Source organism: Enterobacter cloacae complex sp. 2021EL-01169 (assembly GCF_020733125.1).
GTDB lineage: Bacteria > Pseudomonadota > Gammaproteobacteria > Enterobacterales > Enterobacteriaceae > Enterobacter > Enterobacter roggenkampii.
Window position 1 is genome coordinate 684,096 of the sequence record NZ_JAJFTC010000002.1, and the last position, 113,354, is coordinate 797,449.

At 56.8% G+C, this 113,354-nt stretch carries 107 protein-coding genes, 1 other RNA gene, 1 pseudogene and 1 other annotated feature (2 of these 110 cut by a window edge); of the genes and pseudogenes, 53 read left to right on the forward strand and 56 right to left on the reverse strand.

Annotated elements, in window-relative coordinates; all coding sequences use genetic code 11:
• The 5 genes from fimH to fimA all read right to left on the reverse strand — a co-directional run.
• A protein-coding gene (fimH, locus tag LLF79_RS09660; protein ID WP_111986589.1) for a type 1 fimbria D-mannose specific adhesin FimH crosses the window boundary here: on the reverse strand, positions 1-153 show its beginning. The gene continues 852 nt to the left of window position 1, outside the view; 153 of the gene's 1,005 nt are visible here — the first part of the coding sequence; its start codon is at positions 151-153; its stop codon lies off the left edge, out of view.
• A 13-nt stretch (positions 154-166) separates the two neighbouring features.
• Positions 167-2,731, reverse strand: a complete 2,565-nt coding sequence (locus LLF79_RS09665) for a fimbrial biogenesis usher protein (protein WP_227879442.1) — start codon at positions 2,729-2,731, stop codon at positions 167-169.
• 14 nt (positions 2,732-2,745) lie between these two features.
• A complete protein-coding gene (fimC, locus tag LLF79_RS09670; RefSeq protein WP_023326827.1) occupies positions 2,746-3,438 on the reverse strand; it encodes a type 1 fimbria chaperone FimC in 693 nt (230 codons plus the stop codon).
• A 34-nt stretch (positions 3,439-3,472) separates the two neighbouring features.
• On the reverse strand, positions 3,473-4,018 hold the full coding sequence (gene fimI / locus LLF79_RS09675; RefSeq protein WP_008499334.1) for a type 1 fimbrial protein subunit FimI: 546 nt from the start codon (positions 4,016-4,018) through the stop codon (positions 3,473-3,475).
• Between the two features lie 68 nt (positions 4,019-4,086).
• Entirely contained in the window at positions 4,087-4,650 is a 564-nt protein-coding gene (fimA, locus tag LLF79_RS09680; protein WP_008499333.1) for a type 1 fimbrial major subunit FimA, read from the reverse strand.
• 309 nt (positions 4,651-4,959) lie between these two features.
• Between fimA and folD the strand changes: the two genes are divergently transcribed.
• From folD to LLF79_RS09705, 5 genes are all read left to right on the forward strand, one after another.
• Positions 4,960-5,826, forward strand: a complete 867-nt coding sequence (folD, locus tag LLF79_RS09685) for a bifunctional methylenetetrahydrofolate dehydrogenase/methenyltetrahydrofolate cyclohydrolase FolD (protein ID WP_006809817.1) — start codon at positions 4,960-4,962, stop codon at positions 5,824-5,826.
• A 1-nt stretch (position 5,827) separates the two neighbouring features.
• Positions 5,828-6,040 carry a ribosome-associated protein YbcJ gene (gene ybcJ, locus LLF79_RS09690; protein WP_004143016.1) on the forward strand — a complete coding sequence of 71 codons (213 nt, stop codon included), beginning with the start codon at positions 5,828-5,830 and terminating at the stop codon, positions 6,038-6,040.
• Between the two features lie 283 nt (positions 6,041-6,323).
• A complete protein-coding gene (locus LLF79_RS09695) occupies positions 6,324-7,823 on the forward strand; it encodes a PTS transporter subunit EIIC (RefSeq protein ID WP_049120963.1) in 1,500 nt (499 codons plus the stop codon).
• An 83-nt stretch (positions 7,824-7,906) separates the two neighbouring features.
• Complete coding sequence (gene malI / locus LLF79_RS09700) at positions 7,907-8,923, forward strand: Mal regulon transcriptional regulator MalI (RefSeq protein ID WP_008499330.1); 1,017 nt, start codon at positions 7,907-7,909, stop codon at positions 8,921-8,923.
• Positions 8,924-8,995: 72 nt separating this feature from the next.
• Positions 8,996-9,517: a metal-dependent hydrolase gene (locus LLF79_RS09705; protein WP_008499329.1), complete on the forward strand. Its 522-nt coding sequence runs from the start codon at positions 8,996-8,998 to the stop codon at positions 9,515-9,517.
• Positions 9,518-9,603: 86 nt separating this feature from the next.
• Here the strand turns inward: LLF79_RS09705 and cysS are convergent, their stop codons facing one another.
• The gene (gene cysS, locus LLF79_RS09710; RefSeq protein ID WP_227879443.1) at positions 9,604-10,989 is read right to left on the reverse strand and encodes a cysteine--tRNA ligase; all 1,386 of its coding nucleotides are present in this window, start codon (positions 10,987-10,989) and stop codon (positions 9,604-9,606) included.
• A 174-nt stretch (positions 10,990-11,163) separates the two neighbouring features.
• Between cysS and ppiB the strand changes: the two genes are divergently transcribed.
• The 6 genes from ppiB to mnmH all read left to right on the forward strand — a co-directional run bounded on the left by ppiB (position 11,164) and on the right by mnmH (position 15,630).
• Positions 11,164-11,658, forward strand: coding sequence for a peptidylprolyl isomerase B (gene ppiB / locus LLF79_RS09715; RefSeq protein ID WP_008499327.1), 495 nt, complete (start codon positions 11,164-11,166; stop codon positions 11,656-11,658).
• Between the two features lie 3 nt (positions 11,659-11,661).
• Entirely contained in the window at positions 11,662-12,384 is a 723-nt protein-coding gene (lpxH, locus tag LLF79_RS09720) for a UDP-2,3-diacylglucosamine diphosphatase (protein WP_023326824.1), read from the forward strand.
• A gap of 135 nt (positions 12,385-12,519) precedes the next feature.
• Positions 12,520-12,729 (forward strand): YdgH/BhsA/McbA-like domain containing protein, encoded by a 210-nt coding sequence (locus LLF79_RS09725; RefSeq protein ID WP_008499325.1) that lies wholly within the window; start codon positions 12,520-12,522, stop codon positions 12,727-12,729.
• Between the two features lie 171 nt (positions 12,730-12,900).
• The gene (gene purE / locus LLF79_RS09730; protein WP_021241611.1) at positions 12,901-13,410 is read left to right on the forward strand and encodes a 5-(carboxyamino)imidazole ribonucleotide mutase; all 510 of its coding nucleotides are present in this window, start codon (positions 12,901-12,903) and stop codon (positions 13,408-13,410) included.
• A complete protein-coding gene (gene purK, locus LLF79_RS09735) occupies positions 13,407-14,474 on the forward strand; it encodes a 5-(carboxyamino)imidazole ribonucleotide synthase (protein ID WP_032656600.1) in 1,068 nt (355 codons plus the stop codon). The genes purE and purK overlap by 4 nt, the downstream gene beginning before the upstream one ends.
• An 85-nt stretch (positions 14,475-14,559) precedes the next feature.
• Positions 14,560-15,630, forward strand: coding sequence for a tRNA 2-selenouridine(34) synthase MnmH (gene mnmH / locus LLF79_RS09740; protein ID WP_227879444.1), 1,071 nt, complete (start codon positions 14,560-14,562; stop codon positions 15,628-15,630).
• A gap of 87 nt (positions 15,631-15,717) precedes the next feature.
• Here mnmH and LLF79_RS09745 read toward each other — a convergent pair whose 3' ends face one another.
• The 3 genes from LLF79_RS09745 to ybbA form a co-directional block, all read right to left on the reverse strand.
• Positions 15,718-16,863 carry a porin gene (locus tag LLF79_RS09745; RefSeq protein WP_023617276.1) on the reverse strand — a complete coding sequence of 382 codons (1,146 nt, stop codon included), beginning with the start codon at positions 16,861-16,863 and terminating at the stop codon, positions 15,718-15,720.
• Positions 16,864-17,046: 183 nt separating this feature from the next.
• Entirely contained in the window at positions 17,047-19,461 is a 2,415-nt protein-coding gene (gene ybbP / locus LLF79_RS09750; RefSeq protein WP_227879445.1) for a putative ABC transporter permease subunit YbbP, read from the reverse strand.
• Complete coding sequence (gene ybbA / locus LLF79_RS09755) at positions 19,458-20,144, reverse strand: putative ABC transporter ATP-binding protein YbbA (protein ID WP_008499319.1); 687 nt, start codon at positions 20,142-20,144, stop codon at positions 19,458-19,460. The genes ybbP and ybbA overlap by 4 nt, the downstream gene beginning before the upstream one ends.
• On the opposite strand from ybbA, the gene tesA reads away from it, so the two are divergent.
• From tesA to LLF79_RS09770, 3 genes are read left to right on the forward strand one after another with little or no spacing between them, the layout of a single operon-like run.
• Complete coding sequence (gene tesA / locus LLF79_RS09760; protein WP_122008371.1) at positions 20,112-20,738, forward strand: multifunctional acyl-CoA thioesterase I/protease I/lysophospholipase L1; 627 nt, start codon at positions 20,112-20,114, stop codon at positions 20,736-20,738. The genes ybbA and tesA overlap by 33 nt on opposite strands.
• Positions 20,739-20,766: 28 nt before the next feature.
• Complete coding sequence (locus LLF79_RS09765; RefSeq protein ID WP_008499317.1) at positions 20,767-21,537, forward strand: SDR family oxidoreductase; 771 nt, start codon at positions 20,767-20,769, stop codon at positions 21,535-21,537.
• A gap of 58 nt (positions 21,538-21,595) precedes the next feature.
• Positions 21,596-22,450 (forward strand): co-chaperone YbbN, encoded by an 855-nt coding sequence (locus tag LLF79_RS09770; RefSeq protein WP_023293125.1) that lies wholly within the window; start codon positions 21,596-21,598, stop codon positions 22,448-22,450.
• Positions 22,451-22,499: 49 nt separating this feature from the next.
• Here LLF79_RS09770 and fetB read toward each other — a convergent pair whose 3' ends face one another.
• Complete coding sequence (gene fetB, locus LLF79_RS09775; protein ID WP_023293126.1) at positions 22,500-23,282, reverse strand: iron efflux ABC transporter permease subunit FetB; 783 nt, start codon at positions 23,280-23,282, stop codon at positions 22,500-22,502.
• On the reverse strand, positions 23,275-23,946 hold the full coding sequence (gene fetA, locus LLF79_RS09780; RefSeq protein WP_227879446.1) for an iron efflux ABC transporter ATP-binding subunit FetA: 672 nt from the start codon (positions 23,944-23,946) through the stop codon (positions 23,275-23,277). Before fetA ends, fetB begins: the two co-directional genes overlap by 8 nt.
• 143 nt (positions 23,947-24,089) lie before the next feature.
• Between fetA and LLF79_RS09785 the strand changes: the two genes are divergently transcribed.
• The 3 genes from LLF79_RS09785 to LLF79_RS09795 are packed head-to-tail and all read left to right on the forward strand — an operon-like array spanning position 24,090 to position 26,349.
• Complete coding sequence (locus tag LLF79_RS09785) at positions 24,090-24,941, forward strand: hypothetical protein (RefSeq protein ID WP_227879447.1); 852 nt, start codon at positions 24,090-24,092, stop codon at positions 24,939-24,941.
• A gap of 44 nt (positions 24,942-24,985) precedes the next feature.
• Positions 24,986-25,900: an SPFH domain-containing protein gene (locus tag LLF79_RS09790; protein ID WP_008499312.1), complete on the forward strand. Its 915-nt coding sequence runs from the start codon at positions 24,986-24,988 to the stop codon at positions 25,898-25,900.
• A complete protein-coding gene (locus tag LLF79_RS09795; protein WP_008499311.1) occupies positions 25,897-26,349 on the forward strand; it encodes an NfeD family protein in 453 nt (150 codons plus the stop codon). The genes LLF79_RS09790 and LLF79_RS09795 overlap by 4 nt, the downstream gene beginning before the upstream one ends.
• On the opposite strand, the gene cueR is transcribed toward LLF79_RS09795, so the two are convergent.
• Entirely contained in the window at positions 26,346-26,756 is a 411-nt protein-coding gene (cueR, locus tag LLF79_RS09800) for a Cu(I)-responsive transcriptional regulator (RefSeq protein ID WP_021241620.1), read from the reverse strand. The genes LLF79_RS09795 and cueR overlap by 4 nt on opposite strands.
• Before the next feature lie 108 nt (positions 26,757-26,864).
• Between cueR and copA the strand changes: the two genes are divergently transcribed.
• The 3 genes from copA (at position 26,865) to ybaK (ending at position 30,886) form a co-directional block, all read left to right on the forward strand.
• Positions 26,865-29,363, forward strand: a complete 2,499-nt coding sequence (gene copA / locus LLF79_RS09805) for a copper-exporting P-type ATPase CopA (protein ID WP_100122742.1) — start codon at positions 26,865-26,867, stop codon at positions 29,361-29,363.
• A 50-nt stretch (positions 29,364-29,413) separates the two neighbouring features.
• Positions 29,414-30,208 (forward strand): TraB/GumN family protein, encoded by a 795-nt coding sequence (locus tag LLF79_RS09810; RefSeq protein ID WP_023293131.1) that lies wholly within the window; start codon positions 29,414-29,416, stop codon positions 30,206-30,208.
• Positions 30,209-30,406: 198 nt separating this feature from the next.
• Positions 30,407-30,886 (forward strand): Cys-tRNA(Pro)/Cys-tRNA(Cys) deacylase YbaK, encoded by a 480-nt coding sequence (gene ybaK / locus LLF79_RS09815; protein ID WP_021241623.1) that lies wholly within the window; start codon positions 30,407-30,409, stop codon positions 30,884-30,886.
• 90 nt (positions 30,887-30,976) lie between these two features.
• Here ybaK and ushA read toward each other — a convergent pair whose 3' ends face one another.
• Positions 30,977-32,629: a bifunctional UDP-sugar hydrolase/5'-nucleotidase UshA gene (gene ushA / locus LLF79_RS09820; RefSeq protein WP_023326816.1), complete on the reverse strand. Its 1,653-nt coding sequence runs from the start codon at positions 32,627-32,629 to the stop codon at positions 30,977-30,979.
• A gap of 169 nt (positions 32,630-32,798) precedes the next feature.
• Between ushA and LLF79_RS09825 the strand changes: the two genes are divergently transcribed.
• Both LLF79_RS09825 and ybaL read left to right on the forward strand, forming a co-directional pair.
• On the forward strand, positions 32,799-34,007 hold the full coding sequence (locus LLF79_RS09825; protein WP_227879448.1) for an MFS transporter: 1,209 nt from the start codon (positions 32,799-32,801) through the stop codon (positions 34,005-34,007).
• Between the two features lie 232 nt (positions 34,008-34,239).
• Positions 34,240-35,916, forward strand: coding sequence for a YbaL family putative K(+) efflux transporter (gene ybaL / locus LLF79_RS09830; RefSeq protein WP_059359541.1), 1,677 nt, complete (start codon positions 34,240-34,242; stop codon positions 35,914-35,916).
• Between the two features lie 93 nt (positions 35,917-36,009).
• On the opposite strand, the gene LLF79_RS09835 is transcribed toward ybaL, so the two are convergent.
• The 9 genes from LLF79_RS09835 to LLF79_RS09875 all read right to left on the reverse strand — a co-directional run bounded on the left by LLF79_RS09835 (position 36,010) and on the right by LLF79_RS09875 (position 45,378).
• The gene (locus LLF79_RS09835) at positions 36,010-37,314 is read right to left on the reverse strand and encodes an inosine/guanosine kinase (RefSeq protein ID WP_021241626.1); all 1,305 of its coding nucleotides are present in this window, start codon (positions 37,312-37,314) and stop codon (positions 36,010-36,012) included.
• 62 nt (positions 37,315-37,376) lie between these two features.
• Entirely contained in the window at positions 37,377-38,339 is a 963-nt protein-coding gene (gene hemH, locus LLF79_RS09840) for a ferrochelatase (protein WP_023343508.1), read from the reverse strand.
• Between the two features lie 124 nt (positions 38,340-38,463).
• On the reverse strand, positions 38,464-39,108 hold the full coding sequence (adk, locus tag LLF79_RS09845) for an adenylate kinase (RefSeq protein ID WP_006809841.1): 645 nt from the start codon (positions 39,106-39,108) through the stop codon (positions 38,464-38,466).
• Positions 39,109-39,303: 195 nt separating this feature from the next.
• Positions 39,304-41,178: a molecular chaperone HtpG gene (gene htpG / locus LLF79_RS09850; protein ID WP_021241627.1), complete on the reverse strand. Its 1,875-nt coding sequence runs from the start codon at positions 41,176-41,178 to the stop codon at positions 39,304-39,306.
• 110 nt (positions 41,179-41,288) lie between these two features.
• Positions 41,289-41,894 carry a recombination mediator RecR gene (recR, locus tag LLF79_RS09855; RefSeq protein WP_008499298.1) on the reverse strand — a complete coding sequence of 202 codons (606 nt, stop codon included), beginning with the start codon at positions 41,892-41,894 and terminating at the stop codon, positions 41,289-41,291.
• Positions 41,894-42,226: a YbaB/EbfC family nucleoid-associated protein gene (locus LLF79_RS09860; RefSeq protein WP_003858972.1), complete on the reverse strand. Its 333-nt coding sequence runs from the start codon at positions 42,224-42,226 to the stop codon at positions 41,894-41,896. The genes recR and LLF79_RS09860 overlap by 1 nt, the downstream gene beginning before the upstream one ends.
• Before the next feature lie 54 nt (positions 42,227-42,280).
• Positions 42,281-44,209 (reverse strand): DNA polymerase III subunit gamma/tau, encoded by a 1,929-nt coding sequence (dnaX, locus tag LLF79_RS09865; RefSeq protein ID WP_206805589.1) that lies wholly within the window; start codon positions 44,207-44,209, stop codon positions 42,281-42,283.
• Positions 42,887-42,951, reverse strand: a sequence feature (DnaX frameshifting element). Its footprint overlaps the gene before it by 65 nt.
• 88 nt (positions 44,210-44,297) lie before the next feature.
• Positions 44,298-44,849, reverse strand: a complete 552-nt coding sequence (apt, locus tag LLF79_RS09870) for an adenine phosphoribosyltransferase (RefSeq protein ID WP_000127359.1) — start codon at positions 44,847-44,849, stop codon at positions 44,298-44,300.
• A gap of 151 nt (positions 44,850-45,000) precedes the next feature.
• The gene (locus LLF79_RS09875) at positions 45,001-45,378 is read right to left on the reverse strand and encodes a DUF454 family protein (protein ID WP_059362733.1); all 378 of its coding nucleotides are present in this window, start codon (positions 45,376-45,378) and stop codon (positions 45,001-45,003) included.
• A 50-nt stretch (positions 45,379-45,428) separates the two neighbouring features.
• Between LLF79_RS09875 and priC the strand changes: the two genes are divergently transcribed.
• Both priC and rsmS read left to right on the forward strand, forming a co-directional pair.
• Complete coding sequence (gene priC, locus LLF79_RS09880) at positions 45,429-45,956, forward strand: primosomal replication protein N'' (RefSeq protein WP_023293139.1); 528 nt, start codon at positions 45,429-45,431, stop codon at positions 45,954-45,956.
• A 14-nt stretch (positions 45,957-45,970) separates the two neighbouring features.
• Positions 45,971-46,147: a pleiotropic regulatory protein RsmS gene (rsmS, locus tag LLF79_RS09885; RefSeq protein WP_063615618.1), complete on the forward strand. Its 177-nt coding sequence runs from the start codon at positions 45,971-45,973 to the stop codon at positions 46,145-46,147.
• Between the two features lies 1 nt (position 46,148).
• On the opposite strand, the gene mscK is transcribed toward rsmS, so the two are convergent.
• Together mscK and acrR are read right to left on the reverse strand one after the other, a co-directional pair.
• Positions 46,149-49,496, reverse strand: coding sequence for a mechanosensitive channel MscK (gene mscK / locus LLF79_RS09890; protein ID WP_023293140.1), 3,348 nt, complete (start codon positions 49,494-49,496; stop codon positions 46,149-46,151).
• Positions 49,497-49,609: 113 nt separating this feature from the next.
• Complete coding sequence (gene acrR / locus LLF79_RS09895) at positions 49,610-50,263, reverse strand: multidrug efflux transporter transcriptional repressor AcrR (RefSeq protein ID WP_227879449.1); 654 nt, start codon at positions 50,261-50,263, stop codon at positions 49,610-49,612.
• Between the two features lie 140 nt (positions 50,264-50,403).
• Here acrR and acrA point away from each other — a divergent pair, with 140 nt between their 5' ends.
• The 6 genes from acrA to LLF79_RS09925 all read left to right on the forward strand — a co-directional run bounded on the left by acrA (position 50,404) and on the right by LLF79_RS09925 (position 57,239).
• Complete coding sequence (gene acrA, locus LLF79_RS09900; protein ID WP_021241633.1) at positions 50,404-51,597, forward strand: multidrug efflux RND transporter periplasmic adaptor subunit AcrA; 1,194 nt, start codon at positions 50,404-50,406, stop codon at positions 51,595-51,597.
• A 22-nt stretch (positions 51,598-51,619) separates the two neighbouring features.
• On the forward strand, positions 51,620-54,766 hold the full coding sequence (acrB, locus tag LLF79_RS09905) for a multidrug efflux RND transporter permease subunit AcrB (RefSeq protein ID WP_045352698.1): 3,147 nt from the start codon (positions 51,620-51,622) through the stop codon (positions 54,764-54,766).
• A 509-nt stretch (positions 54,767-55,275) separates the two neighbouring features.
• The gene (gene tomB / locus LLF79_RS09910) at positions 55,276-55,650 is read left to right on the forward strand and encodes an Hha toxicity modulator TomB (protein ID WP_008499288.1); all 375 of its coding nucleotides are present in this window, start codon (positions 55,276-55,278) and stop codon (positions 55,648-55,650) included.
• Positions 55,651-55,677: 27 nt separating this feature from the next.
• On the forward strand, positions 55,678-55,896 hold the full coding sequence (locus LLF79_RS09915; protein ID WP_008499287.1) for an HHA domain-containing protein: 219 nt from the start codon (positions 55,678-55,680) through the stop codon (positions 55,894-55,896).
• Between the two features lie 206 nt (positions 55,897-56,102).
• Positions 56,103-56,654 carry a maltose O-acetyltransferase gene (gene maa / locus LLF79_RS09920; RefSeq protein WP_206805139.1) on the forward strand — a complete coding sequence of 184 codons (552 nt, stop codon included), beginning with the start codon at positions 56,103-56,105 and terminating at the stop codon, positions 56,652-56,654.
• 117 nt (positions 56,655-56,771) lie between these two features.
• A complete protein-coding gene (locus tag LLF79_RS09925) occupies positions 56,772-57,239 on the forward strand; it encodes a YlaC family protein (RefSeq protein ID WP_008499285.1) in 468 nt (155 codons plus the stop codon).
• On the opposite strand, the gene LLF79_RS09930 is transcribed toward LLF79_RS09925, so the two are convergent.
• Positions 57,211-58,671 (reverse strand): PLP-dependent aminotransferase family protein, encoded by a 1,461-nt coding sequence (locus tag LLF79_RS09930; protein ID WP_032674274.1) that lies wholly within the window; start codon positions 58,669-58,671, stop codon positions 57,211-57,213. The two genes, LLF79_RS09925 and LLF79_RS09930, sit on opposite strands and share 29 nt — an antisense overlap.
• A 101-nt stretch (positions 58,672-58,772) precedes the next feature.
• On the opposite strand from LLF79_RS09930, the gene LLF79_RS09935 reads away from it, so the two are divergent.
• Positions 58,773-59,483 carry a GNAT family N-acetyltransferase gene (locus tag LLF79_RS09935; protein ID WP_032674273.1) on the forward strand — a complete coding sequence of 237 codons (711 nt, stop codon included), beginning with the start codon at positions 58,773-58,775 and terminating at the stop codon, positions 59,481-59,483.
• Here the strand turns inward: LLF79_RS09935 and ykgO are convergent.
• Both ykgO and LLF79_RS09945 read right to left on the reverse strand, forming a co-directional pair.
• Positions 59,480-59,620, reverse strand: coding sequence for a type B 50S ribosomal protein L36 (gene ykgO, locus LLF79_RS09940; protein ID WP_003859006.1), 141 nt, complete (start codon positions 59,618-59,620; stop codon positions 59,480-59,482). The two genes, LLF79_RS09935 and ykgO, sit on opposite strands and share 4 nt — an antisense overlap.
• 2 nt (positions 59,621-59,622) lie before the next feature.
• Positions 59,623-59,883 (reverse strand): type B 50S ribosomal protein L31, encoded by a 261-nt coding sequence (locus tag LLF79_RS09945; RefSeq protein ID WP_006176933.1) that lies wholly within the window; start codon positions 59,881-59,883, stop codon positions 59,623-59,625.
• A gap of 219 nt (positions 59,884-60,102) precedes the next feature.
• Between LLF79_RS09945 and LLF79_RS09950 the strand changes: the two genes are divergently transcribed.
• Positions 60,103-61,668 (forward strand): EAL domain-containing protein, encoded by a 1,566-nt coding sequence (locus LLF79_RS09950; RefSeq protein ID WP_032674272.1) that lies wholly within the window; start codon positions 60,103-60,105, stop codon positions 61,666-61,668.
• On the opposite strand, the gene LLF79_RS09955 is transcribed toward LLF79_RS09950, so the two are convergent.
• The gene (locus LLF79_RS09955) at positions 61,661-61,933 is read right to left on the reverse strand and encodes a metal-sensing transcriptional repressor (protein WP_008499280.1); all 273 of its coding nucleotides are present in this window, start codon (positions 61,931-61,933) and stop codon (positions 61,661-61,663) included. The two genes, LLF79_RS09950 and LLF79_RS09955, sit on opposite strands and share 8 nt — an antisense overlap.
• A 132-nt stretch (positions 61,934-62,065) precedes the next feature.
• Here LLF79_RS09955 and LLF79_RS09960 point away from each other — a divergent pair, with 132 nt between their 5' ends.
• On the forward strand, positions 62,066-62,899 hold the full coding sequence (locus LLF79_RS09960; RefSeq protein ID WP_045407962.1) for a nickel/cobalt efflux protein RcnA: 834 nt from the start codon (positions 62,066-62,068) through the stop codon (positions 62,897-62,899).
• Between the two features lie 39 nt (positions 62,900-62,938).
• Here LLF79_RS09960 and LLF79_RS09965 read toward each other — a convergent pair whose 3' ends face one another.
• From LLF79_RS09965 to LLF79_RS09975, 3 genes are all read right to left on the reverse strand, one after another.
• Positions 62,939-66,028, reverse strand: coding sequence for a beta-galactosidase (locus LLF79_RS09965; protein WP_227879450.1), 3,090 nt, complete (start codon positions 66,026-66,028; stop codon positions 62,939-62,941).
• Between the two features lie 103 nt (positions 66,029-66,131).
• Positions 66,132-67,202 (reverse strand): LacI family DNA-binding transcriptional regulator, encoded by a 1,071-nt coding sequence (locus LLF79_RS09970; protein ID WP_227879451.1) that lies wholly within the window; start codon positions 67,200-67,202, stop codon positions 66,132-66,134.
• 78 nt (positions 67,203-67,280) lie between these two features.
• The gene (locus tag LLF79_RS09975; protein WP_021241642.1) at positions 67,281-67,892 is read right to left on the reverse strand and encodes a YitT family protein; all 612 of its coding nucleotides are present in this window, start codon (positions 67,890-67,892) and stop codon (positions 67,281-67,283) included.
• Between the two features lie 86 nt (positions 67,893-67,978).
• Here LLF79_RS09975 and LLF79_RS09980 point away from each other — a divergent pair, with 86 nt between their 5' ends.
• On the forward strand, positions 67,979-69,400 hold the full coding sequence (locus LLF79_RS09980) for a PLP-dependent aminotransferase family protein (RefSeq protein ID WP_063615622.1): 1,422 nt from the start codon (positions 67,979-67,981) through the stop codon (positions 69,398-69,400).
• An 83-nt stretch (positions 69,401-69,483) separates the two neighbouring features.
• Here LLF79_RS09980 and LLF79_RS09985 read toward each other — a convergent pair whose 3' ends face one another.
• The 3 genes from LLF79_RS09985 to ffs all read right to left on the reverse strand — a co-directional run bounded on the left by LLF79_RS09985 (position 69,484) and on the right by ffs (position 70,306).
• A complete protein-coding gene (locus LLF79_RS09985) occupies positions 69,484-69,699 on the reverse strand; it encodes a hypothetical protein (protein ID WP_008503298.1) in 216 nt (71 codons plus the stop codon).
• A complete protein-coding gene (locus LLF79_RS09990) occupies positions 69,696-69,947 on the reverse strand; it encodes a hypothetical protein (RefSeq protein WP_021241644.1) in 252 nt (83 codons plus the stop codon). The genes LLF79_RS09985 and LLF79_RS09990 overlap by 4 nt, the downstream gene beginning before the upstream one ends.
• Positions 69,948-70,209: 262 nt before the next feature.
• Positions 70,210-70,306: signal recognition particle sRNA small type (gene ffs / locus LLF79_RS09995), an RNA gene on the reverse strand.
• Between the two features lie 84 nt (positions 70,307-70,390).
• Here ffs and LLF79_RS10000 point away from each other — a divergent pair.
• Positions 70,391-70,788, forward strand: a pseudogene (locus tag LLF79_RS10000) (MGMT family protein).
• Between the two features lie 32 nt (positions 70,789-70,820).
• On the opposite strand, the gene LLF79_RS10005 reads toward LLF79_RS10000, so the two are convergent.
• Positions 70,821-71,348: a YbaY family lipoprotein gene (locus LLF79_RS10005; protein ID WP_227879452.1), complete on the reverse strand. Its 528-nt coding sequence runs from the start codon at positions 71,346-71,348 to the stop codon at positions 70,821-70,823.
• A 203-nt stretch (positions 71,349-71,551) separates the two neighbouring features.
• Between LLF79_RS10005 and tesB the strand changes: the two genes are divergently transcribed.
• Positions 71,552-72,412, forward strand: coding sequence for an acyl-CoA thioesterase II (tesB, locus tag LLF79_RS10010; protein ID WP_023293157.1), 861 nt, complete (start codon positions 71,552-71,554; stop codon positions 72,410-72,412).
• A 95-nt stretch (positions 72,413-72,507) separates the two neighbouring features.
• Here the strand turns inward: tesB and amtB are convergent, their stop codons facing one another.
• The 5 genes from amtB to LLF79_RS10035 form a co-directional block, all read right to left on the reverse strand.
• Positions 72,508-73,797: an ammonium transporter AmtB gene (amtB, locus tag LLF79_RS10015; RefSeq protein ID WP_008503303.1), complete on the reverse strand. Its 1,290-nt coding sequence runs from the start codon at positions 73,795-73,797 to the stop codon at positions 72,508-72,510.
• A gap of 35 nt (positions 73,798-73,832) precedes the next feature.
• Positions 73,833-74,171 (reverse strand): P-II family nitrogen regulator, encoded by a 339-nt coding sequence (gene glnK / locus LLF79_RS10020; protein WP_008503304.1) that lies wholly within the window; start codon positions 74,169-74,171, stop codon positions 73,833-73,835.
• Positions 74,172-74,391: 220 nt separating this feature from the next.
• Positions 74,392-76,173: a SmdB family multidrug efflux ABC transporter permease/ATP-binding protein gene (locus tag LLF79_RS10025; protein WP_227879453.1), complete on the reverse strand. Its 1,782-nt coding sequence runs from the start codon at positions 76,171-76,173 to the stop codon at positions 74,392-74,394.
• Positions 76,166-77,938 (reverse strand): SmdA family multidrug ABC transporter permease/ATP-binding protein, encoded by a 1,773-nt coding sequence (locus LLF79_RS10030; protein WP_025912630.1) that lies wholly within the window; start codon positions 77,936-77,938, stop codon positions 76,166-76,168. The genes LLF79_RS10025 and LLF79_RS10030 overlap by 8 nt, the downstream gene beginning before the upstream one ends.
• Positions 77,939-77,968: 30 nt before the next feature.
• The gene (locus LLF79_RS10035; RefSeq protein ID WP_008503307.1) at positions 77,969-78,427 is read right to left on the reverse strand and encodes an Lrp/AsnC family transcriptional regulator; all 459 of its coding nucleotides are present in this window, start codon (positions 78,425-78,427) and stop codon (positions 77,969-77,971) included.
• Positions 78,428-78,542: 115 nt separating this feature from the next.
• Between LLF79_RS10035 and LLF79_RS10040 the strand changes: the two genes are divergently transcribed.
• Entirely contained in the window at positions 78,543-79,589 is a 1,047-nt protein-coding gene (locus tag LLF79_RS10040; RefSeq protein WP_008503308.1) for a PLP-dependent cysteine synthase family protein, read from the forward strand.
• Positions 79,590-79,629: 40 nt separating this feature from the next.
• On the opposite strand, the gene cof is transcribed toward LLF79_RS10040, so the two are convergent.
• On the reverse strand, positions 79,630-80,448 hold the full coding sequence (cof, locus tag LLF79_RS10045; RefSeq protein WP_025912629.1) for an HMP-PP phosphatase: 819 nt from the start codon (positions 80,446-80,448) through the stop codon (positions 79,630-79,632).
• A 101-nt stretch (positions 80,449-80,549) separates the two neighbouring features.
• On the opposite strand from cof, the gene LLF79_RS10050 reads away from it, so the two are divergent.
• Together LLF79_RS10050 and queC are read left to right on the forward strand one after the other, a co-directional pair.
• Entirely contained in the window at positions 80,550-82,250 is a 1,701-nt protein-coding gene (locus LLF79_RS10050) for an SgrR family transcriptional regulator (protein ID WP_023326794.1), read from the forward strand.
• A gap of 66 nt (positions 82,251-82,316) precedes the next feature.
• On the forward strand, positions 82,317-83,012 hold the full coding sequence (queC, locus tag LLF79_RS10055; RefSeq protein ID WP_008503311.1) for a 7-cyano-7-deazaguanine synthase QueC: 696 nt from the start codon (positions 82,317-82,319) through the stop codon (positions 83,010-83,012).
• Positions 83,013-83,073: 61 nt separating this feature from the next.
• On the opposite strand, the gene LLF79_RS10060 is transcribed toward queC, so the two are convergent.
• The 9 genes from LLF79_RS10060 to bolA all read right to left on the reverse strand — a co-directional run bounded on the left by LLF79_RS10060 (position 83,074) and on the right by bolA (position 93,437).
• Positions 83,074-83,472, reverse strand: coding sequence for a YbgC/FadM family acyl-CoA thioesterase (locus LLF79_RS10060; protein WP_021241651.1), 399 nt, complete (start codon positions 83,470-83,472; stop codon positions 83,074-83,076).
• Positions 83,473-83,571: 99 nt separating this feature from the next.
• Positions 83,572-83,952, reverse strand: coding sequence for a helix-hairpin-helix domain-containing protein (locus LLF79_RS10065; RefSeq protein WP_206805143.1), 381 nt, complete (start codon positions 83,950-83,952; stop codon positions 83,572-83,574).
• Between the two features lie 148 nt (positions 83,953-84,100).
• Positions 84,101-85,972 (reverse strand): peptidylprolyl isomerase, encoded by a 1,872-nt coding sequence (gene ppiD / locus LLF79_RS10070; protein WP_032674258.1) that lies wholly within the window; start codon positions 85,970-85,972, stop codon positions 84,101-84,103.
• Between the two features lie 212 nt (positions 85,973-86,184).
• The gene (gene hupB / locus LLF79_RS10075) at positions 86,185-86,457 is read right to left on the reverse strand and encodes a nucleoid-associated protein HU-beta (RefSeq protein WP_002444653.1); all 273 of its coding nucleotides are present in this window, start codon (positions 86,455-86,457) and stop codon (positions 86,185-86,187) included.
• A gap of 210 nt (positions 86,458-86,667) precedes the next feature.
• Positions 86,668-89,022 (reverse strand): endopeptidase La, encoded by a 2,355-nt coding sequence (gene lon, locus LLF79_RS10080; RefSeq protein WP_008503315.1) that lies wholly within the window; start codon positions 89,020-89,022, stop codon positions 86,668-86,670.
• A 182-nt stretch (positions 89,023-89,204) separates the two neighbouring features.
• A complete protein-coding gene (gene clpX / locus LLF79_RS10085; protein ID WP_008503316.1) occupies positions 89,205-90,479 on the reverse strand; it encodes an ATP-dependent protease ATP-binding subunit ClpX in 1,275 nt (424 codons plus the stop codon).
• A gap of 126 nt (positions 90,480-90,605) precedes the next feature.
• A complete protein-coding gene (gene clpP / locus LLF79_RS10090; RefSeq protein ID WP_008503317.1) occupies positions 90,606-91,229 on the reverse strand; it encodes an ATP-dependent Clp endopeptidase proteolytic subunit ClpP in 624 nt (207 codons plus the stop codon).
• 260 nt (positions 91,230-91,489) lie between these two features.
• Complete coding sequence (tig, locus tag LLF79_RS10095) at positions 91,490-92,788, reverse strand: trigger factor (RefSeq protein ID WP_008503318.1); 1,299 nt, start codon at positions 92,786-92,788, stop codon at positions 91,490-91,492.
• A 331-nt stretch (positions 92,789-93,119) separates the two neighbouring features.
• A complete protein-coding gene (bolA, locus tag LLF79_RS10100; protein ID WP_021241655.1) occupies positions 93,120-93,437 on the reverse strand; it encodes a transcriptional regulator BolA in 318 nt (105 codons plus the stop codon).
• A 305-nt stretch (positions 93,438-93,742) separates the two neighbouring features.
• Here bolA and LLF79_RS10105 point away from each other — a divergent pair, with 305 nt between their 5' ends.
• The 8 genes from LLF79_RS10105 to LLF79_RS10140 all read left to right on the forward strand — a co-directional run bounded on the left by LLF79_RS10105 (position 93,743) and on the right by LLF79_RS10140 (position 102,618).
• Entirely contained in the window at positions 93,743-94,321 is a 579-nt protein-coding gene (locus LLF79_RS10105) for a lipoprotein (RefSeq protein WP_023310568.1), read from the forward strand.
• 46 nt (positions 94,322-94,367) lie between these two features.
• Positions 94,368-95,843, forward strand: a complete 1,476-nt coding sequence (gene ampG / locus LLF79_RS10110; RefSeq protein ID WP_065101739.1) for a muropeptide MFS transporter AmpG — start codon at positions 94,368-94,370, stop codon at positions 95,841-95,843.
• A gap of 479 nt (positions 95,844-96,322) precedes the next feature.
• Positions 96,323-97,270, forward strand: coding sequence for a cytochrome o ubiquinol oxidase subunit II (gene cyoA / locus LLF79_RS10115; RefSeq protein ID WP_227879454.1), 948 nt, complete (start codon positions 96,323-96,325; stop codon positions 97,268-97,270).
• A 16-nt stretch (positions 97,271-97,286) separates the two neighbouring features.
• Positions 97,287-99,278, forward strand: a complete 1,992-nt coding sequence (cyoB, locus tag LLF79_RS10120; protein ID WP_008503323.1) for a cytochrome o ubiquinol oxidase subunit I — start codon at positions 97,287-97,289, stop codon at positions 99,276-99,278.
• A complete protein-coding gene (locus LLF79_RS10125) occupies positions 99,268-99,882 on the forward strand; it encodes a cytochrome o ubiquinol oxidase subunit III (RefSeq protein ID WP_008503324.1) in 615 nt (204 codons plus the stop codon). Before cyoB ends, LLF79_RS10125 begins: the two co-directional genes overlap by 11 nt.
• Positions 99,882-100,208 (forward strand): cytochrome o ubiquinol oxidase subunit IV, encoded by a 327-nt coding sequence (locus tag LLF79_RS10130; protein WP_006176899.1) that lies wholly within the window; start codon positions 99,882-99,884, stop codon positions 100,206-100,208. The genes LLF79_RS10125 and LLF79_RS10130 overlap by 1 nt, the downstream gene beginning before the upstream one ends.
• A gap of 11 nt (positions 100,209-100,219) precedes the next feature.
• Complete coding sequence (gene cyoE / locus LLF79_RS10135) at positions 100,220-101,107, forward strand: heme o synthase (protein ID WP_008503325.1); 888 nt, start codon at positions 100,220-100,222, stop codon at positions 101,105-101,107.
• A 149-nt stretch (positions 101,108-101,256) separates the two neighbouring features.
• A complete protein-coding gene (locus tag LLF79_RS10140; protein ID WP_008503326.1) occupies positions 101,257-102,618 on the forward strand; it encodes an MFS transporter in 1,362 nt (453 codons plus the stop codon).
• Positions 102,619-102,648: 30 nt separating this feature from the next.
• On the opposite strand, the gene LLF79_RS10145 is transcribed toward LLF79_RS10140, so the two are convergent.
• A complete protein-coding gene (locus tag LLF79_RS10145; protein WP_008503327.1) occupies positions 102,649-103,140 on the reverse strand; it encodes a YajQ family cyclic di-GMP-binding protein in 492 nt (163 codons plus the stop codon).
• 121 nt (positions 103,141-103,261) lie between these two features.
• Between LLF79_RS10145 and panE the strand changes: the two genes are divergently transcribed.
• Together panE and yajL are read left to right on the forward strand one after the other, a co-directional pair.
• Positions 103,262-104,173, forward strand: a complete 912-nt coding sequence (panE, locus tag LLF79_RS10150; RefSeq protein ID WP_049121546.1) for a 2-dehydropantoate 2-reductase — start codon at positions 103,262-103,264, stop codon at positions 104,171-104,173.
• Complete coding sequence (yajL, locus tag LLF79_RS10155; protein WP_227879455.1) at positions 104,136-104,729, forward strand: protein deglycase YajL; 594 nt, start codon at positions 104,136-104,138, stop codon at positions 104,727-104,729. Before panE ends, yajL begins: the two co-directional genes overlap by 38 nt.
• A gap of 94 nt (positions 104,730-104,823) precedes the next feature.
• Here the strand turns inward: yajL and thiI are convergent, their stop codons facing one another.
• Positions 104,824-106,272, reverse strand: a complete 1,449-nt coding sequence (gene thiI / locus LLF79_RS10160; protein WP_021241661.1) for a tRNA uracil 4-sulfurtransferase ThiI — start codon at positions 106,270-106,272, stop codon at positions 104,824-104,826.
• 191 nt (positions 106,273-106,463) lie between these two features.
• On the opposite strand from thiI, the gene xseB reads away from it, so the two are divergent.
• The 4 genes from xseB to LLF79_RS10180 all read left to right on the forward strand — a co-directional run bounded on the left by xseB (position 106,464) and on the right by LLF79_RS10180 (position 110,532).
• On the forward strand, positions 106,464-106,706 hold the full coding sequence (gene xseB / locus LLF79_RS10165; RefSeq protein WP_008503331.1) for an exodeoxyribonuclease VII small subunit: 243 nt from the start codon (positions 106,464-106,466) through the stop codon (positions 106,704-106,706).
• Positions 106,707-107,606: a (2E,6E)-farnesyl diphosphate synthase gene (gene ispA / locus LLF79_RS10170; protein ID WP_008503332.1), complete on the forward strand. Its 900-nt coding sequence runs from the start codon at positions 106,707-106,709 to the stop codon at positions 107,604-107,606.
• Positions 107,607-107,630: 24 nt separating this feature from the next.
• Positions 107,631-109,493, forward strand: coding sequence for a 1-deoxy-D-xylulose-5-phosphate synthase (gene dxs / locus LLF79_RS10175; RefSeq protein ID WP_227879456.1), 1,863 nt, complete (start codon positions 107,631-107,633; stop codon positions 109,491-109,493).
• Between the two features lie 64 nt (positions 109,494-109,557).
• Positions 109,558-110,532 carry an aldo/keto reductase gene (locus LLF79_RS10180; RefSeq protein WP_023343484.1) on the forward strand — a complete coding sequence of 325 codons (975 nt, stop codon included), beginning with the start codon at positions 109,558-109,560 and terminating at the stop codon, positions 110,530-110,532.
• A gap of 61 nt (positions 110,533-110,593) precedes the next feature.
• On the opposite strand, the gene thiL is transcribed toward LLF79_RS10180, so the two are convergent.
• The 4 genes from thiL to ribD all read right to left on the reverse strand — a co-directional run.
• Entirely contained in the window at positions 110,594-111,565 is a 972-nt protein-coding gene (thiL, locus tag LLF79_RS10185) for a thiamine-phosphate kinase (RefSeq protein ID WP_021241664.1), read from the reverse strand.
• Positions 111,566-111,642: 77 nt separating this feature from the next.
• The gene (gene nusB / locus LLF79_RS10190; RefSeq protein ID WP_006809908.1) at positions 111,643-112,062 is read right to left on the reverse strand and encodes a transcription antitermination factor NusB; all 420 of its coding nucleotides are present in this window, start codon (positions 112,060-112,062) and stop codon (positions 111,643-111,645) included.
• Positions 112,063-112,083: 21 nt separating this feature from the next.
• Positions 112,084-112,554: a 6,7-dimethyl-8-ribityllumazine synthase gene (ribE, locus tag LLF79_RS10195; protein WP_003859098.1), complete on the reverse strand. Its 471-nt coding sequence runs from the start codon at positions 112,552-112,554 to the stop codon at positions 112,084-112,086.
• 87 nt (positions 112,555-112,641) lie between these two features.
• Positions 112,642-113,354, reverse strand: partial view of a bifunctional diaminohydroxyphosphoribosylaminopyrimidine deaminase/5-amino-6-(5-phosphoribosylamino)uracil reductase RibD gene (gene ribD, locus LLF79_RS10200; protein ID WP_227879457.1) — the 3' portion only. It continues 391 nt past the right edge of the window; 713 of the gene's 1,104 nt are visible here — the last part of the coding sequence; the start codon falls outside the window, past its right edge; the stop codon is at positions 112,642-112,644.

Genomic DNA, 113,354 nt, shown 5'->3' on the forward strand with positions numbered 1-113,354 from the left:
CTGCCCAGGTTTGTTATTGGAGCTGTTAAAAACGTTTGAGAGATCGTAGGAGATATCCTTCGCCACCCCATTGGCGTTCTGACAAATCGTTGCCCAAGCGGGCATCGCGCTGCACAGCAGCGCAAAGCTCATTACGTTGCGTAAAATGCGCATCTTTGGATCCCCGTTAACGATCACAGCTGGCCCCCGCCATGGTAATGGCCTGGTTCTGACTTTCAGGCGATAAGCGATAGTGAGCGCGACATTGAGACTGCGCCCCTTCGCCCCACTGGATCAGCAGCTCGCCTTCCAGCGGCAGCCCGCTCAGGTAAATTTGCCCGTCGTCCCCCACCATGCTGGTGACACCGCTCCGGGTCTCACGGACCACCGCGCCGAACGGCACGGGCTGGTTGCCGCGCGTTACCGTCAGCAGGGCGCGCACGCCAATGCGGGTATCAAAGCTGGCGCGCACCAGCGCGCCTTTGGTCGGCACCACGCTGCTGACGTTGTTTTCGATGTCGGTGTTGTTGCTCATGGTGTTGGTATCCAGCGCCACGCGGTTGTAGCGGTAGACGGTGGCATACGGCATCACCGCATAGCCTCGCCAGTCGGTTCTCACGCCGGTCTGGTTTTCCACGCTGACGCCGGATGCCCCCGGCGCTTTGATCAGCACGTTGGTGTCGCCCAGCGGCTGGCTGAAGGTCACGCCGTCGGCATGACCGACGACCCCGCCGGAGAGCTGCCAGTTGAGATCGTGCTGATCGTCGCTGTAGTTGTAGCCCACGCCCAATGTGCCGTAGGTCGCCTGCCAGTTGGCGCTGGCGCTTCCGCTTGACCCGTTGGTGCTGGTGTGTCCCTGCGTCACGCTGTAGTTCAGGTTGCGGTCTTCCAACAGCGTGCCGCTGACGCCGGTTTGCCAGCTCGTGTCGCCATCGCTGTTCCGACTGGCGGATGCCGTGGCGTAGGCCCTGTCGATGGCGCTGTCCCGGCGATAGCCCTGACGGGTAAAGATACTGAACGGCACGGAGACGTTAAACGACGCGATCCGGTCGGTGCCGTCGATCCCGACGGATTTGTTCCACGACCACGAAACGGAGTAGTTGATCCCCTTCATGCCCCCCGCATACCCCAGCTGGTACCAGAGGTTCGACTCGTCGGTACCCCAGTAGGTCTGCTCGCTGCCGGAGATATAGACCGAGCCGTAATCCCCCAGCGACTGAGAAACGTTAAGCTGGAAGCGGCCTTTTTTATTCCACGTCAGGTTGTGATAGCTCTGCACGTCCGGCACATCGTTATCGTCCTGGCTGTCGGCATACTGATAGCCTTCCATTGAGCGCCATGCCACATCGTCCAGGGTGTAAAACCCTTTTGTGGAGTAGCGGTAGCCCAGCAGCTGGAAGTTGGTGCCGAAACCGTTAAGGGATTTCGCATAGAGGAAGCGCAGGGACTGTCCTTCATGCTTGCTGTCGTCCGCGAGCTGGCTGCGGGCGTGGGTGATATCGAGCGAAACCGCGCCCCAGTCGCCCAGGTTTTTTCCGGCCCCGACGGCGACCGCGGTATAGCGTGACGCCAGCTGCGTTCCGCCGTAGAGCGTAAAGCCGTTGGCAAGCCCGGTAATCAGGGTGCCCTGGGTGAAGAACGGCGTATCCTGATCGCTGTTACCGCTGCGGTAATCCCCCGCGACGAGGTCATACTTCCAGCGCCCTTCACGCTGCAGAAGCGGCACGGTGGAGTACGGCACGGTATAGCGCTGCTGGGTACCGTCTTTCTCTTCTACCGTCACTTCCAGGTCACCGCTTGAGGAGGTGGGGTTGAGATCGGTAATCGCAAATGCGCCCGGCTGCACATAGCTTTGATAGATCACGTAGCCATTCTGACGCACCACCACTTTGGCGGGCGTCCGGGCGATCCCGCGTACGGTGGGCGCGTAGCCCTGCAGGCTGTCCGGATACATGCTGTCAGACGAGAAGAGCCGTCCGCCGCGGAACCCCATGCTGTCGAAGACGTCATTACCGGTATTGCTGTCGCCCAGGACCAGTTCGCTTTTCAGCGGGATCACGGTGCGCTGCGCCCAGGTGCCAATATTCTGCCACTCGCTGTGCCGCTGCCCGTTGGTCTGCGTGTATCGCCATGCGCCGTTGTTGCGCAGGCGCCAGGCGCCGTAGTTCAGCCCGCTCTGCAGGTTGAGGTAATAGCTGTCGTCTTCGCTGCCCCGGTTGCCCGTAAAGCTGTAGTTCAGCAGCGCGGCGGGGATGCCTTCATCCCACTGTTCCGGCGGAATGTAGCCCCGGGCGCTGTTCTGCAATGCCACCTGCGGCAGGCTGACGTTCAGGCGCTGTGAGGCAAAGTTGAATACCGTTTCGCTGCCGGGAATGGCCGTGGTCAACGGGACGCAGGCCTCACCCTGAACCTTAGCCAGCTCGGGAAACGCCGCAACGTTGACGCCAAAGCGGTCCAGCATCGCGCGCGTAATACACGGCGATAGCCCGCCCGCCACCGGCGGCGTGTTCTCTGCCTGCTCAAAACGCACGTCCTGAGTCCCGATAAATTCATCGTTACGCCAGATATCCACGCGATAAACGCCGGGTGCCTGCTGGTGTCCTTGTTCAAAACGCGACAAATCCGCCACGCTGGCGGTGTCGTCGGACAGGAAGGCCGGGTTGAAATAGCTTTCGCTCCAGCCAGCCTGCGGCCAGAGCGCAGCCATCAGCGCCAGCGCAACCGGGCAGTAACGTCCCTGATGGTTTTTCATCGCCCTGACTCTGCTCACAGGTTGACGCTACGCGCCGGCGTGATGGCACCGTAGTCATTCACGCTCTGCCAGGAGAGCGTGCCGCCGGCACCGGCTGGCAGCACCTGCTGTGCCGCGCTTTTCGGCGCCACCATCAGGTTATCCAGCGTCTTCCCGCCCAGCTTCAGATTGACGAGGGTGATGTAATACGGAGACGCGTTGCTGACTTTGAGATGGTTACCCGCGCGCTCAAACCGCAGCTGGGAAAGCGCCTCTTCCGGCTGCATCGCCAGGTTGTTCGGGCGCACAAACAGCTTGATGCGCGAGAGGATAGCCAGCTGCAGCACGTTATTGTTTTCCGTTTTGGCTTTGTTCACTGACGGGATCGCTTTCACGTTCATATAAAACAGCGATTCACGGTCGGCAGGCAGCGCAGGCCCGGCGTAAATAATGCGCAGCGTGTTTTCACTGTCCGGCTCGCTAACAAACAGGGGCGGCGTGACGGCAAACGTTTTTTCTTTTTGCCCGTTCGCATTTTCGATCCACGCGTTAATTAAATAGCGTTCCTGTTTATTGCTGTTGGTGATCGCCAGCGACGTTTGCTTCGCGTCCGCCGGGTAAATAACGCGGGTGGCTCCCAGCGCAATACCGCCGGATGCATTCGCGCAGGCAGAAACCATCATTAAAATAAACGATAAAAAAAGTCCTGGTTTAATTAGGGTATTCATCACAACCGTACCTTTAATAATGTGTTCGCAGGTGTTATGGATAAATCAACGTAAACCAGACATCCGACTGAATTTTGCCTGGCTCGAGGTGTTCGGAAATAGCCCGATAGCGGGCGCTAAAATGGAACGCCAGCTCGCGGGTATCGATCGGCAGCCAGCTGACGGCCGTGGCGTTTGGGATAATCTGACGCTGCTGCTCGTCAAAGAGCGCCAGCCCAACGCCGCTGCTGACAGGCGTTTCACCTGGTCGCGATGTCGCCAGAAAGACCTGAGGATCTTCTGCGGGTGTGGCCCCCTGAAACTGGATCCCCACGGTGCGCGAAACATCAACGCTGCAGTCCAGCAGCCGTACGGTGAAAGGCACATTCACCGTGGAAAAACTGCCCACGCCGGAAAATGAATTGGTTCGGTACTGCCCCATATCGATGCGCATATTCTGGCTGTCGGGCGCCACGGCGCAGCCGCCGTTCACCAGTTCACCTCTGAGATGAACCTTGCCGCCTTCGATCACCACGGTATGCGCCGATGCCGGGCAAGCCATCGCAAGGGTTAACAGCAGTAGTGTTCCTGTCCTTGTCATCCTTTGTTCCTGGCAATAGCGTATGACGGGCCTCGTCCCTGAGGCCTGAACATCCCTGTGCGGAGGAATTATTCGTATTTCATTACGAAGGTGGCGTCAGCGTTCGCCTGGCCTGGCTCGGTAGTCGCAGCCGTGGATTTATAACGCGCGGTGAACTTCAGGGTGTTGGTCCCTTCGATCAGCGTCTGCGCAGCAGAGAAGGTCGCACCGTCTGGGGTCAGAACGCTGGATTTGCTGTCGAGGATCTCGATACCCACGCCTTTCGCGGTGTTGTCGTTGCTGCCGGAGGTGACGGCCAGCAGGGTTTTGTCGGTTGGGTCGATCTGACCGGTGAACGCAACGGCTGCGGTTTTGGCCACCAGCGGATCGCAATCGTTCAGTTCAATGTTGAACGGAATATTAGAGGTGGTGTCGCCCACTTTGGTGAATTTCGCGGTACGATACTGACCCAGATTAACGGTCTGCTCGGAAGAATCAGTATTTACTGAACAAGCCGCATTAACCAGCTCACCTTTAAAATGTACGGTACCGCCATTTACGGAAACCGGCGCAGCAGGATCCGCTGCATTTGCGGCACCCGCAACCAGGGCCAAAGTTGCAATAACAGTAGAAGCAATGTTGCTGAGTTTCATGTCTATTCCTTTAAAATGTAAATAACCCTTCCCGCGAAAAATCGGGAATAAGAAATACGTTCAATTGAGTAATTGAAAGCTTATTTCGGAGGAGACAAAGTAGCTCAGGAGGTGATTTTTAAATATGTCAAAACGCTGCCATTTTACCAGGTCACATCCTAATCCCGCCTAAGAAATTGACCATCCCTTAAGAAGGGTTTTTGCGTCTTGCGGATAAAAACGCGCAAAGGGTGACTGACAGCGGGGCTCGCTTCTGACAAAATACACGCATCCCCCCTTTCGAACGTTACAGACGGAATCTTCTCTCTGATGGCAGCAAAGATTATTGACGGTAAAACGATTGCGCAGCAGGTGCGCTCTGAGGTCGCGGAAAAAGTGAAGGCGCGTAAAGCGGCAGGATTTCGCGCCCCCGGGCTGGCCGTTGTGCTGGTTGGCAGTAACCCGGCATCGCAGATTTATGTCGGCAGCAAGCGCAAAGCGTGTGAAGAGGTGGGGTTCGTCTCCCGCTCTTACGATTTGCCGGAAACCACCAGCGAAGCAGAACTGCTGGAACTTATTGACACTCTGAACGCCGATAAAGAGATCGACGGTATTCTGGTTCAGCTGCCGCTGCCCGCCGGTATCGACAACGTGAAGGTGCTGGAGCGTATCGCACCGGATAAAGACGTGGATGGCTTCCATCCTTACAACGTTGGCCGCCTGTGCCAGCGCGCGCCGCGCCTGCGTCCGTGCACGCCGCGCGGTATCGTGACGCTGCTGGAGCGTTATAACATCGATACTTACGGCCTGAACGCCGTGGTCATCGGCGCGTCCAACATCGTGGGCCGCCCAATGAGCATGGAGCTGCTGCTGGCCGGCTGCACCACTACCGTTACCCACCGCTTCACCAAAAACCTGCGTCACCACGTTGAGAACGCCGATCTGCTGATCGTCGCGGTCGGTAAGCCGGGCTTTATTCCAGGCGAGTGGATTAAAGAGGGCGCAATTGTCGTGGACGTCGGGATTAACCGTCTGGAAAACGGCAAAGTGGTCGGCGACGTGGTGTATGAAGATGCCGCCGCGCGCGCCTCTTACATTACCCCCGTACCGGGCGGCGTAGGCCCGATGACCGTCGCAACGCTGATTCAGAATACCCTGCAGGCATGCGAAGAATATCACGACGTAGAGGACGCGTAAGATGGCCACATTTTCATTAGGCAAACACCCGCACGTTGAGCTGTGCGATCTGCTCAAGCTGGAAGGCTGGAGCGAAAGCGGCGCGCAGGCGAAAATTGCCATTGCCGACGGGCTTGTCAAAGTGGACGGTGCGGTGGAAACCCGCAAGCGCTGCAAGATTGTCGCGGGCCAGACCGTGAGCTTTGAAGGCCAGAGCGTGACCGTGACGGCGTAAGCCGTTTGATGCCCGGTGGCGCTGCGCTTACCGGGCCTACGTACTGTCTCCGTTTGTAGGCCGGGTAAGGCGAAGCCGCCACCCGGCAATTTCTTTCTCTATCCCCTCATACCCATCACGGTTATTTATCGATCCACTTCAAATAATCAGTATTTCGTCTGTTGAAAAGTGAAAATTCAGTTGCGCGTTTTTCACGCTTTGCCCACGATAAGTAGAACGTTCTACTAAAACGTTCTACTTACAATAACAGCGCCAAAAAAAGCGCTACTCGGGGGAAATCAGCATGAGTCTGATATCAGGGTTTGTTAAATCGCTGTCTAAGTTATCGATGATTGGTCGCGCCTTAATGCTGCCAATTTCACTGCTTCCCGCTGCGGGCCTGCTGCTGGCCTTCGGCGATAAGTTCCATCTGCCGCTGATGATGAACGCGGGCGGGGTTATCTTTGATAACCTGCCGATGCTGTTTGCCATTGGCTCTGCCGTGGGCCTGGCGTCAGAATCCGGCATTGCGGCGCTGTCTGCGGCGGTGTCGGTGTTTGTCACCAATATCACCATCAGCACCGTGCTGAGCATCACGCCGGAAATGGCCTCTCAGGGCGGGAAATACGCCATGGTGGTGGGCATTCCGACGCTGCAGATGGGCGTCTTCGGCGGCCTGATCTGCGGTATTCTCGCGGCCTGGTGCTATAACCGCTTCCACACCATGCAGCTTCCGGAATTCCTTGGCTTCTTCTCCGGCAAGCGCTTCGTGGCGATTGCAACGGCGTTCCTCTCGTTCCTGATGGGGCTGCTGCTGCCGTACGTGTGGCAGCATATCCAGGCCGGTATCGACGCCCTCTCCGTGGTCGTTAACGGCGACAACCAGGCGGCCTCGACCTTTATCTTCGGTCTGGTGGAGCGCGCGCTGATCCCGCTCGGTCTGCACCATATCTGGTATCCGTCGTTCTGGTATTCGTTTGGGGATTACACCACCCAGGCAGGCCAGGTGATCCACGGCGACCAGACCATCTGGTTCAAGATGCTGGAAGAAGGCGTGAAATCCTTCAGCAGCGATACCTATCAGAACGCCGGTAAGTTCATGCAGGGTGAATTCCCGCTGATGCTGTTCGCGCTGCCTGCGGCGTGCCTGGCGATGTATCACGAAGCCCATACGAAGAATAAGAAAATCGCGGCCGGTATTCTGTTCTCCGCGGCGCTGACCTGCTTCCTGACGGGGATCACCGAACCGGTCGAATTTACCTTTATCTTCGTGGCGCCGATTCTGTACGTCTTTAACGCCATCATGGCGGGTCTGGCCTACATGACCATGTACCTGCTGCATGCGCATATCGCCAAGTCGTTCTCTGCGGGCTTTATCGACTATCTGTCATTCGGGATCCTGCCGTCGTTTAACGGCTACCAGACCCACTTCCTGAGCGCCATTATCATCGGCATTCCAATGGGCCTGATCTATTACTTCACGTTCCGCTTTGTGATCCGTCGTTTCGACGTGAAAACGCCGGGCCGCACCGAAGTAACCGCCAATGCGGATGAAAAATCGGATTCTGAACTCGCGACCGAGATCATTACCCTGCTGGGCGGCGCGCATAACATCGACTCCGTCGGCGCCTGTATCACCCGCCTGCGTCTGGAAGTGGCAAAAAGCGAGGCGGTGGATAAAGACGGTCTTAACGGACTCGGCGCGCGCGGCGTGGTGTTTGTCGGCGACAACGGCATTCAGGTGATTTTCGGTGCCAGAGCACAGTTTATCGCCCAGACCATGTCCACCATGATCGGCAAATAATAAGATGCCTGAACGACACGTCTCCTGTACGCTGGGAGGCGTGTTTTATCTGGCTGATAATCGGTAAATTTCAGGGAGCGGTTTTGAAGAAAGTCAGCATTATTGATGTTGCAAAGCACGCGGGCGTGTCGGTTTCCACCGTCTCGCTGGTGCTGCGCCAGAAAGGGAAAATCTCAGAGGCAACGATCGAGAAGGTCAACGCTGCCATCAATACCCTGGGCTATGTTCATAACGTTGCCGCTGCCAACCTCCGCGCCAATACCTCTAATCTGATTGGCCTGATCCTTCGCGACTTTAGCGACAGCTTCTCCATCAAGGTGATGGCGAGCATTGTTCAGGATCTTGAAAAACAGGGGTATATGGTTTTTCTCGGTCAGCCCCAGAACGACCATGACCAGCTTGAGCGCTGCCTGCTGTCGTTTAAGCAGCAGGGCGTCGCCGGGGTGATCTATCTGGCCTCGGATACCCGCACCTCTACCCTGCCGGAAAAGATTCGCCACTGCCCGCTGCCGCTGGTGGTGGTTTCTCAGTCGCTGCTTGATGAAAAATGCAATCTGGTGATGCGCGATAACCGACAGGCGGCCAGTCTGGCGGTGCGTTATCTTATCGAGCGCGGTCATCGTAATATCGCCTACATTGGCGGACGCGAAGGCTGCCTTATCCGCGAGCAGCGCCTGCTCGGCTTTCGCAGCGCGATGGCGCAAAACGGGCTGGTCTGGCGCGATGAATACTCGCCGGCCTGCAGCGATGACACGCTGGCAGCGGGTTTTGCCACCCGCCAGCTGCTGGAAAAAAACAATACCATCACCGCCCTGCTCTGCCACTCGCCGGATGCCATGATCGGCTCCATCTCCGGTATTCATCAGGTTGGGCGTACGGTGGGTAAAGATGTCTTTCTGACTCAGCAGGTCGCCCTGGTCGGTTTCGAAGATATGCTCCACGTGAACCTCACCTCGCCCTCGTTTACCTACGTCTCGTCCGCCAGCGAAGAGACAGGGCGTCAGGCGGCCGGGCTGATTATTCGCACGCTGAAGGAGCCGACGCTGCAAACCCAGCGTATTACGCTCTCCGGGCAGCTTATCGCACGCGAGTCGGCGTAAAATCAGAATTTCGCACAGGTTTTTAGCGCGGAATGACTGCTATATTTCCATGATTTGCCATGGATAATCACAATGCCTACCGTCATTACACACGCTGCTGTTCCGCTTTGCCTGGGCTTAGGCCTGGGGACAAAAGTTATCCCACCCCGCCTGCTGTTTGCCGGCATTGTTCTCGCCATGCTGCCGGACGCCGACGTGCTGGCGTTCAAGTTCGGCGTCGCGTACGGCAACGTTTTCGGCCATCGCGGCTTTACCCACTCCCTGCTTTTTGCCTTCGTGGTGCCGATACTTTGCGTACTAACTGGACGACGATGGTTCCGGGCCAGCCTGACGCGGTGCTGGCTGTTTTTAACCGTGTCACTGCTGTCGCACAGCCTGCTGGATTCGATTACCACAGGCGGGAAAGGCGTCGGCTGGCTGTGGCCGTGGTCTGATGAACGCTTCTTTGCGCCGTGGCAGGTGATCAAGGTCGCGCCGTTTGCGCTCTCACGCTATACCACGCCGTACGGGCATCAGGTGATTATTTCAGAACTGCTGTGGGTGTGGCTGCCGGGTGTGGTGCTGATGGGGTTGCTGTGGTGGAAAAGAAGGTAAAAAAAAGCCGGGTGGCGGCTGCGCCTTACCCGGCCTACTTTTGCCCGTTGGCCCGGTAAGCGTAAGCGTCACCGGGCGTTACAGACTTACTTACGGCGCCAGGTCGTTCCCTGCGGGCCGTCTTCCAGAATGATGCCCATCTCGGTCAGACGGTTACGCGCCGCATCGGCCGCCGCCCAGTCCTTCGCCTGACGCGCTTCCAGACGCGCTTTGATCAACGCTTCAATTTCCGCCACTTCACCGTCGTCCGCCTGCGCACCGCTCTGCAGGAACGCGTCCGGCTCCTGCTCCAGCAGGCCGAGCACGGCAGAGAGCTTACGCAGATGTGACGCCAGCGCATTCGCGGCCGCCATATCCTCGGACTTCAGGCGGTTCACTTCGCGCGCCATGTCGAACAGCACGGAGTAGGCTTCCGGGGTATTGAAGTCGTCGTTCATCACCTCAACGAAGCGCGCTTCGAAGGCTTCGCCGCCTGCCGCCGGAACAGACTTGTCGGTTCCGCGCAGCGCGGTGTACAGACGCTCCAGCGCCGAACGCGCCTGCTTCAGGTTCTCTTCGCTGTAGTTCAGCTGGCTGCGATAGTGGCCAGACATCAGGAAGTAGCGCACGGTTTCCGCGTCGTAATACTTCAGCACGTCGCGCACGGTAAAGAAGTTACCCAGCGATTTCGACATCTTCTCGCGGTCAACCATTACCATCCCGGAGTGCATCCAGTAGTTCACGTACTCGCCGCCGTGGGCGCAGGTGGACTGCGCGATTTCGTTTTCGTGGTGCGGGAACATCAGGTCTGAACCGCCGCCGTGAATGTCGAAGTGCTTGCCCAGCTGCTTGCAGTTCATCGCGGAACATTCAATGTGCCAGCCCGGACGGCCGTCGCCCCACGGGGATGGCCAGCTTGGTTCACCCTCTTTGGACATCTTCCACAGCACGAAGTCCATCGGGTTACGCTTCACGTCAACCACGTCAACGCGGGCACCGGCCTGGAGCTGGTCCAGATCCTGACGGGAAAGCGCACCGTAGGTTGGGTCCGTCGGCACGGAGAACATCACGTCGCCGTTGTCGGCAACATACGCATGACCGCGGGCGATCAGCTTCTCTGTGATCTCGATGATTTCGTGAATGTGGTGGGTCGCGCGCGGCTCGCTGTCCGGACGCAGAATATTCAGGGCGTCGAAGTCTTTGTGCATCTCAGCGATCATGCGATCCACCAGCGCGACAAAGCTTTCGCCGTTTTCATTGGCGCGCTTGATGATCTTATCGTCGATGTCGGTGATGTTGCGCACATATTTCAGCTTGTACCCCAGAAAACGCAGGTAGCGTGACACCACGTCGAAGGCGACAAAGGTACGGCCATGGCCAATGTGACAGAGATCGTAAACCGTAATACCACACACGTACATGCCGACTTCCCCGGCATGGATAGGTTTAAATTCCTCTTTTTGGCGCGTTATTGTATTAAAGATTTTTAACATCGAAGATTCCATGTAAACACGTGTGTGGTTGAAAACCGGCTATTCTACCCGTAATTCAAACCCGAAGCAGCACACAATGCAAGGTGATCGCATCCTGTGGTTATGCTATAACAAGCCCCTATAGATGACCCGAAGGCGGGTCGACGTACCACAATAACGGAACAGGATGCAAAAATGGTTACTTTCCACACTAATCATGGCGATATCGTAATCAAAACCTTTGATGACAAAGCGCCTGAAACAGTTAAAAACTTCCTGGACTACTGCCGCGAAGGTTTCTACAACAACACCATTTTCCACCGCGTGATCAACGGTTTCATGATCCAGGGCGGCGGTTTCGAGCCTGGCATGAACCAGAAAGCCACTAAAGAGCCGATCAAGAACGAAGCGAACAACGGCCTGAAAAACACCCGCGGCACGCTGGCGATGGCACGTACTCAGGCGCCTCACTCTGCTACTGCACAGTTCTTCATTAACGTGGCGGACAACGACTTCCTGAACTTCTCCGGCGAAAGCCTGCAGGGTTGGGGCTACTGCGTATTCGCAGAAGTGGTTGAAGGTATGGACGTGGTTGACAAGATCAAAGCCGTCTCTACTGGCCGCAGCGGTATGCACCAGGACGTTCCAAAAGAAGACGTTGTGATTACCAGCGTGACCGTCAGCGAGTAATTGGTGGCGACACTCTTTATTGCGGATCTTCATCTGCAAACAGAAGAACCGGCGATAACCGCCGGTTTTCTGCGTTTTTTACGCGGTGAAGCGAAAAGCGCTGATGCGCTGTACATCCTGGGCGACCTCTTTGAAGCCTGGATTGGCGACGACGATCCTAACCCGCTGCACCGTGAAATGGCCGCCGCCATTCACGCGCTGGTCGATTCCGGCGTCCCCTGCTACTTCATTCACGGCAACCGTGATTTCCTGATCGGCAAGCGCTACGCCCGTGAAAGCGGCATGACGCTGCTGCCGGAAGAACAGGTGCTCGATCTCTACGGCCGCAAGGTGCTGATCATGCACGGCGACACGCTCTGCACCGACGATACCGGCTACCTGGCGTTTCGCGCCAAAGTCCACACCCCGTGGATCCAGAAGGTGTTCCTTGCCCTGCCGCTGTTTATCCGCAACCGCATCGCCGCCAGAATGCGCGCAGGCAGTAAAGCCGCCAACAGCAGCAAATCCATGACCATCATGGACGTCAATCCGCAGGCGGTCGTGAGGGTAATGGAAAAGCATGAGGTTCAGTGGCTGATCCACGGTCATACCCATCGTCCTGACGTGCATTCCCTCATCGCCAACGGCCAGCCCGCACACCGCGTGGTATTGGGTGCCTGGCACACCGAAGGTTCCATGGTCAAAGTCTCGCCTGAGGGCGTGGAGCTGATCGCGTTTCCGTTTTAACCCCTCCACATCATTCTATTTTTTTGAACAATATCGGCAAATTGTTTCGATTTCAATCCGCCCGTGGTCGGCCTATTATTTATCACATCAGGGCAACACGCCCTATCCCAGACAAAACACTTAAGGATTACGACCATGAAATCCATCAAAACTTTCGTTGCAGTTGCGGCTCTCTCCCTGGTTTCTTTCGGTTCTTTCGCGCAGAGCGTGAGCGCAACCGCCTCTACCCTTGACCGCGCAGAAGCGAAAATCGCTGCACAGGCTGCTGAACAGGGCGCGTCTTATAAAATCACCAGCGCGAAGGTCGACAATCGCGTGTATATGACCGCTGAACTGACGAAATAATGATTGCCCCTCGACGAAAACAGACCGCCAGAATGCGGTCTGTTTTGTTATGAATTGATGGCAACAACGGCTCAAGATTTAACCGCGCAACCGTTTTCCTTGCCCGTATAACATGCTATTCTCTGTGCCCTCGAAAGCAGTGTGTTTCGCACCACAGGAGTTTTAAGACGCATGTCTTCCCGCAATAATCCGGCGCGTGTCGCCATCGTGATGGGGTCCAAAAGCGACTGGGCTACCATGCAGTTCGCCGCCGAAATCTTTGACATCCTGAATGTTCCGCACCACGTTGAAGTGGTCTCTGCACACCGTACGCCGGACAAACTGTTCAGCTTCGCCGAAAGCGCCGAAGAGAACGGTTATGAGGTGATCATTGCCGGTGCGGGCGGCGCAGCACATCTGCCGGGCATGATTGCCGCCAAAACCCTGGTGCCGGTTCTGGGCGTTCCGGTACAGAGCGCCGCGTTAAGCGGTGTGGATAGCCTCTACTCCATCGTTCAGATGCCGCGCGGTATTCCTGTCGGCACGCTGGCGATTGGCAAAGCGGGTGCCGCAAACGCCGCCCTGCTGGCCGCGCAGATCCTGGCGACGCACGATAAAGACTTACATGAGCGTCTGGCGGCGTGGCGTAAAGCCCAGACCGACGAAGTGCTGGACAACCCGGACCCGCGGGGTGCGGCATGAAGCAGGTTTGCGTCCTTGGTAACGGCCAGTTAGGCCGCATGCTGCGTCAGGCCGGTGAGCCGCTGGGTATTGCCGTCTGGCCCGTCGGGTTGGACGCCGAGCCAGAAGCCGTCCCATTCCACCAGAGCGTGATCACCGCCGAGATTGAACGCTGGCCGGAGACCGCTCTGACCCGCGAGCTGGCGCGTCATAACGCCTTCGTTAACCGCGACGTGTTCCCGATCGTTGCCGACCGCCTGACGCAAAAGCAGCTGTTCGACAAGCTCGGCCTCGCGACCGCGCCGTGGCAGCTCCTGTCCGATAAAAGCGAGTGGAACGACGTCTTCGCCATGCTGGGCGAGCTGGCGATCGTGAAGCGCCGCGTGGGTGGCTACGACGGCCGCGGCCAGTGGCGCCTGCGCGCAGGCGACACCGCCGAGCTGCCGGATGACTGCTACGGCGAGTGCATCGTTGAGCAGGGCATTAACTTCAGCGGTGAAGTCTCGCTGGTTGGCGCGCGCGGGCATGACGGCCGCACGGTGTTTTATCCGCTGACGCATAACCTGCATCAGGACGGCATTCTGCGCACCAGCGTCGCCTTCCCGCACGCCAATGCCGATCAGCAGGCGCAGGCGGAAGAGATGCTCTCTGCCATCATGCACGAACTCGGTTATGTCGGCGTCATGGCGATGGAGTGCTTTATCACCCCGTCCGGTCTGCTGATCAATGAACTTGCGCCGCGCGTGCACAACAGCGGCCACTGGACGCAAAACGGCGCCTCCATCAGCCAGTTCGAGCTGCACCTGCGCGCCATTACCGACCTGCCGCTGCCGCAGCCGGTGGTGAACAGCCCGTCGGTGATGATCAACCTGATCGGGACCGATCTGAACTACGACTGGCTGAAGCTGCCGCTGGTGCATCTGCACTGGTATGACAAAGAGGTCCGCGAGGGTCGTAAAGTCGGCCACCTGAACCTGAACGACAGCGACACGGGCCGTCTGAGCGCCACGCTGGAAGCCATGATCCCGCTCCTGCCGCCGGAATACGCGAGCGGTATTGTCTGGGCACAATCTAAGCTTAAATAGTTCTCCCTCCGCCGGGGAGTTGACCTCCTCTTTCCCCGGCGTACAATTCCCGCCCATTGCTGCTTAGCTTTCTTCTGGAATAACCATGAACGATGGAACGGACTATCGCGCGATCCTCGCGTCCGATACCCCTTTAATCGACGTTCGCGCGCCGATCGAATTTGCCCAGGGCGCGATGCCAGCGGCAGTCAACCTGCCTTTAATGAACGATGACGAGCGCGCCGCCGTCGGCACCTGTTATAAACGTCAGGGACCGGACGCCGCGCTGGCGCTCGGCCATCGCCTGGTAAGCGGCGACACGCGTGACGCCCGCATCAACGCCTGGCGCGAAGCCAGCCTTGCCCATCCTGAGGGCTTTCTCTGCTGCGCGCGCGGCGGCCAGCGCTCGCATATCTCGCAGGCCTGGCTGAAAGAGGCGGGTGTCGACTACCCGCTGATCCGCGGCGGCTATAAGGCCCTGCGCCAGACGGCGATTCAGGTGACCATTGAGCAGTCACAAAAGCCGATGGTGCTTATCGGCGGCTGTACCGGGAACGGTAAAACCCTGCTGGTGAAGCAGCACGCGCAGGGTATCGATCTGGAAGGGCTGGCGCACCATCGCGGCTCGTCATTTGGCCGCACGCTCACGCCGCAGCTTTCTCAGGCCAGCTTTGAAAATCACCTTGCGGTTGAGCTATTGAAAAAAGACGCCGCGCGCTGGGTACTGGAAGATGAAGGCCGGATGATTGGCTCCAACCACCTGCCGGCCTGCCTGCGCGACCGCATGGTTGAAGCCCCTATCGTGGTGGTCGAGGATCCGTTTGACATTCGTCTTGAGCGCCTGCGCGAAGAGTATTTCGACCATATGTGGACGGATTTTTCTGCCGCCTACGGCGAGGAAGCGGGCTGGAAAGAATACAGCGAGTACCTGCATCACGGCCTGTTCGCCATACGCCGCCGTCTTGGGCTGCAGCGCTTTGCGGAATTTACCGCGCTGTTAGACTCCGCGCTGCTGGAACAGCAACGCTCTGGCCGCACTGACGCGCACTTCAGCTGGCTTGTACCGCTCCTGAACGACTATTACGACCCGATGTACGGCTATCAGCTGGAGAAAAAGGCGGAAAAGATTGTGTATCGCGGGACGTACGAAGAAATTGCTGAGTGGCTTGATCGCTGAAAAAAGCCGGGTGGCGGCTACGCCTTACCCGGCCTACGCGTACTGTTGTAGCCCCGGTAAGCACAGCGCCACCGGGGAACAGACGGCTTAGAAGTCGTAACGCAGACGCACCAGGTTCATGTCGCCCAGGTTGTCGGTGCTGGAGGTGAACACGTGTTCGTAATCCACGCGGAAACCGTAATCCAGCTGGAAGCTGATCCCCACGCCGTTGTCGATGCGCTGGTAGTTACGGCCGTTCACGTACTCAATGCGATCACCCATGAAGTAAGGCTGGATGGATTTCACCGCGTACTGACCGACTGGGAACTTGTACCCTGCGAAGTATTCAATACCCCACGCGTCGCCCGCAAAGTAGTCGTTAACAGACACTTTTTTGGTGGTCAGGAAGTTCTGGTACCAGCCGCCGCCTGCGGAGAAGGTCCAGTTGTCCGGGGTCCAGCTCAGCGCGGTACCGAGGATGTTCTGGTCGTAGGTTTTGCTGTCGCCGTTGTCCGGGTTACGCATGTCGGCGCGGGTGTAGTTCCACGCTGCGCCCCAGGTCAGGTCGGTAGTCAGGTGGTAATCCAGACCCAGCGAGCCGCCGCCTTTGCGCTTGTAGCGCAGGCCGTTGCCCGGCAGGAATTCGCTGTCTTCAAACAGGTAGGATGCATAAATGTCCGCATCGCCCACGGTTTTCTTATATTTCAGCATCTGGCGTGAACGGTAAGAGCCGTCGTAATCGCCGTTGATCCCGTTACCCGGTGCCTGACCGATCATGTCGTAGTCCCAGATATCGGTTTTCGCGCCAACCACATCATAGTAAACGCTGTTCTGTTGACCGAAGGTCAGCGTACCCCAGGTGTCGCTCTTCAGACCGGTATAGAGCATACGACGCGTGGTGTCGTGTGCGCCTTCGGCGTAGTGGTGATCCCAGTTAAACTGCGCAGGAATATTCACACCCAGCTCGTAGTAGCTGATCCAGCTGATGTCATCAAACAGGTAGTAATCTGCTGCGAAACGGAAGCGGGTGCCGCCGTCAAAGCCGTTACGCTTGTAGCTGTTTTTCCCGTCGTCGCCGGTCATGTTCTGGAACTGAGGACGAATACTGCCGCCAACGGTGAAGTTCAGGCGGCTCAGCGGGTTACCCGCCTGAGGATCCTGCTTAAGAACGGTGATTTCCGCCTGAGAAGCGAAGGTCGTTAATGCCACTGCCGCGCCAATCGTTGCCGCCAGCGCTGATTTTTTTATAGTCATTATTTTTCCTTAATAGACACGCTGCTAAATATTTAGCGGGTGAATATTAACTGGAAATAATCGGGCTGTGTGGACGGGTTTTTAATGTTTTGTGCTACTAAATGAGTGGGCATTATCACTTTGTGCTATTTAAACACTACGCACCGGCATAAAAATCCGGTGCGTAATTATCACTATACTAAATCAACTCGCAAACTGACGGAACAGGGCTTTGCCCTTTAGCAGCCGCGTGCCGAGCCAGCCTCCGCAGAGAGAAAGCAGCCCCGCGCCGCACAGAGGCAGAGTCAACCAAAGACGCCAGTCAGGCTCCCACGGGAAGTCGAAGACCTTTGTCTGCAGCACCGCCAGTGCCGTCTCTGCGCCAATGGCGGCCACCAGACCGGCCACCAGCCCCAGCAGCGCAAACTCGCTCCAGAGCGTCATTCGCAGCAGCCGCTTACCGGCCCCCAGCGTGCGGTAAACCACCAGCTCCTGATGGCGCTGGCGCATGCCCACCTGCACCTGGGCCAGCAGCAACAGCACGCCGCAGATCGTTACTAGCACTACCATGACCTCCAGCGCGCGGCTCACCTGCTCCAGCACCTGCCCGACCTGCTTCAGAATCGCCCCAATATCCAGCAGGCTGACCGTCGGAAACTCCCGGTTAAGCTGGGTCAGCATGCCGTTGCCGTTCTGCCAGCGGAAGCTGGTCAGCCAGCTCTGGGGCTGCCCGTCCAGCGCCCCCGGCGGGAATATAAAGAAGAAGTTGGGCCGCAGGCTCTCCCAGTCCACCTTACGCAGGCTGGTGACTTTCGCGGTGAAGTCCTGGGTATCGCCTGTGAAGGTTACGCTGTCCCCCAGCTTCACGTTCAGCCGCGTCGCCAGCCCCTCCTCCATCGACACTTCCCCCGCTTTCGGCGGCCAGGTGCCGGCGGTTATCGGGTTGTGATCAGGGCGTTTATCCTGCCATGTCAGATTCAGCTCGCGGTTAAGCGACTCGTCCTTATTCCCCTCCGTTGGCTGGCCGTTGATCTGCGTCAGACGCGCGCGAACGATGGGATAGAACGATTCGGGGATGATGTGATGCTCCGCCAGGAAGCCCTTCAGCGGCGTAACCTGCTCAGGCGCGATATTGATCAGGAAATAGTTCGGGCTTTCCGGTGGAAGCTGCTGCTGCCAGCGGTCGAGCAGATCGCCGCGCAGCACCAGCAGCAGCGCCAGCAGCATAAACGACAGCGAGAACGCCGACAGCTGGCTGAGCGTAGACCAGGGCTGGTGCAGCAGACGGTTGACCGCCAGGCGCACGGGCAGGGATTTTACCGTCACCCTTTTCAGGAGGTTGAGCAGTATCCAGCCCAGCACGCCGCACAGCAGCGCCAGCACAACCGCCCCGGCCAGCACCGCCCACAGCAGCGTGCTGCCGCCCATCAGCCACGCCAGCAGCCCCACCGCCACCGCAATAATCACCGGAAGGTAGAACTTCAGCGGCCAGACGTTCGCCACCACATCGTTGCGAAGCACGCGCAGCGGCTGCGTGGCGAGGAGCAGGCGGTAGGGCCGGAGCCCCACCAGCACCGAGATCACCGTCATCGCGCCCATCGCCCACAGCCACGGCCAGAGGCTGGCCGGCGGCAAGGCGGCCGGGAGCACCGGTTTCAGCATCACCATCAGCAGTTTTTCAAACAGCAGCCCCATTATTCCGCCGGTCAGCGCCGACAGGACCAGCAGCATCAGCCACTGGCCGACAATGAGCTTGCGCAGCTGCGCCCGGCCCGCCCCCAGGGTTTTGAGGATCGCTACCAGGTCGTAGCGGCTGCGGCAGTAGTGCCCCATCGCCACGGCCACCGCCGCCACCGCCAGCAGCAGGGTCAACAGGGCCGACAGCAGCAGGAACTGCTGAGAGCGCTCCAGAGATTTACCGAGCGCCCCCTCGTCCTGCTCCAGCCCGTACCAGCGGTGTTCCGGTTTGAGCTGCGGCAGAAGCCATTTTTCATACGCGGCAAGCTGGGCGGGCGTGCCGCCAAACTTATAGCGCCAGGTAACGCGGCTGCCCGGCTGTACCGCATGGGTGGCCGCGACATCCGCGGTGTTCATCAGCAGACGCGGCGCAAGCTGGAACGGATTAAATCCGCCGTCGGGCTCCTGCACCACTTCCCCGGCAATCCTGAGGGTAGCGTCACCGACGTCGATACTGTCGCCGGGTTTCAGGTTCAGCAGCGCCATCAGACGCGATGCCAGCAGCACCGTACCGGGCGTCGGCTTTAACCCCGGCGGACTGGTCTGTAAGTCACCGTACATCGGGTAGATATCATCGACGGCCTTGACGCTCGCCAACTGCGGCATGTCGCCCGCGAAGGTCATGGTCTGGAAGGTGAGCTGCTCTCCCACCTTCAGCCCTTCTTTGCGCGCTGCTTCAATCCAGCCCGGCGGCACGGGGCGGGAGCTTTCCAGCGCCCTGTCCCCCGCCATAAACTCCCGGCTCTGCTGGCTAAGCCCTTTTTCCATGCGGTCGCTGACGCTGCCGAGCGCCAGCACGCAGGCCACCGCCAGGCTGAGCGCCAGCCAGACAATCAGCAGCGAGGGCGACCGCCACTCGCGCCAGAACCAGCGGGTAATCATGCTTCCTCCTGCAGAACACCGTTCACCAGCCGCAGGCGACGGTCGCAGCGCGCCGCGAGCTGCGGATCGTGGGTGACGAGGATCAACGTGGTGCCGTGCTCGCGGTTGAGCGAAAACAGCAGGTCGGCAATCCTGTCGCCGGTTTTACGGTCAAGGTTGCCGGTAGGCTCATCGGCAAACAGCACCTCAGGGCGGCCGTTAAACGCGCGGGCCAGCGCCACGCGCTGCTGCTCACCGCCGGAAAGCTGGGCGGGAAGATGGTCGAGACGTTTCCCCAGACCGAGCTGTTCCAGCAGCGCCTTCGCATGAGCGCGGCTTTCACGGCTGTTTTCACCGCGCAACAGCGCCGGAAGCTCGACGTTTTCCAGGGCGTTCAGGGTTGGGATCAGCATAAAGGACTGAAAGACAAAACCAACGTGACGCGCGCGCAGCGCGGCCCGCGCCTCTTCATCAAGCTGATGCAGCGGCTGCCCGACAAGGTGGACCTCGCCGCTGCTGCCGTCGTCCAGACCGGCTAAAATCGCCAGCAGCGTGGACTTACCGGAACCGGATTCGCCAATCAGCGCGATGGTTTCAGCGCGTTTGACAACGAGTTCAACTCCAGTAAGGATGGAAAGCTCGTGTTCCCCCTGACCGACGGACTTCTTAAGATGATGAACTTCAACACTGTTTTCCGCTGGCATTTGCCCTTCCTGTTTTTGATTCTGATGACCTTCCGCGCGGCGGCAGCGGACACGTTACTGGTTCTCGGCGACAGCCTGAGCGCAGGCTATCGCATGGCGGCTGGCGCGGCCTGGCCCGCTCTGCTCAATGACAAATGGCAGAGCAAAACGCCTGTAATCAACGCCAGCATCAGCGGCGATACCTCACAGCAAGGTTTATCGCGCCTGCCTGCGCTGCTCAAACAGCATCAGCCGCGCTGGGTGCTGGTTGAGCTCGGCGGTAATGATGGCCTGCGCGGTTTCCAGCCACAGCAAACGGAGGATACGCTGCGCACCATTTTGCAGGAGATCAAGGCGGCAAACGCCCAGCCGCTGCTGATGCAAATTCGCCTGCCCGCCAACTACGGTCGTCGGTATAATGAGGCCTTTAGCGCGATCTACCCCAAGCTTGCCAAAGAGTTTGATATTCCGCTGCTGCCATTTTTCATGGAAGAGGTCTATCTCAAACCCCAGTGGATGCAAGACGACGGGATCCACCCCAATCGCGATGCGCAGCCGTTTATTGCCGACTGGATGGCAACGCGGCTGGCTCCTTTAGTTAAACATGACTCCTGATTAAGCGGAGATCCTGACAGGTAAAGTTATGCAAAAATCGGTCTTAATTACAGGATGTTCCAGTGGAATCGGTCTGGAAAGCGCGCTCGAATTGAAGCGCCAGGGGTTTCGGGTTCTGGCGGCCTGTCGCAAACCCGACGATGTCGAACGCATGAACGGGCTGGGCTTTACCGGCGTGCTGCTGGATATGGACTCGCCGGAGAGCGTTGACCGCGCCGCCGATGAGGTGATCGCCCTGACCGGTAATCGTCTTTACGGCCTGTTTAATAATGCCGGTTACGGCGTGTATGGCCCGCTGGATACCCTCTCCCGCGAAACGCTGGAGAAGCAGTTTTCGACCAACTTTTTCGGCGTACATCAGCTCACCATGCGTCTGCTCCCCGCGATGCTGCCGCACGGTGAAGGGCGCATCGTGATGACGTCGTCGGTGATGGGGCTGATTTCCACCCCGGGCCGCGGCGCCTACGCCGCCAGTAAATATGCGCTGGAGGCCTGGTCCGACGCCCTGCGCATGGAGCTACGCCACAGCGGCATTAAGGTCAGCCTGATTGAACCTGGCCCGATCCGCACCCGCTTTACCGAAAACGTTAACCAGACGCAGGCGGATAAACCGGTCGAGAACCCCGGCATCGCCGCACGTTTTACCCTCGGGCCCGAGGCGGTGGTGGCCAAAGTGCGCCATGCTTTTGAGAGTGAACATCCCAAAATGCGCTATCCGGTGACGCTGGTCACCCACGCCGTCGGCTGGTTAAAACGCCTGCTGCCGGGCCGAATAATGGACAAAATTTTACACGGTTGAGTTGAAGCGACGACGCGCATCCCCATGTAAAGAACAAACCGACAAAAGAGAAAGCCGCATGTCCGTACAGAATATCGTCAATATCACAGAAGCTAACCTGCAACAGACTCTTGAACAGTCGATGACCAAACCGGTCCTGTTCTACTTCTGGTCTGAACGTAGCCAACACTGTCTGCAGCTGACGCCGGTGCTGGAAAGCCTTGCCGCCCAGTACAACGGTCAGTTCATTCTCGCGAAGCTGGACTGTGACGCCGAGCCGATGGTGGCGTCGCAGTTTGGTCTGCGCGCCATTCCTACCGTCTATCTGTTCCAGAACGGCCAGCCTGTTGATGGCTTCCAGGGGCCGCAGCCGGAAGAGGCTATCCGCGCCCTGCTGGATAAGGTGCTGCCGCGCGAAGAAGAGCTGAAAGCGCAGGAAGGCATGGCGCTGATGCAGGAAGGCAAATACGACGAGGCGCTGCCGCTGCTGAAAGAGGCGTGGCAGCTGTCAAAACAGAACAGCCAGATTGGCCTGCTGCTGGCGGAGACGCAGATCGCCCTGCATCGCTCAGAGGACGCGGAGGCCGTACTTAAGACGGTTCCGCTGCAGGATCAGGACACCCGCTATCAGGGGCTGGTTGCACAGATTGAGCTGCTGAAGCAGGCGGCGGATACCCCGGAAATTCAACAGCTGCAGCAGCAGGTTGCCGACAACCCGGCGGATGCCGCGCTGGCAAGCCAGCTTGCGCTGCAGCTGCATCAGGTGGGGCGTAACGAAGAGGCGCTTGAGCTGCTCTTCAGCCATCTGCAAAAAGATTTAGCCGCCGCAGACGGTCAGGCGCGCAAAATGTTCCAGGAGATCCTGGCCGCGCTGGGCACCGGCGACGCGCTGGCGTCGAAGTATCGTCGTCAGCTTTACGCGCTGTTGTATTGATAAAAAAGCCCGGTGGCGGCTTCGCCTTACCGGGCCTACAAAGACGATGTTACCCCGTCTTTTTCAACTGCGTCACCACCAGCTGGTGGCGCGCGTTGTAGAACTTCCGATAGGTCAGGTAGCAGGCAATGATGGTGGACAGGCTTGCCGTGGAAAGCAGCATAAACGTCACCATGATCTGATACTTAATCGCTTTTACCGGATCGATACCGGCAAAAATCAGCCCCGACATCATGCCCGGCAGGCTCACCAGCCCCACCGTTTTGGCGGAATCTACCGTAGGGATCAGCGATGAGCGAATGCTCTCGCGAATCAGCCGCGCCGAGGCCACTTTTGGCGTTGCCCCCAGGCTTAGTTTCTCCTGCAGCTGCTGCTGTTCGCTGCTGAAACGCTGGCCGAGGTTGTTATAACAGAGCCCAACGGCCACCATCGCGTTCCCCGCAATCATCCCGGAAATAGGGATGACCTGCATCGGCGTAAACTCAATCGAGCCGGAGAGCACCAGCACCGCCAGCGTGAGCGCCGTTCCGGTGGTAATTGCAATAAACGATGAGACAAACGCCTTATCAATGTATTTACTGCGCTTTTGTGCATTCCACGCCGCGTTAAAGCAGATAAAGAGCACCATCAGCAGCGTCAGCACCGCGTGGTTAACGTTGAAGATATACTTCAGCACATAGCCGACGATGATGAGCTGAATCACCGCGCGGCAGATACTCCACACGATATCTTTTTCCAGCCCCAGCTTTTCCCGGTAGCTGACCACAATCGCAATCAGCACCAGCACCATCGAAAAGGCCAGCGATTCGTTCGTAATGTTATGCTCACCCACGGTTTGCCTCCTGCATTTTCCCGCCGTGCGGCTGGAGCGTAATTACGTCATCCGCATGGGTTATTTCGCTAGCGTCGTGCGTCACCCACAGCACGGCAATGTTCTGCTCCCGGGCGTAACGATGAATAATCTCGTTAACGTTGCGCTTGTTGACGTCATCGAGCGCGCTGGTGATTTCGTCCAGCAACAACACCTTCGGTAAAAACTGCAGGTTGCGGATCAGCGAGACCCGCTGCTTTTCGCCGCCCGACAGCGCGTTGATGGATTTGCTCAGCGTCTCCTGCGCCAGCCCAAAGCGGGCCAGATCGTGGATAAACTTTTCCGGCTCCGGCGTTTTATTGCGGATTTGCCACGGAAAAATCAGGTTGTCATAGACCGTATCGCCAAAAAGCACGGGCGTTTGCACGCAGTACGAGACCTGCTGGCGATAGCTTTCCGGGGAAAGCGAGGCGATATCTTCGCCTTCAAACAGAATGGCTCCCTCCGTCGGGCTGAGGAGTGACGCCACAATCTTCAGCAGCGTGCTTTTCCCACAGCCTGAGGGACCCGTGATTATTTTAAACTCGCCCGGCGACAGGCGAAATCCGACGTGCTGCAGGATTGTGTTTTCCCCGACTCGAAATCCGACATCCCTGAGAAGTAATTCGTTTTTTTTATCGTTCATTGCGCTTCCGTTGACCGCTTTTTGTCATAACCGTCTGTAGCATAATCCTTTCGCCCGCGCAGCGCGAATAGCCTCACGCTGAAGCAAGTGTTAAGCTTTTTGTTTGTAAATTGTCACCACCATCACTACAGGAAGTATGCAGCATGGCACATATTTTTTATGAGTTTCCCTCCCTGAAGCCTGGTGTTCCTGATGTCGAAACATTAATGGACGTCATCAAATCGTCGGAACGCACGCGTTTTGTGATGGGTGAAGAGGTGGTCGATTTTGTTAAGAAGGCGCTCATCGTGAACACCACGATCGGCAGCTTCAAAAATTGCTATTTTGCCTTCGACAACGGGACACACTTCCTTGAATTTGACGGTAAAGGCAAATCAAAACGCTTCAATGAGGTGCCGGACTGGTTCGTCTCTCCGGCGGAATTTTCGCGCACCCAGTGGCTTATCAACCACAATCTTGCGGATGTGAAAGCCACCCGGTTCATTGACGTCCTGATGTCCTACCCGCTGAAAGCGCGCCGCGCGCACTGCAATTTGCTGTTCGGACTGGAGCTGGAAAAGGTGAACGCGGTTCCGGCCACGGCGTCAGCGGCAGGTAAAATCGGCAATAAAAACGGTAAAACCACCAAGCCCCGCGTCACCGATCTGGGCTCGTTCGAGCTGTTCAGCCAGTTCTTTGCGCGCATGAAAACCGCCGTGCAGGCCGATGAGTTCCCTACTCTGCAGATCCTGACGGGCATGGATAACCTGGTAAAAGCGCCGCATAATTTAAAGCAGGGCATCAGAACCTGGTTTAAAGCCATCGCGGGGGACCTTCCACCGAATAACAAACGCGTTGAGGCGGGAAATGCCGTTCTGTTCTGCGCCCCCCTTCGCGAACAGATCCAGCGTATCGAAGCGCGGGGGCTGGAGCATTACTACCAGGGATTATCCAAAGCCATTGCCGAAGCGGGTGATGGCTTCATCTCTGACTTTACCTATACTTACGAGCAATAAACACACACTTTCACTCATCACGGCATGCAAAACAGGAGGTTTTTATGCTTATCGTTGTTCCCGTCCTTATTTTCGTTGCGCTGGTTATCGTGGGCGCTGGCGTCAAAATTGTCCCTCAGGGTTATCAGTGGACCGTCGAGCGTTTCGGCCGTTACACCAACACGCTCCAGCCCGGCTTAAGCCTGATTGTCCCGTTCATGGACAGGATAGGCCGCAAGATCAACATGATGGAGCAGGTTCTGGACATTCCGTCCCAGGAAGTGATCTCCAAGGATAACGCCAACGTCACCATCGACGCCGTCTGTTTTATTCAGGTGATTGATGCGCCGAAGGCGGCCTATGAGGTCAGCAACCTGGAGCTGGCGATCGTCAACCTGACAATGACCAACATCCGTACCGTACTCGGCTCGATGGAGCTGGACGAAATGCTTTCCCAGCGCGACAGCATTAACACCCGCCTGCTGCACATTGTCGATGAGGCCACCAACCCGTGGGGGATCAAAGTCACCCGCATCGAGATCCGCGACGTGCGCCCGCCGGCGGAGCTGATTGCCTCCATGAACGCCCAGATGAAAGCCGAGCGAACCAAGCGCGCCTACATTCTGGAAGCCGAAGGGGTACGCCAGGCGGAGATACTCAAAGCGGAAGGGGAAAAACAGTCGCAGATCCTGAAAGCGGAAGGCGACCGTCAGTCCGCATTCTTACAGGCGGAAGCGCGTGAACGTTCCGCCGAAGCGGAAGCCCGCGCGACCCAGATGGTGTCCGAGGCAATTGCCGCCGGTGATATTCAGGCCGTGAACTACTTCGTTGCGCAAAAATATACCGACGCGCTGAAAGAGATCGGCTCGGCGAACAACAGCAAAGTGGTGATGATGCCGCTGGATGCCAGCAGCCTGATGGGCTCTATCGCGGGGATCGCCGAACTGATCAAGGACAGCGGAAACGAGCGTAAAAAATGATTGAGCTCATCGTTGCACATCCTCATGCCTTCTGGCTAAGTCTCGGTGGCTTATTGCTGGCGGCGGAGATGCTGGGCGGCAACGGCTACCTGCTCTGGAGCGGTGTGGCCGCCGTCATTACCGGTCTTCTGGTCTGGATCCTTCCCCTGGACTGGGCGTGGCAGGGAGCGCTGTTTGCCGCGCTGACGCTGGTGGCCGCCTGGCTGTGGTGGCGCTGGCTTAACCGGCGGGTTAACGAGCAGAAACCGGTGGACGCCCACCTTAACCAGCGCGGACAGCAGATTGTCGGCAAGCGTTTTACCCTCGACACCGCGCTGGTGAACGGACGCGGGCACATGCGCGTAGGCGACAGCTCGTGGCCGGTGGTGGCCGACGATGACCTCAGCGCCGGCACGCGGGTTGAAGTCATTGCGGTGGAAGGTATTACCCTGCGGGTAAAAGCCTGCTAAGCGTGGGTTTTGCGGTGGCAGCAGCCGGCAAGATTATCAATAATCGGGCAGTCGGCGCTGTCATCCCCCGGACAGGAGTCCGCGAGCTGCAGCAGCTGTTCGCGCATCGCCTGCAGTTCGACGATGTGGCGTTCAATTTCGGCCACCTTTTCCAGGGTGCGTTTTTTCACGTCGGCGCTGTGACGCTTAGGATCGTTGAACAGGTTAACCAGCTCGCCGCACTCTTCCAGATTAAACCCGACCTGTCTTGCCTGGCGCAGCAGCGTCAGCTCATCGAGATGCAGCTGCGTGTAGCTGCGGTAGCCGTTTTCACTGCGCAGCGGCGGCGTTACCAGCCCCTTCTCTTCATAAAAGCGGATCGCTTTGCTGGTTAAGCCGGTTTTTTTTGCCACGTCACTGATATTCACATTTCCCCCTTGACCTTCCCCTTGATGGAAGGTTTAACCTTCATAACAGTTAGCGAAAAGCGTTACTCCGGTCAACAACTGACCAATATATTATACGGGAGTTTTGTTATGTCTCACACTATCGACCTGACGCTGGACGGCCTCTCCTGCGGCCACTGCGTCAAACGCGTTAAAGAAAGCCTGGAACAGCGTCCTGACGTTGAAAGCGCTGAAGTGACTATCGACCATGCCGCCGTGACCGGCAGCGCCAGCGCGGACGCGCTGATTGATACCATTAAACAGGCCGGTTACGGGGCGGAGTTAAGCCACCCAAAGGCTAAACCGCTGGCAGAGTCATCATCCCCGTCGGAAGCACTGACAGCGGCCACTCCTGAGCTTCCGGCAGCGGATGATATTGATGACAGCCAACAGCTGCTGATCAACGGCATGAGCTGCGCCAGCTGCGTCTCCCGGGTACAAAACGCCCTGCAGGCGGTCCCGGGCGTCGCGCAGGCACGGGTCAATCTCGCGGAGCGCACTGCGCTGGTAATGGGCAGCGCCTCCGCCGCAGAGTTAGTGCAGGCCGTTGAAAAAGCGGGCTACGGCGCGGAGGCCATCGAAGATGATGCCGAACGCCGCGAGCGCCAGCAGGAAACGGCTATCGCCACCATGAAGCGCTTCCGCTGGCAGGCGATTGTCGCCCTGCTGGTGGGTATTCCGGTGATGGTGTGGGGCATGATGGGTGACAACATGATGGTCACCGACGACAACCGCACCCTGTGGCTGGTGATTGGTCTGATTACCCTTGCGGTGATGGTGTTTGCAGGCGGGCATTTCTATACCAGCGCCTGGAAGAGCCTGAAAAACCGCACCGCGACGATGGATACCCTGGTCGCCCTCGGGACCGGCGCGGCGTGGCTCTATTCCATGAGCGTGAACGTCTGGCCCCAGTGGTTCCCGATGGAAGCGCGGCATCTCTATTATGAAGCGAGCGCAATGATTATCGGTCTGATCAACTTAGGCCATATGCTGGAAGCCCGCGCCCGTCAGCGTTCCTCGAAAGCGCTGGAACGCTTGCTCGATTTAACCCCGCCGACGGCCCGCGTGGTCACGGACGAGGGGGAAAAGAGCGTCCCGCTGGCCGAGGTTCAGCCCGGCATGACGCTGCGTCTGACCACGGGAGACCGCGTTCCCGTTGACGGCAAGATAACCCAGGGCGAAGCCTGGCTGGATGAAGCGATGCTGACCGGGGAACCGATCCCCCAGCAGAAATCCGACGGCGACGCCGTGCATGCCGGTACGGTCGTGCAGGACGGCAGCGTGCTGTTCACCGCCAGCGCCGTCGGCAGCCACACCACGCTGTCGCGTATTATCCGCATGGTACGCCAGGCGCAGAGCAGCAAGCCGGAGATTGGCCAGCTTGCTGACAAAATCTCGGCCATTTTTGTGCCGGTGGTGGTCGGCATTGCCCTGCTAAGCGCGGCGATCTGGTACTTCTTCGGCCCCGCGCCGCAGATTGTGTATACCCTGGTGATCGCCACCACGGTGCTGATCATCGCCTGTCCTTGCGCCCTTGGCCTGGCGACGCCGATGTCGATTATCTCCGGCGTAGGGCGCGCGGCCGAATTTGGCGTACTGGTGCGGGACGCGGACGCGCTGCAGCGGGCCAGTACCCTGGACACGCTGGTGTTTGATAAAACCGGCACGCTGACGGAAGGTAAACCGCAGGTGGTCGCCGTCACGACCGCAGGCATTGCCGAAGCGGAGGCGCTGCGTCTCGCCGCCGCGCTGGAGCAAGGCTCAAGCCATCCGCTGGCGCGCGCTATTCTCGATAAAGCCAATGCGTCTGCCCTGCCGCAGGTGAGCAACTTCCGCACCCTGCGCGGGCTCGGCGTGAGCGGTGAGGCAGAAGGCCATGCGCTGCTGCTGGGCAACCAGGCGCTGCTCAATGAAAACGGTATTGATACCGCCGCGCTGGAAAACGAGCTGAAGGCGCAGGCGCCTCAGGGCGCTACCCCGGTTCTGCTGGCGGTGGACGGCAAAGCCGCCGCGCTGCTGGCCGTGCGAGATCCGCTTCGCCAGGACAGCGTGGATGCCTTACAGCGCCTGCACCGTGCGGGCTACCGTCTGGTGATGCTGACCGGGGATAACCCGACCACCGCCAACGCCATCGCGAAAGAAGCCGGTATTGATGAGGTGATTGCGGGCGTACTGCCGGACGGCAAAGCGGACGCTATTAAAAACCTGCAACGTCAGGGCCGTCAGGTGGCAATGGTCGGCGACGGCATCAACGATGCCCCGGCGCTGGCCCAGGCGGATGTGGGGATCGCGATGGGCGGCGGCAGCGACGTGGCCATCGAAACCGCCGCCATTACGCTGATGCGCCACAGCCTGATGGGCGTGGCCGATGCGCTGGCCATTTCGAAAGCCACGCTGCGCAACATGAAGCAGAACCTGCTGGGGGCGTTCGTCTATAACACCCTCGGGATCCCAATCGCGGCCGGTATTTTGTGGCCGCTGACCGGTACGCTGCTGAACCCGGTGGTCGCGGGCGCGGCGATGGCGCTCTCCTCCATCACCGTGGTCAGCAACGCCAACCGGCTGTTGCGGTTTAAACCGAAGGATTGAACCTTGTACCCGTACGCGCTAGCATGAACCTTTCCGTTTATGGAGCGCGTATGGGTCTGTTTCATCGTATAAAAACATCGTTTCGCGCCCTTTTCCCTCGCCGTTACGCCTGGCCCGGTCTGGATATCTCGCTTCCCGGCGGGCAACACCTGCACCTGGTCGGCAGTATCCATATGGGCACGCAGGGTATGTCACCTCTGCCGCCCGGTCTGATAAAGCGCCTGAAGCGCGCCGACGCGCTGGTCGTCGAGGCGGACATCTCGGGCCATGAGTCACCGTTTGCCGGGCTTGAAAGCGATCTCCCGCTGGCGGAACGTCTGAATGAGGCCCAGCTCGCGGAACTGACGCGCGTCGCCGAGGAAACCGGCGTATCGCTCTCCATGATTGACACCCTGCCGCTGTGGCAAATCGCAATGGTATTACAGGCCACGCAGGCCCAGCGTCTGGGGCTGCGGGGTGATTACGGCATTGATTACCAGCTGCTGAACGTGGCGCGGGCGCGCCGTATGCCGATCATCGAACTGGAAGGTACGGACAGCCAGATTGCGCTCCTGCGAGAGCTTCCCGACGACGGTCTGATGCTGCTGGATGATACCCTCACCCACTGGCACACCAACGCACGCCTGCTGCAGACCATGATTGGCTGGTGGCTGGATGCACCGCCTGCGGACGGCAGGCTGGCGTTACCGTCAACGTTCAGTGAATCGCTGTATGATGTGCTGATGAATGCGCGTAACAAAGCCTGGCGAGAGACGCTGCATGCTCTGCCTGCGGGGGAATACGTGGTGGCGGTTGGGGCGTTACATTTATACGGCGAAGGGAATTTGCCGTCGTTGCTGAAATAAAAAAATGGCCAATATCTCTATTGGCCCGTCAAAGAGGAATTTCATCGTTTTTATTATACCGAAGTGACCTTCGGCTGAGCCGATTGTCGCTCAAAGTGACCATCACTGCCAACACTATTGCGCAAGATGGTGCTATTTTTTAGACAAACGTCAGGCGTATGCTGGCTGCATGAATTGTCTGTCGTAAGAAGGATAGCTATGACTCCCGCCGTTAAATTACTTGAAAAAAACAACATTTCTTTCCGGATCCACACCTACGATCACGATCCGAATGAAACCAACTTTGGTGATGAAGTGGTGCGCAAGCTGGGGCTGAACGCGGACCAGGTCTATAAAACGCTGCTGGTGGCGGTGAATGGCGATATGAAGCACCTCGCCGTGGCGGTGACTCCCGTGGCGGGACAGCTGGATCTGAAGAAGGTCGCTAAAGCGCTGGGGGCGAAGAAGGTGGATATGGCGGATCCGATGGTGGCGCAGCGCACCACGGGCTACCTGGTGGGCGGCATCAGCCCGCTCGGGCAGAAAAAACGCCTGCCGACGCTGATCGATGCCCCTTCACAGGAATTTGAGACCATCTATATTTCCGGCGGCAAGCGCGGGCTGGATATTGAGCTGGCCGCGGGCGACCTGGCGAAAATGCTGGACGCGAAGTTTGCGGATATTGCGCGACGGGATTGAGAAAATTGCCCGGTGGCGCTGCGCTTACCGGGCCTACGATTCGAATGTAGGCCGGGTAAGGCGAAGCCGCCACCCGGCAACACAACCGCACTACTGCCAGCTCACCTCGCCTTTCGGCTCATACGCATTCACGTCAATCGGCGAATTCTGCTCAATATACTGCTTCAGCACTTCTGCATCGATAAAGCCGGTGTTCACGTAGCCCGGTTTATTATCAATATGCGGATAGCCGTCGCCGCCGGTGGCGTTAAAGCTTAACGTCGCCAGACGGTAGGTTTTCGCCGGGTCAACCGGTTCGCCTTTGATCTTCAGGTCGTTAAGCTTGCCGTCTTTCGCTACGAAGCTCACGTTGGCAAACTGCGGATAGGCCCCGGAATCCGGCTTCATCTGCGCCACGGCGGTCAGGTAGTCAATGACCTCTTTCCCGCTCATGTCGGCATAAACCACCACGTTACCGAACGGCTGCACCTTCAGAACGTCTTTATAGGTGATGTTTCCACCTTCGATGGAATCACGAATGCCGCCGCCGCTCATCACGCCAAAATCAGCCCCGGTGCGCGCCATTTGCGCCGCCAGCACCAGGTGCCCCATGTTGGTCTGCACGAAGCGAACTTTGCTGCGGTCCCCCTCCAGACGACCGTTCAGCGTGCCGATTTTCACGTCCAGCTGCGCCTTGCCTTTGTTCTGGAACGGCGTCAGCAGGGAGAGCATCTGCTGGTTTTCTGGAATCTCTGGGGTGTAAAGTACGCGCTCGCTTTTCCCGTCCGGGTAGGTGACCTTCTTCTTCAGGTTGACCGGAATGAGCTGATAGTGCACCAGCTTCATCTCGCCGTTACGGAACTCGAAGTCCGCCCGGCCTACGTATTTGCCCCACTCGTGCGCCTGCACAATCCAGATACCGTTCTGACGGTCTGGCGCACACGGCGTGCCCGGCACGTAGTCCACCTGCTTTTTATTCTCGGATGCCATGCAGACCGGATCCTGTGAGTGACCACCCACAATCATCGCCAGCGAGCCCGCCGGCAGGCTGCGCGCCATCTCCACGTCGCCCGGCGCATTGGAGCCGTGCTCACCGTTGTCGTAGTGCCCCATGTGCGTGGTGGCAATAATCACGTCCGGCTTTTCGTTTTGCTGCAGCTCCTGAATCACCAGCTTCGCTTCGTCTGCCGGTTTGCGGAATTCGATATCGGTGAAGAACTCAGGGTTGCCAATTTTCGCCGTGTCGTCGGTGGTTAAGCCGATGACCGCGATCTTCAGATCCTGACGCTTAAACAGCGCCCACGGCTTGAACAGGCGTTCGCCGGTGCTTTTCTGGTAAATGTTGGCGGAGAGGAACGGGAATTTGGCCCACTTCTCCTGCTGACGCAGGACGCTCAGCGGATTATCAAACTCATGGTTACCGACGGCCATCGCGTCGTAGCCAATCAGGTTCATGCCGCGGAAATCGGGCTCGGCGTCCTGCAGGTCGGATTCCGGCACGCCGGTATTGATATCGCCTCCCGACAGCAGCAGCACGCTGCCGCCCTGGGCTGCCACCTCTTTACGAATGCCGTCCACCAGCGTTTTTTGCGCCGACAGGCCATATTCGCCGTATTCACTGCGCCAGAAATGACCGTGGTGATCGTTGGTATGCAGAATGGTGATTTTATAGGTTTTGTCTTTTTCATACGCCTGCACGGGCAGGCTTACCAGCCCCCACGCCGCGATGAGCGCCAGCGCGACGCCCCGCTTCATTAACTTCATCTTCTCTCTCCCTGACCAATAGACAAAGGCAGAAATTACAGTGACTAATAAGAATAGACAAATAAGTTTTCAGAATTGCGACTTTCTTCAAATGTCCCGGGCGGGTATGTTAGTCGGATAATAATTACACCCTGCATCGCTAATAACTCAAGACGTGGTAATTCTCTCTATGGCAATCAGTGACTCAACCCAGCCCGTTCCGGGTGCGCCGACGTCGCGCACCTCCTTTAAAGTATTAGGCGCAATCAGTCTCTCGCACCTGCTCAACGACATGATCCAGTCGTTGATTCTGGCTATTTATCCGTTGCTGCAGTCCGAGTTTTCACTCACTTTCGTGCAGATCGGGATGATCACCCTGACCTTCCAGCTGGCTTCCTCGCTGCTGCAGCCGGTGGTGGGCTACTGGACGGATAAATATCCTATGCCGTGGTCGCTGCCAATCGGCATGTGCTTTACCCTAAGCGGGCTGGTGCTGCTGGCCATGGCGGGCAGCTTTGAGGCGGTACTGGTTGCCGCGGCGCTGGTGGGAACCGGTTCATCGGTGTTCCATCCGGAGTCTTCCCGCGTGGCGCGCATGGCGTCCGGTGGTCGTCATGGCCTGGCGCAGTCACTTTTCCAGGTGGGCGGTAACTTTGGTAGCTCTCTCGGCCCGCTGCTGGCCGCAGTCATCATTGCCCCTTACGGTAAAGGCAACGTGGCGTGGTTTGTGCTCGCCGCACTGCTGGCGATTATTGTGCTGGCGCAGATTAGCCGCTGGTATGCCGCTCAGCATCGCTTCAATAAAGGAAAACCTAAAGCGAAGGTTATCAATCCCCTGCCGCGCAATAAGGTTATCCTGGCGGTTGCCGTCCTGCTGGTGCTGATTTTCTCGAAATACTTCTATATGGCGAGCATCAGCAGCTATTACACCTTTTATCTGATGCAAAAATTCGGATTATCGGTACAAAACGCGCAGATCCACCTGTTTGCCTTCCTGTTCGCGGTGGCCGCAGGGACGGTAATTGGCGGGCCGGTGGGCGATAAGATTGGCCGTAAATATGTCATTTGGGGCTCTATCCTCGGCGTAGCGCCTTTTACCCTCATTTTGCCGTACGCCAGCCTTGAATGGACGGGGATTTTGACCGTGATTATTGGTTTTATTCTCGCCTCCGCGTTTTCCGCCATTCTGGTCTATGCCCAGGAGCTGCTGCCCGGACGTATCGGTATGGTTTCCGGACTGTTTTTCGGTTTCGCCTTCGGCATGGGCGGGCTGGGTGCAGCGGTGTTAGGGATGGTTGCGGATCACACCAGCATCTTCCTGGTTTATAAAATCTGCGCTTTCCTGCCACTTCTTGGCATGTTAACCATATTCCTGCCTGATAACCGCCATAAAGCGTGAATTACGGGTAGCTAAAGTTATGCTTTAGCTACCTGATACCCTTATACCATAAGGGTTTCCTCTTCATCCCCGCGCTGAATTTATCAAAATGCGCTTTTTTACGTGCATATTGCTGTTTTATTCAAACTTCAACAATTATTCATAAACATAAGGGTAAAAATTGTCATAAACTATTACCTGGTTTTTTGGTATTCACGCCAAAAATGGAACACTCACCACGAAAGGAGACGGAATGCACCACGCCACACCGCTTATCACCACCATTGTTGGTGGACTTGTGCTCGCTTTTATTCTCGGCATGATTGCCAATAAGCTGCGTATTTCTCCTCTTGTCGGCTATCTGCTGGCAGGTGTGCTGGCGGGACCGTTTACGCCAGGTTTTGTTGCGGATACCAAACTGGCCCCTGAGCTGGCGGAATTGGGCGTGATTCTGCTGATGTTCGGCGTCGGCCTGCACTTCTCCCTGAAGGATTTGATGGCGGTAAAGTCGATTGCCATACCGGGAGCGATCGCCCAGATAGGGGTGGCGACGCTGCTTGGGATGGCGCTTTCGGCCGTGCTGGGCTGGTCGCTGATGACCGGTATCGTATTTGGGCTGTGTCTCTCAACCGCCAGTACCGTGGTGCTGCTGCGCGCGCTTGAGGAGAGACAGCTGATAGACAGCCAGCGCGGACAGATCGCGATAGGCTGGCTGATTGTGGAAGATCTGGTGATGGTCCTGACGCTGGTGCTGCTGCCCGCCGTCGCCGGCATGATGGAAAAAGACAATATCGGCTTCGCCTCGCTGGCGCTGGATATGAGCATCACCATCGGGAAGGTGGTGGCGTTTATCGCCATCATGATGCTGGTGGGCCGCCGTCTGGTGCCGTGGATCATGTCCCGCAGCGCGGCGACCGGCTCCCGCGAGCTGTTTACCCTCTCCGTGCTGGCGCTGGCGCTGGGTATCGCGTTTGGTGCCGTTGAGCTGTTTGACGTCTCCTTCGCCCTGGGCGCGTTCTTCGCCGGGATGGTGCTGAACGAGTCCGAGCTGAGCCACCGCGCGGCGCACGATACTCTGCCGCTGCGCGACGCCTTCGCCGTGCTGTTCTTCGTCTCCGTCGGGATGCTGTTTGATCCGATGGTCCTGATTCACCAGCCGCTGGCCGTGCTGGGCACGCTGGCGATCATCATCTTTGGTAAGTCGCTCGCCGCCTTCTTCCTGGTGCGGATGTTTGGCCACTCCCCGCGGACGGCGCTGACCATTGCCGCCAGCCTGGCGCAGATTGGCGAGTTCGCCTTTATTCTGGCCGGTCTGGGCATGGCCCTTAACCTGCTGCCGCAGGCCGGACAAAACTTGGTGCTGGCGGGGGCGATCCTGTCAATTATGCTGAACCCGGTACTGTTTGCTCTGCTGGAAAAATACCTCGATAAAACCGAAACGCTGGAAGAGCAGACGCTGGAAGAGGCCATCGAAGAAGAGAAGCAGATCCCGGTCGATATTTGCAATCACGCTCTGCTGGTCGGCTTTGGCCGCGTCGGCAGCCTGCTTGGCGAGAAGCTGATGGCGCAGGGCATTCCGCTGGTGGTAATTGAAACGTCACGCACCCGCGTTGACGAGCTGCGCGAGCGCGGTATTCGTGCGGTGCTGGGCAATGCGGCGAACGAAGAGATCATGGAGCTGGCGCATCTGGACTGCGCCCGCTGGCTGCTGCTGACCATTCCCAACGGCTATGAGGCGGGTGAGATTGTCGCCTCCGCGCGCGCGAAGTGTCCAAACATTGAGATTATCGCCCGGGCGCACTACGACGACGAGGTAGATTACATTACCGAGCGCGGTGCGGATAAGGTGGTGATGGGCGAGCGCGAGATTGCGAATACGATGCTGACGCTGCTGGAAAAACCGCCGGTTGAAGAGGCGGTGACGGGGTAAGTTTTGAGCGGCCTGATGCCCTCACCCTGGCCCTCTCCCACAGGGAGAGGGAACAAACACTAAAAACGGCAACCACAGGTTGCCGTTTTGCTTTTACCTGTCCCAGTACGCCTCTTCGAGGCTGTCTTCCCGTTCCGGCAGGCCACGCGTTAAGCGCGGTGAGTGCTGGTTCAGCACCTGATAGCTTACGCGGTTGGCGTACTTGCATACCTGCGCCAGCGACGAATAGGTCAGCCAGCTGAACTTGTGCTTGCTGGAATTTGGCACGTTGGTTTTGTGGTAGGCGTTAGCGGTGATGTCGTGCAGCAGCGCGGCCAGCGCGCCGTCGCCCGCGCCGTTGGTGTTCATGATCTTCTCCGGCCCGCCCATGTAAGGGGCGATGTGCGAGTAGATACGTAGCGGATTAACACAGTCTTTAAAACGCATGCCGCGGCTGAACTCGTACTGGTTGAACTCGGCAATCGCGCCGGGCAGCAGCGGGTGCTGGGTTTTGCGCTTGCTCTCTTCTTCGGTGAAGCCTGCCATATATAGCCCAACCGGACCCGCGGTGCAGAGCACCAGATCCACCCAGTCCAGCGCTTTGTCAGACGCCAGCAGCGGATCGCTTTCACCGGTCAGCGCTTCGGCCTCCTCTTCGTTCATCGCCAGAATCGAGACGTGCTCTTTCAGGAACGCCTGCCACCACTCCGGGTTATCGGCAATCACGAATTTGGTGCCCAGGGTTAACACCACCGGCACATCGTACTTTTTGGCGTACTCAATCGCCTTCATGGTCGCTTCCGGCATCGGCTCGCCCGGCTTACAGCGCACCAGGTAGGAGGTCAGAACCAGCGCAGAGGCGCCCGCGATCACCTCTTCGGGAATGCTGTCCGCGCGCAGCTTGTTCATATGACCCGGGCTGATGGCAAAGGTACGTTCGCCGGATTCGCCGATCAGCGTAAAACAGCGGCCAATCGGGCCGTCGACGCCCTGCAGATAGTTCAGATCGGTACGGCTGGAGGTGTTGCACAGGTAACGGTAGGCGTAGCCTCCGATTTCGATATTGCTGCACATCACGCCGAGCAGCACCGAGCGGTCGTCTGCCAGCACGGAGTAGTTGTGCATGGTGTTGCCGATGGTGCCGCCGGCAAACTGATGGGTAATCAGGTTTTCGCGCACCAGCTCCTGGTACAGCGCTTCGGCAACGTCATCTTCAATCACCAGCGAGTGACCGGCGCTCAGACCGTAACGGGCGACAAACGCATCATCCACTTTCGCTTCAATGTCTACCAGCGTCTGGTCGATACCGACGACCCACGCCGCGCTGGTTTCATTTTCTGGCTGGATTTGCTGCAGGAGCGGATCGCGGGCATCCACGGGGAAGTAGTGTTTGGATTTGCGTTTACCGGGAAATTTCATGGTCTGAACTGTACGAAGAATATGGGCCGGGAATGGTAGCACAAACCCGGCCCGGAGTGCGATCAGCGACCGTTCGTTACCAGCGAGACCATCATGTCGATATGCTCAGGGGAGTCGTTAAGCGCCGGAATGTACTCGTACTTTTCGCCGCCAGCCTCCAGGAAAAATTCCCGGTTTTGCACCGCGATCTCCTCCAGCGTCTCCAGACAGTCTGCCGAGAAGCCCGGCGACATCACCTGAATGTGCTTCACGCCCTTCTCACCCAGCATTTTGAGGGTTTCATCGGTGTATGGCGTCAGCCACGGCTCGCGGCCGAAGCGCGACTGGAAGGTCATCATCACCTTCTCCGGCGGCAGGCCGAGGGCGGAAACCAGCTCGCGGGTGGTATCGCGGCAGCGCTGCGGGTAATCATCCCCTTCATTGGCGAAACGCTGCGGGATGCCGTGATAGGAGAGCAGCAGCAGATCCGGCTCGCCGTGTTTTTCAAACGACGCGCGCGCGCTGTTGGCGAGCGCCTTGATGTACAGCTCGTTATCCGCGTAGTCGCGAATAAAGGTCACGCCCGGAATGCGGCGGCGGGTCGCCAGAATGCGCGCCAGCTCGTCCCAGACGGCGGCCACCGTCGAGCAGGAGTACTGCGGGTAGAGCGCCAGCACCACGATATGGTCCACGCCCTGCGCCAGCAGCGAGTCCACCGCGCTTTCCAGAGACGGTTTGCCGTAGCTCATGCCGAGCGCAACGGGCATCTCCGGCAGGCGGGCGGCCAGCGCCTTCTCCTGACGACGGCTGTAGACCATCAGCGGCGAGCCCTCTTCCATCCACACGGACTGATAGAGTTTGGCGACGCGCGGAGAACGGATCGGCAGAATGACGCCACGCAGCAGCGGCCACCACAGCAGTCGCGGAAAATCCACGACGCGCGTGTCGCTTAAAAATTGTCGCAGGTAGCGTTTTACCGCGTCTGATGTAGGTGCTTCTGGAGTGCCCAGATTGGCAAGCAGGATGCCGGTTTTCGCCTGACTCATTCACGCCTCTTAACCATTTGAATGGTTGTCAATTGTAGCGGAAATGCGTTTAAACGAAACCCATTGCTGTAATAGGTAAGATGAGAATTTTTCTCACCCGGTGGCCCGGGTGAGAGAGATGCAATTAGCCGAGGATTTTTTCCAGCTCAGCACGCACGTCAGCCACGGCTTTGGTGCCGTCAACTTTGGCGTATTTGGTGTTACCCGCCTGCGCTTCTTTGGTGTAGTAGCCGATCAGCGGCGCAGTCATCTGATGGTATTCCACCAGGCGCTTGCGCACGGTCTCTTCCTGATCGTCTTTACGGGTGGTCAGCTCTTCGCCGGTCACGTCGTCTTTGCCTTCAACCTTAGGTGGGTTGAATTTGATGTGGTAAACGCGGCCAGAGGCAGCGTGTACGCGACGGCCAACGATGCGGTCAACGATCAGCTCGTCCGGTACGTCGAACTCCAGAACGTAGTCCACGTTGATGCCCGCTTCCTTCATGGCGTCAGCCTGAGGAATGGTGCGTGGGAAGCCGTCCAGCAGGAAACCGTTACGGCAGTCTTCCTGAGCAATGCGCTCTTTGACCAGAGCAATGACCAGCTCGTCGGTCACCAGCTTGCCTGCGTCCATGATGTCTTTCGCCTGTTTACCCAGCTCGGAGCCAGATTTAACAGCGGCGCGCAGCATATCACCGGTGGAGATTTGCGGAATACCGTATTTCTCCATGATGAACTGAGCCTGAGTTCCTTTACCCGCGCCCGGAGCGCCAAGCAGAATAATACGCATTGCGAAAATCCCCTCAAAAGTCGTTTCAATTTTTCAAAAGCGCTAAACAATACCACCAGAACGGGCATCGCTCAAGGAAGGCAGGAAGGCTGAAACGGTTAATGGGGGGAGATAATTTGGGATAGTGCGGTCTGGTGCCCTCACCCTGGCCCTCTCCCTCGGGGAGAGGGAGAAGACCAGGAGAGGCGTGGTCAATTACGCCAACAGCAGCGCATTCACACGTTTAATGAAGAGGTTAGGATCTTCCAGCGTGCCTCGCTCGGCCAGCAGGGACTGATCCAGCAGGAGTTCAACCCACTCGGCAAAGCGGGCGTCGTCCTGGGTATCCGCCGCGCGTTTCACCAGCGGATGATCCGGATTAAGCTCAAAGATATATTTCACTTCCGGCACTGCCTGGCCCGCCGCGGCGAACAGCTTCGCCATCTGGGTGCTCATTTCGTCGGCATCGGTGGTGACAATGGCCGGAGTGTCGGTCAGACGATGCGTGAAGCGCACCTCTTTCACGCGGTCGCCCAGCAGGGTTTTCACGCGCTCAATGAACGGCTCCAGCGCCTTCTCGGCTTCTTTCGCATTTTCATCCACTTCATCTGCCAGCTTGTCGATGGACTCATCGGCTTTGGCAACGGACTGGAACGCCTTACCGTCGAACTCGGTCAGGTAGTTCATCATCCACTCGTCGATGCGGTCGGAAAGCAGCAGCACTTCGATGCCTTTCTTACGCAGCAGCTCCAGGTGCGGGCTGCTCTTCGCCGCGGCGTAGCTGTCGGCGGTGATGTAGTAGATCTTCTCCTGCCCTTCTTTCATGCGGGAGATGTACTCTTCCAGCGACACGGTCTGCGCGGAGGAGTCGGTGTGCGTAGAAGCAAAGCGCAGCAGTTTGGCGATGGTTTCAACGTTCGCCATGTCTTCAGCCGGGCCTTCTTTCAGCACCAGACCGAACTGTTTCCAGAAGGTCTGGTATTTTTCCGCATCGTCTTTCGCCAGTTTTTCCAGCATCTGCAGCGCACGTTTGGTCAGGGCGTTGCGCAGGTTACGGGTGACGGTGCTGTCCTGCAGAATTTCGCGGGAGACGTTCAGCGGCAGATCGTTGGAATCGATCAGGCCGCGCACAAAGCGCAGATAGTTCGGCATGAACTGCTCGGCGTCGTCCATGATGAACACGCGCTGCACGTACAGCTTCAGGCCGTGCTTGTGATCGCGGTTCCACATGTCCCACGGCGCCTGTGCCGGGATGTACAGCAGGCTGGTGTACTCCTGCTTACCTTCCACACGGTTGTGGCTCCAGGTCAGCGGGTCGGTAAAGTCGTGGGCGATGTGCTTGTAGAATTCGTTGTACTCGTCGTCTTTAATCTCAGACTTGTTGCGCGTCCACAGCGCCTGCGCCTTGTTGATTTTCTCCCAGGAAACCACGGTTTCACCGTCTTTCTCTTCCTGTTTTTCAATCTCAACCGGCAGCGCGATGTGATCGGAGTACTTGCTGATGATGGAGCGCACGCGCCAGTCGTTCAGGAAATCATCTTCCCCTTCACGCAGGTGCAGGGTGATTTCGGTGCCACGGTCCGCTTTGGTGATGTCATCAACGGTGTATTCGCCTTCCCCTTTGGATTCCCACAGCACGCCATTCTCGGCGCTGTCGCCTGCCGCACGGGTGCGCACGGTGACTTTATCCGCCACGATGAACGCCGAGTAGAAACCGACGCCGAACTGGCCGATCAGCTGGCTGTCTTTCGCCTGGTCAGAGCCCATGGACTCCAGGAACGCCTTGGTGCCGGATTTCGCGATGGTCCCGAGGTGGTCGATCACCTCGTCGCGGTTCATCCCGATGCCGTTATCGGCGATGGTCAGGGTGCGGTTCTCTTTATTAAACGAGACGCGCACGCGCAGCTCGCCGTCGCCTTCGTACAGATCCGGGTTTGACAGCGCGCGGAAGCGCAGCTTGTCCGCCGCATCCGAGGCGTTGGAAATCAGCTCACGCAGGAAAATTTCTTTGTTGGAATACAGGGAATGGATCATCAGGTGCAGAAGCTGTTTTACTTCTGACTGGAAACCACGGGTTTCTTGTCCTTTCATCTATGTCGACCTCAACAATGCCATTTAATGGGGTTTTAAAACGTTGAGGGAGAGATGGGGATACGGGGGGAAATTTTCAAGCGGAGGCGGCTCGCGCAGCCTCCGTTTGGTCAGAAAATAATCTTGTGACGTCCGGCCAGAGAGTGCGACAGCGTGGTGCCGTCGACCATCTCCAGCTCGCCGCCGACCGGCACGCCGTGGGCGATGCGGCTGGCGTCAACGCCATACTGCGAGCACAGTTCGGCGATGTAGTTGGCGGTTGCCTCCCCTTCCACCGTGGGGTTGGTGGCGAGGATCACCTCTTTGATGGTTTCGGACTCGAGACGCTGTTCAAGGCGGTCAAGACCGATATCGTCCGGGCCGATGCCGTCCAGCGGGGAGAGATGCCCCATCAGCACGAAGTAGCGCCCGGAAAACTGCCCGGTTTGTTCGATGGCGTAGATGTCCGCCGGACTCTCCACCACGCAAATCTGGCCGTTTTCCTGACGACGCGGGTTCGTACAGATGTTACACACGTCCTGCTCGGTAAAGGTGCGGCAATCCGCACAGTGACCAATTTCTGACATGGCGCGGGTCAGAGCCTGCGCCAGGCGCATCCCGCCGCTGCGGTCGCGCTGCAATAGCGTAAACGCCATGCGCTGCGCCGACTTCGGGCCAACGCCCGGCAGGCAGCGCAGTGCTTCCATTAACTGCGTGAGCAGCGGACTGGTTTGCATCAGAATGGCATCTTAAAGCCAGGCGGCAGCTGCATGCCGCTGGAAACGGAGGCCATTTTCTCTTTCTGGGTTTCGTCGATACGGCGAGCGGCATCGTTAAACGCGGCTGCAACCAGATCTTCCAGCATCTCTTTGTCGTCTTCGAGCAGGCTCGGGTCGATTTCCACGCGACGGCAGTTGTGCGCACCGTTGATGGTCACCTTGACCAGACCGGCACCGGACTCACCCGTGACTTCCAGCTGAGCGATCTCTTCCTGCATCTTCTGCATTTTTTCCTGCATCTGCTGAGCCTGCTTCATCAGGCCACCCAGACCGCCTTTTCCACCAAACATAGGCTTCTCTCTTCTTTCACGTTTAAGGATTACAACCGTAAGTCAGACTCACGATCAAATGGGGCGAATACTCTCTTCATCCAGATCGGCGTCGAAGAACCGGCGCAGGGTCTGAATGTTGTTATCCGCAATAATCGCCTCGCGCGCCTGCGCGAGCTTCTCTTCATAAATGGCCTGGCGCCACTCCAGCGGCGTTTTCACTGCCGGATTATCATCTTCAATGATAGTCAATTCAACCGGCGCCCCCTGTAATGTGGCGAGCGCCTCGGCCAGCGCCTTTTGCGCGCCAGGGGAATTGAGGTGTCGCTGGCCCGGACGCAGGTGCAGACGCACCTGATTGCCGTCCTGCTCTTTCCAGGCGTTCAGCGCGACCTGCTCCACCAGCTTCGGCAGCTGGAGCTTACTGACCTCGGCGGCCCAGGCGTCGCGCGCAATGGACTCTTCGGCAAGCTTCGCGGCCAGCTCCGGCGTTTTTTCATGCTCCAGCGCCTTTTTCAGCGCTTTCGGCGTGGCAACCTCTTCCTTCACCGTTTCGGTGATGGTGGTGGCCTTCCAGCGGTAAGCCTCTTCTTTCACCGGGGCTTTCTGCTCGAGCGCGGACGGTGCCGGACGCGACTGTACGCGCTCCGTTACCGAGGCCAGTCGTTCAAGCGCGGCGTTGTTCACCGGCCGCGCTCTTCCTGGCGCTGCCGGTTCACTCTTTTTTGGTTTGGTTACTCCCTGCGCACGCTGCAGCTGGCTGCGCGCGGCAAGCACCGAACTGGTGGCATCCGACAGCGGTACGTTCTGCTGCGGTGGAGTCGTCGGCTGCGGCGGCACCTGCTGCGGTGACATCACCGCCGTCGGCGCAACCGGGGCGAAAGACTGTCGGGGCACGTCCGGCTCCGGCAGCGGCATGCGCGGGTGGAACGCCAGCGCGCGCAGCAGCGTCATTTCAACGCCCATACGCGGATCCGGCGCAAACGGTAACTCTTTGCGGCCAATCAGCAGCGTCTGGTAATAAAGCTGCACGTCGGCAGGCGGCACGGTGCGGGCAAGCTCACGCATCCGCTGTTCAATGGCCGCCATATCCGCACCAATCGCGGAAGGAGAAAGCTGCAGCATTGCCACGCGGTGCAGCAGGCTGAGCATCTCAACCAGCAGCCCTTCCCACTCAATACCGCGGGCAGCGGCCGCGTTCACCAGCGACATCACGCGTTCGCCGTTAGCGGCAATCATCGCTTCGATAAGCGACAGCGCCTGATCGTCATCCAGCGTGCCGAGCATGGTGCTGACCGCCTCGGTGGAGAGTTTGCCGTCACCGCTGGCAATCGCCTGATCGGTCAGACTGAGCGCATCGCGCAGGCTGCCGTCCGCCGCGCGGGCCAGCAGCTGCAGGGCGCGCGGTTCGTGGACAATGTTCTCTTCATCGAGAATGTGCTCGAGCTGCGCGCGGATCTGCTCGACGTCCAGCGCCTTCAGGTGGAACTGCAGGCAGCGCGATAAAATCGTGACCGGCAGCTTTTGCGGATCGGTAGTCGCCAGCAGGAACTTCACGTGCGCGGGCGGCTCTTCCAGCGTCTTCAGCAGGGCGTTGAAGCTGTGGCGCGAGAGCATGTGCACTTCATCGATCAGATAGACCTTGAAGCGGCCGCGCGCCGGGGCGTACTGGACGTTGTCCAGCAGGTCGCGGGTATCTTCAACTTTGGTGCGCGAGGCGGCGTCGATCTCGATCAGATCGACAAAACGCCCCTGCTCGATCTCCCGGCAGTTATCACACACGCCGCACGGCGTGGCGGTGATCCCGGTTTCGCAGTTGAGACCTTTTGCCAGCAAACGGGCAATAGAGGTCTTACCGACGCCGCGGGTGCCGGAAAAAAGATAGGCGTGATGGATGCGACCTAGCGACAAGCCGTTCGCCAGGGCCGTCAGCACATGTTCCTGACCGACAACGTCAGCAAAGGTTTGTGGTCGCCATTTACGGGCTAACACCTGATAACTCATGGGCAGGCTCTGCAACGCTGGAAGGTGAATTTATGGAGGGGAATGCTATCACAACCTCACCCATTGAGCGAGGTTGTGAAAACCGGGATTAGTGACCCGGGAAAGGCACCAGGCTGTAGCTGGTAATGCCCTGTTTTTCCAGGCGCTGTTCACCGCCGAGATCGAACAGGTTGATGATGAAGGCCGCGTCGGTCACTTCCCCACCCAGACGGCGGATCAGCTTCACGGTCGCTTCAATGGTTCCGCCGGTTGCCAGCAGATCGTCAACCACCAGCACTTTGTCGCCAGGCTTGATCGCGTCAACGTGGATCTCCAGCTGATCGGTGCCGTACTCCAGCTCGTAGCTTTCTGCGATGGTTTCACGCGGCAGTTTGCGCGGCTTACGCACCGGCACAAAACCCACGCCCATTGCCAGCGCAACCGGTGCGCCAAACAGGAAGCCACGGGCTTCGGTACCTACTACTTTGGTGATCCCGGCGTTTTTGTAACGCTCGACCAGCAGTTCAATGCTGAGTGCGTACGCTTTCGGGTCTTCCAGCAAGCTGGTGACATCACGGAAAAGAATGCCAGGCTTTGGGTAGTCCTGGATGCTTTTGATGCTGTTTTTCAGATATTCAAGCTGCTGTGCAGTTGCGGTCATCGGTTTGTGCCTAAATGAAACAGTGTTACTCACAGCGCGCAACGAGTCGGCCAAGGCAACAATTGTTTAACCTTTGACCAGGCGCACCTGTGCTCGAAAACGGTCGAATTTACTGGCTGCGCGTGATAATTGCAACAGCCATGATGAGGCTTCAGTGCTTTTGTTGCTTTTCATCAACCACGGGGATCCGCCACATAAAGATAAGCAGGCAGGAGAGAATGATCAGCAGCAGGATCCGCACCCACATCATTTTCACCAGCCATAATGAAATGGCGAAGGTAATGAGGATCACCGCGATCGCGCGCGGCTTCGCACCAGGCGGCATGGCACGGTGTTTTTGCCAGTACCGCAGGTAGCCGCCGAACCACGAGCGGTAGAGCAGCCAGTGGTGAAAACGCGGCGACGAGCGGGCGAAGCACCAGGCCGCCAGCAGGATAAACGGCGTGGTCGGCAGCAGGGGTAATACTACACCCAGCGTGCCCAGCACTACCGCAAGCCAGCCAATGATGATTAAAATAGTACGCTGCATAATGCGAATCGTTATCAAACTGAACGGCTACTTTACCACTGGAGAGCGCCTTGAAAACAGCACTGCTTCTTGAGAGGCTGCAAAATCAGCTGATCGCTCTGCGGGCGCAGGCCACGCCGCTGATGGGGCACGCCACGCTGAAGCCGCGCTTTGACCGGCAGCTTTTTCGTACCCGCAGCACCGTCATTCAGGATTACCTGGCTGAAGCGCAGACGAACCTCGACGAGCTTCGCCATGCGGTTGAGAATGAACAACAGGAACAGGTGGCGTGGCTTGCAGAGCATCTCACCGAGCAGATCACCGCACTGCATCGCGAAATCGCCGCCTGGCCGCTGCGCGCCTGGGACAGCGCCTCGCCGGGGCTCGGCAAATGGCAGCGCAAGCGGCTCGAGAACCAGGAGTTTGAGCGCCGGCTGTTTGAGATGAAGCGTGAACGCGAGGTGCGTCTGAACAACAGCGAAACGCTGGAAGAGCAGCAGCTATTGATGCGCGAGATTAGCGCGCTGGAAGGACGCATCGTCCGCTGCCGTCAGGCGCTGGATGACATTGAACGCGTCATAGAACGTTTGACCCGTTAACAGGAGCCACACCCATGTCACTGGAAAATGCACCCGATGAGGTCAAGCTGGCCGTCGATTTGATTATGCTGCTGGAGAATCATGAGATCCCCGCCGAGACGGTGCTTAAGGCGCTGGAGATTGTGCGGCGGGATTTTGAGGGGAAACTTCCCCCTCACCCTAACCCTCTCCTACGGGGAGAGGGAAAATAGATTAAGCCGGAGTCGGGTCGTCGCCCTTGATGTCGCGCTTCACTTCCGTATGCTCATCACCTTTCTCGTTACGCAGGTGAACCTCAAGCTGGTTGAAGGCGATATTAATATCGTTTTCACGGCACAGACGATCGATAGAGCGGTTAAGCTCATCCACCGTGTAGCTGCGGTCACGCAGTTCACGCACGTATAAACGCAGCTCGTGATCAAGCGTACTCGGCCCAAAGGTGGTAAAGAACACCGCCGGAGCCGGATCGTGCATCACTTTCGGATGCTCAGACGCCGCCTTCAGCAACACCTCTTTCACCTTATCCAGATCCGATCCATAGGCCACGCCCAGGCGGATCACCACGCGAGTCACCGTATCGGAAAGCGACCAGTTGATCAGACGCTCGGTCACGAACGCTTTGTTTGGGATGATCACCTCTTTGCGATCGAAGTCGGTGATGGTGGTGGCACGAATGCGGATCTTGCTGACCGTTCCCGAGAACGTGCCGATGGTGACGGTATCGCCGATACGTACCGGACGTTCGAACAGGATGATCAGGCCGGACACAAAGTTACCGAAGATCTCCTGCAGGCCAAAACCAAGACCGACCGAGAGGGCCGCCGCCAGCCACTGCAGTTTATCCCACGAGACGCCAAGCGAGCCAAAGACCGTCATCGCTCCGACAATGATGATGACGTAGTTGAGGATCGTGGTGATGGCGTAGGACGCCCCCTGGCGAAGATTCAAACGTGACAGGAGCAGCACTTCGAGCAGGCCAGGCAGGTTGCGGATCAGCGCCCAGGCCACCACCGACGACACCAGCGCAAACAGCAGGCTGCCCATGGTCACGCTTTTCATGACCGCCGCGCCGGCTTCGGTTCCGTTGTATTGCCAGAGGGTAATACTGTCGAGATAGGCGAAAACGGTAATAAGATCGGACCAGATCGCCCAGAACATCACCGCAAACAGGGCGATCATCACCAGCATGGTGATACGCAGCGTCTGCTGGTTAACCTGCTCCAGCGCGATGGTCGGCTCTTCCTGCGGCTCAGCGCCTTCGGCCCCCTCTTTCACCTGATGCTGACGACGCGCGATGGCGCGGCGATAGGCAATGCGGCGCGCCGCTACGCTGAGGCCGCGCAGTACGGTCTGATAGAGCAGGTTCCAGACGATCACCAGATAGACCGTTTCAATCCAGCGCCCGGACAGGCGCAGCGTGGTATAGAAGTAGCCCGTCGCTGTCAGCACCATCAGCGCCAGCGGAATGATCGCCAGCACCGTCACGGTGGCCAGACGAATATTGTGGGACTCTTTATCACGCCAGCTGTCGCGGCACATCGGCCACATCAGGATCGCAATCAGCAGCAGGTTCAGCAGGATGACCAGCTGGCCCAGCACGTCATCCATCAGATGCAGCGGGGAAAGTTCAGAGACAACCGACCAGAAGTGCAGCGGCAGGAGCGCCAGGCTGATGCGCACGATCTGACGACGCCAGTGGCTGGTCAGCTGCGCTGGCATGTTGAAATGACGCACCGCCACGCCGTCTTTTTCCAGTACCTTCCAGCACAGGCCAAACACCAGCCAGAACAGCGCCAGTTTTTTACTGAACGCCCACAGCAGATCGCTGACGTTGAGCTGCATGGTGAGCAGAATCAGACCCACGGCCAGAATAATCAAGCACACCGGCAGGGCGCGAATAAGGTCAATCAGAATCGCTTTTGGCGTATGGAGCTGGCTATCGTTGCGCAGCTGCCCTACTTCGGAGGCCAGCTTCGCCTGGTATTTTTTCAGCCAGCCCAGACGCCAGCGGATAAGACCGGCAATCAGCAGCAGCGGCAAACCGGCCAGGAAAGCAATCATTACCGCAGGCCAGGCTTTCTCCCAGTTTACGGTGATCTTCATGCTCTTAATCTGCGTTTTCAGCGTCTCAGGGAAGGATTTAACCCAGTCCCAGTCCATCGGCTTGTTGCTGTTTACCCAGAAAATCTGCTGGGTCAGGATCTCCTGCAGACTTTTCGAGACGCTCACCAGCTGCTGCTGGTTGATTTGCAGGTTAATGGCCATCATCAGCTGGTTACCCAGCTGTTTATTGAGCTGGTCCAGCAGCTCGCGACGCATATCCACGACCTGGAGCAGCGCGTCGTGCACTTCCGGGTTCACGTCGCTGGAATGCCCCTCTTCAATTTTGGCGACAAAGGTATCGCTCTGGAAAAGGGCATCGCGCTGCTGGTTGACGTCAAACTGCTCCAGACGTAAATCCGCAATGCGGTTGGTCATGTCCTCCAGCTCGTCGGCGGACGGAAGCGTCTGCTGCTGCTGGTAGAGAATACGCGACAGCAGGAGGCTGCCCTTCAGGACCGCGATCTGCTCTTTGATGTTGCGTTCCGCCTGCAGGGCGCGATCCAGCCAGTTCTTCACCTTGATATTTTGCTGAACCAGCGAGTTGCCGTTTTCCGTCGCCAGTATCAGGCGCTGACTGAGCTGATGGTTAGCCTCAAGCTCCTGTTTTACCAGCGGGTTGGCCTGAATACGGGCGGTTTCGTCAGGGGATACGGCCTCCTGGGCGGTTTTTTCCGTCAGGGTCAGGCGTTTGCTGTTAACCGCCTCCTGCAATAGCTGAAGCTGATGCTCCAGACGATTAATGTTCGCGGTGACGTAATCACGCTGTTTCTGCAGAGTGTCCTGCAGCACCGTATTCCCTTCCAGGCTTTTACGCTGCTGTTCGATCTGCGCATTGAGCAACGACTGCTGAACCAGCAGCAGGGTTTGCTGCGTCGGGCGCAACGTGCCTTCGCCCACCGTCGTGCCGTTCAGGCGGTTGCGGATCTGCTGCAGCTGCTGAGACGCGGTATACATCGCATTTTGCACGCGCTCGGGCTGGGTTTGCAGGGAGACAAGCTGGCTGTTGTAGGTCGCGAGATCGGACTGCGCGGTTTGCAGATCGTCGAGCAACTGGGCGACGCGCGATTCCAGCTGGCGTAAGGAGAGCGTGGCGAGCGTTTTGCGCGTTTCGTTGTCGTTATCAACGTCACTCAGGGCATTCAGCGACTCCGTCGCTTTGCGCATGTTTTCAGGGGCCTGCGCCACCTTCTGACGAAGCTGGGCGGTTTCAGCCTTAACGCGTTCAATTTTATCCAGCGTTTCCAGCGTTTCCGTCAGATCCTGCTGCGTCAGTTTTTCCTGAGGAGAGAGTTCTTTTTGTTTGTTCAGCGTGTCGAGCTGCGACTGAACGTCAGCACGCGTGGGAATATCGTTGCTGTTATCGGCGCGGGCCCAGGTCAGCGGCGCCGTGGCGAAGAAAAACAGCATCGCAAAGAGCAATGCAAAAACAGGATGTTGCGAGCGATTGATGGGCAGCATAGTTGTGAATGATGTCAGAAGATGACCGAAAATAGTCCGGCGTGAAGAATATCACGCTCGTCAGATGCAGAATAGCGCGAACGTAAGCCTCTGAGATAAATCCTGGAAAGGGGTCAGGCCGTTAGCGAAGGCGCGTCGCTGCGCATCGTCGGGCTAAGCTGTAGCATTTCCAGTAAAATCGCCACGTAGCTGCGGGCTTCCGCTTTAAGATCAAACGATTGTGGTGCAAAAAGCCAGTTTTCCATCAGACCAGAAATGTAGCTGCGCATCAGAATCGCCGCCCGACGGGTCAACAGATTGGCCGGTAGCAGTTTTGCCTCCATACAGAGGTTCAGGTTGTGCTCAATACGGTCATAGCTTTCCAGACTGAGGCTTCGTTGCGCCTGCTGCACGACCGCCATCTCGCCCACGAACTCGCATTTATGAAAAATAATCTCCATCATTAATCTGCGACGTTCTTCAACTACCGTTGCTTCAAGGATATATACTAATATTTCTCTCAATACTGAGAGTGGATCGTCTGGGAATTTTGCCCGATACTCACTCTCGAGATCGCTAATGCTGGACTCTGAAAGCTCCCAGATTTCACTGAACAGATCTGACTTGTTTTTAAAATGCCAGTAAATCGCTCCTCGCGTCACACCGGCGGCCTGAGCAATTTGCGCCAGCGAGGTTGCTGAAACACCTTGCTGCGAGAACAAACGTATCGCCACATCCAGAATATGTTGTCGGGTTTCCAGCGCTTGTTGTTTAGTTTTTCGTGCCATAGGTGAGTGAATTTACAGGAGTCAGATTTACATACATTTGTGAATGTATGTACCATAGCATGACGATAATATAAACGCAGCAATGGGTTTTAGACTCAGGACCCTTGATCAATTTGAAATCGGACACTCGAGGTTTACATATGAACAAAAACAGAGGGTTAACGCCTCTGGCGGTCGTTCTGATGCTTTCAGGCAGCTTAGCGCTAACAGGATGTGACGACAAACCGGCTCAACAAGGAGCTCAGCAGGCGCCAGAAGTAGGCGTTGTGACGCTCAAATCTGAACCTCTACAAATCACCACCGAATTACCCGGCCGTACAAATGCTTACCGCATTGCGGAAGTGCGTCCTCAGGTTAGCGGCATTATCCTGAAACGCAACTTCACCGAAGGCGGTGATGTGCAGGCCGGTGAGTCTCTGTATCAGATTGATCCCGCAACCTATCAGGCGTCTTATGAAAGCGCCAAAGGTGACCTGGCAAAAGCACAGGCTGCGGCCAAAATTGCCCAGCTGACGCTGAACCGCTATCAAAAACTGCTCGGTACCAAGTACATCAGTCAGCAGGATTACGATACCGCCCTGGCGGATGCCCAGCAGGCTAACGCCGCCGTGGTGGCAGCCAAAGCGGCCGTCGAAACCGCGCGCATTAACCTGGCCTATACCAAAGTGACCTCGCCTATCAGTGGTCGTATTGGTAAATCTTCCGTCACGGAAGGGGCTCTGGTCCAGAACGGTCAGACCACTGCGCTGGCGACCGTGCAGCAGCTCGATCCGATCTATGTTGACGTCACGCAGTCCAGCAATGATTTCCTGCGCCTGAAACAGGAGCTGGCTAACGGCACCCTGAAACAGGAAAACGGCAAAGCCAAAGTGGAGCTGATTACCAACGACGGTATCAAGTTCCCGCAGGAAGGGACGCTGGAATTCTCTGACGTGACGGTCGACCAGACCACCGGTTCCATCACCTTACGTGCGATTTTCCCGAACCCTGACAAAAATCTGCTGCCAGGTATGTTCGTTCGCGCACGTCTGGAAGAGGGAACGAATCCAACCGCCCTTCTGGTTCCACAGCAGGGTGTGACCCGTACGCCACGCGGCGATGCGAGCGCACTGGTTGTTGGGGCTGATAACAAAGTCGAAATGCGCAATATCACCGCCACGCAGGCGATTGGGGATAAATGGCTGGTGACGGAAGGTCTGAAAGATGGCGATCGCGTGATTGTTACTGGTTTGCAAAAAGTTCGTCCTGGCGCGCAGGTTAAAGCACAGGAAGTGAAATCTGACGATAAACAACAAGCTTCGGCCGCTGGCCAGTCAGAACAAACCAAGTCTTAACTTAAACAGGAGCCGTTAAGACATGCCTAATTTCTTTATCGATCGCCCCATATTTGCGTGGGTGATCGCCATTATCATCATGCTGGCCGGGGGACTTGCGATCCTGAAGCTGCCTGTCGCGCAATATCCAACGATTGCGCCACCGGCGGTGACGATTTCTGCAACCTACCCAGGGGCTGATGCAAAAACGGTGCAGGACACCGTCACTCAGGTTATCGAACAGAACATGAACGGTATCGATAACCTGATGTACATGTCCTCAAACAGTGACTCTACCGGTACAGTTCAGATCACCCTGACCTTCGAGTCAGGTACGGATGCTGACATTGCGCAGGTTCAGGTGCAGAACAAACTGCAGCTGGCGATGCCGCTGCTGCCGCAGGAAGTACAACAGCAGGGCGTGAGCGTCGAGAAATCGTCCAGTAGCTTCCTGATGGTTGTCGGCGTTATCAACACCAACGGCACCATGACGCAGGAGGATATTTCCGACTACGTGGGCGCCAACATGAAGGACGCCATCAGCCGTACGTCCGGTGTGGGTGACGTGCAGCTGTTCGGTTCTCAGTACGCAATGCGTATCTGGATGGATCCGAACAAGCTGAACAACTTCCAGCTGACGCCGGTTGACGTGATTAACGCCATTAAAGCGCAGAACGCCCAGGTGGCAGCCGGTCAGCTAGGCGGTACGCCGCCGGTGAAGGGCCAGCAGCTTAACGCCTCGATCATCGCGCAAACCCGTCTGACCTCCGCGGATGAGTTCAGCAAAATTCTGCTGAAAGTGAATCAGGACGGCTCGCAGGTTCGCCTGCGCGACGTGGCGAAAGTCGAGCTGGGCGGCGAGAACTACGACATCATCGCGAAGTTCAACGGTAAACCGGCTTCCGGTCTGGGTATCAAACTGGCGACAGGCGCGAACGCCCTGGATACCGCCACGGCGATCCGTGCAGAACTGAAGAAAATGGAACCGTACTTCCCGTCAGGCCTGAAGATCGTTTATCCGTACGACACCACGCCATTCGTTAAAATTTCGATTCACGAAGTGGTTAAAACGCTGGCAGAAGCGATCATCCTGGTGTTCCTGGTCATGTATCTGTTCCTGCAAAACTTCCGCGCGACGCTGATCCCAACCATCGCCGTTCCGGTCGTTCTGCTGGGGACCTTTGCCATCCTCGCGGCCTTTGGCTTCTCGATAAACACCCTGACGATGTTCGGGATGGTGCTTGCCATCGGCCTGCTGGTGGATGACGCCATCGTCGTGGTAGAGAACGTCGAGCGCGTGATGGCGGAAGAAGGTCTACCGCCGAAGGAAGCTACCCGTAAATCAATGGGTCAGATCCAGGGCGCGCTGGTGGGTATCGCGATGGTACTGTCTGCGGTATTTATCCCGATGGCCTTCTTCGGCGGCTCTACCGGTGCGATTTACCGTCAGTTCTCGATCACCATCGTTTCCGCGATGGCGCTGTCGGTACTGGTCGCATTGATCCTGACCCCTGCGCTGTGTGCCACCATGCTGAAGCCGATTCAGAAAGGCGGTCATGGCGAGCATAAAGGGTTCTTCGGCTGGTTTAACCGCATGTTTGATAAGAGCACGCACCACTACACCGACAGCGTGGGCAACATCCTGCGCAGCACCGGTCGTTACCTGCTGCTCTATATCATCATCGTGGCGGGGATGGCGATCCTGTTCGTTCGTCTGCCAAGCTCCTTCCTGCCGGATGAAGACCAGGGCGTGTTCCTGACGATGGCACAGCTTCCTGCGGGTGCGTCGCAAGAGCGTACCCAGAAAGTGCTGGACGAAGTGACGGACTACTACCTCACCAAAGAGAAAGACAACGTTGAATCCGTGTTTGCGGTTAACGGCTTTGGCTTTGCGGGTCGTGGTCAGAACACCGGTATCGCCTTCGTTTCTCTGAAAGACTGGTCTGAACGTCCGGGCAAAGAGAACAAGGTTGAAGCCATTACCGGCCGTGCGATGGGCACCTTCTCGCAGATTAAAGATGCGATGGTGTTCGCCTTCAACCTGCCGGCGATTGTTGAACTGGGTACCGCGACCGGCTTCGACTTCCAGCTGATTGACCAGGGCGGTCTGGGTCACGAAAAACTGACGCAGGCGCGTAACCAGCTGTTTGGCGAAGTGGCTAAGCACCCTGACCTGCTGGTCGGCGTGCGTCCAAACGGCCTGGAAGATACGCCGCAGTACAAAATCGACATCGACCAGGAGAAAGCTCAGGCGCTGGGCGTGTCCATCAGTGACATCAATACCACGCTGGGCGCCGCCTGGGGTGGTAGCTACGTTAACGACTTCATCGACCGCGGTCGCGTGAAGAAAGTGTACGTGATGTCCGAGGCGCAGTACCGTATGTTGCCAAACGATATCAACAGCTGGTTCGTGCGCGGCAGCAATGGTCAGATGGTACCGTTCTCGGCATTCTCAACGTCACGCTGGGAATACGGTTCGCCGCGTCTGGAACGCTATAACGGTCTGCCATCAATGGAGATCCTGGGTCAGGCTGCGCCGGGCCGAAGCACCGGTGAAGCCATGAACCTGATGGAAGAGCTGGCGAGCAAACTGCCTTCGGGTGTTGGCTACGACTGGACCGGGATGTCCTATCAGGAACGTCTGTCCGGTAACCAGGCCCCTGCCCTGTACGCGATTTCACTGATCGTCGTCTTCCTGTGTCTGGCAGCGCTGTACGAGAGCTGGTCAATTCCGTTCTCCGTTATGCTGGTGGTACCGCTCGGGGTTATCGGTGCGCTGCTTGCGGCAACGTTCCGCGGACTGACCAACGACGTGTACTTCCAGGTAGGCCTGCTGACAACCATTGGCTTGTCGGCGAAGAACGCGATACTTATCGTTGAATTCGCCAAAGATCTGATGGAGAAAGAAGGCAAAGGTCTTATTGAGGCGACGCTTGAGGCTGTTCGTATGCGTCTGCGCCCAATCCTGATGACGTCACTGGCGTTTATCCTTGGCATACTGCCGCTGGTTATCAGCTCCGGTGCGGGCTCCGGTGCGCAGAACGCGGTCGGTACGGGCGTTATGGGGGGTATGATCACCGCAACCGTACTCGCTATCTTCTTCGTACCGGTGTTCTTCGTGGTGGTTCGCCGCCGCTTCAGCCGTAAGAATGAAGATGTTGAACACGCGCATTCGGTAGAACCTCACTGATACCGGTTTCACATGATAAAAAGGCCGCATTAGCGGCCTTTTTCATTTTCAGAAAAAATCATAAATTACGCTTATTGTGATTCAATTTATTTTCTGCCATCTTAATTAGACATATCATAATTAACTGATAACTTAATCGGTGAATTCAGGATTTTTTTAATTTCATTTCCCCGCTTAAGCTATTAGGAATATTCCTAATAAGAAGTTCTGACAACGTGAAGTTCGAATCTGAACTTTTCTCGCCATTTTTGCTAAGCCAATGAAACGTAAGGAAGCGATAAAACAGCGCGTTAATTTGGATAAAAAAGGGGTGTCCAGGGTGGAACATTGCGTACATGCTCGCAGTCTACGGTTTTATTTGTAATTTTTCGTAATAGCGCGATGAAATCCAGGAAGGAGTGGCTTATAGTTAGGTTATCAGGAACACAGCACTCATGTAGCTAAGTCAGTTGTATCCATCCCGACAATGATGTTCGGTGAGTAAGAAATCACTCAGAAGGGGATGCGCTATGGACGAGTACTCGCCAAAAAGGCATGATATCGCGCAGTTGAAATTTCTCTGCGAATCCTTGTACCATGACTGCCTTGCCAACCTTGATGAAAGCAACCATGGCTGGGTAAACGACCCAACGTCTGCCATCAATTTACAGTTGAATGAGCTGATAGAGCATATCGCAACCTTCGCACTTAATTATAAAATTAAGTACAATGAAGATAATAAGCTCATTGAGCAAATTGATGAATACCTGGACGACACCTTTATGTTGTTCAGTAGTTACGGCATTAACGCCCAGGATTTGCAAAAATGGCGTAAATCGGGAAACCGGCTATTCCGCTGTTTCGTCAACGTGAGCAGAGCTAACCCGGTTAGCCTTTCCTGTTAAAATTATTACAATTACTAAGGTGAATTTATGTCTGATAAACCACTCACTAAAATCGATTATTTGATGCGCTTACGACGTTGTCAGTCAATTGACACCCTAGAACGCGTGATTGAAAAGAATAAATACGAGCTTTCTGATAATGAACTGGCCGTATTTTATTCAGCCGCTGACCATCGTCTTGCTGAGCTGACCATGAATAAGTTGTATGACAAAATCCCTACTTCTGTATGGAAATTTGTCCGTTAATCTTTGAAGGGTGTCTGTAGAGTTCTACGCCACGTTCTGAGTTTTTTACCTATCCCGTTATGTTCCCTGTGCCCAGGCCAGGTCTCCGTGTAAAACGTGTTCATCAGCAACAATGTTGTGACGACAGTCACATCGGCTTTTCGGGAACGTTCCCCTCTCGACCTGTTCCGATTACCCTGCGGTAATCATTTCCAGAGAGGTTTCCTATGAGCGTAGAAAAACAGAAGATGATTGCCGGTCAACATTATCGCCCCGGCGATGAGACGTTACGAGCCGACCGACTGCGGGCCCGCCATCTGGTTTACCGCTATAACCACACCGCGCCCGATGAAAAAACAGAACGCCAGAACATCCTGGCGGAACTTCTGGGGCAAAGCGAAGGCGCTTATATAGAACCAAGCTTCCGCTGCGACTACGGATACAATATTTATCTGGGCAAAAACTTTTACGCGAACTTCGACTGCGTGATGCTGGATGTCTGCCCTGTTCGCATCGGCGATAACTGCATGCTCGCGCCGGGTGTGCACATTTATACGGCCACCCACCCGCTGGATGCAGAGGAACGGAACAGCGGCGTGGAGTTTGGGAAACCGGTCAACATTGGGAATAATGTCTGGATTGGTGGCCGGGCGGTCATTAACCCTGGCGTCACGATCGGTGATAATGTGGTGGTGGCCTCCGGCGCCGTGGTGACAAAAGACGTCCCGGCTAACGTCGTCGTGGGCGGCAATCCGGCAAAAATCATCAAAACTTTATAAGGGCGCGGGGAGCCAACTGTTATGGTCTTTTAGCGCCTGACTGTTACTTTTTTCAGCCCGATGGCTCCCCTAAAATTGGCAGACACCCTGTATTGTCAACTCTTATGAAGGCAAAAAATGACCGAGATACAGCGCCTGCTTACCGCCACCATCGACGATCTTAACCTCCGCGAAAAGCGCGACAATCGCCCGCGCTTTAGCATTAGCTTTATTCGCAAACATCCTGGACTGTTTGTCGCCATGTATGCCGCCTGGCTGGCGACGCTGATTGTGATGCTGAAGTCCGAAACGCTGGTGGACTCCGTCTGGCTGCTGGTTGTGCTGTTTGTGGTCTTTAACGCCTTTTTCTTTTTCGACGTGAATCCGCGCTACCGTTACGAAGATATCGACGTTCTCGATTTTCGGGTCTGCTACAACGGTGAATGGTATAACACACGTTTCGTGCCCACGGAGCTGATCGACAGCATCATGCACTCTCCGGCCGTTGAAACAGCGCAAAAAGAGAAGCTGCAGAAAATGGTCTCCACCAAAGGCCAGCTCTCTTTCTATGATGTCTTTACCCTTTCGCGCCCTGCTGCTGCGTAATTAACGCCTGCAGACGCCGGATCCCCGGCGCAAACTGCGAAGCAGAGGTGTTGCCGTAACCTAAAACCAGACCGGTTTGCCCCTGCTTCGCCTCCAGGTAATACCCGCTCAGTGCAGCGGGTGCCAGCTGAAACGCCCTCGCCTGCGCCACCAGCTTCTGGTCGTCAATATCGTCTATCGCCAGCGTCAGATGCATCCCGCCTTCACCGGCCAGTATACGGTGCGGCGTGTGAAGCTCTGCCCCCAGCACCTCCCGCAGCTGGCGGTATCGCTTACGATAGAGCCGACGCATGGCGGCAAGATGACGGGCATAGTGGCCTTCTTCAATGAACAGCGCCAGCGTACGCTGTTCGGCACGATGCCCGCCCCGCAACAGCGAGCCGATGGCCGGGCGAGCCGCTTTCGCCAGCGCTGGCGGCAAGACCATGAACCCCATTCTGAGCGACGGAAACAGCGTTTTACTGAACGTTCCCAGATAAACCACGGGCGCGTTGTTGACCATCCCCAGCATCGCGGGCACAGGCTCACCGGCATAACGGAATTCGCTGTCGTAATCGTCTTCAATGATCCACGCATTCTGCTGCCGGGCGAGCTCCAGCAGCGCCAGACGTCGCCGGGCACTGAGCACGCTTCCGTAGGGGAACTGGTGCGAAGGTGAGGTAAAAATCAGCGAGGGAGCAGGCGCATCCCGTCCTTCCCAGCACATTCCCTCGTCATCAACAGGGATTCCCGTCATGGTCAGGCCTGTTTTAACAAACGCGCTCTTTGCCCCGCTATAACCGGGGTTTTCCACCCACGCGACATCGCCAGGCTCACTCAACAGCATGGTGCACAGGTTAACCCCCTCAAGCGCCCCTTCCGTTATCACTATCTGGCCGGCGTCGCAGTCGATACCGCGGGACAGGGCGAGGTGTCGGGCAATTGCTGCCCGCAGCGACGGTTCACCGGCCGGGTCGCCATACCCTAGCAGGGCACTTCCCTCCTCGCGCATCACGCGATCGTACAATCGCCGCCACAGCGGTAGCGGAAAATAGTTGATAGCCGGGGTTCCCGGGGTAAACGCCAGCACCGGCATGTCCCGGGGCACGGGCGCTGGCAGCAGGCCGACCCGCCGGGCGAGCCTGATGGCAGGGTCCGGCAATGTCCGGGCGACAGAGCGGTGAGCGAGCTGTGCCACCCGCGTTCCCTGGCGGTTACGCTGCAAATACCCTTCCAGCGTGAGCTGGTCCAGCGCCGCATTGACGGTATTGCGGGAAAGGGAGAGCTGCTGAGCCAGCGTTCGCGAACCGGGAAGCTGGCTGCCGGACAGTAGCCTTCCGCACAGGATGGCCTCCCGTAACGCAAGATAAAGCGCGCGCTGGCGCGTCTCTTCCCCACGTTTTTGCAGGGCAGCATTGAGCAAGGTATAAAATTCATCACCCGGTATATTCATCTCGCCTCCTCGTGGCACCATCAAAACATAGCGCAGTGGTTCTTTTTAAGGAACCAGCAATTCACTAGTCTGGAACTCTTTTCAACGTCACGGAAATTAAGATGAAGACATTCAATCAGTTCGGACAGCCCGTAGGCGAAGCGCTTAGCGACTGGCAGCCTCGTCAGCCCCCGTCCCGGGTCGTGCTTCAGGGACGCTTTTGTCGGCTTGAACCGCTGCGCGTGGAGCATGCCAACGCGCTGTTTTCCGCCTATTCCCTGGCTGAAGATACGCGCAGCTGGACGTGGCTACTGCGTGAACCCGATGCCACAGCAGAGGATTTTGCCGAATGGGTGGCGAGCGTAAGCGAGTTATCCGACCCCATACACTTTACCGTTATCGATAACCAGACCCGGTCTCCGGTCGGGACGCTGTCCCTGATGCGGATCGATCCTAAAAATGGGGTTGTGGAGGTGGGGCACGTTCACTTCTCGCCTCTTTTAAGCCGCACGCCCATGTCAACAGAGGCGCAATATCTGCTGATGCGATATGTGTTCGATACCCTGGGCTACCGGCGTTATGAGTGGAAGTGCAATAGTTTGAACGAGCCTTCCCGCAAAGCGGCACTGCGTCTGGGTTTTCAGTTTGAGGGGCGTTTTCGTCAGGCGCTGGTCATAAAAGGTCATAACCGGGATACCGACTGGTTTTCGATTCTCGACAAAGAGTGGCCGGCGCTGGCAAACGCCTTTGAAAGCTGGCTTGCCACCGACAATTTTACTGCCGATGGCAAACAGAAAAGATCCCTGGAAAGCTGGCGAGAAACGCGCGTTTAGCGTCTTTTTTTACGTCCCTGCACCGCCTTAAAGCGCGGATTGGATTTGCAAATCACGTACAGGCGTCCCTTGCGTTTGACTATCTGGCAATCCGGGTGACGCTGTTTTGCACTGCGCAATGAGTTAAGTACCTGCATGGTTAGCCCCGCTTCGCATTGAGAAATCCACCAAAACGCTTGCGGAAGCGCGCTGCGCTGCCGTCCGTGGAGAACGTTTTCTGCTTACCGGTATAAAACGGGTGCGATTTTGAAGAAACCTCGATGGTGATGTACGGATACGTTTCACCGTCGAGTTCAATTTCGCGGTCGGTCTTAATGGTTGAGCCCACTTTGAAGTATTCATTCGCGCTGGTGTCATGGAAGACCACGGTGCGATACGCTGGATGGATGTTTGGTTTCATCGTAAACCCTTTGTGTTTTGTTATAACATAACAAAATAATATCCAGGCCAGGTTGAAAAAACAACCCCTTCCTTCTGACGATATTTTCTGGTTTACCTGAGATAAAATGAAAACCACGCCACCCACGTGCTATAACTATATCATTTCGCGGTAAAATCTTTCTCTTCAGGCAGGGAACTCAGTGCTCAGGAACGGGTATACGAGGAAGGAAACGACAGCATGAAAACCCGACATCTGGTCAGTCTGGTGACTGGCATACTTATCTTTTCCGTGCTGGTCCCCATTTGCCTGAGCATCTGGCTGGCTCATCGTCAGGCGGAAGATAAATTTGTCGATGCGCTGGATAACTATGCCTCACGCGTGCTGATACGAACCGACAAGGTCGTGGCTCAGGCGAAGGAAGCGCTCAATCATCTGCAGGCCTTTGAGGGTGTGCCGTGCAGCCCCCTGCAGTTAAGGGAGATGCGACGGGTCGCTTTCTCGTGGCGATATGTGCAGGAAGTGATTTATATCGACAACCTCAGGCCACTCTGCTCCTCTCTTGAACAAACCAGCCATGCCGCCCCTTTCCCCCCGCCGATGCGCGTTACCGAAGATGGTTACAGCGCATGGCTGACCACGCAAAACGATCTGGGGTTTCATCGCTACATGGCCGTACTGGGGCAAGGTCACTATCTTGTTCTGGTCGATCCGGCCTCGCTTGTGGATGTGATCCCCTTCGGCGAGATAGCGATTGATGCTGCCCTGGTAGGAAATACCACACGCCGCATCTTTGCCAGCAGCAATACGCTCGATCCGCATATCCGTGACATGATCATGGGTCAGGAGATGACCAGCATACAGTACGACGGTTCAATGTACGTTATGAAGCCCGTCCCTGAACTGGGGTTTACCGTCGTTGCATGGGCTACGCTCAAACCGCTGGCTGAAACATGGCACCGGCAGCTGCTTTTGTGGCTGCCCTTCGGCATCCTGATAAGCCTGCTTGCCGCGCTCTTTGTCCTGCGGATACTGCGTCGCATCCAGTCGCCGCGCAACCGCCTGCTTGATGCCATTAACAGCCGCGATTTTGTGGTTCACTATCAGCCCATCGTGGCGCTGTGTAGCGGAAAAATTGTCGGCGCAGAGGCGCTGACGCGCTGGCCGCAGCCGGACGGAAGCAGCCTCTCACCTGATATTTTTATCCCTCTTGCTGAACAAACCGGGCTTATCTCCCATCTGACGCAGCTCGTTATCGAAAAGGTATTCGAGGATATGGGCAGCTGGCTGCATCTTCACCCCGATCAGCATATCTCCATCAACCTCGCGCCCGCCGATTTGACCTCCGGCACGCTGCCGCCGCTGCTGAGTCACTTGCTGAACAAATGGAAGGTCCACCCAGGCCAAATCGCCCTTGAGGTCACCGAGCGCGGCTTTGCCGATCCCAAAATCAGCGCGCCGGCTATCGCCGCATTCCGCCGTTCGGGGCACCCTGTCTATATTGATGATTTTGGTACGGGCTATTCCAGCCTGAGCTATCTGCAGGATCTGGATGTCGACACGCTAAAAATTGATAAATCGTTCGTGGATGCGCTGGAGTATAAAAACGTGACGCCGCACATTATTGAAATGGCGAAGTCGCTGAAGCTGGCGATGGTGGCGGAAGGCGTCGAGACCGCCGGGCAGCTCGCCTGGCTGCACCAGCACGGCGTGCAGTACGGACAGGGCTGGTACTACAGCAAAGCGCTACCAAAGACGGAATTTATTCTTTGGGCAGAAAATAACCTCGGCACGCACGCTACTTAAGGTAGGATTTCATCACCTGCAGCACCACGCCAAGATCGGCTTCACGCTGCGCCTCTTCGGGCTCTTTCACCACGTGATCGGTAAGGTGCCCTTCAATCACCTGCATCATCATGCCGTTGACCGCTCCACGGATCGCCGCCAGCTGCTGTAACACCTCGGCGCATTCGTGTTCGCTGTTGAGCATTTTTTCGAGCGCGGTGCTCTGCCCCTGAATTTTCTTCAGGCGAGTCAGTAACATCTTCTTGTCGCGAACGGTATGTGACATCTCTGTCTCCCTCAGTTTTGGCTTTTAGAGCATATCACGCTCTACTCCCCCTGAGTATTTTTCTACTGGGGGGTAGTATTAAGCTACTGAGGGGGAGTACTATTTGCGCACGCTTCCACTCCGGAAATTTCAATGAACGATTTCGCCTCACTCCTGCAGCAGGGTAATGCCTGGCTGTTTGTTCCCAGCGCTATCCTGCTCGGTGCACTACATGGCCTGGAGCCGGGTCACTCAAAAACCATGATGGCCGCCTTTATCGTGGCTATCCGCGGCACGCTGAAACAGGCGGTCCTGCTCGGCCTGGCAGCCACGCTTTCGCATACGGCAGTAGTCTGGATTATCGCCATGGCGGGTTTATGGTTTGGTCGGGGATGGGATGCGCATACTTCTGAACCCTGGTTCCAGCTGATCTCAGGGGTATTGATCGTTGCGATCGCCCTGTGGATGGCGTGGCGAACCTGGAAAGAGAGCCAGCCACACGATCATCATCACGACCATGATCATCACCACCACCATGACCATGACCATGACCATGACCATCATCATGAACATCACCACCACGAACACCCGCTGGTTGAAGAAGAGTGGCAGGACGCCCACCAGCGCGCGCATGCGCAGGATATTAACCGGCGCTTCAGCGGCCAAAACGTCACCACCGGACAGATCGTGATGTTTGGCCTGACCGGCGGGCTTATCCCCTGCCCGGCGTCCATTACCGTTCTGCTGATCTGCCTGCAGCTGAAGCATTTCGCCCTCGGCGCGACGCTGGTGTTCAGCTTTAGCATTGGTCTGGCGTTAACGCTTGTCGCTTCCGGCGCGATTGCCGCCTTGAGCCTCAAGCACGCGACCAAACGCTGGCCCGGGTTTAGCGAATTCTCCCGTAAAGCACCGTGGATCTCCGCTGCGCTGATTACCGTGGTAGGGATTTATATGAGCCTGCATGGCCTGAGCGGCATTCTGGCGTAAGCCTGCGGCCACACTCTGTGGCCGCATCTCCAGGGTCAGTTAAGGGTTCTGCTGCCAGCTGAAGGTATAGCGAAGCTGGCGTGTCTGCAGGAGGAATTCCGGCGAGACGCTGGGGCTCCAGGAGTCGTCGCCGCCCACGCCCATATGGAACGCATCGAGATTGAGCCAGCATCCCGGCTCTTCGCGCAGCAGATGGTGATGGGTTGTCTCCCGCAGCTGCTGCTGGCCGTAGCGGCTCACCGAGAAATGGAACCGGCCGTTCAGCTGATGCGTTCCCAGCGCCAGCTCCCGCGTATCACAGCGCAAACCATTTTCCGTCGGGAAGATATACGGCGTATGCATCTCCGCCAGGGGTAATGTCCAGCGCCCCTGTTGTGCCGCCAGCTTTCTGTCCGGGTAGTTTTCATGCGGCCCCAGCCCCAGCCAGGACACGTTTTCCGGCGTTTCGGCGAGATGAACGCTCAGGCCAACGCGCGCGGGTTCCGGGATATCAGACGCAATATCCACCTGAATATCGCCGTGGAGTACTCCCCGATCGTCCACCCGCCAGGTTTTACGGCTCAGAAACAGCGCGTTGCCGCGATACTCAAGCACGTGCTGGGTTGTGACCACCACCTCGTCTGCGTGCTGCGCTGCCTCACAGTACAGAACGCGCGAGGTGAGATCGTACATGCCCGCCGCTTTCCAGCGCTCAACCCAGGCATTCGGATCGATCTTCGTCGCTTCACTCACCCCAATATCATTGTCCAGCGGCGCACGGCTGACGTTATCCGTCAGAGGCGACATCAGCGTTTCCACGCCATTTCGCCACCATTGAGCCAGGTTTCCGGTTGCGCGATCGAATTGCCAGCGCTGTTGACCATGCGCGATCGCCAGGATGCGGTCGTTTTGCGTTAAAACCGGCGGCTCGCCCGTAGAGGCTGGCGGTGCGACAAACAGCGGAGACGGAAGCAGCCACTGCTCCCACGCGCAGCGATGGTCAGCCGGTGACCACGGCGTTGCCCGCGGCTGGCGCACTTCAACATTCAGCCAGACTTCCCCCGGCTCGGCTTTCAATTCCGGCAGAGCGATCTCCAGACGCTGAACACCTTCAGGGGCTATCGCCAGCGTCACCTCGCCCGAAGCCAGAACCTTCCCATCCCGGGCAACCGTCCAGCTCAGCACTTCGTTATCGGTATGGCGGAACAGGTACCCGCTTTGCACCTCAATCACCAGCGGAGAGGTGCTGACCCGCGTAAAGGTGAAGAACTGCTGCGCGCGCTGCGCCTCGAACAGCGCCGGGTGCGGCGTGCGATCGGGGAAGACCAGGCCGTTGAGGCAGAACTGTCGATCGTTTGGCTTATCGCCAAAGTCCCCGCCGTACGCCCAGAACGCGTTGCCATTTTCGTCTTTCTTCGTTAATGCCTGATCGACCCAGTCCCAGACAAATCCCCCCTGCAGGCGAGGATGGCTGCGAAACGCCTGCCAGTATTTCGCGAATCCGCCGAAGCTGTTACCCATCGCGTGGGCGTATTCGCAGAGGATCAGCGGACGCGTTTCATCCGGCATGCCGATCCATTTCTTGATTGACCATTTAGGCACCGCCGGGAAGGGTTGATCCTGATCGACCCGGGCATACATCGGACAGACAATATCGGTCGCCGCCGTGTTCGCGCCGCCGCCTTCATACTGCACCGGACGCGTCGGATCCGTGGATTTCACCCAGCGGTACAGTGCGTCGTGGTTTGCACCGTGCCCGGACTCATTGCCCAGCGACCAGATGATAATTGAGGGATGATGACGATCGCGCTGCACCATGCGGGTCACGCGCTCGCTCATGGCGGGCAGCCAGCGCGGATCGTCAGCAAGACGGCTCATCGGCACCATGCCATGGGTTTCGATATTGGCCTCGTCAACGACGTACAGCCCGTAGCGATCGCAGAGCCGGTACCACAGCGGATGGTTCGGGTAGTGCGAGCAGCGCACGGCGTTGAAGTTGTGCTGCTTCATGATTTCGATATCGCGGCGCATCGTCGCTTCGTCCATCACCTGGCCGTTTTCCGGGTGATGCTCGTGCCGGTTAACCCCGCGGATCAGCAGCGGTTTACCGTTGAGCTTCAGCAGGCCGTTGCTGATTTCAATCCGGCGGAAGCCGACATCGCAGGCCTCCGTCTCCAGCACGTTGCCCTGCGCATCCAAAAGCGCGATCGTCAGACGATAGAGTTCCGGGGTTTCTGCACTCCATAACGCGGGGGCTGTAACCGGGATCGCCGCCGTTAACCGCTCGGCCCAGTTGCCGCGCTCGTCCACAATGGCAGATCCGGGCCGTTGGGTAGTACTGCCACACCGCTCACCGTTGCGCCACAGCGTGATCGCCACCTCGCATTCTGTGTAGTCTGCGCCTGCCAGCGCGACCTCAACGTTCAACACCGCGCGGTCCAGCTCCGCATTCAGATCGGTGACCACGTGATAATCCGCAATGTGCGTCTCCGGCTTATGCAGCAGGGAGACATCGCGGAAAATGCCGCTCATGCGCCACATGTCCTGATCTTCCAGATAGCTGCCGTCGCACCAGCGCAAGACCATGACCGCCAGGCGGTTCTGCCCGGGGCGTAATGCCGCCGAGAGGTCAAACTCGGCGGGCAATCGACTGTCCTGGGAATAGCCTATCCACTGCCCGTTACACCACAGATGGAACGCCGAGTTCACGCCATCAAAAATAATTCGGGTTTGCCCGCGCTGAAGCCAGGCGTCATCCACGTCAAATGTGAGCGAGTAACAACCTGTCGGGTTTTCCTGCGGCACAAAAGGTGGGTTAACGGGAATGGGATAGGTGACATTGGTGTAGACAGGCGCGTCGAACCCCTGCATCTGCCAGTTCGACGGCACGGGCATCGCGACGGCATCCGCGCAATCTTCAGTGACCCATGCCTCAGGAACCTGCTCGGGTGCAGAAAAGTAGCTAAATCGCCACATCCCGTTAAGAGAGCGCCTGCTGATAGATCCAGCGTCATCCCTGGCGGAAGATTCATTACGCCAGCTGTCTAACGGCGCGTGTGCGGGCAGGCGGTTCCACTGGGTGACGCCGGGATTTTCCCAGTCCCGACGGGCCAGGATGTCGCTGAGGGTCAGCGAGGATGTGTTGGACATAGTAACCTCTTTGCGAAGCGCTCACAATTTTGGTTAACATGCCCTGGCATTCTGCGACGGTAAAGCATTCAATCGCAGGCTAGCGAGTCCGATCACAAAAGTCTTATTTGCGGACAAGCTGCTCGGCCAGGAGAGCCAGGCTTCTGAGCTGCTGCGCCAGATCCTCGCGTTCGGCCTGCTGCGGCGCGCGGCGCGCGCTGGAATGGCGGGTAACCAGCGTCACCGGCAGCTGAACCTGCCAGCACGTCTCGCCTTCGGTGGGCGCCAGCAGCCACTCCACGCTACGCTCGCCCGCCTCGCGAAATGCCTGGCGAATGGTCGTCAGCGGCGGGGAAAACCAGGCGCTGTCAGCCGTATCGTCGAACCCGACCACCGACATCTGACCTGGAATCGCGATCCCCTTTTCCGCGCAGGCGCGCATTACCCCCAGCGCCATTTGATCGTTCGCCACCAGAATGGCATCCGGCAATGCGGTACCCGACAGCAGCACATGTCCTTTCTCATAACCGCTGGCCGCGCTCCAGTCTCCGTAGGCCACCGCAGCGGCGTCATACCCCGCGCGGGCCAGAGCCGCTTTCCACCCCGCCAGACGCGCCCGAGCAGAGACCGAGCTTTCCGGCCCGCTCAGCAGAGCAATATGCTGATGCCCCAGCGAAAGCAGATGCTCAACGCCCAGATGCGCGCCCTGCCCGGCGTTAAACACAAGACTGTTTACCTGTGCTGAAGGCGAGACATCAAGAAAAAGCACCGGAACGGGCGACGCCAGCGCCCTCAGCTGTTCGGCGTGTTCATCATCAAGCGGAACATTCACCAGCAGCGCGTCCACCCGCTGTGCCAGCAGCGCCTGTAGCGCGGCCTGACACTGCTGCGGTTGCTCCACCATGGAGATAAGGACGCTCGCCCCCTGCTCCGCCGCACGGGATTTTACCGCCGACACAATTTGCGAGGGCGCATGCAGGGCCAGATCGGTGGTGATGAGTCCCAGCGTGCGGGTGCGTTTACCCGCCAGCTGCTGTGCCCGCAGGTTAGGCACGTAGTGCAGCTCCGCCATCGCCTGCTGCACCTTTTCCCGGGTACGGGCAGACACATGCTCCGCGTCGTTAATGACGCGAGAGACGGTCTGATAAGAAACCCCCGCAAGGAGGGCGACATCATAGAGAGTGATAGCTTTCATGCATTGTGGCATCGCGTGAGTCGGGGCCCATTATTGTGGCACAGCGACGCCGTTAAAACATGTGAGCGCTTCGCAAAATTAAACAACCCGCTCCGGCTGCGCAATTTCAGCAACGCTCGGCTTCTGGCGGAACCAGGGCAGACAGAGCTGGATAAGTGGGCCAATGGTCAGGGCGTACACTACCGTTCCCACCCCAAACGTGCCGCCAAGCACGCACCCAATCAGCAGGACGGACACCTCAATGGAGGTACGCACGCTGCGAATGGACCATCCCAGCCGGGCATGAATGCCGGTCATCAGGCCGTCGCGCGGGCCAGGCCCAAAACCGGCGCCGATGTACATGCTGGTCGCAATTGCGTTCATCACGATACCCGACACCAGGAAAGCGATGCGCACAGGTAACGAGTCCAGTTCCGGGATCAGCGCCATGCTGGCATCCGCCGCCAGACCGATACAAATCACGTTGCTGATGGTGCCCAGGCCCGGCATCTGGCGCAGGGGGATCCACAGCAGCAGCACCGCAGCACCGGTTAAAATGATCACCGTCCCGATAGTCATCCCCAGCTGTATCCCCACCCCAAGGTGAAAAACATCCCAGGGATCGACACCCAAATCGGAACGAATAAACATCGCGGTGGACAGGCCATACAGCCCTAAACCGACATAGAGTTGTAGCAGACGACGTACCATTTTTATCTTCTCCAGTGAACCAGACTTTCATCCTGACCTAAAATGGCACTATGATTAATGTCCAGTTTTCAAATAGTGGACTGCACATGTCGTCACGTCGCTTCGGAAGCCAGTCTCTGGTACGCCTTTTAGGCCACTGGCAGCAAACCTCATCCCGCACGCCGCTCTGGCGACAGCTGGCCGATGCGCTGCGCCTGTTAATCCTTGACGGACGTCTGGCATTGAATACACGGCTACCGGGGGAGCGCGAGCTGGCCACGGCGCTGGACGTGAGCCGGACCACCATCAGCAGCGCCCTCGCCCATCTGCGCGAGGAAGGATATCTTGAAAGCCGCCACGGCAGCGGGTCACGCGTGATCCTCCCGGATACGCGCGCCGTTCCCACGCTTTCCGCGGCGAGTGCCGCATTGGATCTCTCCACTGCCGCCCTCAATGCCGGGCCGGAAATCCACCAGGCGTATACCCACGCGCTCACGGCCATTACGCAGCACCTCGCGCTGACGGGTTACGATCAGCTAGGGCTCCCGACGCTGCGGGAGGCCATCGCTGCGCGCTACACCGCGCGGGGTCTTCCCACCCGCGCGGACGAAGTAATGGTGGTCAATGGCGCCGTCAGCGGCTTCGCGCTGGTCCTGCGGATGATGACCGGGCCGGGAGATCGCGTCGTGGTCGATCACCCCACCTATCCGCTGGCGATTGCCGCCATTCAGGGCGCGCAGTGTCGGCCCGTGGGGGTGTCGCTGCCGGAAACGGGCTGGGATACGGACGGTTTCGCCGCCACGCTTGCCCAGACCGCGCCGCGCCTGGCGTACCTGATGCCTGATTTTCATAACCCCACCGGGCGCTGCATGGATGTCGCGACCCGTCAGGCCATTACCGATATTGCTGCGCAAACCCGTACGACGCTGGTGGTGGATGAAACGATGGTGGATCTCTGGTTTGACGCCCCTCCTCCGCCCCCGCTGGCCTCCTTTAACCCGCAGGCCAACGTCATCACCTTAGGTTCTGCCGGAAAAAGCTTCTGGGGCGGGCTGCGTCTCGGCTGGATCCGCGCGTCCTCGCGCACGATCGCCACGCTTGCCCAGACGCGCGATACGCTGGATTTAGGCTCGCCGCTGCTGGAACAGCTGGCGGCGCTGTGGCTCATCAACAACAGCGAGACGTTTCTACCCGCACGCCGCAAAATGCTGGCGGAACGACGCGATCGATGCGGTGAACTGCTGCGTGAACATTTCCCGGAGTGGACATTCCATGAAGCAGAGGGCGGGCTCTCATACTGGATTGAGCTCCCCGGCATGCTGGCGACGCAGCTTGCCGCGCGGGCTGAGATTCTGGGGATAAATCTGGGGACCGGTACGCGGTTTGGTTTATCGGGTGCGTTTGACCGCTATTTGCGGATGCCCTTCTCGCTCGAGCCGACAGAGCTTGAACAGGCGCTGCTGAGGATTAAACCGTTATGGCTCGCTCTGAATAAAAACGTGCCAGCCGTTAAACGCAGCGTGATTTAATAGCAAAAAGTTTGAAGCCGATCATAAAAAATAAAAACTGCTGACTGTCATGGATACAGTCAGCAGTTTTCACCAGTCCGGAATTAATGCTGAGCAGGAATAGGAAACCCTTTCAGTGAAATAACGAAGTTTTCACCGTCTTTCTTTATTTTTGCGCCAGTATCACACCAGTCAGACGCAATACGAAAGAACTCATCACTTCCGACATTCCAGCCAAGACGTACATGCTTCACGTAGCCTGAACGCAACAAATCGCAGGCCTCTTTGTAGTCACTGGCAGTAGACAGTTGTTGTTTCATTTTCTCTTCTTCAGAAGTTTACGTAGAGCCTTGATTTCTTTAGGAGTAAATGGAGAAACATTCTCTTCTTCCGTATGCTGATTATCAATATCCTCTTCCGATACTCCCGCCTCTTCTACTGCCTCGAACGCCAGCAGCAGCAGTTTCTCTGTCGTCACGCTTAAATTCTCGTTATTCACTTCCGCATAGTGGCGAAGCCTTTCTTTTAGCGCGTCATCAATCTTAACGTTTAATACCGCTGTAGCCATGTTTATCACTTCCCTTCGGAATAAGTACTTTATTTAATACACGAAGTTAACAATGTTATCCAGATATATATTTTTTTGAGTTATGCAAGAAAATAGACGGCCAACAATAAAATGCCCGACTATTATTACAAGTTTATGACAATAATATTTCAGCACGATGAAATATATATTACATGCTATAGGCATAATCTTATTAGGGAATAACGTCCAGGGAAGAGGCAAAAATCAGGGAAGAACGCAGAGGCTCAGAAATGGGTGGGGGCCCTGCCAGCTACATCCCGGCACACACGTCGTCTGCCCTGGCTGCTTCCTTCCGGACCTGACCTGGTGAACAGAGTAGCGTTGCGGGAGAACCAACAGAGCCCCCATTGAGAGCGTTGATAACCAACGCGCTGGCGCATTATCCCTGTGCGAAGGCCCAATTGCAAGCCGCCAGGAACCGGATGCTGGTTTCTTGCGCAAACAGGCGCAGCAATCAGGGCGATCTTCGTTTACCATGGCTCTCCAGAAACTCCCCGCAGGTGAAGGTATGGACGAGCAGGACTCTTTTCCACAGCGCGTATGGCAAATCGTGGCTTCAATCCCGGAAGGCTATGTCACCACCTATGGTGATGTTGCGCGCCTGGCCGGTTCCCCGCGCGCGGCGCGACAGGTTGGAGGCGTCCTGAAACGGCTGCCGGAAGGCAGTACGTTGCCCTGGCATCGGGTGGTGAACCGTCATGGCGCCATCTCACTCACCGGGCCGGATCTCCAGCGTCAGCGTCAGGCGTTACTTTCAGAAGGGGTGCAGGTGTCAGGGTCGGGTCAGATCGATTTACAGAAGTACCGGTGGGTGTACTGACCCCTCTCCCGAAGGAGAGGGGAATAACCACATTACATCTGCGTCGGTGGGGTTGACAGAGACGGCTGATTGGTTTGCGGTGCGACCGGCACTTCGGTCTGCTGTACTGGCACCAGGTTCAGGTCGATTTTGGTTCCACCGTTGTTAATCGCTTCCTGGACCGTATCGGTGATAAACACCAGCTTACCGTTGATGGTTACCGCTGCGCTCAGCAGAATACGGGCATTAGGCTGCACGTCCGACGGGTTATACGGCAACACGAAGCTAAACGGCGCCTGCTTGCCTTCAGTACGGACGGCACGCTGGGCCACGACTTTCGACGGCGCGTCGGCCAGGGAAGCATCAGACAGCGTCACCGTTAATACCGCATCAGGCGGCAACGCAACTTTCTGTTTAATCCAGATGGTACCGGAAACGTTAGGCTGCTGAATGGACTGCTGCGAAAGGGTATTAATCCCGTTCGGGTCAGCTGCTGGCACTGGCACCTGGGCGCTCTTACCGGCACAGGCGGACAACGCCACCGCAATCGCTACACCACTTAGCATAGGCACGAGTTTCATTGAAGTCTCCTTATCATCAATGCACCAGCGGGATCGATCCCATCCGATGTCGTTTCAATCACATAACGTTTTTAAGTGTGGCACAACTCACTGATTAATGCCTGAAATCATCCCGATATTCAGATTATTCTACCCATCGGACCACTTTCATTTCTGCGTTATACTCTGCCTATCTTTCGCTACGGCGTTTATTGAGGACAACTATGAGTCAGGCACTGAACAATCTGCTGACATTACTGAATCTGGAAAAAATTGAGGAAGGACTCTTTCGCGGACAGAGCGAAGATTTAGGCTTGCGCCAAGTCTTCGGTGGGCAAGTCGTTGGACAAGCGCTGTACGCTGCAAAGGAGACTGTCCCGGCAGACCGTCTGGTGCATTCATTCCACAGCTACTTTTTACGCCCTGGCGATAGCGCGAAACCCATCGTGTATGACGTTGAAGTTCTGCGAGACGGCAACAGCTTCAGCGCGCGCCGCGTCGCGGCCATTCAGAACGGTAAGCCGATCTTTTACATGACCGCCTCTTTCCAGGCGCCGGAGCCGGGCTACGAGCATCAGAAGGTCATGCCCCCTGCTCCCTCGCCGGACGATCTTAAATCGGAAACGGATATCGCTCGCGCATTGGCGCATCTTCTGCCGCCGCAGGTCAAAGAGAAGTTTCTCTGCGATAAGCCGCTTGAGATCCGCCCCGTCGAGTTCCACAACCCGATGAAGGGCCACACCGCCGAGCCAAAGCGCCAGGTGTGGATCCGCGCCAACGGCACCGTGCCGGAAGATTTCCGCGTCCACCAGTATCTGCTGGGCTATGCGTCTGACTTCAACTTCCTGCCGGTGGCGCTGCAGCCGCACGGCGTCGGCTTCCTCGAAAAAGGGATGCAGGTCGCGACGATCGATCACTCGATGTGGTTCCACCGTCCCTTCAACATGAATGAGTGGCTGCTCTACAGCGTGGAGAGTACGTCGGCATCCAGCGCCCGCGGGTTTGTGCGTGGGGAGTTTTATACTCAGGACGGCGTGCTGGTCGCTTCAACGGTGCAGGAAGGGGTGATGCGTAACAGAGGTTGATGTAAAAAGCCCGGTGGCGCGACGCTTACCGGGCCTACGTTTTGTGCTGTTGTAGGCCGGGTAAGGCGAAGCCGCCACCCGGCAAGACACTCAGATCATGCGTTATACGCATTCTCGCCGTGGCTGTTCACATCCAGACCTTCGCGCTCCTGCTCTTCCGGTACGCGCAGACCGACCGTCATGTCCGCCAGCTTGTAGCCGATGAATGCTACGACCGCAGACCACACCACGGTGATAGCGATGCTTTCCAGCTGCACCAGCACCTGATGAACCATAGTGACGCCTTCTGCGTAGCCCACGCCACCGAGCGATTTCGCCGCGAAGATACCGGTCATGATACAGCCGACAATCCCGCACACGCCGTGCACGCCGAACACATCGCAAGGGTCATCCACGCGCAGAACTCGTTTCAGTGCGGTGACGCCCCACAGACCCGCCAGACCCGACACCAGGCCGACCAGCAGCGCGCCGCCGACACCGACATAACCACACGCAGGGGTGATACCAACCAGACCGGCAATCGCACCTGAACAGGCACCCAGCAGGGAAGGTTTACCGCGCACCGCCCACTCGCCAAACACCCAGGAGAGGATTGCACCCGCCGTGGCCACAACGGTGTTCACGAAGGCCAGCGCGGCGATTTCGTTGGCCGCACTTGCTGAGCCGGCGTTGAAGCCAAACCAGCCAAAGTAGAGGATCGCAGTACCGGTAAAGACCATCGGCAGGTTGTGCGGTTTGAACGCCTCTTTACCGAAGCCCACGCGTTTGCCAATCAGATAAGCGCCCACCAGACCCGCGACCGCGGCGTTAATGTGGACAACGGTACCGCCCGCGAAGTCCAGCGCGCCGTGCGTGGCCAGCAGACCACCGCCCCAGACCATGTGCGCAATCGGCACATAGGAGAGCGTCAGCCAGACCACCACGAAGATCAGGACCGCAGAGAAACGAATGCGCTCGGCGAGCGCGCCCACAATCAGCCCGACGGTAATGCAGGCGAACGAGCCCTGGAACGCCACGTGAATATACTGATAGAAGCTGCCCATCAGCGCGGTCAGTTCAATGTTTTTCAGCATCACCCAGTCGAAGTTACCAAAGAACGCGTTACCCGTGCCGAACGCCAGAGAGTAACCGTAAACCACCCAAAGCACGCAGACCAGTGCAAACGTCACGGCAACCTGCGTCAGCATGGAGAGAACGTTTTTGCCACGGATCAGACCGCCGTAGAACAGCGCAATGCCCGGAATGGACATGAACAGCACCAGCGCGGTGCTGATCATCATAAAGGCGTTATCGGCTTTGTCGGCCACCGCAGGGGCAGCAGCCAGCGCCAGGCCCGGCAGCAGCGCCAGCGAACCCAGACCCGTTTTAAGTGTTGCTATCTTCATTTTCTCGATCCCTATCACTGTGTGCCAGGCGTTAATTACAGTGCCGCTTCGTCAGATTCGCCGGTACGGATGCGAATGACGCGCTGCAGTTCGGCAACGAAAATTTTGCCGTCGCCAATTTTGCCGGTGTAGGCCGCTTTGCTAATGACATCAATGACTTCATCAAGCTGATCGTCAGCAATCGCGACATCAATTTTTACTTTTGGCAGAAAGTTAACGCTGTATTCCGCCCCGCGATAAAGCTCGGCATGACCCTTCTGACGACCAAAGCCTTTCACTTCGGTGACAGTCAGTCCCTGAATACCCATTGAAGACAATGCTTCACGCACGTCTTCGAGTTTGAATGGTTTGATTACAACCGTAACCAGCTTCATAGATCCCCTCCAGTCAGAATTCGGTAATGGCCGCAGCTTACGCGGAAGGTATTGCAAGGGATGTGCCAGAAATGAAAACGTGAGAGAATCGCGGTGCGATGTGCGTTACACGGTTCTGATAAATGAACCGGTGAAAAAAAACGCACCATGCCGGTGCAGGGTGCGTTTCAGTTTTGCACCAACAGGAATGACTGTTAGCGCGGCGCCTCATTTTAGTGCATCAGGCGCTAAGGGACTCTTCATCACGCACGCTGGCGGCCAGCTCTTCGCCCGCCAGCTGCAGCTGGTACATCTGCCAGTAGCGCCCTTGTGCTTCCAGCAGCTCGCGGTGCGTACCGCGCTCCACGGCCTGTCCGCGATGCAGCACCAGAATCGTGTCCGCGTCGACGATGGTGGAGAGCCGGTGAGCAATCACCACCAGCGTCGTGTGGTCGCGTACGGCGGCCAGCGCCTGCTGAATCGCCTGCTCGGTTCCAGAATCTATGCTGGCCGTCGCTTCGTCCAGAATCAGCACCTGCGGCGTTTCAATCAGGACGCGCGCCAGCGCCAGGAGCTGTTTTTGCCCCACGGAGAGATTGTTGCCCTGCTCGCCCAGCTTCGTGTTGATCCCGTCGCTAAACCCGCGCGCCAGCTCTGCCAGCTGCACCGTTTCCAGTACCGCCCAAACCTGCGCCTCTGAATAGTCCCGTCCCAGGGTTACGTTGGCGTAGAAGGTATCGGCCAGCACGACCGGATCCTGCTGCACCATCGCAACGCCTTTGCGTAACACCGTGTGGCTGAGCGACGCGAGCGGGCGTCCGTCGAGGCGGATTTCGCCTTGCGTGACCGGATAGTAGCCCATCAGCAGGCTGGCGAGCGTGCTTTTACCGCTGCCGGTGTGGCCCACCAGCGCGACGAAACCGCGTGACGGCACATCGAGCGTAATGTCCTGCAGCACCAGACGGTCTTCGCGATAGGCAAACGAGACGTTATCAAAGGTGATAGCCCCGCTTTGCAGAGGTCGCTCGTCATTGCCGTAGGCCTGGCGCGGCCTGTCCATCAGCTCAAAGACGCGCTCACCGGCGACAACCGCCTGTTGCAGCATCGATTGCTGCGTAGTGAGTTCGATCAGCGGCTCGTTAAGGCGTCCCAGATAGCTAATGAAAGCGTACAGCACACCCACTTCAATCGTACCGTTTGCGCTCAGGCCAAAGAGCATCAGCAGCCCGCAAAGCACCAGCGCCGAGAACAGGCTCAGCAGCGGTCGCAGCAGGAAACCGTCCAGGCGCAGCGTCTGCATACGCGCCATATAGTGCGAACGGCTGGCTTCGCCCATGCGCTCGCCAAAGCGCGCCTGCTGGCGGAACTGCTGGATGACGCTCATGCCGTTGATCACTTCGTTGAAGCCATCGTTGATATCGGCCAGATAGGCGCGCACCCGGCGCACAATTGGCGTGCTGTAACGCTGGTAAATCACCATGACGATCAGCACCGCCGGGAAGATGGTGATCGCCACCAGCGCCATGCGCCAGTCGAGGCTGAACATCGCCACCAGCATCGCGCCAATCAGCGCCGCGCTGCGCAGCACGGTTGCCACCACGGTGACGTACAGATCGCGGATCACCTCGGTATCGTTGGTCACGCGCGAAATCACCTGCCCAACCGGCTGGATATCAAACTCGCTGAGCGGCTGGCGAAGCGCCGCGTCCATCACATCGGTACGCAACTGCTGAACCACGCCCACGGCTGCACGGTTAAACAGCAGCGACTGCGCATAGTGCAATCCTGCCGCCATCAGCTGTAAGCCAACGTAGGCCACGCCTAACCCCGCCACCAGCCCGAGCGGCAGGTAGCTTTTGGCGACCATATTGTCGATGAAATAGCTGATGAGCAGCGGTCCGCTCACTTCGGCAATCGCCGCAATCCAGAGTAAAAGCACGGCAACGGAGAGCGGTTTACGCCACGGCGAGCCGTAGGCCAGCAGACGTTTGAGCGTCGGCCACATCGTTCCGAGCTTACGCATTGGCGGCCTCCTCATCCTGCTCCGGCGCATCGTCCAGCGCCGCCTCAAGCTGCTGATAGCGGTACATATCGCGATACCAGCCCGGCTGCTCGGCAAGCGTTTCATGCTGCCCGCGCTGGGCAATATGGCCGTGCTGCAAAACCAGAATTTCGCTGGCTTCGGTAAGCGCTGACAAACGGTGGGCACTGATAATTATCGTGCGTCCGTCGCCCCACTGGCGCAGGTTATGCAGGATCTGATGCTCGGTACGGCCGTCAACGGCGGAGAGCGCATCGTCCAGAATCAGGATTTCCGCATTGAGCAGCAGCGCGCGGGCAATGGAGATACGCTGTTTTTGCCCGCCGGACAGCATGACGCCGCGTTCCCCGACTTCCGTTTCGTAGCCCTGCGGCAGGCGCAAAATGTCATCATGCACGCTGGCTAAACGCGCCACATGCTCGATCTCTTCCTGCGTTGCCGCAGGGCACCCAAGCGCGATGTTGTTCGCCACGGTGTCAGAAAAAAGAAACGGCGTCTGGCTGACAACCGCCAGGCGACCACGCCACTCATCCAGCAGCAGGCTGGTGAGCGGAATATCATGGAAGCGAATATCGCCCTGCGTGACGTCAAAGTGGCGCTGGAGCAGCGAGAGTACGGTACTTTTACCGGAGCCCGTCGGGCCGCAGATGCCGAGCATCTGGCCCGGCTGAAGGGTAAAACTGACGTTCTCCAGTACCGGATGTTCCGTTTGCGGATAGATAAACTTGCGGACGTCGACTTTCATGACGCCGCGTCCTTCCGGCAACGCTTCGCTGCCGTCATTGACCACCGGCGCTTCGGCCAGCATGGCGCGAATACGGCTGTAGGCGGCGCTGCCGCGCTCCACGATGTTAAACATCCAGGCCAGCGCCAGCATCGGCCAGATCATCAGCCCCAGATACATGGCAAAGCTGGTCAACTGGCCCAGGGTGAGCGTGCCCTGCACCACCATCCAGCTCCCGCCGCCAATCGCCAGCATATTTGCCATGCCAATTGCGATATAAATCGTTGGATCAAATCGCGCGTCAATACGCGCGACGCGCATGTTTTTCGCCCCCGTGTCGGCCGCATCGGCGGCAAACAGCGCGGACTGCCGGTCTTCCAGACCAAACGCTTTGATCATGCGGATGCTGGTCATGCTCTCCTGGGTGCGATCGTTCAGCGACGAAAACGCCGCCTGCGCCAGCTTGAAGCGCTCGTGCAGCTGTTCGCCGTAGCGATTGATCGCCAGCGCCATGAGCGGCATCGGCAGCAGCGCCAGCAGGGTCAGCTGCCAGCTGATCTGCGTGGACATGACGATCAGCACCGCACAGCCCATTACCAGCGAGTCCACCAGCGTCAGCACCCCTTCCCCGGCGGCAAAGACCACGCGATCGACGTCGTTAGTCGCGCGCGCGATAAGATCCCCGGTGCGATGGCGCAGATAAAATTCGGGATGCTGTCGACTCAGCTGGCGATAAAAATCCTCACGCAGCTCAACGGCCAGCTGATAGGACGCACCAAACAGCAGCACGCGCCAGACGTAGCGCAGCAGATAAACAATGACCGCCGTCAGCACCAGCGTGCCAACCCACATCAACACCCGTGCGGTGGTGTAATGCTGTTCGGTGACGCCATCCACGACGTAGCCCACCACTTTCGGCGGGATCAGCTGCAGGATAGCAATAATAATAAGCAGGGCGACTGCACCGAGGTAGCGTTGCCACTCCCGACGAAAGTACCAGCTTAATTGGGCAAATAATCGCACGCGGTTTGTTCCTGAAGGTATTTTACGAAGTTATTCAATGGGTAATGCTGTGGTGTATTTAATCTGTTCCATGGCGAAGCTTGAGGTGACGTCCGATAACCCCGGCACGCTGTTCACCAGCCGCTTGTAGAAGTCATCATAACGCTTCATGTCGGCCACCTGGACGCGCATCAGGTAATCGTACTCGCCGGCCATACGCCAGAAACCGAGCACTTCGGGCATCTCAGACACCTGGGTAACGAAGCGGCAATACCACTCGCTGCTGTGATGCTGGGTTTTTATCAGCACAAATGCCGTCAACCCAAGCCCCAGTTTTTCAGGATCTAACAGCGCGACGCGCCCCAGAAGAATACCGTCATCTTCCAGCTTCTTAAGCCGCTTCCAGCACGGGGTGGTGGTCAGATTAACGGCATCTGCCAGCGCCTGCAAAGAGAGGGTACAGTCACTTTGCAGCAATGAAAGGAGCTTGCGGTCAATTTTATCTAGCATACCCACCTCACAGAGAAAATTTTTCTCCCTTAATTCTATTTTAAAGGCCAGATAGCAACAATTTTTTCTGTGCTTTTCGCTATGCTAGGCACAAAATGACAAACGGATAACGACGATGAATAGCACCTGGGTTAAACATGCGATCAGCGAAATCAATGCCGACTATCAGCGCTCGGCGGATACGCACCTGATTCGCCTTTCCCTGCCGGGATTTGACGGCATTCAGCTCTATCTGAAAGATGAAAGCACCCATCCTACCGGCAGCCTGAAGCATCGCCTGGCGCGCTCGCTGTTTTTATACGGTTTATGTAACGGCTGGATTAAAGAAGGCACCACCATCATTGAATCCTCTTCCGGTTCAACGGCGGTGTCCGAAGCCTATTTCGCCCGCCTGCTGGGCCTGCCGTTTATTGCGGTGATGCCCTCCTGCACCGCAAAACGCAAAATCGAACAGATCGAATTTTACGGCGGTCGCTGCCACTTTGTGGAAAGCGCCTGCGAAATCTACGCCGCCTCCGAAATGCTGGCCCGTGAGCTGAACGGCCACTATATGGACCAGTTCACCTTCGCCGAGCGCGCGACGGACTGGCGCGGTAATAACAACATTGCCGACAGTATCTTCCGCCAGATGACCCACGAACCGCATCCGGTTCCGTCCTACATTGTGATGAGCGCCGGTACCGGCGGTACGTCAGCCACGATCGGACGCTATATCCGCTGTCAGGGTTACGATACCCAGCTGATGGTAGTTGACCCGCAGAACTCCGTGTTCCTCGACTACTGGCAAAACCGCGATGCCGGTCTGCGCAGCCCGGTGGGGAGTAAAATTGAAGGGATTGGCCGTCCGCGCGTCGAGCCCTCTTTCATCCCCGACGTGGTGGACGAGATGATGCGCGTGCCGGATGCCGCCAGCGTGGCAACGGCGCACTGGCTGGAAACGCAGCTGGGCCGCAAAGTGGGCGCCTCGACGGGCACCAATATGTGGGGCGCGCTGCAGCTTGCCGCACGTATGCGCGAAGCGGGACGCACCGGTTCCATCGTCACGCTGCTGTGCGACAGCGGCGAGCGTTATCTCGAGACCTACTACAATGCGGAGTGGGTGCAGGCCAACATCGGTGATATCGCCCCCTGGAAGGCGCAGATTGCTCAACTGCTGAAATAAAAAAAGCCAGACCGAAGTCTGGCTTGCTGGAAGGGTCTCACTATTCGGGGGAATAGGGGAGGTTGTTATTGTCCAGCCAATGCGTCAAAAAATGGGACACTGCTTCATTACGGCAGTGACCGATAACCGGCAGATGGGGAAGTTCTGCTTTCAGCTGCGCCATCGCATTCCCCATGATCAGACCGCGACCTACGCTACCCAGCATTTCGCGGTCGTTCATGGCGTCACCGAACGCCATACACTCCTGCAGCGTTAATCCCAGGTGGTCGCTCAGCACCGCCAGAGCGGAACCTTTGTTGCAGCCCACCGGCAGCACTTCCAGGCAATCCACCGCCGAGAAGGTCAGGTGCGCCCGGTCGCCCAGCGCCTCATTCAGTTGGATCCGTAAGCGACAGAGATCGTCGTGATCGCCGCAGAAGCAGATCTTGGTCACCGCATGGGCGGGGATCCGACGCAGATCGATAAGCTGGTATTTAAAACCGCTATACACATGCGCGTGCAATAATTCCGGGATGTCGCTTCCGGTAAACCAGCCCCGATCGTTAAAGACGTGGATGCTGGCGTGCGTGTCCCAGGTACTGTGCAGCACGATATCCGCCACTTCCGGGTTGAGATCCTGTCGGTACAGCACATCGCCTTCTACAGAGTGAATTCGCGTCCCGTTGCCGGTGATCAGAAAGGCATCGAGGGCAAACGCGCCCAGCAAATGGCGCATTTCCAGAACATGACGCCCGGTGGCAAACGTCAGGGTGACATTACGCTCGTGCAGGCGCTTCAGCGTGTTCAGGGTTTTCTCCCCTAAACGGTGATCCGGCATTAACAGCGTACCGTCCATATCAAATGCAGCGAGCCGAGCCATGATTACTCCCGAAATGTGATGCGGTTAACTTGTGCATCAGTATCGTGTGAGATATACGGAAGTAATAGTGAATAGATGAGAATTATTGTTCCGGGTTTCTTATGCGCCAGCTTAACCGTCTTAACCAGTATCAACGCCTGTGGCAACCTTCCGCTGGCGCGCCGCAGCAGGTAACCGTAAATGAACTTGCCAGCCGCTGCTTTTGTAGCGAGCGACATGTCCGTACTCTGCTGCGTCAGGCCCAGGAGGCGGGCTGGCTGACCTGGCGCGCGCAGTCCGGGCGTGGAAGGCGCGGTGCGCTGACGTTTCACGTCACTCCGGAATCACTGCGCAATACGATGATGGAAGAAGCGCTAAAAAGCGGGCAGCAGCATAACGCCCTCGAGCTGGCGCAGCTTGCTCCCGAAGATTTGCGTGCGCTGCTGCACCCGTTTTTGGGTGGGCAGTGGCAAAACGACACGCCGACGCTGCGCATCCCCTACTACCGCTCACTGGAGCCGCTTCAGCCGGGCTTTTTACCGGGTCGGGCAGAGCAGCATCTGGCAGGGCAAGTCTTCTCAGGTTTGACGCGATTTCACGGCAACAGCAGTGAGCCGACGGGCGATCTGGCGCATCACTGGGATGTGTCGGATGATGGGCTGCGCTGGCATTTCTACATTCGCTCCACGCTGCACTGGCATAACGGCGATAAAATTGAAACGGCGCATCTCCAGCGGAGCCTGACCGCGCTGTTGACGCTTCCCGCCCTGCGCACCCTGTTTCAGAGCGTCCTCTGTATCGAAACAACGCATCCGCAGTGCCTGACGTTTACGCTGCATCATCCGGACTACTGGCTGCCGCACAGGCTGGCAACCTACTGTAGCCGTCTGGCGCATCCCGACCATTCGACGATTGGCAGCGGCCCCTTTCGGCTGGTCGCCTTTGAACCCGACCTGGTTCGTCTGGAAAGCCATGAGCAGTACCACCTGAGCCATCCGCTGCTCAAAGCCATCGAATACTGGATCACACCCCAGCTTTTTGATCACAGGTTGGGTACCAGCTGCCGTCACCCGGTGCAAATCGCGATTGGTGAGGCCGACGAGCTGGAAAGTCTGCGGCTGGTAAGCAGCAGCACCAGCCTGGGGTTCTGTTACCTCACGCTAAAACAGAGCGCACGCCTGAGTGAGAACCAGGCAAAGCGGCTGATTAATATCATTCATCACTCCAGGCTTCTCCACACGCTTCCGCTAAACGAAGGGCTCATCACCCCCACCGGGGAACTGCTTCCCGGCTGGACAATCCCCGACTGGACTGATTTAACCGATGTTGCCCTGCCTGAAGCACTGACGCTGGTTTACCATCTTCCCGTTGAGCTTCACACCATGGCCAGCCAGTTGAAGACGTACCTGGCGCTACAGGGTTGTGAGCTGACCGTCATCTTTCATGACGCCAAGACGTGGGACGGATGCCAGCAGCTTGCCGAAGCAGACATCATGATGGGCGACAGGCTGATTGGCGAAGCGCCAGCGTATACGCTTGAGCAGTGGCTGCGCTGCGATACGCTTTGGCCACACGTGTTAAGCGCACCGGCGTACGCCCATTTACAAGCCACGCTGGATGCGGTACAGACTCAGGCCGAAGCTCGGGATCGGCACGCGGGCCTGAAGGCCATTTTTAGCCGATTAATGGAAAATGCGGTGCTGACGCCGCTCTTTAATTATCAGTATCAGATCAGCGCGCCGCCGGGCGTGAATGGGATTCGCCTCAACACCCGCGGCTGGTTTGATTTTACCGAAGCCTGGCTGCCCGCCCCCAAATCGTGAAGAAGCTGGTCGCCGCCACAGGCAGACGGTAACATAACGTTTTTACCGTAACAGTCGAGATGATTTATGAAACGTGCCGTCGTCGTGTTCAGCGGAGGACAAGACTCTACTACCTGCCTGGTCCAGGCTCTTCATCAGTACGATGAGGTTCACTGTGTCACTTTCGATTATGGTCAGCGCCATCGCGCTGAGATCGACGTTGCCCGTGAACTGGCCCTGAAACTGGGGGCACGCGCGCATAAGGTGCTGGACGTTACGCTGTTAAATGAACTGGCCGTGAGTAGCCTCACCCGGGACAGTATTCCCGTCCCGGACTACGAACCCGATGCCAGCGGCATTCCGAATACCTTCGTGCCGGGCCGCAATATTCTGTTCCTCACCCTGACGGCAATTTATGCCTACCAGGTAAAAGCCGAAGCGGTGATCACGGGCGTGTGTGAAACAGACTTCTCCGGCTACCCGGACTGTCGTGATGAGTTCGTGAAGGCGTTAAATCACGCCGTCAATCTGGGGATGGCGAAAGAGACGCGCTTTGAAACCCCGCTGATGTGGCTGGATAAAGCCGAAACCTGGGCGCTGGCCGACTACTGGGGCAAGCTGGACCTGGTTCGCAGCGAAACCCTCACCTGCTACAACGGCATTAAAGGCGACGGTTGCGGCCAGTGCGCCGCCTGTAATCTGCGCGCTAACGGGCTGAACCACTATCTTGCCGATAAAGCCGGCGTGATGGCCGCAATGCAGAAAAAAACCGGGCTTAAATAGGGCGACCTGACCGTGCTGTCGCATAACAGGTGTCGACAGCACGGGTAAGCCTGAACCTGTGTTACACGATCATCAGTTCCAGCTTTTCGCGCAATTCCCCTTCCAGCGGCAGCGCTTTCTGCGTTTTCAGATCGATACAGACAAAGGTGATCAACGCATCAGCCACCACCTGCCCTTCCGGATCGAGCGTAACCACCTGGCTTAACACGCCGCTTTTGCCATTGATCTGCTGCACCTGGCTGGTCACCGTGAGCACATCGCCCAACACGGCAGGGCGACGGTAGTTGATATTGATATTGACGACCACGAACGCGATGTTGTGCGCGGTCATCCACTGAAAGCTTTCGCTGTTTTCCAGCCCGTCCCAGCGCGCTTCCTCAAGAAACTCCAGGTAGCGGGCATTGTTCACATGCTGGTAAACGTCGAGGTGAAAACCGCGTACTTTTATTTTTGTCTGCATAGCGCAATAGCCTTTACTGTTATTGTAGGATAAGAGGTCATAACTGGTATGACCTCTTTATCCTGGCAAAATTTTGCCGCTGTGCAAGTAATTGTGAGATTACAACGTCAGGTGTGCGAGGTTGCGCTCAACCAGCGCGCTCCCCATGCCCGGAACCTGCTTGAGGTCGTCGACCGTTTTGAAAGGACCATACTCTTCACGATAGCTTACGATGGCCTGCGCTTTTTTCAGCCCGACGCCATTCATCACGCGGGCCAGCTCTTCCGCAGAGGCCGAATTGATGCTGACTCGCGTACCGTCATCATCCACGTTTTTACCAACGTCAGCCGCTTTGGTTTGCCCCTGCCCCGGCGCTGCGGCGTCGGTCTTACTCTGTACCGCCTGTGGTTTAGCGGCAGGTGCCGCCGCCAGTGCGCCCGCGCTCATACCGGTGGTGGCAATAACCAGCGTAATTAACAGTGCTTTGATTCCACATTTCATGCTGTTATCTCCTTGTTTGTAGACAGCCACGTCACGATAGCCGCCCGATAAAAGAGGCACAAACAGCAGAGTGCAGAAATGGAAAAGGCCGCGAAAGCGGCCTTTAGTTATTGCAGAGCGTTGCGAAAATCTGCGAGCAGATACGTAATTATTGCTGCTGAGTAATGATATCGCCCAGCTTAATTTTGGCCTCTTTACGCAAGTTGCTCATCATGGCTTCGAAGGCAATCTGGGCATTGTTCTGGGTAATCCCCTGGACCATCGCCTTCTTCTGCGCGTCTGGCAGAGTGCCGGCTTTCACTTCATCCAGCGCCAGCAGAACGACGTTACCCTGCATATCGGTAGTGGTGCCGAAGCTTGGCTTGTCTTTCGCCGGCAGAGTCAGGCCAAACGCGGCCTGGCTGATAGGGTCCTGACCAGTTCGGCTCAGCGTTTTCGCTTCACCGAAGCTCAGGCCAGCCGCTTTCAGCGCGTCCTGTTTACCCGCTTTCAGATCGGCCAGAATCTTCTCAGCATCCAGTTTCGCCTGCTGTTCCGCTTTGTTGTGCTTAACCTGAGCGACGACCTGATCCTTCACTTCCGCCAGCGGTTTGACCGCTTCTGGCTTGTGCTCGCTGACGCGCAGCACAAACGCACGATCGCCATCGACGGTGATGATGTCTGAGTTACTGCCCGGCGTGCCGTTCTCACCAACCAGACCACCGTTGAAGATGGCATCAGAAACCGGTTTGAAGTTCAGCTCTTCCGGCAGGTTGTCACGACCAAACCAGCCCGTCTCAACCGCTTTCACCCCAGCCGCCTGCTCGGCACCCGCCAGAGATTCGTTGTCGTTGCTGGCAGCATCACTCACTTTCTGCTGCAGCGCATAGTAGGCATCCAGCGCTTTTTCCTGCTTCACTTTTGCCGCGATATCGTCACGAACCTCAGCCAGCGGCTTGGTTTTCGCCGCGGTGATGTCGTCCAGACGCACGACCAGGAAACCTACGGAGGATTTAATGACGCCAGACAGTTGGCCTTTCTCTTTCAGACCGGCATTTTTCAGCTCGTCCGGCGTGGTCGCGTCTTCCAGCCAGCCCATATCGCCGCCGTTTTTCGCAGAGATAATGTCGGTGGATTTCGCTTTCGCGACGGTCGCAAAATCAGCGCCTTTGTTCAGCTCATCCAGTGCCGCTTTGGCATCCGCCTCGGTTTTGGTCTGAATCACGCTGTAGCGGTTACGCTGCGGCTGTGTGAACTGATCCTGATGCTGGTCGTAGTAAGACTGGATTTCCGCGTCAGACGCGCTTTCCTGCAGCGCAGCCGCATCCAGCTTGATGTAGCTCACGCGGAACTGTTCTGGAGAAACAAAGGTATTCTTGTTCTGCTCGTACCAGGCGTTAATGTCAGCGTCGCTCACCTGCTGTTTCGCCGCCAGGGCGTTAACATCAATGGTCGCTTCACGTACAACGCGCTGCTGCGCCACCAGCGCGGCCAGTTCATCCGTTTCGCCTTTGAGCATGAAATCGGTGCCAACAACGGCATTGATGAGCTGCTGGGTGGTCAGTTGGTTACGCAGCGCCTGCGCGTACTGATCGGCCGTCATCCCCATCTGGTTGACGATGCTGTTGTAACGCGCGTTGTCGAATTTACCGTTAGACTGGAAGGCTTGCGTGGAGAAGATGGCTTTTTTCACCTGCTCATCGCTAATGCCAAGGCCGAGTTTTTTGGCATACTGATCCAGCAGCGCTTCGTCGATAAGACGGTTCAGCGTCTGCTGACGCAGGGTCTTCATATACCCTTCGTTTGCTGCCAGTTCAGAGAATTGGTCGCCCAGCTGTTGCTGCATACGGTTACGTTCACCGGCAAAAGCATTCTCGAACTGGCCGCGGCTGATCTCCTGGCCATTCACTTTTGCGGCATAGTTCGCGCCACCGCCAATAAGGTAACTGCTCACGCCGGTCAATATGAACGACACGATAATGATACCGAAAATAATCTTGAGCACGAGACTGTTAGCAGCCGTGCGTAAGCTGTCCATCATGGTGTAACAACACTCCGCTGTAGGTGACTGGTTACCTGACGCTGACGGAAAATCCTGCCCGTCGCGCGTAAAGTCGTATTGTGACAAGAAAACGGGGCGATTGTCAGCCCACAACTCGCATAAACTCGCACAAATCAGGTCTGGACAAACAAAAAAGGCACATCAAAAGATGCGCCCTTGTACTATCCGGCTTCCCTGAAACGGGAAAGCAATCAGTTTACTGCGTCTTTCAGCGCTTTACCTGCACGGAAACCCGGCACTTTAGCGGCAGCAATGGTGATCTCTTTACCGGTCTGAGGGTTGCGGCCAGTACGGGCAGCACGCTCTTTAACAGCAAAAGTACCGAAGCCTACCAGTGCAACGTCGTCCCCAGCCTGCAGAGATTCAGTAACAGAAGCAATTAATGCATCTAACGCACGTCCAGCTGCAGCTTTAGAAATATCAGCACCAGCAGCAATTTTGTCAATCAGTTGAGATTTATTCACTGTTCTCTTCCTCTCTTTATAATTTATATCGCGCCTGAATCCTTCACAACGCGACCGCGCAGCAGTTATATCAGGCCTGCCATGACCTTACAACACCCGTTGTTGATGGCTGACCTAATCAGCAATCTAAATTAGCTATACAAAAAAAGGCTGGCAAGTGCGAAATGACTTACCAGCCTTGTTTTTATTGACGCTCTTTGCGCGAGGTCACTATTTTGCGGTTACAACCTGCATTCCGGACGGTTCATTCTGCAATGCGAGACTAAGTACTTCCTCAATTCGCTTAACAGGATGGATCTGCAGGTCGGCAATCACGTTGTCCGGAATCTCTTCCAGATCGCGTTTGTTTTCGTAAGGGATCAATACGGTTTTGATCCCACCACGATGCGCCGCCAGCAGTTTTTCTTTTAAGCCACCGATTGGCAGAACCTGACCGCGCAGGGTGATTTCACCGGTCATTGCCACATCAGCACGCACCGGGTTACCTGTCAGGCAAGAAACCAGAGCGGTACACATGGCAATACCCGCGCTTGGACCATCTTTCGGCGTCGCCCCTTCAGGTACGTGTACGTGGATGTCGCGTTTTTCGTAGAAATCCGGGTTGATACCCAGTTTCTCCGCGCGCGCGCGCACCACGGTCAGCGCCGCCTGAATGGACTCCTGCATCACTTCACCCAGCGAGCCGGTATAGGTCAGCTTGCCTTTACCCGGTACACAGGCGGTTTCGATGGTCAGCAGATCGCCGCCCACTTCCGTCCATGCCAGACCGGTGACCTGGCCAACGCGGTTTTCGTTATCCGCGCGACCATAGTCGAAGCGCTGAACGCCGAGATAGGCATGCAGGTTATCACCATTAATCGTGATGTGTTTCAGGCTCTTATCCAGCAGCAGCTGTTTCACCGCCTTACGGCACAGTTTAGAGATTTCACGCTCAAGGCTACGCACGCCCGCTTCACGGGTGTAGTAGCGGATGATGCCAATAATCGCGCTGTCCTCGACGGTCAGCTCGTTGGCTTTCAGCGCGTTACGCTCAATCTGTTTCGGCAGCAGGTGCTGTTTCGCGATGTTCAGCTTCTCGTCTTCGGTATAGCCGGAGAGACGGATCACTTCCATACGGTCCAGCAGCGGCGCCGGAATGTTCATGGAGTTCGACGTCGCAACGAACATCACGTCGCTCAGGTCGTAGTCCACTTCCAGGTAGTGATCGCTGAACGCCACGTTCTGTTCTGGATCAAGCACCTCCAGCAGCGCAGACGCAGGGTCACCACGCATGTCCGACGACATTTTGTCGATCTCATCGAGCAGGAACAGCGGGTTTTTAACGCCCACTTTCGCCATCTTCTGGATCAGTTTACCCGGCATAGAACCGATGTAGGTACGGCGGTGACCGCGGATTTCCGCTTCATCGCGTACGCCGCCCAGCGCCATACGGATATACTTACGTCCGGTCGCTTTTGCGATGGACTGGCCCAGAGAGGTTTTACCCACCCCCGGCGGTCCTACCAGGCACAGAATCGGGCCTTTAATTTTATTCACACGACTCTGTACCGCAAGGTACTCAAGAATGCGGTCTTTCACACGTTCCAGGCCGTAGTGGTCGGTATCCAGGATCTCCTGTGCCTGACGCAGGTCTTTTTTGACCTTGCTGCGGGCGTTCCAAGGAACCTGTACCATCCACTCAATGTAGCCGCGAACCACGGTCGCTTCAGCCGACATCGGAGACATCATTTTCAGCTTCTGCAGTTCTGCTTCCGCTTTCTCTTTCGCCTCTTTCGGCATCTTCGCCGCGTCGATCTTGCGCTTCAGCGCTTCGTTTTCGTCCGGCGCGTCGTCCATCTCGCCCAGCTCTTTCTGAATGGCCTTCATTTGCTCATTCAGATAGTACTCACGCTGAGATTTCTCCATCTGCTTTTTGACGCGGTTGCGAATGCGCTTCTCAACCTGCAGCAGATCGATTTCAGACTCCATCATCGCCATCAGGTATTCCAGACGTTCGTTAACGTCGGACATTTCCAGCACGGACTGTTTGTCAGCCAGCTTCAGCGGCATATGGGCAGCGATGGTGTCCGCCAGACGTGCAGGATCGTCGATGCTGTTCAGCGACGTCAGCACTTCTGGTGGGATTTTCTTGTTCAGCTTGATATAGCCTTCAAACTGGCTAATCGCGGTGCGAACCAGCACTTCCTGTTCGCGCTCATCAAGTTCAGGCGAATCAAGGTACTCTGCCTTCGCAGAGAAGTGTTCGCCGTCGTCTGACAGAGTGGTAATACGCGCACGCTGCAGGCCTTCTACCAGCACCTTTACGGTGCCGTCAGGCAGCTTCAGCATCTGCAAAATAGAGGCCACGGTCCCGACGGTGAAAAGATCGTTTACACCCGGCTCATCCGTTGATGCTTCTTTCTGCGCCACCAGCATGATTTTTTTATCATGATCCATAGCGGCTTCGAGGCAACGGATAGATTTTTCCCGCCCTACAAATAAGGGTATGACCATGTGCGGATAAACCACCACATCGCGCAACGGCAATACGGGGATTTCAATGCGTTCAGAACGCTCAGGATTCATAGAGCTCTCTCTTAGTTAGTGTCCGCCAGGTAAGCAGGTCATGTCACTGTGCTTCACATAACCATTAACATGTATCCAGTATATGGGGATGTTTCCCACACATTCAACGCTATGAATACGGAAAAAGTAAAGGGGAGATAAAATCCCCCCTTTTTGATTAACTGCTTGTATGATTTGGTGAATTATTCGCCAGATGCCTGCTGGGCTTCCGGTTTGCCGTAAATCAGCAGCGGTTTGGTTTGACCGCTGATGACCGACTCGTCAATCACCACTTTCTCAACGTCTTCCATCGACGGCAGATCGTACATGGTGTCGAGCAGTGCCGCTTCAACGATAGAACGCAGGCCACGCGCGCCGGTTTTGCGGCTCATTGCTTTTTTGGCAATCGCATCCAGCGCTTCGTCGCGGAATTCCAGATCAACCCCTTCCAGATTGAACAGCGCCTGATACTGCTTGGTCAGCGCATTTTTCGGCTCTTTCAGGATCTGGATCAGCGCCTCTTCACTCAGCTCATTCAGCGTAGCCACAACCGGCAGACGACCGATGAATTCAGGGATCAGACCGAATTTGATCAGATCTTCTGGTTCAACCTGTGCCAGGAGCTCGCCTTCGTTCGGTTTTTCGGATGTGGATTTCACCGTTGCGCCAAAACCAATGCCGGAGCCGGTTTCGACACGGTGAGAGATGACTTTATCCAGACCAGCAAAGGCACCACCACAGATGAACAGGATCTTGGAGGTATCAACCTGCAGGAACTCCTGCTGCGGATGTTTACGACCACCCTGTGGCGGAACGGCGGCAACCGTACCTTCGATCAGCTTCAGCAGTGCCTGCTGTACGCCTTCACCCGATACGTCACGAGTGATGGACGGGTTGTCGGATTTACGGGAGATCTTGTCGATCTCATCGATGTAAACAATCCCGCGCTGGGCTTTCTGTACGTCGTAATCGCACTTCTGCAGCAGTTTCTGGATGATGTTTTCGACGTCCTCACCCACGTAACCGGCTTCGGTCAGGGTGGTGGCATCCGCCATGGTGAACGGAACATCAAGCAGACGCGCCAAGGTTTCAGCCAGCAGCGTTTTACCGGAACCGGTTGGGCCGATCAGCAGAATGTTACTTTTACCCAGTTCCACGCCATTGCTGGTATCGCCGTTACGCAGGCGTTTGTAGTGGTTATAGACCGCTACCGCCAGCACTTTCTTGGCCTGCTCCTGGCCGATGACGTAGTCGTCAAGGTGATGACGAATTTCATGCGGCGTTGGCAGCGCGCTGCGCTCACGGTGCGGTGCGACTTCTTTAATCTCTTCGCGAATGATGTCGTTACATAAATCGACGCATTCGTCGCAGATATACACGGACGGCCCGGCAATCAGTTTACGCACTTCATGCTGGCTTTTGCCGCAAAAAGAGCAGTACAGCAGTTTGCCCGAACCATCTTTGCGTTTATCTGTCATGAGTCCAAACCTCTTTTTAAGTTCTTTGTGCCGCACATGACGACGCAAATGCCATTCTAAGACGCAAGCTGCATCAAGCAGCGTGCCGCCCTACCTTAGTATAGCGGCACACTCGCGTCGCGGGCATCAATTACGATGGGTCAACACGGAGTCGACTAAGCCGTACTCAACTGCCTCTGAAGCAGAGAGGAAGCGATCGCGCTCGGTATCGCGCTCGATCTGCTCGAGAGGTTGACCCGTATGCTGCGCCATAAGTTCATTCATGCGCGCTTTTACTTTCAGGATTTCGCGGGCGTGGATTTCGATATCCGTCGCCTGCCCCTGGTAACCGCCCAGCGGCTGGTGAATCATCACGCGGGAATTCGGCAAGCAGAAACGCTTACCCTTCGCCCCTGCGGTTAACAGGAACGCACCCATAGATGCGGCCTGACCCATACAGATCGTGCTGACATCCGGTTTGATGAATTGCATGGTGTCATAAATGGACATCCCTGCAGTAATCACGCCACCCGGGGAGTTAATGTAAAGGTAAATGTCTTTTTCCGGGTTTTCCGCTTCCAGAAACAGCATCTGCGCCACGATCAGGTTAGCCATGTGGTCTTCCACCTGGCCGGTCAGAAAGATAACGCGTTCCTTGAGCAGACGGGAATAGATATCAAAAGAACGCTCACCACGTGAGGTCTGTTCAATAACCATTGGCACCAGAGCCATATGGGGTGCAAAGTTATCTCGTTCGCCACTGTATGACATTTCCGTCTCCTGGATCAAAATTGAAAACACCTGCTGTACTGATTGTAACCTTACGGACGGATTATCAGCCAGTCTCATTCATCATGATTACGTACTTATGGGGTTCACAGTGCCCTATTTCAAGCATAACAACCTTTTGTTGTTACGCTAACACCGAAAGGGCGTTTTAGCACTCTTCCTGGGCTCTGGCTGCGATAAAAAAAACCCGCTGCCGCAAGGCAACGGGTTTTCTGTTCAAACTTTAAACCGTTGGGGCGAAATTACGCCTGCTGGTTCATCAGTTCGTTGAAAGAGGTCGCTTTTTCGGTCACTTTCGCTTTCGCCAGTACCGCTTCAACCGCCTGCTCTTCCAGGGCAACGTTGCGCATGTTGTCCATCAGCTCTTTGTTCTTACCGTAGAACTCGATCACTTCTGATGGATCTTCGTATGCAGAAGCCATCTCTTCGATCAGGCCTTTCACACGCTCTTCGTCAGCTTTCAGCTCGTGGGTACGAATCACTTCGCCCAGCAGCAGGCCAACCACAACGCGGCGTTTTGCCTGCTCTTCGAACAGCTCGCGCGGCAGTTCCATCGCTTGCTGCTGGTTGCCACCGAAACGCTGTGCAGCCTGACGGCGCAGAACGTCGATTTCGCTGTCGATCAGTGCAGCAGGAACGTCGATTTCGTTGGCTTTCACCAGACCTTCGATCGCCTGAGACTTCACGCGGTTACGCACAGCACCGTTCAGCTCGCGCTCCATGTTTTTACGCACTTCGGTACGCAGGCCAGCAACAGAACCGTCTTCCACGCCGAAACGTTTGATGAACTCTTCAGTCAGTTCTGGCAGTTCGCGCTCTTCCACTTTCTTCAGGTTGATGACGAACTTCGCTGCTTTACCTTTCAGGTTTTCAGCGTGGTACTCTTCCGGGAAGGTCACGTCGATGGTGAACTCTTCGCCAGCCTTGTGGCCTTTGATACCGTCTTCGAAGCCTGGGATCATACGACCCTGGCCCATTGCCAGTACGAAGTCAGACGCTTTGCCGCCTTCGAACTCTTCGCCGTCTACAGAACCGGTGAAGTCGATGGTTACGCGGTCTTCCGCGTCAACAGCGCCTTCTTTCTCTTTCCAGTTCGCCTGCTGCTTACGCAGGGTGTCCAGCATGCCGTCAACGTCTTCGTCAGTCACGGAGACAATCGGTTTTTCAACTTCGATAGATTCCAGACCTTTCAGCTCAACTTCCGGATACACTTCAAACTCTACGGAGTAGGTGAAGTCTTCGCCCAGTTTGTATTCGCCTGGAACGTAGTTTGGCGCACCGGCCGGATTGATTTTTTCTTTGATGATCGCATCGATAAAGTTGCGGCTCATCAGTTCACCCAGCACATCCTGACGCACGGAAGCGCCATAACGCTGAGCAACAACATTCATTGGTACTTTGCCCTTACGGAAGCCGTCAATACGTACTTTTTTTGCTACGTTGACCAGCTCGCTTTTCACAGCAGTTTCGATGCTGTCAGCAGCGATAGTAATCGTTACACGGCGGCCAAGGCCTTGAGTGGTTTCAACTGAAACTTGCATCTTGTTACCTCAAAAAAAATCACAGTGCTCGGTCAACTCTGAATCTGTCTGTTATACCGGGATGCTCTCTTAGTGCAGATTCACATTCCCTGTCGCCAGAATCATCCCGAAGACATTCAATAAGACGCGGCATTATAGCGGCATCACTTAGGTGAGTCGAGAACGGTTGGGGCATGTTGCTGCGGCTTTTTTCACACTTTAAGGCTATTTTTAGCCTTAAAATCGCACCATCCGCTCAAAACTCAGACAAAACAAAACGGCCCGAAGGCCGTTTTGAGGAAATCTGTAAGCAACATACTGGAAAAGCTCCAGCCGTTGCAAATCCGATTTATCAGGCGATAGTGCCTGCACCGCGACAGGGCGGCGATGCGAAAACCGTATCCTGCAAGCCTTCCCATTCCTTAATGGTGTAGGTATGCAGTGCCAGCGCATGCACGGTCGTGGAGAGCTCTTCCGTCAAGGTGCTGTAGATCAAGCGATGTCGGTTCAGGAAACGTTCTCCCGTGAAGCGATCGCTAACCAGAACCACTTTAAAGTGGCTTTCAGAACCTGCCGGTACGTTATGACGATAGCTTTCGTCGACGACTTCGAGGAACACAGGGTTGAACGCTGCCCTTAATTTATCTTCTATATGCTCACGTATCATCATGAAATTACTCCTCCGACAACGCCAGGATGTCACCCATCCCTTTAAATATTAGCCGCTTTTACCGTTTCCATTACACATTGACAACAAATATTTAGCTTTCGTCCGATTTTCTCATTCAAACGAATGAAGTTAACTGTGAGGCTCATACCTTTTATCATCCGTGAAAGGAGAAAATGAGTGAGCTGGTCAGTTTTCAGACAAGACGATGAATTTACATGCGTTGGCCACTTCCCCTGACCGTTGGCGATGTTATGATGGCGGCAATTTTTCTCTCTATTATGCTTACGATTCGTGAGAACTTAAAAATGTTAAAAAAACTCTTCTTTCCATTGGTAGCCCTTTTTATGCTGGCAGGCTGTGCTACCCCGCCTACCACCATTGATGTCTCACCAAAAATCACCCTGCCTCAGCAGGACCCAAGCCTGATGGGCGTCACCGTGAGCATTAACGGTGCCGATCAGCGTCAGGATCAGGCGCTGGCAAAAGTGACCCGCGATAACCAGCAGGTGACGCTCACCGCGTCACGTGACCTGCGCTTCCTGCTGCAGGAAGTGCTGGAGAAACAAATGACCGCTCGCGGCTATATGATCGGCCCAAGCGGTGCGGTTGATCTGCAGATCATCGTTAACAACCTGTACGCTGACGTGTCACAGGGCAACGTGCGCTACAATATCGCCACCAAAGCGGATATCGCCATCATTGCCACCGCGAAGAATGGCAACAAGATGACCAAAAACTACCGCGCGAGCTACTCTGTTGAAGGTGCGTTCCAGGCATCCAACCAGAACATTGCTAACGCCGTTAACAGCGTGCTGACCGATACCATCGCCGATATGGCGCAGGACACCAGCATCCACGACTTTATCAAGCAGAACGCACGTTAATCCTGCTCACTGACCCGGTGTAACACCGGGTCAGTCTTATAAGAACATGTCCAGCCATTACTTACGCATTTTCCAGCAACCGAAATCAGCGATTCTGCTGATCCTCGGCTTTGCCTCGGGTTTACCCCTCGCGCTCACCTCCGGCACGCTTCAGGCGTGGATGACGGTCGAGAACATCGATCTCAAAACCATTGGTTTCTTCTCGCTTGTCGGTCAGGCCTATGTCTTCAAGTTCCTGTGGTCGCCGGTGATGGATCGCTATACGCCGCCGTTCCTCGGGCGTCGCCGCGGCTGGCTGGTGATGACGCAGGTCCTGCTGCTGCTGGCCATCGCGGCGATGGGGTTTCTTGAGCCCACCACGCAGCTGCGCTGGATGGCCGCGCTTGCGGTGGTGATTGCCTTCTGTTCCGCCTCTCAGGATATCGTGTTCGACGCCTGGAAGACGGACGTGTTACCTGCGGAAGAACGCGGTGCCGGTGCGGCCATCAGCGTGCTGGGCTATCGCCTCGGGATGCTGGTCTCCGGCGGGCTGGCGCTGTGGCTTGCCGACCGTTACCTCGGCTGGCAGGGCATGTACTGGCTGATGGCCGCCCTGCTTATCCCCTGCATTATCGCCACGCTCTTTGCCCCCGAACCGAGCGACGTTATTCCGGTTCCCCGCTCGCTGGAGCAGGCCGTGGCGGAACCGCTGCGCGACTTCTTTGGCCGCAACAACGCCTGGCTGATTCTGCTGCTGATCGTCCTTTATAAGCTTGGCGACGCCTTTGCCATGAGCCTGACCACCACCTTCCTGATCCGCGGTGTCGGTTTTGACGCTGGTGAAGTGGGGGTAGTGAATAAAACGCTGGGGCTGTTTGCGACCATTGTCGGGGCACTTTACGGTGGCGTGCTGATGCAGCGCCTGACGCTGTTCCGCGCACTGCTGATCTTCGGCATTCTTCAGGGTGCCTCTAACGCGGGCTACTGGCTGCTGTCGATTACCGACAAACATATGATCAGCATGGCCGCTGCGGTGTTCTTCGAAAATCTCTGCGGCGGTATGGGGACAGCAGCCTTTGTCGCCCTGCTGATGACCCTGTGCAACAAGTCATTTTCCGCCACGCAGTTCGCGCTGCTCTCGGCGCTCTCTGCCGTTGGCCGCGTTTACGTAGGTCCGATTGCCGGCTGGTTTGTGGAAGCCCACGGTTGGCCAACGTTTTATCTTTTCTCCGTCGTGGCTGCCGTGCCGGGGATTTTATTGTTGCTGGTCTGTCGCCAGACGCTGGAATATACCCAGCGGACCGAACACTTTATGCCACGAACTGAATATCACCGCGCCTACCGTTTTGCGTTACGTCTGTTAATGATGGGCTGCGTTGCGCTGGCACTCTGGCTTATCGTGCTCATTATTAATGCCAGCACATCACTGGCGCTCCCCTTTGAGGCCCTTCTGCTGGACGCCGGAGCCCTTCTGGCCATCGTCGGGATCCTGACGGGAGGTCTGCTCGATTTCATGGCGTTGCGTAAAACGCAGCTGACCTGAAGAAAAATGCGAAAGGTTATTTCCCGTTGTAATCACCAACCGAAATTATAACGGTGAAATAGCCACCATCGACTAAAAAAAATATTTGTTGTTTTGTGCGGGATAGGATTTGGAAATTATTGGCTCTGGTTCCAAAACGCTATTTTTCATTAAACGATTCAGCATGCGATAGTTTGATTTTTCGTTTTTTAGATGTCTTTTTATTGATAATTAATTGTTAATTTTTTGTTTATTTTTAACAATGGTTATACCAATTGTCCCTTTTAGGGTATGCTTGGGGGTCCTTTCGTTATAAAGCCCATCTCATGCGGCTTCAGTCATAAAAACCGACATAATTTGCAACACTTGTGACACGTGCGGCAGAACCCGGTAACACCTTCCTGACACAGGCCTAATGATGTTTACAGTAATGTAACCTTCCCGTAAAATGCCCGCACACTTTAAACGCCACCAGACTCCCGTGGAATTGAGGTCGTTAAATGAGACTCAGGAAATACAATAAAAGTTTGGGATGGTTGTCATTATTCGCAGGCACTGTATTACTCAGTGGCTGTGATTCTGCACTACTAGACCCCAAAGGACAGATTGGACTGGAACAACGTTCACTGATATTGACGGCTTTTGGCCTGATGTTGATTGTGGTTATTCCAGCCATTTTGATGGCTATTGGTTTCGCCTGGAAGTATCGTGCGAGCAATAAAGATGCGAAGTATAGCCCGAACTGGTCACACTCCAACAAAGTGGAAGCTGTGGTCTGGACGGTACCTATCCTGATCATCCTGTTCCTTGCCGTACTGACTTGGAAAACCACTCACGCACTTGAGCCAAGCAAGCCGCTGGTTCACGATGAAAAACCGATTACCATTGAAGTGGTCTCCATGGACTGGAAATGGTTCTTCATCTATCCAGAGCAGGGCATTGCTACCGTGAATGAAATCGCCTTCCCGGCGAACACTCCGGTTCAGTTCAAAGTGACCTCCAACTCCGTAATGAACTCCTTCTTCATCCCGCGTCTGGGTAGCCAGATTTACGCGATGGCCGGTATGCAGACTAACCTGCATCTGATCGCGAATGAAGCAGGCACCTACGATGGTATCTCCGCCAGCTATAGCGGCCCGGGCTTCTCAGGTATGAAGTTCAAAGCTATTGCAACGCCAGACCGTGCCGCTTTCGACCAGTGGGTTGAAAAAGCGAAACAGTCTCCAAACACCATGTCTGACATGGCGGCGTTCGAAAAAGTGGCTGCACCTAGCGAATACAACAAGGTGGAGTACTTCTCTAACGTGAAGCCTGATTTGTTCAAAGACGTTATTGGCAAATTTATGGATCACGGCAAGAGCATGGACATGACCCAGCCAGAAGGCGAGCACAGCGCGCACGAAGGTATGGAAGGCATGGACATGAGCCACGCGGAAACCGCTCACTAAGGGGCCGAGGAAGAAAATGTTCGGAAAATTGACACTGGATGCAGTGCCCTACCATGAACCGATTATCATGGTTACGGTGGCTGCAATTATCATCGGTGGCGCGGCCTTAGTTGGCCTGATCACTTACTTCGGTAAGTGGAGCTACCTGTGGAATGAGTGGCTGACTTCGGTTGACCACAAAAAACTCGGTATCATGTACTGCATCGTCGGTATCGTCATGTTAATTCGTGGCTTTGCGGATGCGATCATGATGCGTAGCCAGCAGGCGCTCGCGTCTGCGGGTGAAGCCGGCTTCCTGCCACCGCACCACTACGACCAGATCTTTACCGCCCACGGCGTTATCATGATCTTCTTCGTGGCGATGCCGCTGGTTATCGGTCTGATGAACGTGGTCGTTCCGCTGCAAATCGGCGCGCGCGACGTTGCGTTCCCGTTCCTGAACAACCTGAGCTTCTGGTTCACCGTTGTCGGCGTTATTCTGGTTAACCTGTCACTGGGTGTGGGCGAATTCGCGCAGACCGGCTGGCTGGCTTACCCACCGCTGTCAGGAATTGAGTACAGCCCGGGCGTTGGCGTCGACTACTGGATTTGGGCGCTTCAGCTCTCCGGTGTCGGTACGACCCTGACCGGTATCAACTTCTTCGTGACCATTATCAAGATGCGTGCCCCTGGCATGACCATGTTCAAGATGCCGGTATTTACCTGGGCATCTCTGTGCGCCAACATCCTGATTATTGCGTCCTTCCCAATTCTGACTGTTACCATCGCGCTGCTGACCCTGGACCGCTACCTGGGCACCCATTTCTTCACGAACGATATGGGTGGCAACATGATGATGTACATCAACCTGATTTGGGCATGGGGTCACCCGGAAGTTTACATCCTGGTTCTGCCTGTATTCGGTGTGTTCTCCGAAATCGCGGCAACCTTCTCGCGTAAACGTCTGTTTGGTTACACCTCTCTGGTGTGGGCAACCGTGTGTATTACCGTTCTGTCGTTCATCGTTTGGCTGCACCACTTCTTCACCATGGGTGCGGGCGCGAACGTAAACGCCTTCTTCGGTATTACCACCATGATTATCGCCATCCCGACCGGGGTGAAGATCTTCAACTGGCTGTTCACCATGTATCAGGGCCGTATCGTGTTCCACTCAGCAATGCTGTGGACCATCGGCTTCATCGTGACCTTCTCCGTCGGTGGGATGACCGGCGTACTGCTGGCGGTACCGGGTGCTGACTTCGTGCTGCACAACAGTCTGTTCCTGATTGCGCACTTCCATAACGTTATCATCGGTGGCGTGGTCTTCGGCTGCTTCGCTGGCGTAACCTACTGGTGGCCAAAAGCGTTCGGCTTCACGCTGAATGAAAAATGGGGTAAACGCGCGTTCTGGTTCTGGATCATCGGCTTCTTCGTCGCCTTTATGCCGCTGTACGTGCTGGGCTTCATGGGTATGACCCGTCGTCTGAGCCAGCAGATTGATCCGCAGTTCCACCCAATGCTGATGGTTGCAGCGGGCGGTGCCGTGCTGATTGCCTGTGGTATCGCGTCTCAGCTGATTCAGTTCTACGTGTCTATTCGCGACCGCGACCAGAACCGTGACCTGACCGGTGACCCATGGGGTGGCCGTACGCTGGAGTGGGCGACCTCTTCTCCACCGCCTTTCTATAACTTTGCCATCGTGCCTCAGGTTCATGAACGCGACGCATTCTGGGAAATGAAAGAAAAAGGTGAAGCGTACAAGCAACCTGCTCATTACGAAGAGATCCATATGCCGAAAAACAGCGGTGCGGGCATCGTGATTGCCGCCTTCGCAACGGTATTTGGTTTCGCAATGATCTGGCACATCTGGTGGATGGCGATTGTTGGCTTTGCTGGCATCGTAATCAGCTGGATTGTGAAGAGCTTTGACGAGGACGTGGACTACTACGTACCAGTCCGTGAAGTTGAAAAGCTGGAAAATCAGCATTTCGACGAGATTTCTAAAGCGGGGCTGAAAAATGGCAACTGATACTCTGGCGCACTCAACTGCCCACGCGCATGAACATGCGCACCACGATACAGGACCGACCAAAGTCTTCGGTTTCTGGATCTACCTGATGAGCGACTGCATTCTGTTCTGCTGTCTGTTCGCGACCTATGCCGTTCTGGTGAACGGCACAGCGGGCGGCCCGACCGGCAAGGACATCTTTGAACTGCCGTTCGTTCTGGTTGAAACCGCACTGCTGTTATTCAGCTCCATCACCTACGGCATGGCGGCTATCGCCATGTACAAAAACAACAAGAGCCAGGTTGTCTCCTGGCTGGCGTTGACCTGGTTGTTTGGTGCTGGATTTATCGGGATGGAAATCTATGAATTCCATCACCTGATCATGGAAGGCTTCGGCCCGGATCGCAGTGGCTTCCTGTCCGCGTTCTTCGCGCTGGTTGGCACCCACGGTCTGCACGTGACCTCCGGTCTGATCTGGATGGCAGTCCTGATGTTCCAGATCTCCCGTCGCGGCCTGACCAGTACTAACCGTACCCGTATCCTGTGCCTGAGCCTGTTCTGGCACTTCCTGGACGTGGTGTGGATCTGTGTGTTCTCTGTTGTCTATCTGATGGGGGCGATGTAATGAGTCATTCTAACGATCATGGCGCTTCCCACGGCAGCGTAAAAACCTACATGACAGGTTTCATCCTGTCGATCATCCTGACGGTGATCCCGTTCTGGATGGTGATGAGCGGTTCTGCGTCTAAGCCGGTTATCCTGGGTGCAATCCTGGTGACCGCGGTGATTCAGATTCTGGTGCATCTGGTTTGCTTCCTGCACATGAACACCAAGTCCGATGAAGGCTGGAACATGACCGCCTTTATCTTTACCGTGATTATCATCGCTATCCTGGTAGTCGGTTCCATCTGGATTATGTGGAACCTCAACTACAACATGATGGTTCACTAAGAGCGGCGAGTATGTTTAAGCAATACCTGCAAGTAACGAAACCAGGCATCATCTTTGGCAACCTGATCTCCGTGATCGGAGGGTTCCTGCTGGCCTCTAAGGGCAGCATTGATTACGCCCTCTTTATCTACACGCTGGTCGGTGTGTCACTGGTTGTTGCGTCCGGTTGTGTATTTAACAACTACATCGACATGGATATCGACAAGAAGATGGAAAGGACCAAAAATCGGGTGCTGGTGAAAGGCCTGATCGCCCCTTCCGTCTCGCTGGTGTACGCCACCTTGCTGGGTATTGCTGGCTTTATGCTGCTGTGGTTTGGTGCTAACCCGCTGGCCTGCTGGCTGGGGGTGATGGGGTTCGTGGTGTATGTGGGCATCTATAGCCTGTATATGAAACGTCACTCCGTCTACGGCACGCTGATTGGTTCTCTCTCCGGCGCTGCGCCGCCGGTGATTGGCTACTGCGCGGTCACGAACGAGTTCGACAGCGGTGCGCTGATCCTGCTGGCTATCTTTAGCCTGTGGCAGATGCCGCACTCCTATGCCATCGCGATTTTCCGCTTTAAGGATTATCAGGCAGCGAACATCCCGGTTCTGCCGGTCGTGAAGGGCATCTCCGTTGCCAAGAACCACATCACGCTGTACATCATCGCCTTTGCCGTGGCAACGCTGATGCTCTCTCTGGGTGGTTACGCCGGATACAAATATCTGGCGGTAGCGGCTGCGGTGAGCGTCTGGTGGCTCGGCATGGCACTGCGCGGTTACAAAGTGGAAGATGACAAAGTCTGGGCGCGCAAGCTGTTTGTGTTCTCGATTGTAGCCATCACCTCGCTGTCCGTGATGATGTCCGTGGACTTCATGGTGCCAGATTCACATAACCTGCTGACTTACGTCTGGTAAGCCACAACAGGTGAATAAAGGGGTGCTTCGGCACCCTTTTTTATTCATAAAATCCATTAATAACGCATGTAATATTTGTTAAATAACCCTTTATTTACCCCGCCCCTTCCCCGCACTACACTATGGCCTGCTTTTGAACTGAGGTGGTAATGAACGATTATAAAATGACGCCAGGCGAGCTACGCGCGACCTGGGGCTTAGGGACTGTCTTCTCGCTACGGATGCTTGGCATGTTTATGGTCCTGCCTGTTCTGACCACGTACGGTATGGCGCTGCAGGGGGCCAGCGAGGCGCTGATTGGCCTCGCCATTGGCATTTATGGTCTGGCGCAGGCGGTGTTCCAGATCCCGTTTGGCCTGCTCTCTGACCGGGTGGGCCGCAAACCGCTGATTGTCGGCGGGCTGCTGGTCTTTGTGCTCGGAAGCGTCATTGCCGCCCTCTCCCACTCCATCTGGGGGATTATTCTTGGCCGCGCCCTGCAGGGCTCCGGCGCGATTGCCGCCGCGGTGATGGCGCTGCTGTCAGACTTAACCCGCGAGCAGAACCGCACCAAAGCCATGGCCTTTATCGGCGTCAGCTTTGGCGTGACGTTTGCGATTGCGATGGTGCTGGGCCCGATAATCACCCATGCGCTCGGCCTGCACGCCCTGTTCTGGATGATTGCCGTGCTGGCGACCCTCGGCATTGCCTTAACCCTGTGGGTGGTGCCGGACAGCAAAAACCACGTTCTGAACCGTGAATCCGGCATGGTAAAAGGCTGCTTCAGCAAGGTGATTGTCGAGCCGCGCCTGCTTAAGCTGAATTTCGGCATTATGTGCCTGCACATTCTGCTGATGTCGACCTTTGTCGCCCTTCCCGGCCAGCTTGCCGCAGCGGGTTTCCCGGCGGCTGAGCACTGGAAAATCTATCTGGTCACGATGTTGATTTCGTTTGTCTCCGTCGTGCCGTTCATCATCTACGCCGAAGTGAAGCGCAAAATGAAACGCGTCTTCGTGGGCTGCGTGGCGCTCCTGCTGATTGCCGAGATCGTGCTCTGGGGCGCCGGCCCGCACTTCTGGGAACTGATCGCCGGGGTACAGCTGTTCTTCCTGGCGTTTAACCTGATGGAGGCCCTGCTGCCGTCGCTGATCAGCAAAGAGTCCCCCGCCGGTTACAAAGGCACGGCGATGGGTATTTACTCCACCAGCCAGTTCCTCGGCGTGGCAATCGGCGGCTCGCTTGGTGGCTGGGTGGACGGCCTGTTTGATTCGCAAACCGTGTTTCTCGCGGGCGCGCTGCTGGCGACAGTCTGGCTGCTGGTCGCCGGCACCATGAAAGAGCCGCGCTACGTGAGCAGCCTGCGCGTAGAAATCCCGGATGATGTGGAGATTAGCGACGCGCTGAAACAGCGTCTGGAAGCAAAAGAAGGGGTCACGGAAGTGCTGATTGTTCCCGAGGAGCGCAGCGCTTATGTCAAAATTGACAGCAAGGTGACCAACCGCTTTGAGGTCGAGCAGGCGCTGAAAGCGTGAAAAAAGCCCGGGTAAACCGGGCTTTTTATATTAGTCGCGGAAGTTTTTAAACTGGAACGGTTGCCCCAGGTCGCCGCCGCGCACCAGCGCCATCACGGACTGGAGGTCATCGCGGGATTTACCGGTGACGCGAATCTCTTCGCCCTGGATCTGCGCCTGCACCTTCAGCTTGCTGTCTTTGATGAGCTTCACAATCTTCTTCTGCACCGCGCTCTCGATGCCCTGCTTCAGCTTCGCTTCAACAAACCACGTTTTGCCGCTGTGGACGAACTCCTCCGGCACGTCCAGTGAGGTCCCTTCGATGCCGCGCTTCAACAGCTTGGCGCGCAGAATGTCGAGCAGCTGATTCACCTGGAAATCAGACTCGCTCAGCACCTTAATGGTCTTATTTGCGTCGTTCAGCTCAAACGACGCCTCAACGCCACGAAAATCGAAACGTGACTCAACTTCGCGGGTTGCGTTCTCAACGCCGTTGCGAACTTCCTGGATATCAACTTCGGAAACAATATCGAAAGATGGCATCTTTTCTTCTCCCTTCACTTTTGTTGCGTTGCATAATACCCGCTACGAGGCATAACTCAACAGAAGCTTAGCTGTATAATTAAGCTGTAACACCTGGCGCAGTTGCAGGTGAGGAGGAACAATGAAAATTACGGTGCTCGGATGCGGAGCGCTTGGTCAGCTGTGGCTGACCGCACTGTGCAAGCACGGACATGAGGTTCAGGGCTGGCTGCGCGTGCCCCAGCCTTATTGCAGTGTAAACCTGATTGGTGAAGACGGAAGCATCTTTAACGAATCCCTCACCGCGAACGATCCTGATTTCCTGGCGCAAAGCGACCTTTTACTGGTGACGCTTAAAGCCTGGCAGGTCTCAGACGCGGTAAAAATGCTGGCCGCGCAGCTCCCCCCCACTTCGCCCATACTGCTGCTGCATAACGGCATGGGAACCCTGGATGAGCTGAAAAGCGTTCCGCAGCCCCTGCTGATGGCAACGACCACCCACGCTGCGCGCCGCGACGGCAACATCATCGTGCATGTCGCCAGCGGCGTGACGCACATCGGGCCTGCCAGAACGCAGGATGGGGACTACAGCTATCTTGCCGATGTGCTGCAGAAGGTGCTCCCGGACGTGGCCTGGCATAACCACATTCGCCCTCAACTCTGGCGCAAGCTGGCCGTTAACTGTGTGATCAACCCGCTGACGGCGCTGTGGAACTGCCCGAACGGTGAACTGAAAAACCATCCGCAGGAGGTGGCGTCCCTCTGTGCAGAAGTCGCGGCGGTCGTTGAGCGGGAAGGCTTGCATACCTCAGCAGACGATTTGCGCTGTTATGTCGAGCAGGTTATTGAGAGTACAGCTGAGAACATCTCCTCGATGCTGCAGGATGTTCGGGCATTACGCCACACGGAGATCGACTACATCACCGGCTATCTGCTAAAACGCGCCCGCGCACACGGCATCGCGGTGCCGGAAAACGCCCGTCTGTATGACCTGGTTAAACGTAAGGAGAGTGAATATGAGCGCGTCGGCACTGATCTGCCTCGCCCCTGGTAGCGAAGAGATGGAAGCGGTCACCACCATTGATCTGATGGTGCGCGGCGGCATTAAGGTCACCACCGCCAGCGTCGCCAGCGACGGTAATCTGGCAATCACCTGTTCACGCGGGGTGAAAATCCTTGCAGATGCACCGTTGGTACAGGTGGCTGACGGAGATTACGACATCATCGTGCTGCCCGGTGGGCTGAAGGGCGCGGAATGTTTTCGTGACAGCCCGCTGCTGGTTGAGACCGTGCGTCAGTTCCATTTATCCGGCCGCATCGTCGCCGCCATTTGTGCCGCCGCCGGAACGGTTCTGGTTCCCCATGACATCTTCCCCATCGGCAATATGACCGGCTTCCCGGGGCTGAAAGACACCATTCCGGAAGATCAATGGGTGGACAAGCGCGTCGTCTGGGATCCCCGCGTCAACCTGCTGACCAGCCAGGGCCCGGGCACCGCGATTGATTTTGGCTTAAAGATTATCGACCTGCTGGGCGGGCGCGAGAAGGCGTACGAAGTGGCGTCATCGCTGGTGATGCCAGCGGGGATTTATAATTACTATGAAGAGTAGTGCATAAAAAAAGCCGGGTGGCGGCTACGCCTTACCCGGCCTACAAATGCACGGTACCGTAGGCCCGGTAAGCGAAGCGCCACCGGGCGAGAAACTACGGACGATACACCTTCACATTGGCAAAGCCCTGCTCGCGCAGATACAGCGCCTGCAGGCGACTCATCACCCCGCGCTCACACCACAGCAGGTACGTTTTGCTCTGGTCGAGGTCGCCAAACTTTGTGCTCAGCTTGTAGAACGGCAGAGAAACCACTTCGACGCCGTCAACCTGCAGCGGCTTGTCATCCTGCTCGTCAATGGAGCGGATATCCAGAATCGCGTCGTTCGCGCCGAAACCGCTCACGGTCTCCACTTCTACCACTTCCTGCTCGGTCTGCTGGGCGATCTCGCGGATATCAATGTTGGACGCTTCTTCCACCACTTTATCAAGAATGCTGAAATCGAAGTTCTCTTCTTCCGCTTCGATCTTCGCCTTCACCGCTTTGACGGTCGGGCTTTTTGAGATCACGCCACAGTATTCCGGCATGGTGCGGGCAAAATCTTCGGTGCCGATTTCGCGCGCCAGGTCGATGATGTGCTCTTTGTCGTGGGAGATCAGCGGACGCAGGATCAGCGTATCAGACACGTTGTCGATCAGGCGCAGGTTGGTCAGCGTCTGGCTGGAGACCTGGCCCAGCGCTTCGCCTGTGACCAGCGCCTGCACGCCGTAGCGTTCAGCCACTTTGGATGCCGCACGCACCATCATGCGCTTCAGGATGACGCCCATCTGGCCGTCGTCCACTTTCTCCAGAATCTCGCCGACCACCGGTTCGAAATTGATTGCCACGAAACGCACGCGGTGGGAGCTGCCGAAGCGGTTCCACAGGTAATGCGCCACCTGACGAACGCCGATTTCGTGCGCCGCGCCGCCCAGGTTGAAGAAGCAGTAGTGTACGCGGCAGCCGCGGCGCATCAGCATATAGCTGGAGACGCCGGAGTCGAAGCCGCCGGAGATCAGGGACAGAACATCTTCCTGAGTCCCGATCGGGAAGCCACCGATACCTTCATAGCGGCCTTTCACCAACAGCAGGCGATCGTTTTCGATCTCCAGATTAACGGTCACGTCCGGGTTGGTCAGACGCACGCGCGCCGTCTCAACGTGCTGGTTCAAACCGCCGCCAACGTAACGTTCCACTTCAATGGAGCTGAATTCGTGCTTACCGCGACGCTTCACGCGCACGCAAAAGGTTTTGCCTTCGATCTGATCGCGGTACTGAACCAGCGCTTTTTCGAAGATGTCGTGCATATCGCTGAACGGGACATCTTCCACTTCCAGAATATGGTGGATCCCTGGAATACGGGTCAGCGCGTCGCGAATATCCTGACGTTTGTTTTCGTCTTTCGCACGAACCTCAACGTGGTCCCAGTGGCGCACCACGGCGAGGGTTTCGTCGTAGTGCTTTAAAACGTTACGAATGTTCCCGGTGAGAATTTTAATAAAGCGCAAACGCACAGATTGGCTTTTGATGGTGATTTCAGGGAACAATTTAATGATAAACTTCATGGCGGCAATGTTTCTTAGGCAAGCGTATTAAGGCTTGTAATGGAAAAGAGTACAGCAGCCCACACCCGTGGCTGCATCCAGGCGCGCAAGTATACCACCATCGCGCCGCTCCTGTGCACATTGCGCGTTATTTGATAATTGCCCTGAGTCCGTTACCATGTCGGGGCTGAGAATATAAGAGTCAATTCACTATGCCGAAGAAGAACGACGCACCGGCCAGTTTCGAAACTGCGCTGAGTGAACTGGAGCAAATCGTTACCCGTCTTGAGAGCGGCGATCTCCCGCTGGAAGAGGCGCTCAACGAATTCGAGCGCGGCGTGCAGCTGGCGCGCCAGGGGCAGGTCAAACTGCAGCAGGCCGAGCAGCGCGTGCAGATCCTGCTTTCCGACAGCGAAGACGCGAAAACCACGCCTTTCACACCGGACGCCGAGTAAATGGATTTTGCCAACGAGCTTCAGGCGCGCGTTGTACGCGCCAACGACGCCCTGCGCCGATTTATTGCGCCACAGCCTTTTCAGAACACTCCTCTGGTTGAAGCCATGCACTATGGCGCACTCTTGGGTGGAAAGCGCCTGCGCCCGTTCCTGGTGTACGCCACCGGCAACATGTTTGGCATCAGCGATAACACGCTGGACGCCCCGGCAGCCGCCGTTGAGTGCATCCATGCCTACTCGCTGATCCACGACGATCTCCCGGCGATGGACGACGACGATTTGCGTCGGGGTCAACCCACCTGCCACATCAAGTTTGGCGAGGCGAATGCCATTCTGGCGGGTGATGCCCTGCAGACGCTGGCGTTCTCGATTCTGAGCGACGCGCCAATGGCCGAAGTGGCTGACCGTGACCGTCTGGCAATGATTTCCGAACTGGCCATGGCCAGCGGCGTGGCCGGCATGTGCGGCGGTCAGGCGCTGGATCTTGAAGCGGAAGGACGTCAGGTTAATCTGGAACAGCTGGAGCGTATTCATCGCCATAAAACCGGGGCATTGATTCGTTCCGCCGTTCGCCTGGGCGCGCTGAGCGCGGGTGAGCAAGGGCGCAAAGCCCTGCCGATTCTGGACAGATACGCAGAAAGTATCGGTCTGGCATTCCAGGTTCAGGATGACATTCTGGATGTGGTGGGCGATACTGCAACATTGGGTAAACGTCAGGGTGCGGACCAGCAGCTTGGCAAAAGTACCTACCCCGCCCTGCTGGGTCTTGAGCAAGCCCAACGTAAAGCCCGGGATCTGATTGACGATGCCCGCCAGTCACTGAATGAACTGGCTGCGCAATCGCTGGATACCTCGGCACTGGAAGCGCTAGCGGACTATATAATCCAGCGTGATAAATAAACTATATATCTCGATGAGCCTTTGATGAGTTTTGATATTGCCAAATACCCGACACTGGCGTTAGTTGACTCCACCCAGGAGTTACGTCTGTTGCCGAAAGAGAGCCTGCCGAAGCTGTGCGACGAGCTGCGTCGCTACCTGCTCGACAGCGTAAGCCGCTCCAGCGGCCATTTCGCCTCCGGGCTTGGCACGGTAGAGCTGACCGTGGCGCTGCACTACGTCTATAACACGCCGTTCGATCAGCTCATCTGGGACGTGGGCCACCAGGCCTATCCGCACAAAATTCTGACCGGACGTCGCGATAAAATTGGCACTATTCGTCAGAAAGGTGGCCTGCATCCGTTCCCGTGGCGCGGTGAGAGCGAGTATGACGTGCTGAGCGTCGGCCATTCCTCCACCTCCATTTCTGCGGGCATCGGTATTGCCGTCGCCGCCGAGAAAGAGAACAAGCAGCGCCGCACCGTCTGCGTGATTGGCGACGGTGCCATCACCGCGGGTATGGCCTTCGAAGCCATGAACCATGCGGGCGACATCAAGCCGGACATGCTGGTTATCCTCAACGATAACGAAATGTCGATCTCCGAGAACGTTGGCGCGCTGAACAACCATTTGGCACAGCTGCTCTCCGGCAAGCTTTACTCCTCGCTGCGTGAAGGCGGTAAAAAAGTCTTCTCCGGCGTTCCGCCGATCAAAGAGCTGCTTAAGCGTACCGAAGAGCACATCAAAGGCATGGTCGTGCCGGGCACCCTGTTTGAGGAGCTGGGCTTTAACTATATTGGCCCGGTTGACGGCCACGACGTACTGGGGCTGGTCACCACGCTCAAGAACATGCGCGACCTGAAAGGCCCGCAGTTCCTGCACATCATGACCAAAAAAGGGCGTGGCTACGAACCAGCGGAAAAAGATCCGATTACCTTCCACGCGGTACCGAAATTTGACCCGTCCAGCGGCTGTCTGCCGAAAAGCAGCGGCGGCATGCCGAGCTATTCAAAAATCTTCGGCGACTGGCTGTGCGAAACCGCCGCAAAAGACAACAAGCTGATGGCGATCACCCCGGCCATGCGCGAAGGCTCCGGCATGGTAGAGTTCTCTAAAAAATACCCTGACCAGTATTTCGACGTGGCCATTGCCGAGCAGCACGCGGTGACATTTGCAGCGGGCCTGGCGATCGGCGGCTACAAACCGGTTGTCGCTATCTATTCCACTTTCCTGCAGCGCGCCTACGATCAGGTGATCCACGACGTGGCGATCCAGAAGCTGCCGGTGCTGTTTGCCATTGACCGTGCGGGCATCGTCGGTGCCGACGGCCAGACGCACCAGGGCGCGTTTGACCTGTCGTTCCTGCGCTGCATTCCGGATATGGTGATCATGACGCCAAGCGACGAGAACGAATGTCGTCAGATGCTGTTTACCGGCTACCACTATCAGGATGGCCCAAGCGCCGTTCGCTATCCGCGCGGCAATGCGGTGGGCGTTGAGCTGCAGCCGCTGGAGAAACTGGCGATCGGTAAAGGTCTGGTTAAACGTCGCGGTGAGAAAGTGGCGATCCTGAACTTCGGCACGCTGATGCCAGAGGCGGCGAAAGTAGCTGAAACGCTGAATGCTACCCTCGTGGATATGCGCTTTGTGAAGCCGCTCGACGAATCCCTGATCCTGAGTATGGCGGAGGCGCACGACGTGCTGGTCACGCTGGAAGAGAACGCGATTATGGGCGGTGCGGGCTGCGGCGTGAACGAGGTGCTGATGGCAAACCGTAAAGCCGTTCCGGTGCTGAACCTCGGCCTGCCGGACTATTTCATCCCGCAAGGTACCCAGGACGAAGCCCGCGCGGCGATTGGCCTGGACGCTGCCGGTATCGAAGCTAAAATCCGCGCCTGGCTGGACTGATCCCTCCCCCCTTTTCCGCTCCTGCTATGCTTAAACGTATTGTTTAAACAGCAGGAGCGGAACCGTGCAATACACAACATTAGGAAAAACGGACCTTAAGGTTTCCCGACTTTGTCTGGGATGCATGACCTTTGGCGAGCCCGATCGGGGGAACCACGCCTGGACGCTGCCGGAAGAGAGCAGCCGTCCGATCATCAAACGCGCCATCGAGGGCGGCATTAACTTCTTTGACACCGCCAACAGCTACTCCGACGGCAGCAGCGAGGAGATTGTCGGCCGCGCCCTGCGCGATTTTGCCCGTCGGGATGACATCGTCGTTGCCACCAAGGTGTACTACCCGGTGGGCGACCTGCCGCAGGGCCTTTCTCGCGCGCAGATCCTGCGTTCCATTGACGACAGCCTCAGGCGCCTGAACATGGATTACGTCGACCTGCTGCAAATTCACCGCTGGGATTACAACACGCCGATCGAGGAGACGCTTGAGGCGCTCAATGACGTCGTCAAAGCCGGTAAAGCACGCTACATCGGCGCATCGTCGATGCACGCGTCGCAGTTCGCTCAGGCGCTGGATCTGCAGGCGCAGCACGGCTGGGCGCGCTTTGTCACCATGCAGGATCACTACAATCTGATCTATCGTGAAGAAGAGCGTGAGATGTTGCCGCTGTGCCATCAGGAGGGCGTGGCGGTCATCCCGTGGAGCCCGCTCGCGCGCGGTCGCCTGACCCGTCCGTGGGGCGAAACTACGGCCCGTCTGGTCTCGGATGAAGTGGGAAAAAATCTCTATGAAGGAACAGAGGCCAGCGATGCACTGATTGCCGAACGCCTGGCCGGCATTGCCGACGATACCGGCGCAACCCGCGCCCAGGTAGCGCTGGCATGGCTGCTGGGTAAACGCGGCGTCGCGGCTCCCATTATCGGCACGTCCCGGGAAGAGCAGTTGGACGAACTGTTAAACGCGGTGGATATCACGCTGACGCCCGAACAGGTTGCCGAGCTGGAGACGCCGTATCAGCAGCATCCGGTGGTGGGGTTTAAATAAGCCCCTCTTTTGTAGGCCGGGTAAGGCGGAGCCGCCACCCGGCAATACAGAGCGTACAACATCACGCGAAGTGATCGTACCCTTTCCAGTCCAGCGTAACCGGCGCACCGTCTTTCACAAACTTCAGCCCTTCACTCTCCGGCATGATCTGCCCGATACAGGTGAATTTCGCGCCAAGATGCGCTAACGCCACGTCGAGCGTTCCACGGTTCAGCTCCGGAACGGTAAAGCACAGTTCATAATCTTCACCACCGGACAGCGCCCAGCGCAGTGCCTGTTCAGGTTCAACATGACGAAGCAGTTCCTCTGACAGCGGGAACAGATCCAGGTCTACGCGCGCGCCGACACCGCTGGCCTTCAGAATATGGCCAAGATCTGAGATCAGCCCGTCAGAGAGATCGATAGCCGAGCTTGCGCGCTCGCGCAGCGCCTGACCGTGCAGAATACGCGGCGTCGGGCGCAGATGGCGTTTCACCAGATACGCCGCATCGTCAGCGTTCTTCACGGTTAAGCGATCCTGAAGAATCGCCAGGCCCGCGGCGCTGTCGCCCGGTGTACCGGTCACGTAGATCCAGTCGCCGGGTTTTGCACCCGAACGCTTCAGCGCGCGACCAAGCGGTACATAGCCATGGATCGCCAGCGTCATCGACAGCGGCCCGGCAGTGGTATCACCGCCAATCAGCTGCATATCGTAGTAGTTAAGCTGCTCAAACAGCGCATCGCTGAAAGCTTCAAGCCAGGCTTCGTCTACCTCAGGCAGCGTCAGCGCCAGGGTTAACCACGCGGGATCGGCCCCCATCGCCGCCAGATCGCTGACGTTAACCGCCAGTGCCTTATACGCCAGATCGGCAGGATCGATATCCGGTAAAAAATGACGTCCGCACACTAAGGTGTCGGTGCTGATTGCCAGCGTCTGTTTTTCGGGAATATTGAGAAGTGCACAGTCATCGCCGATGCCGGTTTCAACATCAAGACGAGAGGTTCTGACACGGTCGAAATAACGGGCAATCAGGGAAAATTCGCCGCATGCCATACGTTATGCCTCAGCAAATAAAAGAAAAAACCGGAGCCGCACTGCCCGTCAGGCAATGCAGAACTCCGGTTTGCGGATCACTTTTTGTGGGGACGGATCGCAGGTGCTGCTTTATCAAGTACGCCGTTTACAAACTTATGGCTGTCTTCAGCGCCGAAGGTTTTCGCCAGTTCGATCGCTTCGTTGATGGCCACTTTGTACGGCACATCATCACGTTTAGACAGCTCAAACAGCGCAATGCGCAACACTGCTTTTTCTACCTGACCCAGCTCTTCGAGCAGACGGGACAGGTAAGGTTTCATCAGACCATCGAGATACGCGCTATTAGTCGCCACTCCCGACAGCAGTTCACGGAAGTACAGAACGTCAACGTCTTTCACGTCCTGTTCTGACAGGAACTGGTATTCAACATCAGCGATGTCGTTCTGGGACAACTGCCAGGAGTAAAGTGCCTGGACGGCACATTCACGGGCGCGGCGACGAGCAGCAGGTTTCACGGAATTCCCCTTACAAAAAAATCAGGCCTTGATGGCTTTCAATACATTGATCATTTCAAGCGCGGTCAGTGCAGCTTCTGCACCTTTGTTACCGGCTTTGGTGCCAGCACGTTCGATGGCTTGTTCAATACTTTCGGTGGTCAGCACGCCGAACGCGACAGGAATTTCAGCATCCTGCGCAACGTGTGCCAGACCGTTGCTTGCACCGCCCGCAACGTATTCGAAGTGCGCAGTGCCGCCACGAATAACGGTCCCCAGCGCAATCACCGCGTCATATTTACCGGTTTTCGCCAGCGCGCCCGCCGCCAGTGGCAGTTCGTAAGCGCCTGGAACCCAAACAACGGTAATGTTGTCATCTTTAACCTGGCCGATACGTTTCAGGGCGTCAACCGCACCTTCCAGCAGGCTATCGTTGATGAAGTTGTTGAAACGCGCAATGGTGATGGCGACGCGAGCGTCCGGGGTAGCTACAGCAGCTTCAATAATGTTCATACTCTTCCTTTACGGGTTCATTTGGCCCCGCAGGGGGGCGGATTTTATCATAATACTTTGCGCACTGCTTCCCTATTTCGGGAGCAATTACGCTGTCGTTAAGTGGAGGCAGACATCCGGACCTACCGGACGAATCTCGCTAAATTTGAGTTGTGGTGCATCGGCCAGTTTTTCAAGGCCGGGCAGCACAAACAGGCCGCGCGCGTCACTGCCCAACAGTTTAGGCGCAACGTAAACAAGCAGTTCATCCACCAGCCCCGCCTGAAGCAGCGCGCCGGCAAGCGTCGGGCCCGCTTCGACCCAGATGCTGTTCACCTGCTGCTTGCCGAGCAGCATCATCAGCACCACCAGATCCAGATGCCCGTTATGTTCCGGCACCGTAATGCTGCGTACGCCTTCCGGCCATGCGCGCGTATCTTCTTTGGTGCGCGCAATCCAGGTTTCCCCTGGCTGCTGGACGATGCGGTGCTCCGGCGTCACGCGGTTCTGGCTATCAATGACAATACGCAGCGGCTGACGCAGGTTCTCCTGCGGATACAGAGCCTGGGTATCGGCATTCAGCTCGTCCCAGCGCACGGTCATGGCCGGATCGTCAGCCAGAACGGTTTCACTGCTGGTGAGAATAGCATGGCTTTGCGCACGCAGACGTTGCACATCGCGCCTTGCCTGCGGAGATGTTATCCACTGGCTCTCGCCGTTTGCCATCGCCGTACGACCGTCCAGCGAGGCACCCAGCTTAAGCTGGATATACGGGAACCCGGTACGCATGCGCTTCAGGAAACCTTTGTTGAGCGCTTCCG

What these genes read in the sequence shown, in the direction of transcription:
- LLF79_RS09665 (WP_227879442.1), bottom strand. Translation starts at nt 2,731, where the DNA reads ATGAAAAACCATCAGGGACGTTACTGCCCGGTTGCGCTGGCGCTGATG.
- fimC (WP_023326827.1), bottom strand. Translation starts at nt 3,438, where the DNA reads ATGAATACCCTAATTAAACCAGGACTTTTTTTATCGTTTATTTTAATG.
- fimI (WP_008499334.1), bottom strand. Translation starts at nt 4,018, where the DNA reads ATGACAAGGACAGGAACACTACTGCTGTTAACCCTTGCGATGGCTTGC.
- fimA (WP_008499333.1), bottom strand. Translation starts at nt 4,650, where the DNA reads ATGAAACTCAGCAACATTGCTTCTACTGTTATTGCAACTTTGGCCCTG.
- folD (WP_006809817.1), top strand. Translation starts at nt 4,960, where the DNA reads ATGGCAGCAAAGATTATTGACGGTAAAACGATTGCGCAGCAGGTGCGC.
- ybcJ (WP_004143016.1), top strand. Translation starts at nt 5,828, where the DNA reads ATGGCCACATTTTCATTAGGCAAACACCCGCACGTTGAGCTGTGCGAT.
- LLF79_RS09695 (WP_049120963.1), top strand. Translation starts at nt 6,324, where the DNA reads ATGAGTCTGATATCAGGGTTTGTTAAATCGCTGTCTAAGTTATCGATG.
- LLF79_RS09705 (WP_008499329.1), top strand. Translation starts at nt 8,996, where the DNA reads ATGCCTACCGTCATTACACACGCTGCTGTTCCGCTTTGCCTGGGCTTA.
- cysS (WP_227879443.1), bottom strand. Translation starts at nt 10,989, where the DNA reads ATGTTAAAAATCTTTAATACAATAACGCGCCAAAAAGAGGAATTTAAA.
- ppiB (WP_008499327.1), top strand. Translation starts at nt 11,164, where the DNA reads ATGGTTACTTTCCACACTAATCATGGCGATATCGTAATCAAAACCTTT.
- LLF79_RS09725 (WP_008499325.1), top strand. Translation starts at nt 12,520, where the DNA reads ATGAAATCCATCAAAACTTTCGTTGCAGTTGCGGCTCTCTCCCTGGTT.
- purE (WP_021241611.1), top strand. Translation starts at nt 12,901, where the DNA reads ATGTCTTCCCGCAATAATCCGGCGCGTGTCGCCATCGTGATGGGGTCC.
- purK (WP_032656600.1), top strand. Translation starts at nt 13,407, where the DNA reads ATGAAGCAGGTTTGCGTCCTTGGTAACGGCCAGTTAGGCCGCATGCTG.
- mnmH (WP_227879444.1), top strand. Translation starts at nt 14,560, where the DNA reads ATGAACGATGGAACGGACTATCGCGCGATCCTCGCGTCCGATACCCCT.
- LLF79_RS09745 (WP_023617276.1), bottom strand. Translation starts at nt 16,863, where the DNA reads ATGACTATAAAAAAATCAGCGCTGGCGGCAACGATTGGCGCGGCAGTG.
- ybbP (WP_227879445.1), bottom strand. Translation starts at nt 19,461, where the DNA reads ATGATTACCCGCTGGTTCTGGCGCGAGTGGCGGTCGCCCTCGCTGCTG.
- tesA (WP_122008371.1), top strand. Translation starts at nt 20,112, where the DNA reads ATGATGAACTTCAACACTGTTTTCCGCTGGCATTTGCCCTTCCTGTTT.
- ybbA (WP_008499319.1), bottom strand. Translation starts at nt 20,144, where the DNA reads ATGCCAGCGGAAAACAGTGTTGAAGTTCATCATCTTAAGAAGTCCGTC.
- LLF79_RS09765 (WP_008499317.1), top strand. Translation starts at nt 20,767, where the DNA reads ATGCAAAAATCGGTCTTAATTACAGGATGTTCCAGTGGAATCGGTCTG.
- LLF79_RS09770 (WP_023293125.1), top strand. Translation starts at nt 21,596, where the DNA reads ATGTCCGTACAGAATATCGTCAATATCACAGAAGCTAACCTGCAACAG.
- fetA (WP_227879446.1), bottom strand. Translation starts at nt 23,946, where the DNA reads ATGAACGATAAAAAAAACGAATTACTTCTCAGGGATGTCGGATTTCGA.
- LLF79_RS09785 (WP_227879447.1), top strand. Translation starts at nt 24,090, where the DNA reads ATGGCACATATTTTTTATGAGTTTCCCTCCCTGAAGCCTGGTGTTCCT.
- LLF79_RS09790 (WP_008499312.1), top strand. Translation starts at nt 24,986, where the DNA reads ATGCTTATCGTTGTTCCCGTCCTTATTTTCGTTGCGCTGGTTATCGTG.
- LLF79_RS09795 (WP_008499311.1), top strand. Translation starts at nt 25,897, where the DNA reads ATGATTGAGCTCATCGTTGCACATCCTCATGCCTTCTGGCTAAGTCTC.
- copA (WP_100122742.1), top strand. Translation starts at nt 26,865, where the DNA reads ATGTCTCACACTATCGACCTGACGCTGGACGGCCTCTCCTGCGGCCAC.
- LLF79_RS09810 (WP_023293131.1), top strand. Translation starts at nt 29,414, where the DNA reads ATGGGTCTGTTTCATCGTATAAAAACATCGTTTCGCGCCCTTTTCCCT.
- ybaK (WP_021241623.1), top strand. Translation starts at nt 30,407, where the DNA reads ATGACTCCCGCCGTTAAATTACTTGAAAAAAACAACATTTCTTTCCGG.
- ushA (WP_023326816.1), bottom strand. Translation starts at nt 32,629, where the DNA reads ATGAAGTTAATGAAGCGGGGCGTCGCGCTGGCGCTCATCGCGGCGTGG.
- LLF79_RS09825 (WP_227879448.1), top strand. Translation starts at nt 32,799, where the DNA reads ATGGCAATCAGTGACTCAACCCAGCCCGTTCCGGGTGCGCCGACGTCG.
- ybaL (WP_059359541.1), top strand. Translation starts at nt 34,240, where the DNA reads ATGCACCACGCCACACCGCTTATCACCACCATTGTTGGTGGACTTGTG.
- LLF79_RS09835 (WP_021241626.1), bottom strand. Translation starts at nt 37,314, where the DNA reads ATGAAATTTCCCGGTAAACGCAAATCCAAACACTACTTCCCCGTGGAT.
- hemH (WP_023343508.1), bottom strand. Translation starts at nt 38,339, where the DNA reads ATGAGTCAGGCGAAAACCGGCATCCTGCTTGCCAATCTGGGCACTCCA.
- adk (WP_006809841.1), bottom strand. Translation starts at nt 39,108, where the DNA reads ATGCGTATTATTCTGCTTGGCGCTCCGGGCGCGGGTAAAGGAACTCAG.
- htpG (WP_021241627.1), bottom strand. Translation starts at nt 41,178, where the DNA reads ATGAAAGGACAAGAAACCCGTGGTTTCCAGTCAGAAGTAAAACAGCTT.
- recR (WP_008499298.1), bottom strand. Translation starts at nt 41,894, where the DNA reads ATGCAAACCAGTCCGCTGCTCACGCAGTTAATGGAAGCACTGCGCTGC.
- LLF79_RS09860 (WP_003858972.1), bottom strand. Translation starts at nt 42,226, where the DNA reads ATGTTTGGTGGAAAAGGCGGTCTGGGTGGCCTGATGAAGCAGGCTCAG.
- dnaX (WP_206805589.1), bottom strand. Translation starts at nt 44,209, where the DNA reads ATGAGTTATCAGGTGTTAGCCCGTAAATGGCGACCACAAACCTTTGCT.
- apt (WP_000127359.1), bottom strand. Translation starts at nt 44,849, where the DNA reads ATGACCGCAACTGCACAGCAGCTTGAATATCTGAAAAACAGCATCAAA.
- LLF79_RS09875 (WP_059362733.1), bottom strand. Translation starts at nt 45,378, where the DNA reads ATGCAGCGTACTATTTTAATCATCATTGGCTGGCTTGCGGTAGTGCTG.
- rsmS (WP_063615618.1), top strand. Translation starts at nt 45,971, where the DNA reads ATGTCACTGGAAAATGCACCCGATGAGGTCAAGCTGGCCGTCGATTTG.
- mscK (WP_023293140.1), bottom strand. Translation starts at nt 49,496, where the DNA reads ATGCTGCCCATCAATCGCTCGCAACATCCTGTTTTTGCATTGCTCTTT.
- acrR (WP_227879449.1), bottom strand. Translation starts at nt 50,263, where the DNA reads ATGGCACGAAAAACTAAACAACAAGCGCTGGAAACCCGACAACATATT.
- acrA (WP_021241633.1), top strand. Translation starts at nt 50,404, where the DNA reads ATGAACAAAAACAGAGGGTTAACGCCTCTGGCGGTCGTTCTGATGCTT.
- acrB (WP_045352698.1), top strand. Translation starts at nt 51,620, where the DNA reads ATGCCTAATTTCTTTATCGATCGCCCCATATTTGCGTGGGTGATCGCC.
- tomB (WP_008499288.1), top strand. Translation starts at nt 55,276, where the DNA reads ATGGACGAGTACTCGCCAAAAAGGCATGATATCGCGCAGTTGAAATTT.
- LLF79_RS09915 (WP_008499287.1), top strand. Translation starts at nt 55,678, where the DNA reads ATGTCTGATAAACCACTCACTAAAATCGATTATTTGATGCGCTTACGA.
- maa (WP_206805139.1), top strand. Translation starts at nt 56,103, where the DNA reads ATGAGCGTAGAAAAACAGAAGATGATTGCCGGTCAACATTATCGCCCC.
- LLF79_RS09925 (WP_008499285.1), top strand. Translation starts at nt 56,772, where the DNA reads ATGACCGAGATACAGCGCCTGCTTACCGCCACCATCGACGATCTTAAC.
- LLF79_RS09930 (WP_032674274.1), bottom strand. Translation starts at nt 58,671, where the DNA reads ATGAATATACCGGGTGATGAATTTTATACCTTGCTCAATGCTGCCCTG.
- LLF79_RS09935 (WP_032674273.1), top strand. Translation starts at nt 58,773, where the DNA reads ATGAAGACATTCAATCAGTTCGGACAGCCCGTAGGCGAAGCGCTTAGC.
- ykgO (WP_003859006.1), bottom strand. Translation starts at nt 59,620, where the DNA reads ATGCAGGTACTTAACTCATTGCGCAGTGCAAAACAGCGTCACCCGGAT.
- LLF79_RS09945 (WP_006176933.1), bottom strand. Translation starts at nt 59,883, where the DNA reads ATGAAACCAAACATCCATCCAGCGTATCGCACCGTGGTCTTCCATGAC.
- LLF79_RS09950 (WP_032674272.1), top strand. Translation starts at nt 60,103, where the DNA reads ATGAAAACCCGACATCTGGTCAGTCTGGTGACTGGCATACTTATCTTT.
- LLF79_RS09955 (WP_008499280.1), bottom strand. Translation starts at nt 61,933, where the DNA reads ATGTCACATACCGTTCGCGACAAGAAGATGTTACTGACTCGCCTGAAG.
- LLF79_RS09960 (WP_045407962.1), top strand. Translation starts at nt 62,066, where the DNA reads ATGAACGATTTCGCCTCACTCCTGCAGCAGGGTAATGCCTGGCTGTTT.
- LLF79_RS09965 (WP_227879450.1), bottom strand. Translation starts at nt 66,028, where the DNA reads ATGTCCAACACATCCTCGCTGACCCTCAGCGACATCCTGGCCCGTCGG.
- LLF79_RS09970 (WP_227879451.1), bottom strand. Translation starts at nt 67,202, where the DNA reads ATGAAAGCTATCACTCTCTATGATGTCGCCCTCCTTGCGGGGGTTTCT.
- LLF79_RS09975 (WP_021241642.1), bottom strand. Translation starts at nt 67,892, where the DNA reads ATGGTACGTCGTCTGCTACAACTCTATGTCGGTTTAGGGCTGTATGGC.
- LLF79_RS09980 (WP_063615622.1), top strand. Translation starts at nt 67,979, where the DNA reads ATGTCGTCACGTCGCTTCGGAAGCCAGTCTCTGGTACGCCTTTTAGGC.
- LLF79_RS09985 (WP_008503298.1), bottom strand. Translation starts at nt 69,699, where the DNA reads ATGAAACAACAACTGTCTACTGCCAGTGACTACAAAGAGGCCTGCGAT.
- LLF79_RS09990 (WP_021241644.1), bottom strand. Translation starts at nt 69,947, where the DNA reads ATGGCTACAGCGGTATTAAACGTTAAGATTGATGACGCGCTAAAAGAA.
- LLF79_RS10005 (WP_227879452.1), bottom strand. Translation starts at nt 71,348, where the DNA reads ATGAAACTCGTGCCTATGCTAAGTGGTGTAGCGATTGCGGTGGCGTTG.
- tesB (WP_023293157.1), top strand. Translation starts at nt 71,552, where the DNA reads ATGAGTCAGGCACTGAACAATCTGCTGACATTACTGAATCTGGAAAAA.
- amtB (WP_008503303.1), bottom strand. Translation starts at nt 73,797, where the DNA reads ATGAAGATAGCAACACTTAAAACGGGTCTGGGTTCGCTGGCGCTGCTG.
- glnK (WP_008503304.1), bottom strand. Translation starts at nt 74,171, where the DNA reads ATGAAGCTGGTTACGGTTGTAATCAAACCATTCAAACTCGAAGACGTG.
- LLF79_RS10025 (WP_227879453.1), bottom strand. Translation starts at nt 76,173, where the DNA reads ATGCGTAAGCTCGGAACGATGTGGCCGACGCTCAAACGTCTGCTGGCC.
- LLF79_RS10035 (WP_008503307.1), bottom strand. Translation starts at nt 78,427, where the DNA reads ATGCTAGATAAAATTGACCGCAAGCTCCTTTCATTGCTGCAAAGTGAC.
- LLF79_RS10040 (WP_008503308.1), top strand. Translation starts at nt 78,543, where the DNA reads ATGAATAGCACCTGGGTTAAACATGCGATCAGCGAAATCAATGCCGAC.
- cof (WP_025912629.1), bottom strand. Translation starts at nt 80,448, where the DNA reads ATGGCTCGGCTCGCTGCATTTGATATGGACGGTACGCTGTTAATGCCG.
- LLF79_RS10050 (WP_023326794.1), top strand. Translation starts at nt 80,550, where the DNA reads ATGCGCCAGCTTAACCGTCTTAACCAGTATCAACGCCTGTGGCAACCT.
- queC (WP_008503311.1), top strand. Translation starts at nt 82,317, where the DNA reads ATGAAACGTGCCGTCGTCGTGTTCAGCGGAGGACAAGACTCTACTACC.
- LLF79_RS10060 (WP_021241651.1), bottom strand. Translation starts at nt 83,472, where the DNA reads ATGCAGACAAAAATAAAAGTACGCGGTTTTCACCTCGACGTTTACCAG.
- LLF79_RS10065 (WP_206805143.1), bottom strand. Translation starts at nt 83,952, where the DNA reads ATGAAATGTGGAATCAAAGCACTGTTAATTACGCTGGTTATTGCCACC.
- ppiD (WP_032674258.1), bottom strand. Translation starts at nt 85,972, where the DNA reads ATGATGGACAGCTTACGCACGGCTGCTAACAGTCTCGTGCTCAAGATT.
- lon (WP_008503315.1), bottom strand. Translation starts at nt 89,022, where the DNA reads ATGAATCCTGAGCGTTCTGAACGCATTGAAATCCCCGTATTGCCGTTG.
- clpX (WP_008503316.1), bottom strand. Translation starts at nt 90,479, where the DNA reads ATGACAGATAAACGCAAAGATGGTTCGGGCAAACTGCTGTACTGCTCT.
- clpP (WP_008503317.1), bottom strand. Translation starts at nt 91,229, where the DNA reads ATGTCATACAGTGGCGAACGAGATAACTTTGCACCCCATATGGCTCTG.
- tig (WP_008503318.1), bottom strand. Translation starts at nt 92,788, where the DNA reads ATGCAAGTTTCAGTTGAAACCACTCAAGGCCTTGGCCGCCGTGTAACG.
- bolA (WP_021241655.1), bottom strand. Translation starts at nt 93,437, where the DNA reads ATGATGATACGTGAGCATATAGAAGATAAATTAAGGGCAGCGTTCAAC.
- LLF79_RS10105 (WP_023310568.1), top strand. Translation starts at nt 93,743, where the DNA reads ATGTTAAAAAAACTCTTCTTTCCATTGGTAGCCCTTTTTATGCTGGCA.
- ampG (WP_065101739.1), top strand. Translation starts at nt 94,368, where the DNA reads ATGTCCAGCCATTACTTACGCATTTTCCAGCAACCGAAATCAGCGATT.
- cyoA (WP_227879454.1), top strand. Translation starts at nt 96,323, where the DNA reads ATGAGACTCAGGAAATACAATAAAAGTTTGGGATGGTTGTCATTATTC.
- cyoB (WP_008503323.1), top strand. Translation starts at nt 97,287, where the DNA reads ATGTTCGGAAAATTGACACTGGATGCAGTGCCCTACCATGAACCGATT.
- LLF79_RS10125 (WP_008503324.1), top strand. Translation starts at nt 99,268, where the DNA reads ATGGCAACTGATACTCTGGCGCACTCAACTGCCCACGCGCATGAACAT.
- LLF79_RS10130 (WP_006176899.1), top strand. Translation starts at nt 99,882, where the DNA reads ATGAGTCATTCTAACGATCATGGCGCTTCCCACGGCAGCGTAAAAACC.
- cyoE (WP_008503325.1), top strand. Translation starts at nt 100,220, where the DNA reads ATGTTTAAGCAATACCTGCAAGTAACGAAACCAGGCATCATCTTTGGC.
- LLF79_RS10140 (WP_008503326.1), top strand. Translation starts at nt 101,257, where the DNA reads ATGAACGATTATAAAATGACGCCAGGCGAGCTACGCGCGACCTGGGGC.
- LLF79_RS10145 (WP_008503327.1), bottom strand. Translation starts at nt 103,140, where the DNA reads ATGCCATCTTTCGATATTGTTTCCGAAGTTGATATCCAGGAAGTTCGC.
- panE (WP_049121546.1), top strand. Translation starts at nt 103,262, where the DNA reads ATGAAAATTACGGTGCTCGGATGCGGAGCGCTTGGTCAGCTGTGGCTG.
- yajL (WP_227879455.1), top strand. Translation starts at nt 104,136, where the DNA reads ATGAGCGCGTCGGCACTGATCTGCCTCGCCCCTGGTAGCGAAGAGATG.
- thiI (WP_021241661.1), bottom strand. Translation starts at nt 106,272, where the DNA reads ATGAAGTTTATCATTAAATTGTTCCCTGAAATCACCATCAAAAGCCAA.
- xseB (WP_008503331.1), top strand. Translation starts at nt 106,464, where the DNA reads ATGCCGAAGAAGAACGACGCACCGGCCAGTTTCGAAACTGCGCTGAGT.
- ispA (WP_008503332.1), top strand. Translation starts at nt 106,707, where the DNA reads ATGGATTTTGCCAACGAGCTTCAGGCGCGCGTTGTACGCGCCAACGAC.
- dxs (WP_227879456.1), top strand. Translation starts at nt 107,631, where the DNA reads ATGAGTTTTGATATTGCCAAATACCCGACACTGGCGTTAGTTGACTCC.
- thiL (WP_021241664.1), bottom strand. Translation starts at nt 111,565, where the DNA reads ATGGCATGCGGCGAATTTTCCCTGATTGCCCGTTATTTCGACCGTGTC.
- ribE (WP_003859098.1), bottom strand. Translation starts at nt 112,554, where the DNA reads ATGAACATTATTGAAGCTGCTGTAGCTACCCCGGACGCTCGCGTCGCC.